This window comes from Micromonospora sp. CNZ303 (genome assembly GCF_004345505.1).
Genome location: NZ_SLVT01000025.1, coordinates 1 through 100,616 on the forward strand (window position 1 = coordinate 1; position 100,616 = coordinate 100,616).

At 73.5% G+C, this 100,616-nt stretch carries 92 protein-coding genes; 32 read left to right on the plus strand and 60 right to left on the minus strand.

Annotated features, from left to right (window positions below; translation table 11 throughout):
• Positions 1–344 precede the first annotated feature (344 nt).
• Positions 345–701, minus strand: a complete 357-nt coding sequence (locus tag EV374_RS28745) for a VOC family protein (protein ID WP_132240294.1) — start codon at positions 699–701, stop codon at positions 345–347.
• Positions 702–860: 159 nt separating this feature from the next.
• Between EV374_RS28745 and EV374_RS28750 the strand changes: the two genes are divergently transcribed.
• Entirely contained in the window at positions 861–3,746 is a 2,886-nt protein-coding gene (locus tag EV374_RS28750) for an aconitate hydratase (protein WP_132240295.1), read from the plus strand.
• A gap of 427 nt (positions 3,747–4,173) precedes the next feature.
• Here the strand turns inward: EV374_RS28750 and EV374_RS28755 are convergent, their stop codons facing one another.
• The 8 genes from EV374_RS28755 to EV374_RS28790 all read right to left on the minus strand — a co-directional run bounded on the left by EV374_RS28755 (position 4,174) and on the right by EV374_RS28790 (position 13,404).
• Complete coding sequence (locus EV374_RS28755) at positions 4,174–4,785, minus strand: GTP-binding protein (RefSeq protein ID WP_132240296.1); 612 nt, start codon at positions 4,783–4,785, stop codon at positions 4,174–4,176.
• Positions 4,766–5,152 carry a DUF742 domain-containing protein gene (locus tag EV374_RS28760; protein WP_132240297.1) on the minus strand — a complete coding sequence of 129 codons (387 nt, stop codon included), beginning with the start codon at positions 5,150–5,152 and terminating at the stop codon, positions 4,766–4,768. Before EV374_RS28760 ends, EV374_RS28755 begins: the two co-directional genes overlap by 20 nt.
• A 5-nt stretch (positions 5,153–5,157) precedes the next feature.
• On the minus strand, positions 5,158–5,580 hold the full coding sequence (locus EV374_RS28765; protein WP_091629996.1) for a roadblock/LC7 domain-containing protein: 423 nt from the start codon (positions 5,578–5,580) through the stop codon (positions 5,158–5,160).
• Between the two features lie 91 nt (positions 5,581–5,671).
• Positions 5,672–8,263, minus strand: a complete 2,592-nt coding sequence (locus tag EV374_RS28770; protein WP_132240298.1) for a nitrate- and nitrite sensing domain-containing protein — start codon at positions 8,261–8,263, stop codon at positions 5,672–5,674.
• Between the two features lie 154 nt (positions 8,264–8,417).
• The gene (locus EV374_RS28775; RefSeq protein ID WP_486486019.1) at positions 8,418–9,995 is read right to left on the minus strand and encodes a prenyltransferase/squalene oxidase repeat-containing protein; all 1,578 of its coding nucleotides are present in this window, start codon (positions 9,993–9,995) and stop codon (positions 8,418–8,420) included.
• On the minus strand, positions 9,992–10,867 hold the full coding sequence (locus EV374_RS28780) for a terpene synthase family protein (protein ID WP_132240370.1): 876 nt from the start codon (positions 10,865–10,867) through the stop codon (positions 9,992–9,994). The genes EV374_RS28775 and EV374_RS28780 overlap by 4 nt, the downstream gene beginning before the upstream one ends.
• Before the next feature lie 53 nt (positions 10,868–10,920).
• Positions 10,921–12,246 (minus strand): cytochrome P450, encoded by a 1,326-nt coding sequence (locus tag EV374_RS28785; protein WP_132240299.1) that lies wholly within the window; start codon positions 12,244–12,246, stop codon positions 10,921–10,923.
• A 243-nt stretch (positions 12,247–12,489) separates the two neighbouring features.
• Positions 12,490–13,404 (minus strand): GNAT family N-acetyltransferase, encoded by a 915-nt coding sequence (locus tag EV374_RS28790; RefSeq protein ID WP_132240300.1) that lies wholly within the window; start codon positions 13,402–13,404, stop codon positions 12,490–12,492.
• 81 nt (positions 13,405–13,485) lie between these two features.
• Between EV374_RS28790 and EV374_RS28795 the strand changes: the two genes are divergently transcribed.
• A complete protein-coding gene (locus tag EV374_RS28795; RefSeq protein WP_132240301.1) occupies positions 13,486–13,734 on the plus strand; it encodes a DUF2630 family protein in 249 nt (82 codons plus the stop codon).
• Between the two features lie 45 nt (positions 13,735–13,779).
• Here the strand turns inward: EV374_RS28795 and EV374_RS28800 are convergent, their stop codons facing one another.
• From EV374_RS28800 to EV374_RS28810, 3 genes are all read right to left on the minus strand, one after another.
• Positions 13,780–14,715, minus strand: coding sequence for an RIO1 family regulatory kinase/ATPase domain-containing protein (locus tag EV374_RS28800; protein WP_132240302.1), 936 nt, complete (start codon positions 14,713–14,715; stop codon positions 13,780–13,782).
• A gap of 252 nt (positions 14,716–14,967) precedes the next feature.
• On the minus strand, positions 14,968–15,612 hold the full coding sequence (locus tag EV374_RS28805) for an HAD family hydrolase (protein ID WP_132240303.1): 645 nt from the start codon (positions 15,610–15,612) through the stop codon (positions 14,968–14,970).
• Between the two features lie 58 nt (positions 15,613–15,670).
• Positions 15,671–16,537 carry a carbon-nitrogen hydrolase family protein gene (locus EV374_RS28810; RefSeq protein WP_132240371.1) on the minus strand — a complete coding sequence of 289 codons (867 nt, stop codon included), beginning with the start codon at positions 16,535–16,537 and terminating at the stop codon, positions 15,671–15,673.
• 109 nt (positions 16,538–16,646) lie between these two features.
• Between EV374_RS28810 and EV374_RS28815 the strand changes: the two genes are divergently transcribed.
• The 6 genes from EV374_RS28815 to mug all read left to right on the plus strand — a co-directional run bounded on the left by EV374_RS28815 (position 16,647) and on the right by mug (position 21,129).
• Positions 16,647–17,219: a TetR/AcrR family transcriptional regulator gene (locus EV374_RS28815; protein WP_132240304.1), complete on the plus strand. Its 573-nt coding sequence runs from the start codon at positions 16,647–16,649 to the stop codon at positions 17,217–17,219.
• A gap of 118 nt (positions 17,220–17,337) precedes the next feature.
• On the plus strand, positions 17,338–18,249 hold the full coding sequence (locus EV374_RS28820) for a TIGR04222 domain-containing membrane protein (RefSeq protein WP_132240305.1): 912 nt from the start codon (positions 17,338–17,340) through the stop codon (positions 18,247–18,249).
• Positions 18,246–19,064, plus strand: a complete 819-nt coding sequence (locus EV374_RS28825) for an MbnB/TglH/ChrH family RiPP precursor modification enzyme (protein ID WP_132240306.1) — start codon at positions 18,246–18,248, stop codon at positions 19,062–19,064. Before EV374_RS28820 ends, EV374_RS28825 begins: the two co-directional genes overlap by 4 nt.
• Positions 19,061–19,507 carry an SCO6045 C-terminal-like domain-containing protein gene (locus tag EV374_RS28830; RefSeq protein ID WP_132240307.1) on the plus strand — a complete coding sequence of 149 codons (447 nt, stop codon included), beginning with the start codon at positions 19,061–19,063 and terminating at the stop codon, positions 19,505–19,507. Before EV374_RS28825 ends, EV374_RS28830 begins: the two co-directional genes overlap by 4 nt.
• Before the next feature lie 120 nt (positions 19,508–19,627).
• The gene (locus EV374_RS28835; protein ID WP_132240308.1) at positions 19,628–20,395 is read left to right on the plus strand and encodes an SDR family oxidoreductase; all 768 of its coding nucleotides are present in this window, start codon (positions 19,628–19,630) and stop codon (positions 20,393–20,395) included.
• Positions 20,395–21,129, plus strand: a complete 735-nt coding sequence (gene mug / locus EV374_RS28840) for a mismatch-specific DNA-glycosylase (RefSeq protein WP_486486020.1) — start codon at positions 20,395–20,397, stop codon at positions 21,127–21,129. The genes EV374_RS28835 and mug overlap by 1 nt, the downstream gene beginning before the upstream one ends.
• A 158-nt stretch (positions 21,130–21,287) precedes the next feature.
• Here the strand turns inward: mug and EV374_RS28845 are convergent, their stop codons facing one another.
• The 3 genes from EV374_RS28845 to EV374_RS28855 all read right to left on the minus strand — a co-directional run bounded on the left by EV374_RS28845 (position 21,288) and on the right by EV374_RS28855 (position 24,425).
• A complete protein-coding gene (locus EV374_RS28845) occupies positions 21,288–23,267 on the minus strand; it encodes an ABC transporter ATP-binding protein (protein WP_132240373.1) in 1,980 nt (659 codons plus the stop codon).
• 116 nt (positions 23,268–23,383) lie between these two features.
• Positions 23,384–24,151: an enoyl-CoA hydratase/isomerase family protein gene (locus EV374_RS28850; RefSeq protein ID WP_132240309.1), complete on the minus strand. Its 768-nt coding sequence runs from the start codon at positions 24,149–24,151 to the stop codon at positions 23,384–23,386.
• A 46-nt stretch (positions 24,152–24,197) separates the two neighbouring features.
• Entirely contained in the window at positions 24,198–24,425 is a 228-nt protein-coding gene (locus EV374_RS28855; protein ID WP_007462679.1) for a helix-turn-helix domain-containing protein, read from the minus strand.
• Between the two features lie 210 nt (positions 24,426–24,635).
• On the opposite strand from EV374_RS28855, the gene EV374_RS28860 reads away from it, so the two are divergent.
• Positions 24,636–25,235, plus strand: a complete 600-nt coding sequence (locus EV374_RS28860) for a cadmium resistance transporter (RefSeq protein WP_207914641.1) — start codon at positions 24,636–24,638, stop codon at positions 25,233–25,235.
• A 269-nt stretch (positions 25,236–25,504) separates the two neighbouring features.
• Here EV374_RS28860 and EV374_RS28865 read toward each other — a convergent pair whose 3' ends face one another.
• On the minus strand, positions 25,505–27,109 hold the full coding sequence (locus EV374_RS28865; RefSeq protein WP_132240310.1) for an ABC-F family ATP-binding cassette domain-containing protein: 1,605 nt from the start codon (positions 27,107–27,109) through the stop codon (positions 25,505–25,507).
• 245 nt (positions 27,110–27,354) lie between these two features.
• Between EV374_RS28865 and ypfJ the strand changes: the two genes are divergently transcribed.
• Positions 27,355–28,272 carry a KPN_02809 family neutral zinc metallopeptidase gene (ypfJ, locus tag EV374_RS28870; protein ID WP_132240375.1) on the plus strand — a complete coding sequence of 306 codons (918 nt, stop codon included), beginning with the start codon at positions 27,355–27,357 and terminating at the stop codon, positions 28,270–28,272.
• Between the two features lie 85 nt (positions 28,273–28,357).
• On the opposite strand, the gene EV374_RS28875 is transcribed toward ypfJ, so the two are convergent.
• A complete protein-coding gene (locus tag EV374_RS28875) occupies positions 28,358–29,698 on the minus strand; it encodes a carbohydrate-binding protein (protein ID WP_132240311.1) in 1,341 nt (446 codons plus the stop codon).
• Between the two features lie 217 nt (positions 29,699–29,915).
• On the opposite strand from EV374_RS28875, the gene EV374_RS28880 reads away from it, so the two are divergent.
• Positions 29,916–30,887, plus strand: coding sequence for a helix-turn-helix domain-containing protein (locus tag EV374_RS28880; protein WP_207914643.1), 972 nt, complete (start codon positions 29,916–29,918; stop codon positions 30,885–30,887).
• A 181-nt stretch (positions 30,888–31,068) separates the two neighbouring features.
• Positions 31,069–31,854: a dioxygenase family protein gene (locus EV374_RS28885; protein ID WP_421451734.1), complete on the plus strand. Its 786-nt coding sequence runs from the start codon at positions 31,069–31,071 to the stop codon at positions 31,852–31,854.
• Positions 31,855–31,969: 115 nt separating this feature from the next.
• On the opposite strand, the gene EV374_RS32805 is transcribed toward EV374_RS28885, so the two are convergent.
• The 7 genes from EV374_RS32805 to EV374_RS28925 all read right to left on the minus strand — a co-directional run bounded on the left by EV374_RS32805 (position 31,970) and on the right by EV374_RS28925 (position 38,594).
• Positions 31,970–33,301 carry a helix-turn-helix domain-containing protein gene (locus tag EV374_RS32805; protein ID WP_165947936.1) on the minus strand — a complete coding sequence of 444 codons (1,332 nt, stop codon included), beginning with the start codon at positions 33,299–33,301 and terminating at the stop codon, positions 31,970–31,972.
• Positions 33,298–34,677, minus strand: a complete 1,380-nt coding sequence (locus EV374_RS28900; RefSeq protein WP_132240313.1) for a helix-turn-helix domain-containing protein — start codon at positions 34,675–34,677, stop codon at positions 33,298–33,300. The genes EV374_RS32805 and EV374_RS28900 overlap by 4 nt, the downstream gene beginning before the upstream one ends.
• Before the next feature lie 44 nt (positions 34,678–34,721).
• Positions 34,722–35,375 (minus strand): acVLRF1 family peptidyl-tRNA hydrolase, encoded by a 654-nt coding sequence (locus EV374_RS28905; RefSeq protein WP_132240314.1) that lies wholly within the window; start codon positions 35,373–35,375, stop codon positions 34,722–34,724.
• A 56-nt stretch (positions 35,376–35,431) separates the two neighbouring features.
• Positions 35,432–36,058 (minus strand): LysE family transporter, encoded by a 627-nt coding sequence (locus EV374_RS28910; RefSeq protein WP_132240315.1) that lies wholly within the window; start codon positions 36,056–36,058, stop codon positions 35,432–35,434.
• A gap of 242 nt (positions 36,059–36,300) precedes the next feature.
• The gene (locus EV374_RS28915) at positions 36,301–37,359 is read right to left on the minus strand and encodes a hypothetical protein (protein ID WP_132240316.1); all 1,059 of its coding nucleotides are present in this window, start codon (positions 37,357–37,359) and stop codon (positions 36,301–36,303) included.
• The gene (locus EV374_RS28920) at positions 37,356–37,703 is read right to left on the minus strand and encodes a PadR family transcriptional regulator (protein ID WP_486486021.1); all 348 of its coding nucleotides are present in this window, start codon (positions 37,701–37,703) and stop codon (positions 37,356–37,358) included. Before EV374_RS28920 ends, EV374_RS28915 begins: the two co-directional genes overlap by 4 nt.
• Before the next feature lie 519 nt (positions 37,704–38,222).
• Entirely contained in the window at positions 38,223–38,594 is a 372-nt protein-coding gene (locus tag EV374_RS28925) for a VOC family protein (protein ID WP_132240317.1), read from the minus strand.
• Between the two features lie 187 nt (positions 38,595–38,781).
• On the opposite strand from EV374_RS28925, the gene EV374_RS28930 reads away from it, so the two are divergent.
• Entirely contained in the window at positions 38,782–39,336 is a 555-nt protein-coding gene (locus EV374_RS28930) for a nucleotidyltransferase family protein (protein ID WP_132240318.1), read from the plus strand.
• Positions 39,337–39,558: 222 nt separating this feature from the next.
• Here EV374_RS28930 and EV374_RS28935 read toward each other — a convergent pair whose 3' ends face one another.
• The 8 genes from EV374_RS28935 to EV374_RS28970 all read right to left on the minus strand — a co-directional run bounded on the left by EV374_RS28935 (position 39,559) and on the right by EV374_RS28970 (position 46,420).
• Entirely contained in the window at positions 39,559–39,993 is a 435-nt protein-coding gene (locus tag EV374_RS28935) for a metal-sulfur cluster assembly factor (RefSeq protein ID WP_132240319.1), read from the minus strand.
• Positions 39,990–40,466, minus strand: coding sequence for a Fe-S cluster assembly sulfur transfer protein SufU (sufU, locus tag EV374_RS28940; RefSeq protein ID WP_132240320.1), 477 nt, complete (start codon positions 40,464–40,466; stop codon positions 39,990–39,992). The genes EV374_RS28935 and sufU overlap by 4 nt, the downstream gene beginning before the upstream one ends.
• Positions 40,467–40,511: 45 nt before the next feature.
• Positions 40,512–41,816 (minus strand): cysteine desulfurase, encoded by a 1,305-nt coding sequence (locus EV374_RS28945; RefSeq protein WP_132240321.1) that lies wholly within the window; start codon positions 41,814–41,816, stop codon positions 40,512–40,514.
• Between the two features lie 32 nt (positions 41,817–41,848).
• Positions 41,849–42,622, minus strand: coding sequence for a Fe-S cluster assembly ATPase SufC (sufC, locus tag EV374_RS28950; RefSeq protein ID WP_132240322.1), 774 nt, complete (start codon positions 42,620–42,622; stop codon positions 41,849–41,851).
• Positions 42,622–42,948: a non-heme iron oxygenase ferredoxin subunit gene (locus EV374_RS28955; protein WP_132240323.1), complete on the minus strand. Its 327-nt coding sequence runs from the start codon at positions 42,946–42,948 to the stop codon at positions 42,622–42,624. Before EV374_RS28955 ends, sufC begins: the two co-directional genes overlap by 1 nt.
• Positions 42,948–44,090, minus strand: coding sequence for a Fe-S cluster assembly protein SufD (sufD, locus tag EV374_RS28960; protein WP_132240324.1), 1,143 nt, complete (start codon positions 44,088–44,090; stop codon positions 42,948–42,950). Before sufD ends, EV374_RS28955 begins: the two co-directional genes overlap by 1 nt.
• A gap of 144 nt (positions 44,091–44,234) precedes the next feature.
• Positions 44,235–45,665: a Fe-S cluster assembly protein SufB gene (gene sufB / locus EV374_RS28965; protein WP_132240325.1), complete on the minus strand. Its 1,431-nt coding sequence runs from the start codon at positions 45,663–45,665 to the stop codon at positions 44,235–44,237.
• Positions 45,662–46,420, minus strand: coding sequence for a helix-turn-helix domain-containing protein (locus EV374_RS28970; RefSeq protein ID WP_132240326.1), 759 nt, complete (start codon positions 46,418–46,420; stop codon positions 45,662–45,664). The genes sufB and EV374_RS28970 overlap by 4 nt, the downstream gene beginning before the upstream one ends.
• Before the next feature lie 98 nt (positions 46,421–46,518).
• Between EV374_RS28970 and EV374_RS28975 the strand changes: the two genes are divergently transcribed.
• On the plus strand, positions 46,519–47,481 hold the full coding sequence (locus EV374_RS28975) for a COX15/CtaA family protein (protein ID WP_165947937.1): 963 nt from the start codon (positions 46,519–46,521) through the stop codon (positions 47,479–47,481).
• A 56-nt stretch (positions 47,482–47,537) separates the two neighbouring features.
• On the opposite strand, the gene EV374_RS28980 is transcribed toward EV374_RS28975, so the two are convergent.
• The 3 genes from EV374_RS28980 to EV374_RS28990 form a co-directional block, all read right to left on the minus strand.
• Positions 47,538–48,461 carry a hypothetical protein gene (locus EV374_RS28980; RefSeq protein WP_132240328.1) on the minus strand — a complete coding sequence of 308 codons (924 nt, stop codon included), beginning with the start codon at positions 48,459–48,461 and terminating at the stop codon, positions 47,538–47,540.
• Positions 48,462–48,467: 6 nt separating this feature from the next.
• Positions 48,468–48,800, minus strand: a complete 333-nt coding sequence (locus tag EV374_RS28985) for a hypothetical protein (protein ID WP_132240329.1) — start codon at positions 48,798–48,800, stop codon at positions 48,468–48,470.
• Between the two features lie 365 nt (positions 48,801–49,165).
• Positions 49,166–50,125, minus strand: a complete 960-nt coding sequence (locus EV374_RS28990; protein ID WP_132240330.1) for a heme o synthase — start codon at positions 50,123–50,125, stop codon at positions 49,166–49,168.
• 265 nt (positions 50,126–50,390) lie between these two features.
• Between EV374_RS28990 and tkt the strand changes: the two genes are divergently transcribed.
• The 6 genes from tkt to pgl all read left to right on the plus strand — a co-directional run bounded on the left by tkt (position 50,391) and on the right by pgl (position 58,949).
• The gene (gene tkt / locus EV374_RS28995) at positions 50,391–52,529 is read left to right on the plus strand and encodes a transketolase (protein ID WP_132240331.1); all 2,139 of its coding nucleotides are present in this window, start codon (positions 50,391–50,393) and stop codon (positions 52,527–52,529) included.
• Positions 52,530–52,545: 16 nt separating this feature from the next.
• Complete coding sequence (tal, locus tag EV374_RS29000; protein ID WP_132240332.1) at positions 52,546–53,724, plus strand: transaldolase; 1,179 nt, start codon at positions 52,546–52,548, stop codon at positions 53,722–53,724.
• A 76-nt stretch (positions 53,725–53,800) separates the two neighbouring features.
• Positions 53,801–55,450, plus strand: coding sequence for a glucose-6-phosphate isomerase (locus EV374_RS29005; RefSeq protein WP_132240333.1), 1,650 nt, complete (start codon positions 53,801–53,803; stop codon positions 55,448–55,450).
• Between the two features lie 2 nt (positions 55,451–55,452).
• Positions 55,453–57,003 (plus strand): glucose-6-phosphate dehydrogenase, encoded by a 1,551-nt coding sequence (zwf, locus tag EV374_RS29010; RefSeq protein WP_132240334.1) that lies wholly within the window; start codon positions 55,453–55,455, stop codon positions 57,001–57,003.
• Between the two features lie 91 nt (positions 57,004–57,094).
• Positions 57,095–58,111, plus strand: coding sequence for a glucose-6-phosphate dehydrogenase assembly protein OpcA (locus EV374_RS29015; RefSeq protein WP_132240335.1), 1,017 nt, complete (start codon positions 57,095–57,097; stop codon positions 58,109–58,111).
• A gap of 67 nt (positions 58,112–58,178) precedes the next feature.
• Positions 58,179–58,949 (plus strand): 6-phosphogluconolactonase, encoded by a 771-nt coding sequence (pgl, locus tag EV374_RS29020; protein WP_132240336.1) that lies wholly within the window; start codon positions 58,179–58,181, stop codon positions 58,947–58,949.
• A 62-nt stretch (positions 58,950–59,011) separates the two neighbouring features.
• Here pgl and EV374_RS29025 read toward each other — a convergent pair whose 3' ends face one another.
• The 8 genes from EV374_RS29025 to rapZ form a co-directional block, all read right to left on the minus strand.
• Positions 59,012–59,350 (minus strand): RNA polymerase-binding protein RbpA, encoded by a 339-nt coding sequence (locus tag EV374_RS29025; protein ID WP_132240337.1) that lies wholly within the window; start codon positions 59,348–59,350, stop codon positions 59,012–59,014.
• A 131-nt stretch (positions 59,351–59,481) separates the two neighbouring features.
• Positions 59,482–59,745, minus strand: a complete 264-nt coding sequence (gene secG, locus EV374_RS29030; protein WP_121400676.1) for a preprotein translocase subunit SecG — start codon at positions 59,743–59,745, stop codon at positions 59,482–59,484.
• Between the two features lie 95 nt (positions 59,746–59,840).
• Entirely contained in the window at positions 59,841–60,632 is a 792-nt protein-coding gene (gene tpiA / locus EV374_RS29035) for a triose-phosphate isomerase (protein ID WP_132240338.1), read from the minus strand.
• Positions 60,632–61,831: a phosphoglycerate kinase gene (locus EV374_RS29040; RefSeq protein WP_132240339.1), complete on the minus strand. Its 1,200-nt coding sequence runs from the start codon at positions 61,829–61,831 to the stop codon at positions 60,632–60,634. Before EV374_RS29040 ends, tpiA begins: the two co-directional genes overlap by 1 nt.
• 35 nt (positions 61,832–61,866) lie before the next feature.
• Positions 61,867–62,871, minus strand: coding sequence for a type I glyceraldehyde-3-phosphate dehydrogenase (gene gap, locus EV374_RS29045; protein WP_132240340.1), 1,005 nt, complete (start codon positions 62,869–62,871; stop codon positions 61,867–61,869).
• A 264-nt stretch (positions 62,872–63,135) separates the two neighbouring features.
• Entirely contained in the window at positions 63,136–64,116 is a 981-nt protein-coding gene (gene whiA / locus EV374_RS29050) for a DNA-binding protein WhiA (RefSeq protein ID WP_132240341.1), read from the minus strand.
• A 54-nt stretch (positions 64,117–64,170) separates the two neighbouring features.
• Positions 64,171–65,319: a 2-phospho-L-lactate transferase CofD family protein gene (locus EV374_RS29055; protein WP_132240342.1), complete on the minus strand. Its 1,149-nt coding sequence runs from the start codon at positions 65,317–65,319 to the stop codon at positions 64,171–64,173.
• Positions 65,316–66,203, minus strand: coding sequence for an RNase adapter RapZ (gene rapZ / locus EV374_RS29060; RefSeq protein WP_132240378.1), 888 nt, complete (start codon positions 66,201–66,203; stop codon positions 65,316–65,318). The genes EV374_RS29055 and rapZ overlap by 4 nt, the downstream gene beginning before the upstream one ends.
• Positions 66,204–66,258: 55 nt before the next feature.
• On the opposite strand from rapZ, the gene EV374_RS29065 reads away from it, so the two are divergent.
• Together EV374_RS29065 and recQ are read left to right on the plus strand one after the other, a co-directional pair.
• Positions 66,259–66,753: a hypothetical protein gene (locus EV374_RS29065; protein WP_486486022.1), complete on the plus strand. Its 495-nt coding sequence runs from the start codon at positions 66,259–66,261 to the stop codon at positions 66,751–66,753.
• A 254-nt stretch (positions 66,754–67,007) separates the two neighbouring features.
• Positions 67,008–68,846 carry a DNA helicase RecQ gene (gene recQ, locus EV374_RS29070; RefSeq protein ID WP_132240343.1) on the plus strand — a complete coding sequence of 613 codons (1,839 nt, stop codon included), beginning with the start codon at positions 67,008–67,010 and terminating at the stop codon, positions 68,844–68,846.
• 60 nt (positions 68,847–68,906) lie between these two features.
• Here the strand turns inward: recQ and uvrC are convergent, their stop codons facing one another.
• Positions 68,907–70,949: an excinuclease ABC subunit UvrC gene (gene uvrC, locus EV374_RS29075; RefSeq protein ID WP_132240344.1), complete on the minus strand. Its 2,043-nt coding sequence runs from the start codon at positions 70,947–70,949 to the stop codon at positions 68,907–68,909.
• Positions 70,950–71,108: 159 nt separating this feature from the next.
• Between uvrC and EV374_RS29080 the strand changes: the two genes are divergently transcribed.
• On the plus strand, positions 71,109–72,425 hold the full coding sequence (locus EV374_RS29080; protein ID WP_132240345.1) for an MFS transporter: 1,317 nt from the start codon (positions 71,109–71,111) through the stop codon (positions 72,423–72,425).
• A 45-nt stretch (positions 72,426–72,470) separates the two neighbouring features.
• Here EV374_RS29080 and EV374_RS29085 read toward each other — a convergent pair whose 3' ends face one another.
• The 3 genes from EV374_RS29085 to rsgA all read right to left on the minus strand — a co-directional run bounded on the left by EV374_RS29085 (position 72,471) and on the right by rsgA (position 77,491).
• A complete protein-coding gene (locus EV374_RS29085; RefSeq protein WP_132240346.1) occupies positions 72,471–72,953 on the minus strand; it encodes a Rieske (2Fe-2S) protein in 483 nt (160 codons plus the stop codon).
• Positions 72,954–73,176: 223 nt separating this feature from the next.
• Complete coding sequence (gene uvrA, locus EV374_RS29095; protein WP_132240348.1) at positions 73,177–76,119, minus strand: excinuclease ABC subunit UvrA; 2,943 nt, start codon at positions 76,117–76,119, stop codon at positions 73,177–73,179.
• 319 nt (positions 76,120–76,438) lie between these two features.
• On the minus strand, positions 76,439–77,491 hold the full coding sequence (rsgA, locus tag EV374_RS29100) for a ribosome small subunit-dependent GTPase A (protein WP_132240349.1): 1,053 nt from the start codon (positions 77,489–77,491) through the stop codon (positions 76,439–76,441).
• A 169-nt stretch (positions 77,492–77,660) separates the two neighbouring features.
• Between rsgA and EV374_RS29105 the strand changes: the two genes are divergently transcribed.
• The gene (locus EV374_RS29105; protein WP_132240350.1) at positions 77,661–78,377 is read left to right on the plus strand and encodes a maleylpyruvate isomerase family mycothiol-dependent enzyme; all 717 of its coding nucleotides are present in this window, start codon (positions 77,661–77,663) and stop codon (positions 78,375–78,377) included.
• A gap of 8 nt (positions 78,378–78,385) precedes the next feature.
• A complete protein-coding gene (locus EV374_RS29110; RefSeq protein WP_132240351.1) occupies positions 78,386–79,039 on the plus strand; it encodes an MBL fold metallo-hydrolase in 654 nt (217 codons plus the stop codon).
• 107 nt (positions 79,040–79,146) lie between these two features.
• Here EV374_RS29110 and EV374_RS29115 read toward each other — a convergent pair whose 3' ends face one another.
• Complete coding sequence (locus EV374_RS29115; protein WP_132240352.1) at positions 79,147–79,758, minus strand: DedA family protein; 612 nt, start codon at positions 79,756–79,758, stop codon at positions 79,147–79,149.
• 97 nt (positions 79,759–79,855) lie between these two features.
• Entirely contained in the window at positions 79,856–80,539 is a 684-nt protein-coding gene (locus EV374_RS29120) for a class I SAM-dependent methyltransferase (protein WP_486486023.1), read from the minus strand.
• A 163-nt stretch (positions 80,540–80,702) separates the two neighbouring features.
• On the opposite strand from EV374_RS29120, the gene EV374_RS29125 reads away from it, so the two are divergent.
• Positions 80,703–80,906: a cold-shock protein gene (locus EV374_RS29125; protein ID WP_088961229.1), complete on the plus strand. Its 204-nt coding sequence runs from the start codon at positions 80,703–80,705 to the stop codon at positions 80,904–80,906.
• Positions 80,907–80,957: 51 nt separating this feature from the next.
• On the opposite strand, the gene EV374_RS29130 is transcribed toward EV374_RS29125, so the two are convergent.
• From EV374_RS29130 to EV374_RS29150, 5 genes are all read right to left on the minus strand, one after another.
• A complete protein-coding gene (locus EV374_RS29130; protein ID WP_486486024.1) occupies positions 80,958–82,334 on the minus strand; it encodes an MFS transporter in 1,377 nt (458 codons plus the stop codon).
• A complete protein-coding gene (locus tag EV374_RS29135) occupies positions 82,331–82,903 on the minus strand; it encodes a helix-turn-helix domain-containing protein (RefSeq protein ID WP_132240354.1) in 573 nt (190 codons plus the stop codon). Before EV374_RS29135 ends, EV374_RS29130 begins: the two co-directional genes overlap by 4 nt.
• Positions 82,904–82,976: 73 nt before the next feature.
• Positions 82,977–83,843, minus strand: a complete 867-nt coding sequence (locus EV374_RS29140) for a hypothetical protein (protein ID WP_132240355.1) — start codon at positions 83,841–83,843, stop codon at positions 82,977–82,979.
• Between the two features lie 148 nt (positions 83,844–83,991).
• A complete protein-coding gene (locus tag EV374_RS29145) occupies positions 83,992–85,674 on the minus strand; it encodes a CocE/NonD family hydrolase (protein WP_132240356.1) in 1,683 nt (560 codons plus the stop codon).
• A 4-nt stretch (positions 85,675–85,678) separates the two neighbouring features.
• Positions 85,679–86,194: a MarR family transcriptional regulator gene (locus EV374_RS29150; protein WP_132240357.1), complete on the minus strand. Its 516-nt coding sequence runs from the start codon at positions 86,192–86,194 to the stop codon at positions 85,679–85,681.
• Between the two features lie 169 nt (positions 86,195–86,363).
• Between EV374_RS29150 and EV374_RS29155 the strand changes: the two genes are divergently transcribed.
• Positions 86,364–88,499 (plus strand): efflux RND transporter permease subunit, encoded by a 2,136-nt coding sequence (locus EV374_RS29155; protein ID WP_132240358.1) that lies wholly within the window; start codon positions 86,364–86,366, stop codon positions 88,497–88,499.
• Positions 88,500–88,628: 129 nt separating this feature from the next.
• On the opposite strand, the gene EV374_RS29160 is transcribed toward EV374_RS29155, so the two are convergent.
• A complete protein-coding gene (locus EV374_RS29160; protein WP_132240359.1) occupies positions 88,629–90,026 on the minus strand; it encodes a DedA family protein in 1,398 nt (465 codons plus the stop codon).
• Between the two features lie 137 nt (positions 90,027–90,163).
• Between EV374_RS29160 and typA the strand changes: the two genes are divergently transcribed.
• A complete protein-coding gene (gene typA / locus EV374_RS29165; protein ID WP_132240360.1) occupies positions 90,164–92,032 on the plus strand; it encodes a translational GTPase TypA in 1,869 nt (622 codons plus the stop codon).
• A 219-nt stretch (positions 92,033–92,251) separates the two neighbouring features.
• Here typA and EV374_RS29170 read toward each other — a convergent pair whose 3' ends face one another.
• Positions 92,252–92,917: a methyltransferase domain-containing protein gene (locus EV374_RS29170; protein WP_132240361.1), complete on the minus strand. Its 666-nt coding sequence runs from the start codon at positions 92,915–92,917 to the stop codon at positions 92,252–92,254.
• Positions 92,918–92,982: 65 nt separating this feature from the next.
• On the opposite strand from EV374_RS29170, the gene EV374_RS29175 reads away from it, so the two are divergent.
• Complete coding sequence (locus EV374_RS29175) at positions 92,983–93,843, plus strand: serine hydrolase (protein ID WP_132240362.1); 861 nt, start codon at positions 92,983–92,985, stop codon at positions 93,841–93,843.
• A 4-nt stretch (positions 93,844–93,847) separates the two neighbouring features.
• On the opposite strand, the gene EV374_RS29180 is transcribed toward EV374_RS29175, so the two are convergent.
• Entirely contained in the window at positions 93,848–94,645 is a 798-nt protein-coding gene (locus EV374_RS29180) for a tyrosine-protein phosphatase (RefSeq protein ID WP_132240363.1), read from the minus strand.
• A 205-nt stretch (positions 94,646–94,850) separates the two neighbouring features.
• Between EV374_RS29180 and EV374_RS29185 the strand changes: the two genes are divergently transcribed.
• Both EV374_RS29185 and EV374_RS29190 read left to right on the plus strand, forming a co-directional pair.
• A complete protein-coding gene (locus tag EV374_RS29185) occupies positions 94,851–95,948 on the plus strand; it encodes a dipeptide epimerase (RefSeq protein ID WP_132240364.1) in 1,098 nt (365 codons plus the stop codon).
• 58 nt (positions 95,949–96,006) lie between these two features.
• The gene (locus tag EV374_RS29190) at positions 96,007–96,924 is read left to right on the plus strand and encodes an NlpC/P60 family protein (protein ID WP_132240365.1); all 918 of its coding nucleotides are present in this window, start codon (positions 96,007–96,009) and stop codon (positions 96,922–96,924) included.
• Positions 96,925–96,986: 62 nt separating this feature from the next.
• Here the strand turns inward: EV374_RS29190 and EV374_RS29195 are convergent, their stop codons facing one another.
• From EV374_RS29195 to pnuC, 3 genes are all read right to left on the minus strand, one after another.
• Positions 96,987–97,988 carry a TerC family protein gene (locus tag EV374_RS29195; RefSeq protein ID WP_132240366.1) on the minus strand — a complete coding sequence of 334 codons (1,002 nt, stop codon included), beginning with the start codon at positions 97,986–97,988 and terminating at the stop codon, positions 96,987–96,989.
• Positions 97,989–98,331: 343 nt separating this feature from the next.
• Positions 98,332–99,459 (minus strand): AAA family ATPase, encoded by a 1,128-nt coding sequence (locus EV374_RS29200; RefSeq protein WP_486486025.1) that lies wholly within the window; start codon positions 99,457–99,459, stop codon positions 98,332–98,334.
• The gene (pnuC, locus tag EV374_RS29205; protein ID WP_132240367.1) at positions 99,456–100,109 is read right to left on the minus strand and encodes a nicotinamide riboside transporter PnuC; all 654 of its coding nucleotides are present in this window, start codon (positions 100,107–100,109) and stop codon (positions 99,456–99,458) included. The genes EV374_RS29200 and pnuC overlap by 4 nt, the downstream gene beginning before the upstream one ends.
• Positions 100,110–100,209: 100 nt before the next feature.
• Between pnuC and EV374_RS29210 the strand changes: the two genes are divergently transcribed.
• A complete protein-coding gene (locus EV374_RS29210; protein ID WP_132240368.1) occupies positions 100,210–100,503 on the plus strand; it encodes an antibiotic biosynthesis monooxygenase family protein in 294 nt (97 codons plus the stop codon).
• Positions 100,504–100,616 lie beyond the last annotated feature (113 nt).

Sequence of the window (100,616 nt, forward strand, 5' to 3'; positions counted from 1 at the left end):
CCAACCCCAACCAGGCCTCCTACCGCATGAGCGTCGACAACCTCGCCGACTGGATCGCCACCCGCGGCTACACCGCCTGACCCAGCAACGACACGCACCACCGCGCACCCAACGACAAGGGCCGGCCCCCACAAGGGGCCGGCCCTTTCGTCGTCTTCACGCTCTCCAGGGCCGAGCCGAAGCCGAGGCCCAAGGCGGCAGTCGGGGCCGAGCCGCAGCCAGAGCCCGAGGGCACCCACGGCGGCCGGCCTGTGTTGCCCACCCCGACGGGTCACAGACCGAGGCGAGCAGACTCCACCGTCCACCGGCAGAGCAGCCGACCAGCGCGAGCAACTCGCTGGTGGTCAGTCGATCGGGGCGAGGAACTCCAGCCGGTTGCCGTGCGCGTCCTGGGAGTGGAAGCGGCGCAGCCCGGGCAGTTCGTCGTCGCCCCAGCTCACCGGGTACCCGGCGGCGACCAGCCGGGCGGCGAGCGCGTCCAGGTCCGGCCACAGCAGGCCGGGGTGGGCCTTGCGGGCGGGGCGGAAGTCGTCCTCCACGCCCAGGTGCAGTTCCGCGCCGTGGCCGGTGAACCAGCAGCCGCCACGGGCCGCGAGCGCGGGCGGTTTGGGCTTCTCGGTCATCCCGAGCACCCCGACGTAGAAGGCCCGCGACGCCTCCTCGGAGCCGCGTGGGCAGGCGAGCTGAACGTGATGGATCATGGTGACACCTCCTCGTCCCGAACGATGGCACGAGGTTGCGAAGTTAGCAAGACGGACGTACGGTTTTGTTGACGACGAGATCGGCGGTAAGTGTCCCCTAACCACGGCGGCACCCCGACCGGTGCGACAGACTGCTCAGGACTACTCACGGTCGCTGGTGTGAAGGAGTACGACGTGGCGAGCCTCGACACCTTCGGTGCGAAGACCCAGCTACGCGTCGGAGACGCGAGCTACGAGATTTTCAAGATCAGCAAGGTGGAGGGCCACGAACGGCTCCCCTACAGCCTGAAGATCCTCCTGGAGAACCTGCTCCGGACCGAGGACGGCGCGAACATCACCGCCGACCACATCCGGCAGCTCGGCGCCTGGGAATCCGACGCCGACCCGAGCGTCGAGATCCAGTTCACCCCGGCGCGGGTGCTCATGCAGGACTTCACCGGCGTGCCCTGCGTGGTCGACCTGGCCACCATGCGCGAGGCGGTACGGGACCTGGGCGGCGACGCCACCAAGGTGAACCCGCTCGCCCCGGCCGAGCTGGTCATCGACCACTCCGTCATCGCCGACCTGTTCGGTCGCGAGGACGCCTTCCAGCGCAACGTCGAGCTGGAGTACGAGCGCAACAAGGAGCGCTACCAGTTCCTGCGCTGGGGCCAGACCGCGTTCAACGAGTTCAAGGTCGTCCCCCCGGGCACGGGCATCGTGCACCAGGTCAACATCGAGTACCTGGCCCGTACGATCATGGAGCGCAACGGCCAGGCGTACCCGGACACGGTCGTCGGCACCGACTCGCACACGACGATGGTCAACGGCCTGGGCGTGCTCGGCTGGGGCGTCGGCGGCATCGAGGCCGAGGCCGCGATGCTCGGCCAGCCGGTCAGCATGCTGATCCCGCGCGTGGTGGGCTTCAAGCTCTCCGGCGAGATGCCGGCCGGCACCACCGCCACCGACCTGGTGCTCACCATCACCGAGATGCTGCGCAAGCACGGCGTGGTGGGCAAGTTCGTCGAGTTCTACGGGCCGGGCGTGAGCGCCGTGCCGCTGGCCAACCGGGCCACCATCGGCAACATGTCCCCGGAGTACGGCTCCACCGTCGCGATCTTCCCGATCGACGCCGAGACCGTCCGCTACCTGGAGCTGACCGGTCGCGACGCCACGCAGGTCGCGCTCGTCGAGGCGTACGCCAAGGAGCAGGGCCTCTGGCACGACCCGGACGCCGAGCCGGAGTACTCGGAGCGCCTGGAGCTGGACCTCGGCACCATCGAGCCGTCCCTGGCCGGCCCGAAGCGCCCGCAGGACCGGGTCCCGCTGGGCAACGCCAAGACGCTGTTCCGTTCGGCGCTGACCGACTACGTGGCCGCCGACGAGACCGGCGGCGACCGTGGCCGCAAGTCGGGCGTGCCGCAGCAGGAGAAGCCGTTCGGCGTGCAGGGCCACGCCGACGAGGCGAGCGCCGAGTCCTTCCCGGCCAGCGACTCCCCGGCCAACGGGGTCAGCGACCCGGCCGACGCGCCGCGCGACCTGGAGACGGCGGCGGTCGGCTCCGGCGGGCGGGCCAGCAACCCGATCCGGGTCACCGGCGCCGACGGCGTCGAGTACGAGCTGGACCACGGCGCCGTGGTGATCGCGGCCATCACCTCCTGCACCAACACCTCCAACCCGCAGGTGATGATCGGCGCGGCCCTGCTGGCCCGCAACGCGGTCGACAAGGGCCTGACCCGCAAGCCGTGGGTGAAGACCACCCTGGCCCCGGGTTCCAAGGTCGTCATGGACTACTACGAGCGGGCCGGCCTCACGCCCTACCTGGAGAAGCTCGGCTTCCACCTGGTCGGCTACGGCTGCACCACCTGCATCGGCAACTCCGGCCCGCTGCCGGAGGAGGTCTCGGCCGCGGTCAACGAGGCCGACCTGGCGGTCGTCTCCGTGCTCTCCGGCAACCGCAACTTCGAGGGCCGGATCAACCCGGACGTCAAGATGAACTACCTGGCGTCCCCGCCGCTGGTGGTCGCGTACGCGCTGGCCGGCACGATGGACATCGACCTGGCCAACGAGCCGATCGGCGAGGACGGCGAGGGCAACCCGGTGTTCCTGCGGGACATCTGGCCCAACAGCGCCGAGATCCAGGACGTCATCGCCTCGGCGATCGGCGCCACCGGCTTCAGCGCCGCGTACTCCGACGTCTTCGCCGGTGACGAGCGCTGGCAGTCGCTGCCCACCCCGACCGGCGACACGTTCGCCTGGGCGGACGAGTCCACCTACGTCCGCAAGCCCCCGTACTTCGAGGGCATGGAGCGGGAGCCGAAGGCGGTCGTCGACATCGCCGGCGCGCGGGTGCTGGCCAAGCTGGGCGACTCGGTGACCACCGACCACATCTCGCCGGCCGGTTCCATCAAGGCCGACTCGCCCGCGGGGACGTACCTCGCCGAGCACGGCGTGCCGCGGCACGAGTTCAACTCGTACGGCTCGCGCCGGGGCAACCACGAGGTGATGATCCGGGGCACCTTCGCCAACATCCGGCTGCGCAATCAACTGCGGATCCCGGGCGCCGGTTCCGATGCGGGAGCTGCGCTCCCTGAAGGCGGCTTCACGGTCAACCACCTGACCGGCGAGCAGACCTCGATCTACGACGCCTCGGTGGCCTACCAGGAGGCGGGCATCCCGCTGGTCGTGCTGGCCGGCAAGGAGTACGGCTCCGGCTCGTCGCGCGACTGGGCGGCCAAGGGCACCATGCTGCTCGGCGTCAGGGCGGTCATCGCCGAGTCGTACGAGCGGATCCACCGCTCGAACCTGATCGGCATGGGCGTGCTCCCGCTGCAGTTCCCGGCCGGCGAGACCGCCGAGTCGCTCGGCCTCACCGGCACGGAGACGTTCTCCATCGCCGGCGTCACCGCGCTGAACGACGGCGAGACCCCGCGTACGGTCAAGGTCAGCACCGACACCGGCGTCGAGTTCGACGCGGTGGTCCGGATCGACACCCCGGGCGAGGCGGACTACTACCGGCACGGCGGCATCCTGCAGTACGTGCTGCGTCGCATGATCGCCAACTGACGTCTGACGTGAAAGGAAGGGCCCCTTGTTAACGCATAGCGTTAACAAGGGGCCCTTCCTTTCACGCATGCCTTCGGTGCCGGCGGGTCAGCTGTGGGTGGGGCCGGCGCCGCGACCAACCCACCACCGCGCACCCGGCACCAACGACACGAGCTGGCGACCCATGGGTGCGCCGCACCCGTGCACGCCCGGAGATCCTGGTACGGAAGTGCCCCCGGAGGGGCCCTTTCTCGCCAAGATCTTGTCCGCGCGTCGAGGGACACGACGCAGCAGGCAGCAGGCAGCGGGCAGCAGGCAGCGGGCACCGGACAGCGACGCGCGGAAGCAAGCAGCGACGCGAGCAGCAGGCAGCGACGCGCGGCAGCCACGTGCCAGCGGAAAGCCGCGGCAGCGGCAGCGGTGCAGTGGTGCAGTGGTGGTGGACCGGTCAGTCGGTGGCGGCGGCGCGGCGGCGGGCCTCGCGGGTCTTCATGGCGTGCTCCATCAGCGTGATGAGCACCTCCTTGCTGGACTCCCGCTGCCGTGCGTCGCAGAGCAGCACCGGCACCCCCGGGTCGAGGTTGAGCGCCGCCTGCACCTCGTCGAGCCGGTACTGCCGGCTTCCCTCGAAGCAGTTGACCGCCACCACGAACGGCGTGCCCCTGCCCTCGAAGTAGTCGATGGAGGGGAAGCAGTCGGCCAGCCGCCGGGTGTCGGCCAGCACCACCGCGCCGAGCGCACCGAGCGCCAACTCGTCCCAGACGAACCAGAACCGGTCCTGGCCCGGGGTGCCGAAGAGGTAGAGCACCAGGTCGTCGCTGATGGTGATGCGGCCGAAGTCCATCGCCACGGTGGTGGTCGTCTTGCTCTCCACCCCGGAGAGGTCGTCGATGCCGACACCGGACTCGGTCAACACCTCCTCCGTACGCAGCGGGCGCGTCTCACTGACCGCACCGACCATGGTGGTCTTGCCCACGCCGAAGCCACCCGCGACGAGGATCTTGATCGCGGTGGGCAGTGGCGTCGCTCCCGCCGGCCGCTCAGAGTGCCCGTAGTCCATTGATTACCGCCTCGAAAACGCTGTTGTCGGGAAGGCCGGCTGTGGTGTGCGGTTCGCGTACCTGCACCAGGCTGCGGGCCGCGAGGTCACCGAGCAGGACCCGGATGGTGCCCACCGGCAGGTCCAGGTGGGCGGCGATCTCGGCGACGGACTGGATCCGCTGGCAGAGCCCGACTATCGCCAGGTGCTCCGGGCCCAGCCCGACCTCCGGGATCACGTCCGCACGGGTCGCCGTCACCAGGGAGATCAGGTCGAACGTGCCGGTGACCGGCCGGGCCCGGCCACGCGTCATCGCGTACGGGCGCACGACCGGGCCGGCATGGTCGTCGACCCACTGGTGCTCCGAGGACTCCCCCTGCACCGTCATCGCGGCTACTTCTCGCCGGTCTGCTGCTCGCCGGTCCGCGAGGGCGACGCCACGTACTTGCCGACGCGGGTGACCAGCATCGCCATCTCGTAGGCGATCAGGCCGACGTCGGCGTCCTCGCTGGCGAGCACGGCCAGGCAGGCGTTGCGCCCGGCCGCCGTGACGAACAGGAACGACGACTGCATCTCGATGATGGTCTGCTGCACCTGCCCGCCGCCGAAGCGCTTGCCCGCGCCCCGGGCCAGGCTCTGGATGCCGGCCGCCATGGCCGCCAGGTGCTCGGCGTCGTCCCGGCCCAGCCCTCGCGAGGCGGCCATCAACAGGCCGTCCGTCGAGAGCGCGACCGCGTGGTCGGCCTGCTTCACCCGGCCGACCAGATCATCCAGCAACCACGTCAGGTCGGCACTCGAAGCCGTCTTCTGCGCCACTCGTCGTCCTCTTCTCCCCCGGCTGTTGTCGCCGTGCTCGTCTCGGCTGCCCGCTGCGGCGCGGGGATCCCCCGCACCGCGACGGCGCCGGTCAGGTCGCTTGCAGGTCGTCGCCGGCGTCGGGTTCCTCGCCGGCCTCGGTTCGGCTGTCGCCCGCTCCACCGAGCAGCCGGGCGGCGTCGGTACGGCCCCGCCGGGTGCCGGTCTGGTAGGAGCTCATCATCCGGCGTACCTGCTCCGGCGGGCGCGCCATATCCTCGTCCCCGTCGTCGTCCCCGTCGGCGGCCGGATCGTCGCGGAGTTCCGGCACGATGCTGGCCTGCCGGATCCGGACCGGCAGGCCCGAGTCGGTACGCGCCGTCACCTGGCGGGCCGTCGGCGCCGGACCGCCCGTCGTCGTGGAGCCGGTGTCCGCCTCCGGTGCGGGGACCCCCGTCGTGTCGGGCGCCTCCGCCGGCGCGGGCCGGGCGGCCACCGGCAGGCCCGTCGGGAAGGTCGGGCCGTCCAGGGCGTACTGCTCGGAGCCGCCACGGGGGCGCACGGGCAGCCCCGCGTCGAGGGCCGGGCCCGTCGTCGGCAGGCTCCGGCCGCGCGACCGGGTCGGCAGGGCGCCACCGTCGGCGTCGCCCGTGGCGGGGGCGTCGGCGTCCGGCGCCGGGCGGGGGCGGGACGCGAGCGGCTCGGCCAGGGCCACCGGGGCGGCGGCCAGCGGCGGCTCGGCGGCGGGCGGCGCCTGGCCGGACGCGCCGGCCACCGGGACGCCGGCGGGCAGGCCGGCCGGGAACCCGCCGGAGGTGCTCGGGTCCTCGTCGTCGGCGGTGACCAGCTCGGCCGGGATCAGCACGACGGCGGTGGTGCCGCCGTACGCGGACTCCTTGAGCTGCACCCGCACGCCGTGCCGCTCGGTCAGCCGGCTGACCACGTAGAGCCCGAGGCGGGAGGCGTTGGCCAGGTTCAGCTCGGACTGGTCGACGATCCGGTGGTTCGCGGCGGCGAGGTCCTCCTCGCTCATGCCCAGGCCGCGGTCCTCGATCTCGATGGCGAAGCCGTTGGCCACCTGCTGCCCGCGCACCTCCACCGAGGTGTGCGGCGGGGAGAACGACAGCCCGTTCTCGATCAGCTCGGCGAGCAGGTGGATGACGTCGCCGACCGCGCGGCCGGTGAGCGAGACCGCGCCGAGGGGCAGCACATTGACCCGGGTGTAGTCCTCGACCTCGGCGACCGCGCCCCGGACGACGTCGACCATCGGCACGTTGCGCCGCCAGGCGCGGCCCGGGGTGGAGCCGGAGAGCACGATGAGGTTCTCCGCGTTGCGCCGCATCCGGGTGGCGAGGTGGTCGACCCGGAACAGGTCCTCCAGCTCCTCGGCGTCGTGCTCGCGACGCTCCATGGCGTCGAGCAGGGTGAGCTGGCGGTGCACCAGCGCCTGGGTGCGCCGGGCCAGGCTGAGGAAGACCTCGCGCACGTTGCGGCGCAGGTCGGCCTGCTCGACGGCGGTGCGGATGGCGGTCTCCTGCACGGCGTTGAACGCCTTGCCCACCTGCCCGATCTCGTCGTCGCCGAACTCGAGCGGAGGCGCCTCCTTGGCGATGTCGACCTCCTCGCCGTGGCCGAGCCGCTCGACGACGCTGGGCAGCCGCTCGTTGGCCAGCCGGATGGCGGCCTCGCGCAGCCGCTCCAACTGCTGCACCAGGGCCCGCGCGGTGGTGATCGACACGACGATCGAGGCGACGACGGCGAGCAGGCCCAGACCGGCGGCCAGCACCAGCCGCAGGACGACGCCGACGGCGATCGGCGCGGCCCGCTCCACGAGCGCGTCACCGGCCTCGATGATGAAGCGCTGCTGCTCGCCGACCACCACGTCGGCCGCCGCGCGCCACTCCGCCGCCGACACGGGTGGCGCGCCGCCCGCCCGTCCCTGCACGACGCGGTCCTCCAGGGACCGGAACGCGGTGTACGCCTCGCCGCCGACCAGTGCCTCGTAACGGGCCCGGTCGCCGCTCGACAGGTCGGTACGGACCTGGCTGTCCAGGTAGCGCTGGGCGCCGGTGGCGCGGGCGAAGGCGGCGGTCTCCTCGGGCGTCATCCGGCCGGCGGCCAGGGCGCCGGTGACGAGGGCGTCCTCCTGCGACATGAGTTCGCGGATCCGGACGAGCTGGATCAGCGCCGCGGTCTCCCGCGTGAACTGCTCGTCGTCCAGGTTGCCCAGCGACCCGTACATCCGCAGCACCGAGTCGATGAGTTCGGTGTACTCGCGGGTGGCGGCGGCGCGGTCCACCTGGCGGTCGCGGATGGACTCGCGTACGGCGGTGAGCCGGTCCAGCCCGCTGACGACCGTGTCGATCTGCCGCTGGCTCTCGTCGGCCGCCAGGTCCACCCGCCAGCTGCTGACGGACTTGCGGAAGTCGTCGGCGACGCCCTCGGTCCGCCGCCACTGCGCGTCGAGCTGCTCCCGCTCGGCCGCGCCCGAACCGCCCAGATACGCCGCGGACGCCCGGCGTTCCGCCTGCAACTCCAGCACCAGCGGCTCACCCGGCTGGGCGACCTGGGCGTCGAGCACCTGTACCCAGAGGAGACTGACGCCCTCCCGGAGGGTCACCCACGCGGCGAACGCCCACAGCGCAACGAGTGAGGCCAGCAGAGCCACGACTTTCCGGCGCAGATTGGAGCTGCGGGAACCCATTTGAAACCATCCCTGGCGGGGAGTCTGATTCATCCGATCGGCGGTTTCCGCATGGCGCTTCGACCGACCCGGCGCACGGTAGCAGTGTCCCGACGATCACTCAAGCAGTGCTGATCATGACCGGTGCGTCATCGCGGGCACCGGGTCGTAGGGCTCACCGTCCTGCGTGGCCGCTCAGCCGCGCCAGGTGCCGCGCCGCGAGCATGGCGGCCCGCACGATGAGCACCGGGTGGTAGAGATCCTTGTCATGCCACAGTGGAACGCCGTCACCGTCACCGTCGCGGTGGTCGTCGAGGTAGGCGAGCGCGCGGCGCACGGCGGTGGCGAGGCCCGGCCGGGGCGGTCGCCCCGTGCCGAGCAGCACCTGGAGGGCGTACGCGGTCTCCTCCGGCGTGCCCGTCCACAGCCCCCACGAGCCGTCGTCGCGCTGGGTGTCGCGCACCCAGTCGGCCGCCCGGTCGAGCCGGCCGCCGGTGGTGTCGGACGCGTACTCGGCCAGGCTCGCCGCGACGCTGGCCGTCGCGTAGTACGGCGAGGCGTGCCAGCGGTCCGTCCAGCTGCCGTCGGCGAGCTGACCGTCCACCAGCCAGCCGGCCACCCGCCGCGCCACGTCGGCGTACGGGCGGCCCGGACGGTGCCGGGCATGCCAGCCGAGCGCCTCCAGGACGTGGGCGTTCGTGGTGACCGACGCGCCGTCCTCGCCCTGCCAGGTGCAGAAGTGCGTGCCCGTGTCGTACGCCAGGAGGCTGTCGGGCGTGACGGGGCGGCCGAGCCGGGCCAGCGCGAAGAGGGTGACGGCCGTGGTGTCGGCGTCCGTCGGGAGGCCGGGCGAGGTGGCCGCGCCGGTGGGTCCGAGCGCGGCGGCCAGGCTGCCGGTCAGCTCGGCGGGGACGTCCGCCGCCGCGCCGGCCCGGGCCAGCCCGCTGAGCACCCAGGCCCGCTCGAACACGGCGATGGGTGTCGTGCACGGCACGGGCCCGCCGCCCCGCGCCACGGCCCCGGTCAGGTAGTCGAACGCGCTCCGGTCCGCGCCGGGACGGGCGGGATCGCCCAGCCAGGCCGCGGTGGCGGCGGGCGAGGCCCCGACGGCGCCGGACACGGGCCGGGCCGGCAGGTCCGCCCGCGCCCGCCCGTCGAGCACCTCGAAGGCGTGCCACAGCTTCTCCGGTACGGGCCCGCGCGCGGCGAGGAGCCGCCCGACCGCCTCGGCCCGGTGCCGGGTCATGCCGTGCGGCATCGGCAGCGCGGGCACCGGCCGCCCGGGTGCCGCCGCGCCGTCGAGGAGCGCGTCGATGCGGTCGATCAGGGCGGGCACGATGAGGTCGACGCCCGGCATGTCCGGCACGGGCTCGGCGGCGACCAGCAGCCGGTCCCGCAGCACCGCGACGCCCCGGTCCGCGGCCGTCGAGAGCCGGTGCGCCTCCCGTGGGCGGGCGCGCCCCGGCGTGCGCAGGGCGCTCAGCAGCGCCTCCACCGCGCTCAGGGTCGGCACCAGGCCGTACGCGCCCGGCGCCCCCCACCCGCCGTCGGCGCGCTGGGCGGCCAGCAGGTGACGCAGCCGCTCGGCGTGCCCCGGCAGCCAGGGGGCGTCGCTGACCAGCCGACCGGTCTCGTAGACCGAGGGCGAGACCGTGCCGTCGGGGGCGGCCAGCATCGCCGCCACCAGTTCACGACCGGCGACGGCGAGCGCGGCGCCCCCCATGTCCCGGACGGCGACCGGGGCCGCCGTCACGACATGCCCCAGAAGTCGGCCAGCTGGTAGAAGCCGCTGCTGAAGCCGACCTGCCGGGCCAGGTAGTCCGCCTCGCGCGGGCAGGTCTCCCGCAGTGGCTCCAGCATCCGGTGGCAGGTGTCGACCAGCGCGGCGAGCCGCTGCTCCACCTCGGCGCGGTCCTCGACCAGCAGCAGCGCGTTCAGGTCGCCCCAGCGCAGGTCCCGCTCGTAGGTGCCGAGGTCGTTCACGAGGCGCAGGGCGCGCTGCACCTGGTCGCTGACCGCGACCAGCTCGTCCAGCCGGGAGAGGGTGGCCTCGTCGCCGGTGTAGAGCCAGTGCGCGACGTTGACGATCGTGCAGGCGTGGTTGTCGGCGTTGTCCAGGTACGCGTCGAGGCTCGGCAGGGACGCCCGGTCCCCGGGCCGCCACGCCGCCTTCCACTCCCACTCGAGGGCCATCGCCCGCACCGTCGCGTCCACCCGGTCCCGCCACAGCGGACGGTGCGCCGCGAAGGCGTCGGACGTCGCCAGCTCACCCTGGAGCGCGGCCAGGTAGCCGCCGAGGTGGTCGTCGGCGGCGGGCGGCTCCCCGGCGGCCACCGCGTGGCAGCGCGTGACGAGGTCGTCGACCTCGTCGCGGGAGCGCGCCCGGTGGTCGATCAGCCAGTCGAGGGCGAAGCCCCACAGCACGGTCCGGTTCGCGGCGCGCAGTTGCCCGGCCGTGCACCACGGGGCGCCGAAGGCGATGGCCAGCGAGATGTTGGCGAACAGCATGGTGTCGAACGGGTCGGCGGGAAACAGCTCGGGGTGCGCCGCGGCCGACGCCTGGAGGTCGCGTTGGCCGCGTACCGCCAGGCCGCAGATCCGGCCCTGCTCCCGCGCGTCCCGCATCTCGTCACGCCCGCCCGGCGTCGCGTCGCGCGACCGGTCGGGCGTCACCGCGGTCACGCCGGCCTCCGCTCGTGGACCGGGGTCAGCGCCATGACCACCGGCCGGCCCGGACGCAGGGTCGCCGCCAACTGCTTGGGCGGCATCCCGGCGTCGCGCAGCCGGAAACGGTACCGGCTGAGGATCGTCGCGACCACCAGCGGAGCCTCCAGGTTGAACAGGTACATGCCGAGGCACTGGTGCGGGCCGCCGCCGAACGGGAAGTACGCGTACCGGTGCTCCCGCCGCGGCTGGTCGCCCCGGAACCGGTCGGGATCGAAGGTGTCCGGGCGGTCCCAGTACCGGGCCAGCCGTTGGGTGACGTAGGAGCTGACGGCGACGATGCTGCCGGCTCTGATCCTGGCGCCGCCGATGACGTCGTCCGCCACCGCCGTGCGGGGCACCAGCCACCCGGCGGGGTACATGCGCAGCAGCTCGTCGACCACCGACCGGGTGTAGGTGAGGGCGAGCAGCTGCTCCCGGCTGATCACCCGGTCCGCGCCCACCACCTCGTCCAGCTCGGCGTAGAGCCGGCCGGCCACCTCGGGGTTGGCGTCCAGGATCGGCCACAGCCAGGTCAGTACGGCGTACGTCGTCTCCGTCGCGGTGGCGAACATGGACACCACGTCGTCGCGGACCCGTCGCTCCCCGAGCGGGCGGCCGTCGTCGTCGCGGGCGTTCGCCAGGGCGGCGAGCAGGTCGTCGCCGTCGCGCGGGTGGGCCCGCTCGGCCCGCACCAGGGGCAGCATGATGTCGTCGACGACGCCGATGGCGCGGCGCAGGGCGCGGTCGCCCGGCACCGGTACGGCGTCGGGCACGAAGGGCAGGAGCAGGCGGGCCCGCAGCGCCGTCACGATGGTGTCCTGGGCGGCCACGATCCGCAGCTGGTCGGCGAGGCTCACCCGGTCGGCGAAGAAGACGCTGCTGATCGCCCGGCAGATGACCCGGCCCAGCTCGGCGCCGGCGTCCAGCCACCGGCCGGTGCGGGCCGGCTCGTCGAACTCGTCGACGGCCTCGCTGACGGCCTGGCTCATGGAGTCCACCAGGGAGTCGATGCGCTTGGCGGTGAAGTGCGGCTGCATCCGCCCGCGGCTGGCCTGCCACTCCGGTCCGTCGGACATGATGCCGTCGCCGGTGAGTCGTCGTACCGGCCGCCACAGCATGCTCCGGCCGCCACGGGTGTAGTTGGCCGCGTTGTCCCGCAGCACGTGCTGCACGTGGGTGGGTTCGGTGACCAGGTAGGGGCGGATCGTCCCGAGGTTGAGCCGCAGGACCTCGCCCGGGGCGTCGTCCGCCATCGCGACGAGCTGGCCCAGCGGGTCGCGCAGCAGGCCCGGCAGCATCCTCCACAGTGGCGCGAACCGCGCCGGGCGACCTCGTGAGTCGTCGGCACCCCGTTCAGCAATGGCATCCCGCACCCGTGGCTCCTCCCGTCGGTCACGCTCCGTTGTGACGGACCGTCATGCGAACGGCTGCCTTGCGTCACGATTCGGGAAGCATGCCATCACCCGTCGAGACTCCGCTAGCCGTCGAATGAGAATTTTGCTCATGGGAATGCTCGTCCATGAAGGATTTCGTGTCGGGTGTCACTTTGGAAGGGTGCGCAGGTGGCGCCACTCGGCGGCCACCGGCCGGTACCCGAACCACGCGTTGACCGCCCGCATCGCGTCGTTGCCGGCGTCGTTGATCGTGGACGCCCACCGGAAGCCCGCCGACCGGGCCGCCCGCAGCGACGCGTGCTTGACCGACCGGGCGAGGCCCCGGCCCCGCCACCCGCTGCGGGTGCCCGTCATCCCCGACAGGTAGCGGTCCCGGCCGTCGGTCAGCGCGAGGCTGAACGCCACCACCGCACCGTCGGCCGTCGCCACCGTGCTCAGCGCCCGGTCCAGGTCCGGCCGGTCCCAGTACGCGGCCCGCCAGTCGGAAAAGTCGGTCTCGTCCCTCCCGACGCCGCCCGGCTCGTCGGCTGCGGCGGCCAGGTCCGCCTCGTACAGCGGACGCGGGTCGACCAGGTCCGCGGCCGTACCCAGCCGCACCCCGGCCGGCGGGTCGGGCGCAGCCGGCAGCGCCGCCGCCAGGTCCAGGCCCAGGATCACGCTGCGCCGGCCGGCCCGGTAGCCGCGCCGCTCGGCGAAGGCGAGCGGCGCCGGCTCGTCGACGACCCGCGCGTACGCCTGGCGCACCCCCAGCCCGGCGAGCCGCTCCTCGGCGGCGGCGAGCAGCGCCGACCCGACGCCCCGCCCCCGCCCCTCGGGGCGCACGACCAGGTTGACGAAGCCGAGCCCCGGCTCGGTGCTCTCGTACAGCAGCCCCGTCCGGGCGACGCCGGCGATCCCGTCGTCCGCCTCGGCGACGAGCATCCCGAAGCGCTCGGCCGGCTTGCCGGTCGCCTGCCAGGCGAGCAGCTCCGGCGTGACCACCAGGTGGGACCGGGCGGCGCGGAGCAGGTCGGCGACCGGCGTCAGGTCGGAGGGGCCGGCGGCCCGGACGGTGGGGACCATGGCTGGGCAACCTACCGCAGCGGCGGGGGCGGGCGGCGGTGAACCCGGGCGCGCCCGCGCGGCCTGTGCCAGGCTCAGGGCATGGACGACAAGACCATCCTGAACCGGATCTCGGAACTGGTCGACGAGGAGCACCGGTTGCGCGCCGACGCGCAGGCCGGCGAGTCGGGCACGGACGACGACGCCCGCACCCGGCTGCGCGAGCTGGAGGAGTCCCTCGACCAGTGCTGGGACCTGCTGCGTCGGCGACGCGCCGCCCGGGAGACCCACGGCGACCCGGACGCCCAGGGGACGCGCCCCAAGCCGGCGGTCGAGCGCTACCTCCAGTGACCCGGGTCCCGGGTGGCCGGTGCCTGGCCACCCGGGAGGTCGCGGTCAGCGGATCCCCGCCTCCCGCAGCAGCAGCGCGCTCAGCGCGGCCGGGTCGGCGTCCGCCGCGGGCAGGCCCCGGGCCGCGAACCAGGTGGCGACCACCCGCACGTCGCGGGCCAGGAACTCCGGCCCCTGCGGGTTGGCCACCACGTCGACCACCTGCGGCAGGTCGATGAGCACCAGCCGCCCCGCGTGCACCAGCAGGTTGTACGGCGACAGGTCGCCGTGCGCGAGGCCGGCGCGGGCGAGCACCACGAGGGCGTCGACGAGCTGCCCCCACAGCTCGCGCAGCTCCCCCGCCTCCGGCCGCAGCTGGGCCAGCCGGGGCGCGGCCAGCCCCTCCTCCTGGTCACCGAGGAACTCCAGCATCAGCTCCGTGCCGCGCAACTGCACCGGGTAGGGGACGGTGATCGTGCCGTGGCGGGCGCCGACCTCCCAGAGCCGGGCCAGCGCGGCGAACTCGGCCGCCGCCCACTGCCCGGCGATCATCTGTCGCCCGAAGGCGGTACGGCCGGCCATCGCCCGGTTCTCCCTGGACCGGCGGACCCGGCGGCCCTCCAGGTAACCGGCGTCGCGGTGGAAGAGGCGGTGCTGGGGGTCCCGATAGCGCTTGGCCGCCAGCAGGCAGGACCGGTCGGTGCCGGGCACCGCCCGGCGGACCAGGTGGACGTCCGCCTCCTTGCCGGTCTTGAGCATCCCGAGTTCGGTGTCCTTGGCGGCCAGTTCGGTGACCAGCCACTCGGGGTGGGGCTGCGGGCCGTGCACGGCGTCGTCCCAGGACGACCAGCACTCCCCCGTGTCGGGGTCGGGCTCGGCGTCGGGATCGGCGAGGGCGGGCTCGGCGGCCCGGCCCCGCTTCAGGAAGAGCTGTTCGTCGTCGTCGAAGCGGCGCTTGCCGCGGGTACGGCGCTCGCGCGCCGGAAGGTCGTGATCGCGCACTGCGGTGGTGATCCCTTACTCGAGGCTGATGGGGGCAGGTGGTAGTGACCTGCGAAGACGGCCATGACCGACCCCCTCTCCTCGACCGGGCGCGGACCCGGTTGCACGATGCGCCGACCATGCTCGCGGCCCGACGCCGCCCCGGTCAACCGAATTACGCCAACCCCGCCCAGGGCCGGCGCCCCCGCCGGGGCGGAGGCCCCTTGGCCAACCACCGCCCCGGCTCACCGGGCGGCGGGTGGCGCTTCCCCGTCAGGCGGCGAGCACCGTCGCGACGGCGGCGATCAGACCGTCCGCCGTGCGGGTGGGGGCGAACCGGTCGTCGACCCAGCTCCGCCCCCGGTGCAGCCAGACGCTGGGCAGGCCCACGGCGGCGGCACCGCCGATGTCCGCCTCCGGGCCGTCGCCGACCACCCAGGCGCCGCGCAGGGGCAGCCGTACCCGCCGGGCGGCCAGCGCGAAGATCCTCGGGTTGGGCTTGCTGACGCCGACCTCCTCGGAGATGACCCAGTCGGCGACGAAGCGGTCCAGCCCGGTACGCCGGATCATGGCCTCCTGCTGGCGTACCCCGCCGTTGCTGACCACCACGGGCGTCCAGCCGGCCCCGTCGGCGATCCGCAGCGCGCAGGCGACCAGCGGATCGAGCCGGATGTTGGCCACCACGCCGTCGTGCAACTCCTCGACCAGGTCGATGGACGGGATCCGCAGCCCGTAGCGGTCACGCACGGCGTCGGCCACGTCCCACCGGTCGGTCAGCCCGTCGGCGTCGATGGACAGCAGCCAGTCGATGTCGGTTGGCGGCGCGCCGACACCGGCCAGGAAACGCTCCCCCCAGGCGCGGAACGGACCGGCCCGGTCGAGCAGCGTGTTGTCCAGGTCCAGCAGGAGCAGCGGCACTCGGGCACCTTACGGGAGCACGACCGCCCGGCGACAGTGCCGGCTCCCCCCGCGCCCGTCAGGCCGGCAGCGCCGTTCGGGTGCCGCCCTGGTGGGGCAGGCGGTCGAGCAGCATGCAGTGGGCCGCCCGGGTCGCGGCGAGGGCCTCCGGGGCGAGCGCGACGACCAGCACGGCCTCGCCAACGTCCGCGCCCCGGGCCAGCGGCCGGCCCTCCGGGTCGTAGACCGCCGCGCCGCCGTTGAACCGCCACGGGTCGGTGCCGCCGACGAGGTTGGCGAACACCACGTACATCGTGTTGTCCAGCGCGCGGGCGGCGTAGTAGAGGTCGCGGCGGTGCTCGGAGCCGGCCAGGTAGCCGCTCGGGCAGAGGTAGCCGTGCGCCCCGTCGGCCGCCGCGGCCCGGCCGTGCTCGGGGAAGCAGCCGTCGTAGCAGATGCCGAGCCCGAGCCGCCAGTCGTCGACGAGCAGGGTGGTACCCCGGTCACCGGCGACGAACAGCTCCCGCTCGCCACTCCACAGCTGCTGCTTGTCGTAGCCGACGCGGACCTCGCCGGAGCGGTCGACCAGCAGGGCGGAGATCGTCCGCCGGCCGTCCGGGTGCCGGACGGCGGCGCCGACCACCACGGCGGCGTCGCCGTCGCGGGCCGCCTCGCGCAGCGGGTCCAGCCGCGGGTCGCCCACCCCGGCCGCCGCGTCGGCCGCGACGTCGGTGCCGGCCGGATCGGCCGCGAGCGTCGGCAGGTGGTACGCGGGCAGGAAGAGCTCGGGCAGCACGGCCACCCGGGCGCCCCGCTCCGTGGCCTGGCGGACCAGCCGGGCGGCGCTCGCGGCGTTGCCGGCCACGTCGCCGGGGACGGGCTCGGCCTGCACGGCCGCGACGGTCAGCGGTGCGGCGGGGACCGCGACGGCGGTGGGAAGTGGCATCACGGGCCGATCCTAGACCGGCGCGCCGACCTTGGATGATCATGCGCACGGCCAAACCAAGCCGTACGTACGGTTTGCATGGCGGAGGGCGAGCTGTCACGATCGACCCGTGCCCAGAGTAAGTCAGGACCAGCTCGACGCGCGCCGGCAGGAGATCCTCGCCGCCGCGCGGGCCTGTTTCGCCCGGCACGGCTACGAGGGCGCCACCGTCCGCAGGCTGGAGGAGGCCACCCGGCTGTCCCGGGGCGCGATCTTCCACCACTTCCGCGACAAGGACTCGCTCTTCCTGGCGGTGGCCGAGGACGACGCCGCGGCCATGGTGGAGACGGTGGCACGCAACGGCCTGGTCCAGGTCATGCGGGATCTCCTGGCCGGTGCGGTCTCCCCCGACACCACCGGCTGGCTGGGCAGTCAACTGGAGGTGTCCCGGCGGCTCCGGACCGACCCGGCGTTCGCCAGGCGGTGGGCGGAACGGTCGGCGGCGATCGCCGAGGCGACCCGCGACCGGCTGGCCCGGCAGCGGGAGGCGGGCGTGCTCCGCGAGGACGTGCCGATCGACGTGCTGGCCCAGTTCCTCGAACTCGCCTACGACGGCCTGGTGCTGCACCTGGCGATGGGCCGCCCCGCCGGCGACCTCGGCCCGGTGCTCGACCTGGTCGAGGAGGCCGTCCGCCGCCGCTGACCGGCCGCCCTCGCACCACTGCGTATCGGTCCGGTAACTCGGTCCACGCGGTGGATCCGTCCTGGCGGGCCTGCTCCACAATTGGGTCGCGATCCCCCTCGCCCGACAGGAGCAGCACATGACCGTCCTCGCCGCACCTGGTGACACCTGGGGCATCTCCGGTCCCGCCTTCCTCGCGGTCTATCTCCTCGCAGCCGTCGTGATCATCGTCGGCACGGTCGTCCACCGGCTCTCGGTCCTCGCCGGGCCGCAGATTGGCGACGTGGGTCAGCTCGGCCCGCAGCAGGTCGCCTACCTCAACGGCGGGCAGCAGTTGGCGATCTGGACCTCGCTCGGCGGGCTGCGCAGCAGCGGGGCTATCGGCGTACGCCCGGACCGGCGGCTCACCACCGGCGGTGCGCTGCCGGCCGGGATCACGCCGCTGGACCAGGCCATCCACTTCGCGGCCGGCCGGAACGCCACCACCCGGGAACTGGCCCGCGACGAGTGGGTGGTCCGGGCCCTCGACCAGCTCCGGACGAGCCTGGAGCAGCGCGGACTCGCGCTCGCGCCGGCCCGCCGGGCCGCGCTGCGCCGGGGCGCGTTCCTGCTCACCGCCCTGCTGCTGGTCGGCGTGCTGCGCATCTTCGCCGGCCTGGGCAACGACCGTCCCGTGGGTTGGCTCGTGCTGAGCCAGCTTCCGCTGATCGTCGTGGCCGTCCTCCTGTACCGGGTGCCGTGGCGCACCCGCGCCGCCACCCAGGCCCTGCGCGGCCTGCGCCGTCAGCACACCTACCTCGCGCCCGCCTCGGCCCCCGCCTACGCCACCTACGGCGCGGCGGGCGCCGCGATGGGGGTCGCGCTGTTCGGCACCGCGTCGCTCTACGCCATGGACCCCGGCTTCGCCAGCCAGGCCGAGATCCAGCGCCAGGCGATCAGCGGCTCCGGCGCCTCCTCGACCGGCGGCGGATGCGGCGGCGGCAGCTCGTGCAGCGGGGGCAGCTCGTGCGGCGGCGGCGGGGGTTGCGGCGGAGGCGGGTGCGGCGGATGACCGGCCCGGCCGGTGTCGGCATCGGCTGGCGGCCGGAGATCGCCGGGTTCGTCGCCGACCTGCCCGGGCTGCGCTTCGTCGAGGTTGTCGCGGAGAGCGTCGCCGCGACCGGGCCACCGCCCGCCGGGCTGGACGCGCTGCGCGAGCGCGGCGTGACGGTCGTACCGCACGGCGTGCGCCTCTCCCTCGGCGGCGCGGAGCCGGTCGACCCGGCGCGCGTCGCCCACCTGGGCGCGGTGGCGGAGCTGGTCGGGGCGCCGCTGGTCAGCGAGCACATCGCCTTCGTCCGGGCGGGCGGCGTCGAGGCCGGTCACCTGCTGCCGCTGCCCCGCAGCCGGGAGGCGGTCGACGCGGTCTGCGCCAACGTCGCCCGGGCGCAGGCCGCGCTGCCGGTGCCGCTCGCGCTGGAACCGATCGCGGCCCTGTTCGACTGGCCCGACGACGAGCTGGACGAGGCCGACTTCCTCACCGAGATCCTGGACCGCACCGGCGCGTTCCTGCTGCTGGACATCGCCAACGTGTACGCCAACGCCCGCAACCGGGGCGCCGACCCGCTGGCGCTGCTCGACCGGCTGCCGCTGGAGCGGGTCTCCTACGTGCACGTGGCGGGCGGCGCCGAGCACGGCGGCTACTACCACGACACGCACACCGATCCGGTTCCCCCGGCGGTGCTCGACCTGATCCGCGAGCTGTGCGCCCGCCGCCGACCGCCGGCGTTCCTGCTGGAACGCGACGGGCACTATCCGCCCGCCCCGGTGCTCCGCGCCGAGTTGGACACCCTCGCCGCCGTGTCCGGCTTCCCGGTGGTGACGTGAGCGGCGACCTGGCCGAGCGGCAGGCGGCGCTGGTGGCGGCGCTGGTCGCCGGCGGCCCGGTGCCGGCGGGCTTCGACCCGGCGGCGCTCGCCGCCGCCGGGACCGCGCTGCTGCGCAAGCGCGCCGGGCAGGTGGCCCGGCACTGGCCGCTGCTCGCCGCCGGTCTAGCTCCCCGGTGGCCGGAGACCTTCGCCCGCTGGGCGGCGGGGCGGCCGACCGGGGGCTCGCTGCGCGACGGCTGGGATCTGGCCCGCGACCTGCGCGACCGGGGCGCGCTGCCGCCACTCGGCGCGGAGGAGCTGGCCGCGCGCGAGGCCGCCCACCGCTACGACGGGCACACCCCGCCGCGCCCGCGCCGGCTGCCGGCGTGGGGGCGCGCCGGCGGGGCCGTCGCGGTCCAGCTCGCCGGTCGGGTACGCCTGCTGCGTCCCGCCCGCAGCTGAACCGCCCCGCCGCCGGACCACCCGCCACTGCGCGCCCGCCGCCGGACCGCCCGCCGCTGGGCGCCCGCCGGCCCGAGGGCCCCGCTGGCGGATCCGGCCGGGTGCGGCAGGATCGACGGTATGGATCTCGGACTGACCGATCGGGTGTACGTACTCACCGGCGCCTCCCGAGGGCTGGGCTTCGCCACCGCGCAGTGTCTCGTCGCCGACGGTGCCCGGGTGGTGCTCTCCGCCCGCGACGCCGACGCGGTGGCCGCCGCCGCGCACCGCCTCGGCGGGCCGGAGCATGCGGTCGGGCTGACCGCCGACCTGGCCGACGCGCAGACGCCGGAGCGCCTGGTGGCGGCGGCCCGGGAGCACTTCGGACGGCTCGACGGGGCGCTGGTCTCGGTCGGCGGGCCGCCGCCGGGCAGCGCCGCCTCGGTCACCGACGAGCAGTGGCGCCGCTCCTTCGAGACGGTCTTCCTCGGCACCGTCCGGATGGTCCGTACCGTCGCCGAGAACCTGGCCGCAGGCGGGGGCGGGGCGGTCGGGCTGGTCCTGTCGACCTCGGCGCGCGGGCCGGTACCCGGCCTGGGCATCTCCAACGGCCTGCGGCCCGGCCTGGTGGGCATGGCCAAGGACGTCGCCGACGAGTACGGGCCCCGGGGCGTGCGGGTGGTCGGCCTGCTGCCCGGGCGGATCATGACCGACCGCAACGTGGAGCTCTTCGCCGCCACCGGCGACCCCGATCGGGCCCGCGCGGAGGCCGAGGCTGCCATCCCGCTGCGCCGCATCGGCGCGCCGGACGAGTTCGGCCGGGTGGCCGCGTTCGTGCTCTCCCCCGCGGCGAGCTACCTCACGGGGGTAACCGTGCCGGTCGACGGCGGCGTGCTGCGGAGCCTGTGATGGCCCCACCCACCGACGGCTCGTCCGCCGGTCCCCCCGCCGACGACTCGTCCGCCGGTCCGCCCGCCGACGACTCGTCCGCCGGTCCGCCCGCCGACGGCTCGTCCGCCGGTCCCTCCGCCGATGGATCGTCCGCCGGATCGCCGCTCCGGCGAGGGACGCGGGTGGCGCGGGCGGCCGAGCGGTATCCGCGGCCGACGCGGGAGGAACTCGCCGCGGCGGCGGAGCGCACCATCCCCGACGTCATCGCCCCCGGCTTGGACGTGCTCTTCGTGGGCATCAATCCGGGCCTGTGGTCGGCCGCGACCGGGTGGCACTTCGCCCGGCCGGGCAACCGGTTCTGGCCCGCGCTGCACCGGGGCGGGTTCACGCCCCGGCTGCTGCATCCCAGCGAGCAGGACGAGCTGCCGGGGTACGGGCTGGGCATCAGCAACATGGTCCCGCGGGCCAGCGCCCGGGCCGACGAGCTGACCCCGGCCGAGCTGATCGAGGGCGCGGAGATCCTCACCGGCAAGGTGGAGCGGTACCGCCCCCGGTGGGTGGCCGTGGTCGGGGTGACCGCGTACCGGATCGGGTTCGCCCGGCCGAAGGCCGCCTTCGGGCCGCAGCCGCAGCGGCTGGCCGGCGCCCGGCTCTGGGTGCTGCCCAACCCCAGCGGCCTGAACGCGCACTTCACCCCCGAAACGCTCGGCGCCGCGTTCGGGGAGTTGCGGACGGCGGTCGCGACCGGCTGAGACGTCGATCGGCCGCGCGTCAGGTGGCTGCGGCGTCGGCGGCAACGTCGGTTGGCCGCAGCCGGCGGGTTACCGCAGCCGGCAAGTTGGCGCAGCTGGCGGCAGCGCCAGTTGGCCGCCGCTGGCGGCAGCGCCAGTTTGCCGCGGCGGCGGCAGCGTCAGTTGGCCGCCGCTGGCGGCAGCGCCTCGTCGGCGAGGTAGGGCCGCAGCGGCGGCACGGCCACCGGCTCGGGCCCGGTCGCGTCGGCGTACGGGGTGGGCGAGTCGGCGACCGCGAACTGGGTGCGGTAGAGCTCGGCGTAGAGCCCGCCCACGGCGACCAGTTCCTCGTGCCGCCCCCGCTCGACGATCCGCCCGTCGTCGAGCACCAGGATCTGGTCGGCGTCGCGGACGGTCGAGAGCCGGTGCGCGATCACCAGCGCGGTACGCCCGGTCAGCGCCACCGACAGCGCCCGCTGCACGGCAGCCTCGCTCTCCGAGTCGAGGTGCGCCGTGGCCTCGTCGAGGATCACGATCGACGGGGCCTTGAGCAGCAGCCGGGCGATGGCGATGCGCTGCTTCTCCCCGCCGGAGAAGCGGTAGCCGCGCTCGCCGACGAGGGTCTCCAGCCCTTCCGGCAGCGACCGGACCAGGTCGGCGACCTGCGCCCCGGCCAGGGCCGCCCAGATCTCGTCGTCGGTGGCGTCCGGCTTGGCGTAGCGCAGGTTCTCGGCGATGGTCTCGTGGAACAGGTGCGAATCCTGGGTGACCACGCCGATCTCGTCGCGCAGCGAGGCGAGGGTGGCGTCGCGGACGTCGACCCCGCCGACCAGCACCTGCCCGTCGGTGACGTCGTAGATGCGGGAGATCAGCATGGACAGCGTCGACTTGCCGGCGCCGGAGGGGCCGACCAGCGCCACCATCTGCCCCGGCTCGACCGCGAACGAGACGCCCTTGAGCACGGGCTCGTTGATCGTACGGTCGAGGGCGGCGACCTCCTCCAGGCTGGCGAGCGAGATCTCGGCGGCGCTGGGGTAGCGGAACCGGACGTCGCGGAACTCGACCCGGCCGCTGGCCCAGGGCACCGCCACCGCGTCGGGCCGCTCCTCGATCGTCGGCTTCAGGTCGAGCACCTCGAAGACCCGGTCGAAGGAGACCAGCGCGCTCATCACGTCGACCCGGACGTTGGACAGCGCGGTCAGCGGGCCGTAGAGGCGGGTGAGCAGCAGGGCGAGGGTCACCACGGTGCCGGCGCTGACGTTGCCGGTGACCGCCAGCCAGCCGCCGAGCCCGTAGGTGAGCGCCTGGGCCAGCGAGGCGACCAGCAGCATCGCCACGAAGAAGGTCCGCGAGTACATCGCGGACTGGATGCCGATGTCGCGGACCCGCTCGGCCCGCCCGGCGAACCGGCGCGCCTCCACCTCGGGCTGGCCGAAGAGCTTGACCAGCAACGCGCCCGAGACGCCGAACCGCTCGGTCATCGTCGCGTTCATCTTCGCGTCGAGGTTGTAGGACTCGCGGGTGATCTCGGCGAGCCGCTTGCCGACCCGGCGGGCCGGGATGATGAAGACCGGCAGCAGCACCAGGGAGAGCGCGGTGATCTGCCAGGAGAGGGTGAACATCACCGCGGCGGTGAGCACGAGCTGGATGACGTTGCTGACCACCCCGGACAGCGTCGAGGTGAACGCCCGCTGCGCGCCGAGCACGTCGTTGTTGAGCCGGCTGACCAGCGCACCGGTCTGGGTGCGGGTGAAGAACTGCAGCGGCATCCGCTGGACGTGGTCGTAGACCCGGGTGCGCAGGTCGAGGATGATGCCCTCGCCGATGCGGGCCGAGTACCACCGCTGGGCGAGGGAGAGCAGCGCGTCGAACACCGCGAGCCCGGCGATGACGAGGGCCAGCCGGACCACCGCGCTGCCGGCGTCGGCGCCGCCCCGGGTGATCGTGTCGATGACGTCGCCGGCGAGCACCGGGGTGGCGACGCCGATGACGGCGGCCAGCACCACCGTGACCAGGAAGACGACGATGTCGCGGCGGTAGGGCCCGGCGAAGGCCACGATCCTGCGGGCCACCCCGCGCTTGAGTCGGTGGGTGGAGATCTCGTCGCGGTTGCGCATCGACCGGAGCATGCTCCAACCGGTCATGCCGCCGCCCGACATCGAGTGGGACACGTTCACCTCCGGGTCGTCGGGCTGACCGCACCGTCAGGTCAATTCTCCCGACGACTCTGACAACCTCGGCCGTAACCCTGATCTTCCCGAACGGTCCTTACGGCTTACTCTCCCCGCCCGGCGAGGTCACGCAGCCGGCGGGTCTGCGCCTCCCGCTCGGCCCGCTGCTGGTCGACGGCGGACCGAGCGGTCGCGCCGGCCAGCAGGGCCTTGATCTCCACCACCGCGTTGCGGTCGTTGGCCAGCAGCCCGGCGGTCAGGTCACGCACCGCGGCGTCCAGCTCGGCGTTGGGCACCACCAGGGTGGCCAGGCCGATCCGGTCCGCCTCGGCGGCGTCCATCCGCCGGCCGGTCGCGCAGATCTCCAGGGCACGGCTGTAGCCGACCAGGTCGACCAGGCGGCCGGTGCCGGCGAGGTCCGGGACCAGACCGAGTGTCACCTCGGCCATGGAGAGCTTCGCGTCCTCGGCGAGCACGCGCAGGTCGCAGGCGAGCGCCAGCTGGAAGCCGGCGCCGATCGCGTGCCCCTGCACGGCGGCGACGGAGACGACGTCGGGGCGGTGCAGCCAGGTGAAGCCGCCCTGGTATTCCGCGATCCGGTCGGCACACTCCTGCTCGGGCAGGGTGGCCAGCTCGGCGAACGACCCGGGACCGGAGGCACCGGCGACCGACAGGTCGAGGCCGGCGGAGAACGCCCGCCCCTCGCCGCGTACGACCACGACCCGGACGTCGCCGGGGAGGTCCCGCGAGAAGTCGCTCATCGCGCGCCACATCGCCGGGGTCTGCGCGTTGAGCACGTCGGGCCGGCACAACGTGACCGTCGCGACCGGCCCGTCGCATTCCAGCCGGACCCCGGTCGTCTCGGCGGTCACCGAGCGATCCGGGGAGCGGCGCTGATGGACGACGCTGGTGGGCGGGTCACGCCTTCTTGCGGCGTCGGGCGCCGCCACGCTGCCGCAGCTGAACCCCGGACTCGGTGAGCACCCGGTGGATGAACCCGTAGGAACGGCCGGTCGAGGCCGCGAGCGCGCGGATGCTCTCACCCGAGGTGTACCGCTTTACCAGGTCCTTGGCGAGCGTCTGACGCTCGGCTCCGACGATCCGGCGACCCTTCTCAGTGCTGGTGGCTGTGCCAGTGGCTGCCATGCTGTGTCCTCACGTCCCAGACTGTGCGGTTCGGATACGGTCCCACCTATTAGACCGCCTCGAACGATCATGCGCCAGATATCAACTCTTCGCCAACCGACACGCTATGCAATGTCAGCTTCCCGATAGCGTGATGCTCCCGACGCCACCCGGGGCCCGCCCGCCCCTCCGCGCGGGGCGTGACGGGTGACCGCGCCGTACCCTGCTGTCGTGATCGACCTGTGGGGCACCGCGGCTGGCGCCGCCGTGGTGTTCGCCGCCACCAACGTCGACGACATCGTCGTCCTGACCCTGTTCTTCGTCGCCGCCCGCACCACCGGCCGGCCTCGCACCTGGCAGATCGTCGCCGGGCAGTACCTGGGCATCGGCGCGCTCGCGCTGGCCAGCACGGTGGTCGCGGCCGGGCTGCTGGTGGTGCCCGAGCCGTGGACCGGGCTGCTCGGCCTGCTGCCGGTCGCCCTCGGCGTCCGCGCGCTGCTGCGTGACGACGCCGACGACGCCCCGGCCGTGGTCGGCTCGACGCTCGGCGTGGCCGGGGTGACGATCGCCAACGGCGCCGACAACATCGCCGTCTACGTACCGGTGTTCCGGGCACTCGGCCCGGCCGACGGCGCGGTCTTCCTGCTGGTCTTCGTGGTGCTCGTCGCGCTGTGGTGCGCCGCCGGGGCGTGGCTGGGCGGGCACCCCCGGGTGACGCGGCTCGTCGGACGCGCGGGCCACTGGCTCGTCCCGGCGGTCTTCATCGCCATCGGCGTGGTCATCCTGGCCACCTCGGGCGTCCTGCCCCACCTGCTCGGCCTCCTGCGCTGACTGCACGCCCACCCACACCCACCGCAACCCACCCACCCCACCGGGGCCGCCCCACCCAGGGCACCCCAGCTAATTTCCCCGCCTGGTCGCCCCGCCCGGACTCCCTCCTGGTCGCCCCGCCTGGCTCCCTCCTGGTCGATCATGAAGTTGTTGTCGCGACACGCCGGGGCGGAGGGCAACAACTTCATGATCAACGGGCCAGGGCCAGGCCGGGGCCGGGTGGGCCGGGGCCGGGCGGGGTGGGGCCAGGGCCGGGTGGGGTGGGGCGGTCAGGCCAGTTCGACGAGTTCGAGGAGGTCGTCGCTCCAGGCGTCCTCGTCGCCGTCGGGAAGCAGGATGGCGCGGTCGGGCTTCAGCGCCATCACCGCGCCGGGGTCGTGGGTGACCAGCACGATCGCCCCCGGGTAGCGGGCGATGGCGTCGAGCACCTGCTCCCGGCTGACCGGGTCGAGGTTGTTCGTCGGCTCGTCGAGCAGCAGCACGTTCGCCCCGGAGCAGACCAGGGTGGCCAGCGCGAGCCGGGTCTTCTCGCCGCCGGAGAGCACCCCGGCCGGCTTGTCCACGTCGTCGCCGGAGAACAGGAACGCGCCGAGGATCTTGCGCAGGTCGGTGTCGGTCTGCTCGATGGCGGCGCTGCGCATGTGCTCCAGCACGGTACGGTCCACGTCGAGCGTCTCGTGCTCCTGCGCGTAGTAGCCGAGCCGCAGGCCGTGACCAGCGTGCACCTCGCCGGTGTCCGGCTCCAGCAGGCCACCGAGCATCCGCAGCAGGGTGGTCTTGCCGGCGCCGTTGAGCCCCAGGATGGCCACCCGGGAGCCCCGGTCGACCGCCACGTTCACGTCGGTGAAGATCTCCAGCGAGCCGTACGACTTCGACAGGCCCGTCGCGGTGAGCGGGGTCTTGCCGCAGGGGGCCGGGTTCGGGAAGCGCACCTTCGCCACCCGGTCGGAGACGCGTACCTCCTCCAGGCCGGAGATGAGCTTCTCGGCCCGGCGGGCCATGTTCTGTGCGGCGACGGTCTTGGTGGCCTTGGCCCGCATCTTGTCGGCCTGCGCCATCAGCGCGCCGGCCTTCTTCTCGGCGTTGGCCCGCTCCCGGCGGCGGCGCCGCTCGTCGGTCTCGCGGGCCTCCAGGTACGCCTTCCAGCCCAGGTTGTAGACGTCGACCACGGAGCGGGTGGCGTCGAGGAACCACACCTTGTTGACCACCGACTCCAGCAGCGAGCCGTCGTGGGAGATCACGATCAGGCCGCCCTTGTGGTTGGCGAGGAAGCTGCGCAGCCAGGTGATCGAGTCGGCGTCGAGGTGGTTGGTCGGCTCGTCGAGCAGCAGGATGCCGCCGCCGTTCTCGCCCGCGTCGCGGAACAGGATCCGGGCCAGCTCGATGCGGCGGCGCTGACCGCCGGAGAGCGTGCCGATGGTCTGGGCCAGCGCCCGGTCCGGCAGGCCGAGGTTGGCGCAGATCCGGGCGGCCTCGGCCTCGGCCGCGTACCCGCCGAGGGAGGCGAACTGGTCCTCCAGCGCGCCGTAGCGGCGGACCAGCCGGTCGTCGGCGTCGTCGGCGAGCTTGGCCTCGATTTCCTTCATCTGGGCCATCAGCACGTCCAGGCCCCGGGCGGAGAGCACCCGGTCGCGGCCGGTGACCTCCAGGTCGCCGGTGCGGGGGTCCTGCGGGAGGTAACCGATGGCGCTGCGGCGATCGATCTGACCGGCGTACGGCTGGCCCTCGCCGGCGAGCACCTTCAGCGTGGTGGTCTTGCCTGCGCCGTTGCGGCCGACCAGGCCGATCCGGTCACCCGGCTGCACCCGCAGCGTGGTGTCGGACAGCAGGATCCGGGCGCCGGCGCGCAGCTCCAGGCCGGTGGCAGTGATCATGTCGAAGGACTCGCTCTCGGGGTCTGGAAGGGCTGACTCAGGGCACGCGAAAGCGCCGGCGGGCACGAGGCCCGTCGGCGCGGGGCGGTTCAGCCTTCGCAGAGCAGCACGGGCCCAAGTGTACCGGGCGCCGCCGGACCACCCCGCCGGATTACCGATCAAGATCATCGGGTACCGAATCGCCGTCCGGACCCGGTCCGGTACCGCAACCACCAAAACGGATCAAATCGGTGATCGGGGTAGACATGGAGCTGAACGAGAACGCGCGGGTCGACACCAGCCAGGTGGATGACCGGCGAGGATCCGGCGGAGGCGGCGGGCTGGGCGGCATACCCATCCCGATCGGTGGCGGCCGGGGCGGCATCGTCGGCATCGTCATCGCCGTGCTCGTCGCGCTCGTCGGCGGCGGCTTCGGCCTGAACGCGGCCACCAGCGGCGGCGACGAGCCGCAGGGCGACAACTCGTCACTGGAGCAGAAGTGCGCGGCCGAGGACGCGCTCCAGCAGCTCGACTGCCGCAACACGCTCTACGTCAACTCGATCCAGGCGTACTGGCAGAAGGCCCTGCCCGAGGCGTTCGGCGAGCAGTACCGCCCGTCGAAGACGGTGTTCTTCAGCCAGGGCGTCAACACCGCCTGCGGGCAGGCCGACTCCGGCGTCGGCCCGTTCTACTGCCCCGCCGACGACCAGGTCTACATCGACCTCACCTTCTACCAGGTGCTCGCCCAGCAGCTCGGCGCCTCCGGCGAGTTCGCCCAGCCGTACGTGCTCGCCCACGAGTACGGCCACCACGTGCAGGACCTGCTCGGCACGGAGGCCGAGATGCGCCGCCAGCAGCAGCGCGACCCGGACAACGCCAACCAGCTCTCGGTGAAGCTGGAGTTGCAGGCCGACTGCTACGCCGGCGCGTGGGCGAAGAACGCCACCGGCACCGCCGACGCGAGCGGCCAGAAGATCTTCACCAGCATCAGTGAGCAGGACATCCAGCAGGCCGTCGACGCCGCCGAGAAGATCGGCGACGACGCCATCTCGAAGCGGGCCGACCGGCCGGTGAACCCGGACGAGTTCACCCACGGCTCCTCCGCCCAGCGCAAGGAGTGGTTCACCCGGGGCTACGACACCGGCGACCCGAAGTCCTGCGACACCTTCCGCGGCAGCCTCTGAGCACGCAGGACACCGTCCTGACGGACGACGCCACGGGCCCGGTCGGTGACCGGACCCGTGGCGTACGCGTACTGGGCGGCGGTGGTCAGACCCGCTGCCAGAGCGCCGGCACGTTCGGCGGCTCCCAGCCCGGCTGGGCGGTGTGCCCCTGGAGGCAGCGGTAGGAGACGCCCGCGTAGGTCACCGTCGCGCCGGCGGCGTACCCGGTGCCGACCTGCCAGGTCGTGCCGCCGGGCGGGTTGCCCGTCGACGTGGGCGTGGGGGTCGGCCCGGGACCGCCGGCGGTGACCAGGGTCAGCCCGTACGCGGCCAGGATCGCGTTGACCGGCTGGAAGTACATCGTCCCGCCGCTGGTGCAGTTGCCGGAGCCGCCCGAGGTGACTCCCTGCGCCTGGTTGCCGGAGATCCACGAGCCGCCGGAGTCGCCCGGCTCGGCGCAGGCGTTGCTGCGGGTCAGCCCGGTGACGGTGCCCTCCGGGTAGGTCACCGAGGCGTTCTTCTGCTGGATGGTGCCGCAGCGCCAGCCGGTGGTGGAGCCGGACCGGCAGACCGCCGCCCCCACGGCGGCCTCGACGCTGCCCGCCACCGGGACCGTTCCGCCCCGGTAGTCGTTCACCAGTCCGCGCGGGGTGTTCCCGGCGTCCACCTGCACCCAGGCGTAGTCGCGGCCGGGGAAGGTGGAGCCGCGTACGGTGCCGCCCGGCTGGGAGGTACGGGCGCCGGTCCGGCCGCAGTGCCCGGCGGTGACGAAGCCCCCGTCGACGGAGAACCCGACCGAGCAGCGGCTGCTGCCGGTGTAGTAGGCGTTGCCGCCGATCACGTCGGCGTACGGCCTCGGGTTCTCGGTGCTGGCCTGGACCCGCACCGCGCCGGCCGGCACCCCCGCGGCGGCGGCGAAGGCGCGGGCCGCGGGGGTGCCGCCGTCGCGGGCCAGCAGCACGACGGAGTTGCCAGGTAGGTCGGCGTACCAGCCGACGACGGTGGGCGGCGCGGCGGCGGCCCGACGGTTCAGCCGGTCGACCGCGCCGTCGAGGGCGTCCTCGCCGTACGTGACGGGAACGGGGACCGCGCCGAGGGCGCGGACCCGTGCGGCATCGGCGGCGCGGGTGACGCCGACCGCCACGGCGGCTCCCCCGTCGGCGACCCAGGTGCCGCCGTAGCCCGCGCCGAGGTCGGCGGCCAGCACCTGCTGCACCCGGCTGGCGTGCTCGTCCACCTCGAGGCGGGCGCGGGCCTGGGCCGGGGTCAGCCGAAGGTCCCGTTGCAGGGCGGCGAACATCTCGGGCGCGACGCCCTCGGGGCCGGCGCCCGGGGCGGCGGAGGCGGGGGTGGTGTCGGCGCCGGCCTGGGTGGCCAGGGCCATGGTCAGCACCAGAGCGGCAGCACTCAGGGTAGTTGCCGCCACGGTGGCTGGTCGTCGGAGCATGGGGGGTCTCCTCGCGGTCAGAACGATGTGGAGGGTCGAACGAGGCCCGCCTGATCAGGCACGCGAGTGCCGGATGGCGGAATCACGCCGATGCGCTACAGACTGAACAACAAATGTTGTTAACTGTGTTGCCCTCACCGTAGGTTAGACATCCGATGCCGTCAATACAGCCGGCGATCGATCGCCGACCGTCCCTCCACTGCGAACGGAGCCGCCCGTGTCCCCGCCGCGCCCGTACGACCGCCGGACCCGGACCGTCCCCGCACGACCCGCCGCCCCCTCCCCGGCACCGGCCGCCGCGCCCGGCCCGGCGCTGCCCCGGCACGACCTGGCGGTGCCCGCCCCGGACGAGCTGCCCTTCGCCGTCGGCTCCTTCGAGGAGATCGGCCCGCTCTCCCGCGCCGACTTTCCACACCGGCACGCCTTCTACGAGCTGGTGTACGTGACCCACGGGCGGGCCACCCACGTCATCGACCTCGACGCCCACCCCGTCCGACCGCCGCACCTGTTCGTCGTCACGCCCGGCCAGGTGCACCACTGGCAGGACCAGCGCGACCTGCGCGGGCACGTGCTGCTCTGCGCCGCCGAGTTCCTGCTGACCTTCCCGGCCGACCGCGACGCGCTGCGCCGCTCGGCGCACCGCTCCTGGCGCCCGCGCGACGACGCGCAGGCGAGGCGGATCGCCGCCCTGATGCGGTGGGCGACGGCCGAGTACCGCCGGGGTGGGCCCGGGCGGACGAGTACCCTGCGCGCCTACCTGCACCTCCTGCTCACCGAGGTGCGCCGGTCCCGGCCCACGGGCCCGCCGCCCGGCCCGCCGTCCGGGCCGGACACCCGCAACCGGCGCGCCGCCGCGATCGCCCGCCGCTTCGAGGAGCTGCTCGGCGAACCGGACCTCGTCGGCGAGCCTCCCCGCGCGTACGCCCGCCGCATCGGCGTGTCGGTGCGCCACCTCAACGACGCGGTCCCGCTGGCCACCGGCGCCACCCCCGCCCGGCTGATCCGCCGGGCCCGGGTCCTGGAGGCGAAGCGCCTGCTGACCCGCACCGACCTCACCGTGGCCGCGATCGCCGACCGGCTCGGCTTCGCCGACCCCGCCTACTTCTGCCGGTTCTTCCGCCGGGAGGCCGGCGACTCCCCCGGGGCGTTCCGCCGGCACGGCGGAAAACACCACGATCCCGCCGGCTGACACATCGACGCACCCCGACGTCCGTCAATAGCGTCGGGTCGCCGGCCCGAACCGGCCCGGGTGGGCCAGGGACCTACCGGGCCGGCCGGGCCCGACACCCGCCCTTCCAGCAGGAGGAACGCTCATGAACGGTGCAGCCAGCGGCGCACGGGAGCCAGCCGGTGCCCATCCCCACAGCGGCGTGACACGCAAGAGCGTGCTGCGGGCGGCGGCGCTCGCCCTGCCCGCCCCGTTCCTCGTCGCCGGCGCCGCGCGGGCGGTGGGCGCGAGGACCGCCGACCCCGCGTCGGCGCCGCCCCTCACCCCGTACTGCGACGACGGCGACGACCCGACGCCACCGCAGATGGAGGGTCCCTACTTCAAGCCGAACTCGCCGCGCCGCTCGTCGCTCGTCGAGGCCGGTACGGTCGGCACCCGACTCACCGTCACCGGGTACGTCTTCGGGCTGGACTGCCGGCCCCTGCCCGACGTCCTGCTGGACTTCTGGCAGGCCGACGCCAACGGCGGCTACGACAACGTCGGCTACCGGCTACGCGGCCACCAGTTCACCGACGCGTCGGGCGCGTACCGACTCAGCACCATCGTGCCGGGCCTCTATCCCGGGCGGACGCGGCACCTCCACGTCAAGGCGCAGGCACCGAACCGGCCGGCGCTCACCACCCAGCTGTACTTCCCGGGCGAGCCCCGCAACAGCACGGACACGCTCTTCGACCCCGCGCTGCTGATGACGGTACGCACGGTCAACGGCGTCCGGGAGGCGAGTTTCGACTTCGTCCTCAACGTGACCTCGGGCCCCATCCCCACCCCGACCGGCAGCGCCCCCGGCGGCACCTGGGCGGCCGGCACGGCGTACCCGGTCGGGGCCCGGGTCACCTACGGCGGTGCCGGTTACCGCTGTCAGCAGGCGCACACCGCCCAGCCCGGCTGGGAGCCGCCGAACGCGCCGGCGCTCTGGGCCCGGGACTGACGCACGGGCACGCACCGGTCGCCCGCCGGGGCACGGCGGACGGGTGACCGGTGCACGGGCGGGCCGACCCGACGGCCCGGCCGGGGCCCCCGGCGGCGTACCCGTCGCCGGGGGCTCAGGCCGTGGCGCGCGGCACGGCGACCCGCTCACCGAGCTGTTCCACCTGGTGCAGCCCCTCGCGGAGCAGAGCGAGCGCGTCGTCGGGGCGGCCCCACCCCTGCACCAGGTCGGCCAGCAGCAGAACCGCCGCCGCCAACTCCCGGCGCCGCCCGGCCGCCCGGTAGCCGGCGAGCGCCGCCCGCAGGTGCCGCTCGGCACCGGCCCGGTCGCCGGCGTCGTCGCGCAGCAGACCACGCACCCGCTCCGCGCGTGCCGCCACCACCGGGTCGCCGCCCAGGTCGTCGGCGTCGCGCAACAGCGCCCCGGCCCGCCCCGGCTGGCCCAGCGCGTGGTAGACCTCCGCCAGCTCCACCCCCACCTCGCTGGCCAGCGCCGGCTGCCCGGCGTCCGTCAGCATTGCGTGCGCCTCCGCCAGGTCGGCCAGCGCGCCGGCCAGGTCGCCGGCTCCCCGCCGACCCTGTCCCCGGGCCCGGTGACAGCACGCCAGCAGCCACCGCAGGGCGACCTGCCGGGCCGCCTGGCGGGCCTGCTCGGCGGCGACGGCGGCCTCCGCCGTCCGCCCCGACGCGAGCAGCGAGGCCGCGACGCCCAGGTGCAGGCCGGCGACCCGGGCCGGGGCGGGAAGCACCGCCAGGGCAAGGGCCTGGGTGGCGGCCTCCGCCGCCGCCCCCTCGTCGCCGAGGGCGACGTGGCAGCGCACCAGCTCGGCGTGCAGGACCAGCAGGACCGACGGGTCCGGGTACCCGTCGCGCACCAGCGCGTCGCGGGCCTCGGTCAGCAGGTATCGGGCGTAGCGCGGGTCACCGTCGTGGTGCGCCAGCCCGGCGCGGCCGACCGCCACCTCGGCCCGCACGTGCGGCGCCGCCCCCGCCAGGAGGGCCTCCGCCCGGTCGAGCTGGACCGAGGCGGTACGGGGTTCGTCGCAGCGCAGCGCCACACCCGCCAGGCCGAGCCGGGCCCGGGCCTCCAGCACCGGCTCCGCCAGGTCGGCGGCGGCGTCGGCCACCTCGCGGCAGACGGCGGCCGTCTCGTCGACGCCGCCGGCCAGGTCGGCCTCGGCCAGGCGCAGGCCCAGGCGCACCACCTCGGCCGGCGAGCGGCCCGTGGTCAGGTCCGAGGGCGTGACGCCGAGCCGCTCGGCGAAGTGGGCGACGGCGTCGGCCGAGGGCACCCGGCGACCGCTCTCCACGGCGGAGACGAAGGCCGCGGTGTAGCGGGGCTCGGCCAGGGCGCGCTGCGTCAGCCCCCGTTGCGCGCGCAGCCGCTGCACCCGCGCGCCCAGCCCGCTCGCCACCGCGCCCGTCCCGTCCGGCTCCGGCCGGCTCATGACAGCCGCTCCGCCGCACGCAGGCCGCGGCGCAGCACCGCCGCCGCCTCGTCCCGCTCCGCCCGCGCCAGCAGCAGCTCCGCCAGGTGACGGCAGGTGATCACCACGTCGCCCATCAGGCCGGCCCGCTCGTACCGGTCGACCGCCCGCAGCAGCAGCCGCCGTGCCTGCTCGCCGTCGCCCTGGGCGGCCCGCACCAGCCCGCGTACCCGGTCGGCCTCGGCCATGATCTCGCGGTGGTCGCTGGCGGTCGCCGCCCCGGCCGCCTCCTCGGCCAGCTCGGCCGCCTCGGCCAGCGCGCCCTCGCGCCGGCGCGCCTCGGCCAGCTCCAGCGTCGCACCGGCGTGGTCGAGCACCGCCCCGACGTCGCCCAACGTCTCCCGGGCGCGCCGCAGCTGCGTACCCGCCTCCCCCGGCCGCCCGGCCCGCAGCAGCACGTAGCCACGGGCCCAGTGACACAGGCCGATCTCCCGGGTGAGCCCCAGCTCGGTGTAGCGGCGGACGGCCTCCCGCAGGTGCCGGTCCGCCTCGTCCAGCTCGCCGTCGCGCCGCAACTGCCCGGCGACGGCGTGGAACTGCGCCACCCACTCCCGGTTGGTCACCCGGGTGAGCAGGGGCGTCACCTCCCGCTCCAACCGCCGGGCCCGCTCCCGCCAGCTCAGCTCCAGGAACGTGTACATCAACGCGTTGGTCAACCGCAGCTCGGCGTCGGCGTCCACCGGCGGCGTCGTCCGCAGGGCTCGCAGGCCGCCCTCCAGGATCGCCACCGCCCGCGGCGCGTCCCCGGCGACGAGCAGGCAGTACGCCTGCCGGGCCAGCACCGCCGCGCGCAGCGCCGGGCAGTCGTCGGGCAGGTCCCCGGCCAGCTCGTCGTACCGGGCAGCCGCGTCCTCGGTGCGCCCCCGGTGCAGTTGGGCCTCCGCCAGCTGGTATCCGGCCCAACCGGCCAGCTCGGGCAGCCGGTAGCGCTCCGCGCGGCGACGTATCCCGGTCAACGCCCGTTCGGCGGCGTCCAACCGCCCGGCGGAGAGGTCCCGGCGGGCCGCCGCCAACTCGGCGGCGAGCTGGGCGGCGGCGTTCGCCGGCCGGCCGTGGCGCAGGTCGTCCACCGCCAGCCCGAGGCGGTCGGCGAAGTGGGCCAGCGCATCGGGACCGGGCATCCGGGCACCCGCCTCCACGGCGCCCAGGTAGGCGCGGGTGTAACGGGAGCCGACGACCTGCTGCTGGGTCAGGCCACGGGCCAGGCGCAGCCGTCGGATCCGGTCACCCAGGCTCTCCCCGACCGCGTCGTCGTGGGGGTCGACGACCCCGACCGCGTCGTCGTGGGCATCGACGACCCTGACCACGGCGACGTCGGCCGCCGCCGTCTCCGCCATCCTGGCTCCCTCCCCGACCGTCGCGCCCAGCCTAGTGCGCCGGGTCAGGACGGGGCGGGATCGCGCACCAGGATGCGGACCGCCCGGGCCGCCGCGATCGCGCCGACGAGCACCGCGTGCCGGGGCTCGGGCACGTCCAGCAGCCGCTCCGCGCGCAGCGCCGCCAGCGGGGCGAGGCGCCGGTCGGCCAGCACGGTGTCCACCGCCCGCCGGTCGCCGCCGCAGACCACCGCGCGCAACGACGCCGCCTCCGGCAGCAGCAGCCGTACGGCCAGGTCGGCGGCGTCGCCCAACGCCGCCTTCGCCTGGTTGTCGCGCCGCCGGGCGAAGCGCTGCTGCGACCAGCCCCCGGCGGCGGTGCGCCCCTGCACGTAGCGGGTGTCCACCTTGGAGACGACCAGCTTCTCCCCCGCCGCCACGCCGAGGGCCACCGCGCCCTTGCGGGCGAGCAGCAGACCGATGCGGCGGGGCGCGGCGGCGGCGGCCACGAAGCCGGGCAGGTCGGGGGCGGCGGGCGCGCCGGGCGGGGCGTGCAGCTCGGCGGTCGCGCCGTCCGCGGCGGTGAGCAGCAGCCCGTACGCCTCGGCGGTGGCGGTGGACGGGCCGTGCCGGTCGGCGAAGCCCTCCACCCAGCGGGCCACCCGGACCGGGTCCACCTCCACCCACCGGCCGCCTCCGGCTGCGGGTCGGCTGCTCATACGCCCGAACCTACGGCACGACGACGCCGGCTGGCCGCCGTGGGTGGGTGGCCCGGCTAGCCGGACAGCAGCATCGCCACGGCCAGGGCGGCGATGATGGCGCTGGAGAGCAGCGCGGTCACGAGCCGACCGCGCGGGCCGGTGAGCACCCGGCCGACCAGGGAGCCCCCGCCGGCGATCAACAACTGCCAGCTCGCCGAGGCGACGAACGCGCCGAGCACGAAGAGGCCGGCGGCGAGCGGATCCGACCCGGCGCGATCAGTGCGGCCCAGCACGAGCGCGGCGAAGTAGACCACCGTCGCGGGGTTCAGCAGGGTCAACGCGAGCACCCCGGCGAAGGCGCGCACCGGGGTGTCCATGCCCCGGCGGACGCCGGCGGCCCCGCTCGCGGCGCGGGGCCGCAGCGCGCGCCCGGCGCCGTGGCCGGCGAGGACGAGCAGCACCAGTGCGGCGGCCAGCCGCAGCGGCCCGGCGACCTGGGCGATCAGCCCGGCGACGGCGGCCCCGCCGAGGGCCGCCACGGCGGCGTAGAGCCCGTCGGCGGTGGCCACCCCGAACGCGGCGGCAGCACCGACCCGGAACGACGTACGGGCGCTGAGCCCGAGGACGAGGACCGCGATCGCGCCGACCGGGATGGCGACGCCGTAGCCGGCGACCAGGCCGGCCAGGAACGCGCCGGTCACGATGGTCGGTGGCGGATCGGGACGCGACCGGACGCGGTCCGCTGTCGCCCTGCGGCGGCGGCCGCGGCGACGGGGACTGTCTTCGTCGGGTACGTCTCGATCACCCGCTCATCCTCGGCCCCGCCACCGCGGCCTCGCCACCGAATTCCCCACCGACGCCGTTCATCCGCAGGTGGACGCGACCGCAGGGCTCGGCTGGGGTGGCGTTACCGAGGGTCACAGTCGCCCCGACGGACGAGTTCCTACGTCGGTGTGGTGGGTCTTGGGGCGACGGTGGGGATCGGTGGAAGTCGGCGCAGTGCTCGGATGGCCAGTACGGCGAGCGGTACGCCCACCGCCAGCACGGCGACAACCTCTACGGCGGCAATCGTGGCGAGTGTTGTCCGCTGCGCCTGGTTGCTGTAGTCGGGCAGGGTTGCGGTTCGCAGGGCGAGCGCGGTCACGGCGAGCAGGGTGAGCGCCAGTGACCATGGCAGCCTCCGAGATGGGCGGCTGGACACTCGACCGGCCAGGTGGACCACCATGGCGACAGTGACCACCGCGCAGGACAGGCCCGGCCAGTCCAGCAGCCTCAGCGCCGGTCTCGCCGCCTGGATGGTGAACAGCGGCACAGGGACGAGGAAGAAGCCGATCGGCAGCGCGAGGAGCCAGGGGCGGCGCGGCACCGGTGGGGCGCCGTGGTGAAAAGCCGCCATCGCGAGTAGCAGGAGCACGTCGACGAATCGCATCGCCCAGGGCGTCACGGACAGCGGTACGTCACCGACGCCTTGTTCCACGGCGGTGGTGATGGCCGGAGGCACGATGGCGAGCAGGGCGACCGCTTGGGCCACCCGCCGGTGTCCGAGGACGAGCGCGACGTAGGCCGGCAACCACGCGTAGTCGGCGAGATTCCACGCGGTGTGCCAGATGTTCGACGACGGGCTGAGTGGCCATTCCAGTTCAGGGGCCGGCAACCAGGCGATCTTCCGGGAGAGCCACAGCGTGACGGCGATGCTGGCGGTGACCATGACCGCGTGCGCCAGCATCGCCATCAGGGTCGCCAGGCGCACGGCTTGCCCCCAGGCGAACGAGCGGGGTGGCGCGTCAGCCCCGCCGAGTCGCAACCGAACGGCGAGGGAGACGATGCTGGCGACCTCGGACAGGCTCGGCCGGCCGTAGTCCGTGACATACGCGGTGGTCTCGGAGTCGCCGGTGTCCATGCTGTCCAGGAAGGCGGCGACCATGTCGTCTTCCCATTCCTGCCGGTAGGCGGCGGGCAGCAGCCGGAGAACGAACCGGTAGCGCTCCTCCAGCCGACTCACGACGGCGTCCCCGTGATCGGGTTCCGCTGGTCGCGCAAGCGGGTGGAGGCGAGGCGCGCGTTGGCGGCCAGCCGTTGCGCCTCCGCTTCGAGGGCCTGGCGGCCCCGCTCGGTCACCCGGTAGTACCGGCGTAACCGTCCTTGCCATGCCTCCTCGCGGTCCAGTTCGACCAGGCCGTCACCGACGAGTCGGTCCAGGACCCCGTACAAGGAGCCAATCTTCAGCTGCACGCGGCCCCGCGACAGTTCCGCCACGTCTGCGACGATCCCGTAGCCGTGACGCGGAGCGTCGAGCAGCACGGTGAGGATGAAGAAGGCTGGCTCTGTCATAGCCCGGGAACTCATCCGCCTAATATAGTGGAAGACAAGATATCTTCCGCGACGGAGTCAGACTGGCGCCAGGGTGCATCGGACCCTGGCACGCGCGGAGCCCACCCAAGAAGGAGTGATCATGGGCGACGGTGACGCGGCGGACGCCGGCGACCTGGGCGGGCCGGACTTCGCTCCGGCGATACCGGCGGTGGAGAGCAGCGTCGTCGGCGCCCCGCCCACCAACGCGCCGGCCATCGTCCTGGGCCCCGGATACAGCGGTCAGGTCCTGCTGCCCCGGGCTCCGCAACGGGTTCGGCCACTACCCCCAGTCGCGAGCGGTGACCTTGGCGGCGGCGCTGGAGAGGATTCACGGGCAGCGGCCGACGATCATCCGTAACGGGGTTGGAAGCTGGCAAACGCCCCGCACGTCGGCAAGACCGCGCGTCGCCTTGCATGACGAGCGATGGGCGGACGAACGTGCACTGATCTTGGCAGATCAACGCACAGTCAGCAGTACGTCAAGGCATTGCCAGGGCTGTCGTGGGCCATCGATCAGCCGTTGGGGCGTGATTCGATCGCCTGCAGCGACCACCTGTTGCCGTCAGGATCGCCGAAGTAGACGAAGCTGCCCCATGGCTGTACCTCGACCTCGCTGGCATCGACGCCGGCGTCGAGCAGTTGCCGGCGCGCCGCCTCGGCGTCGGCGACCACAACCTGGATTTCCTGAGTGCCGGGAGTCTTGTCGGTGATGCCCTCGCCGATCACGATGGAGCAGGCCGAGCCGGGTGGCGTGAGCTGGACGAACCGCAGGCCCTCGTGCACCCTGTGATCGTGGTCGGCGTTGAAGCCCACATTCTGGTAGAACGCCTTGGCCCGGTCGACATCGGTCACCGGAACGGGGATGAGTTCGATCTTCCAGTCCATGGACCCACCGTAGGACATGGTTACGGTTCCGAACGGGAAGGCTGAAGCGTGGGTATCGCGTGGCGTGACTCGCCGGAAGAACTGGCCGGACTGCTACGCCGACGGGGCCTGGCTCCGGACCGGATGGGCAACGTCGAGGCGGCGTGGAAGGCATTCCGCGTACGTCCGCCGGTCTAGGGTCCCTGGGGTGGTCAGGAGCGCGCAGGACGTTGTGGGCGTAATCGAGTCAGACCCGGGAGCAATGAAAGTCCTTCGAGCTACGGCCGACCTTGGATTATCGGACTGGTGGATCGGTGCCGGCTTCGTACGCAACCGCGTCTGGGACGCGATCAGCAACATCGCGGCCCAGCCGGAGCGCGACGTGGATGTCGCCTACTTCGACCCGGAAAAGCTGGACCCACGCGAGGACGCACGCGCCGAAGCCCAAGCCACGGTGGCCCTGCCTGGGGTGCCGTGGGAAATTCGTAATCAAGCACGGATGCATCTGCGCAATGGCGATGAGCCCTACGCGTTCACCCTGGACGCGATGTCGCGCTGGCCCGAAACCGCAACGTGCGTCGCGGTTACCCTGCGGGGCGACTCTGTTCACCTGGTGTCCTGCCACGGGTTGGCTGACCTTGTAGGAATGGTTGTCCGCCCCTCTCCAGCCTTCAACAATGCGGCGGGCCGCGCGAAGGTGCAGCGCCGCGTGCAGGTCAAGGGATGGCTCGACCGATGGGCCGGACTGCGGCTGGAGATCTAGCGCTCACGCGGGGCGAACATCGATCGCGCGCCGGGTGGTGAGGTCTACCGTGGGCACGTTACCTATGTGTCCGAGTAGGAAAGCGCGTCTTGGGTCGTGAGATGCGCCAGAGGGCCCAGCCGGAGCCGGACGTCACGAGACCCAGGGCGCTTCAGGGTGATCGCGCCGAGAAAACGTCGAGCGCGCCGCCCCTCCGGGACGACGCGCTCGACGAGAAACGGGTCAGACGTTGAAGCCGAGGGAGCGGAGCTGGTCGCGCCCCTCGTCCGTGATCTTGTCCGGCCCCCACGGTGGGAGCCACACCCAGTTGATCCGGATGTCGTCGACCAGGCCGCCGCCCGGTCCGGTGGTCAGCGCTTGCCGGGCCTGGTCCTCGATCACGTCGGTCAGCGGGCACGCCGCCGACGTCAGCGTCATGTCCAGGGTGGCGACGTTGTCGTCGCCGACGTGCACGCCGTACACCAGGCCGAGGTCGACCACGTTGATGCCCAGCTCGGGGTCGACGACGTCCTTCATCGCCTCCTCGACGTCGGCGACGGCGGCCTTGCCCTTGGCCGCCGACGCCCCGTCCGTGGCCGGTGCGGCGGCGGCCGTGGCCGGCACGGCCGCGCCCTCGGTCTCCGGGGTCGCCGCGGTGGCGGTGTCCTCGCTGCTCATGCCTCAACCTCCGTCGGGCTCACGCCCACACCGGCGCGTGCCGCGGCGTCCTTGAACGCCATCCACGGCAACAGCGCGCACTTGACCCGGGCGGGGTAGCGGGCGACGCCCGCGAACGCGACCCCATCACCGAGCACGTCCTCGTCCGGCGTGACCTGGCCACGGCCGGACATCAACTCGACGAACGCCTCGTGCACCCGGAACGCGTCGCCCGCGTCCCGGCCCACCAGCAGCTCGTGCAGCACGCTCGCCGACGCCTGGCTGATGGAGCAGCCCATGCCGTCGTACGAGACGTCGTGCAGCACGTCGCCGTCGGTGGCCACCCGCACGGTGACCTCGTCACCGCAGGTCGGATTGACGTGGTGCGCCTCGGCGACCCGGGCGCCCGAGGCGTCCGGGTCGCGCAGGCCGCGACCGTGCGGGTGCTTGTAGTGGTCCAGGATGATCTCCTGGTAAAGAGATTCAAGCTGCATCAGGCTGAACTCCCGTCGATCCGCGGGCTCCCGCGTCGCCGCCGCTCACTCGAACACCTTCCGCACCTGCTCCAGGCCCGCCACCAGGGCGTCGATCTCCTGATTGGTGGTGTAGAGGTAGAACGAGGCCCGCGTCATGGCCGGCACGCCGAACCGGGTGCACACCGGCTTGGCGCAGTGGTGGCCGACGCGCACCTGCACGCCGAGCGAGTCGAGCACCTGCCCGACGTCGTGCGGGTGGATGTCGCCGAGGGCGAACGAGATGGTGCCGCCCCGGCCCACCGGCACGGCCGGCCCGAAGATCCGCAGGCCGGGCACCGTGGCGAGGGCGTCCAGCGCGTACGCCGTCAGCTCCTTCTCGTGCCACTGGATGGCCCGCATCCCGATGCCGGCAAGGTAGTCGACGGCCGCGCCGAGCGCGACCGCCTCGGCGATCGGCGGGGTGCCCGCCTCGAACCGGGCCGGCGGCGCGGCGAAGGTCGAGCGGGCCATGGTGACCGTCTCGATCATCGACCCGCCGCCCAGCACCGGCGGCATCGCCGCCAGCAGCTCGGCCCGGCCCCAGAGCACGCCGATGCCGGTCGGGCCGCACATCTTGTGCCCGGTGAAGACGATGAAGTCGGCGTCGTAGTCGACCACGTCCATCGGCATGTGCGGCACCGACTGGGAGCAGTCGAGCAGCAGCAGCGCGCCCACCTCGCGGACCCGCGCGGTGATCCGCGAGGTGGCGTTGACCGTGCCGAGGATGTTGGACGTGTGCACCAGCGAGACGATCTTCGTCCGCTCGGTGACCAGGTCCTCCAGCCCCGACTCGTCCAGGCGCCCCTGGTCGGTGACCGGGAACCAGCGCAGGGTCGCGCCGGTGCGCTCGCAGAGCAGCTGCCACGGCACGATGTTCGAGTGGTGCTCCATCTCGGAGATCACCACCTCGTCGCCGGGGCCGAGCCGGAAGCGGGGGTCGGCGTCGGGCCGCAGCGACGCGTTGGAGAACGCGTACGCCACGATGTTGATCGCCTCGGTGGAGTTCTTGGTGAACACCACCTCGTCCACGCTCGGCGCGTTGATGAACGCGGCGATCTTCGTCCGCGCGCCCTCGTACGCCTCGGTGGCCTCGGTGCCCAGGGTGTGCACCGAGCGGGACACGTTGGCGTTGTGCATCGCGTAGTGCTCGCCGAGCACGTCGAGCACCTGCCGCGGCTTGTGCGAGGTGTTGGCGCTGTCGAGGTAGACCAGGCGGTGCCCGTTGACCTCCCGGTCGAGGATCGGGAAGTCGGCGCGCACCTTCGCCACGTCGTAACGCGGCACGTCGTCGTACTGCGGCATCCCCGACGGGATCGCGATGGAAGTCATGTCGACCGGCCCACCCATTCTTCCGAGAGGACTCAGGCCCGCGCCGCGCCGGCCCCGGCGACGTAGCGCTCGTAGCCCTCTTCCTCGAGCTTGTCGGCCAGCTCCGGGCCGCCCTGCTCGACGATCCGGCCGGCGACGAAGACGTGCACGAAGTCCGGCTTGATGTAGCGCAGGATCCGGGTGTAGTGGGTGATCAGCAGCATGCCGGTGTCGCCGTTGTCGCGGACCCGGTTGACGCCCTCGCTGACCACGCGCAGCGCGTCCACGTCGAGGCCGGAGTCGGTCTCGTCGAGGATCGCGATCTTCGGCTTGAGTAGCTCCAGCTGCACGATCTCGTGCCGCTTCTTCTCCCCGCCGGAGAAGCCCTCGTTGACGTTGCGCTGGGCGAACGCCGGGTCCATCTGGAGGCGCTCCATGGCCCCGCGCAGCTCGCCGCCCCAGGTGCGCAGCTTGGGCGCCTGGCCGTCGATGGCGGTCTTGGCGGTACGCAGGAAGTTCGCCACCGAGACGCCGGGGACCTCGACCGGGTACTGCATGGCCAGGAAGAGGCCGGCGCGGGCGCGCTCGTCCACGGACAGGGCCAGCACGTCCTCGCCGTCGAGGGTCACCGAGCCGCCGGTGATCTCGTACTTGGGGTGGCCGGCGATCGAGTAGGCGAGGGTGGACTTGCCGGAGCCGTTCGGGCCCATGATCGCGTGGGTTTGACCCGAATTCACCGTCAGGTCTACCCCATGCAGGATCGGCTTGAGCTCACCCTCGGGCAGCTTGACCGACACCTTCAGGTCGCGGATCTCCAGGGTGCTCATTATCGGGTCACTCCATTGCTCGGCGTGAGACTGACGTAGATGTCGCCGTCTCGGACTTCGACGGGATAGACGGGAACGGGTTCGGTGGCGGGCAGCCCGGTCGGCTCGCCGGTCCTCAGGTCGAAACGGGATCCGTGCAGCCAGCATTCCAGCGTGCATCCCTCGACCTCCCCCTCGGAGAGGGCGACCGCAGCGTGCGAGCACTCGTCGTAGGCGGCGTAGAAGACGCCGTCCTCGCCGTGCACCAGCGCGATCGGGGTGCCGTCGACGTCGGCGCTGACCACGCTGCCCTTCGGCACGTCCTCGACGGAGCAGAGGCGGATCATCAGGCGCCGGCCTTGGTGAGCCGGGCCTCGATGGCGTCGCCCAGGCGCTCGCGCAGCGACTCGACCGGGATCTTGTTGATCAGCTCGGCGAAGAAGCCGCGGACCACCAGGCGCCGCGCCTCGGCCTCCGGGATGCCCCGGGCCATCAGGTAGAACAGCTGCTCGTCGTCGAAGCGGCCGGTCGCGCTCGCGTGCCCGGCGCCGGCGATCTCGCCGGTCTCGATCTCCAGATTGGGTACGGAGTCCGCCCGCGCGCCGTCGGTCAGCAGCAGGTTCCGGTTGATCTCGTACGTGTCGGTCCCGGTCGCCTCGGCGCGGATGAGCACGTCGCCCACCCAGACGGTGCGCGCGCTCTCGCCCTGGAGGGCGCCCCGGTAGCCGACGTAGCTGCGACAGTCCGGCACGGTGTGGTCGACCAGCTGGCGGTGTTCCAGGTGCTGCCCCGAGTCGGCGAAGTAGAGGCCGTACAGCTCGGCCTCGCCGCCCCGCTCGGTGTATTCCACCGAGGTGTACTGCCGGACCAGGTCGCCGCCCAGGGAGACCTGGACGTGCACCACCTTGGCGTCGCGACCCAGCTTCACCTTCAGGTGCTGGGCCTGGACGGCGTCGTCGGCCCAGTCCGCGACGGTGACCAGGGTCAGCTTCGCCCCGTCGGCCACCGCCACCTCGACGTTGTCGGCCAGCGTGGCCGAGCCGACGTGCTCCACCACCAGGGTCACCTCGGCGAACCGGCCCACCTCGACGAAGGTGTGCCCGAAGGCCAGGCCCTCGACGCCCTCGCCGACCACCCGCAGGCTCACCGGCTCGGCCACCACGGCGTCGCGGGCGACCTGGACAAGCAGCGCCTGGTCGGCCCCGCCGTAGGCCAGCGCACTGACCCGGTCGACCGGGGTGAGCACGCTGCCCACCCGCGGGTCGTCGGAGCCGATCCGCCCGACGGTGACACCCTCGGGCAGGTCGCCGTGCTCGTGGCGGACCGCGCCGGTGGCGGCCGGCGACGCGCCGACCAGCCCGCGCAGCCGCTTGAGCGGGGTGAAGCGCCACTCCTCCTCCAGGCCGGTCAGGGCCGGGAAGTCGGCGACGTCGTACGAGCGGAGCGCCTGCGACTTGGTGCTGGGCGGCGCGGAAGCCTGGGTAGTCATCTCTTCCTTGGTCTGTTCTGCGACGACGGTGTCATTGGTCGGAGGGTCGGTCGGTGTTCGCGCGGCCCGGTCAGACGGGTCGGCGTCCACCGGCCCCCGCGGCGGGCCGGCTTTCGGCGCGGCCCGCAGCGGGTCGGGGCGGCGTCAGCCGACCGCGCCCTCCATCTGGAGCTCGATCAGGCGGTTGAGTTCCAGGGCGTACTCCATCGGGAGCTCCTTGGCGATCGGCTCGATGAAGCCGCGAACGATCATCGCCATCGCCTCGTCCTCGCTCAGGCCCCGGCTCATCAGGTAGAAGAGCTGGTCGTCGCTGATCTTGGAGACGGTCGCCTCGTGCCCCATCGACACGTCGTCCTCGCGGATGTCGACGTACGGGTAGGTGTCCGAGCGGGAGATGGTGTCCACCAGCAGGGCGTCGCACTTGACCGTGCTCCGGCTGCTGTGCGAGCCCTCCAGCACCTGCACCAGGCCCCGGTACGACGTGCGGCCGCCGCCCCGGGCGATCGACTTGGAGACGATCGTGGAGGAGGTGTGCGGCGCGGCGTGCACCATCTTGGCCCCCGCGTCCTGGTGCTGGCCCTCGCCGGCCATGGCCACCGAGAGCACCTCGCCCTTGGCGTGCTCGCCGGTCATGTAGACCGCCGGGTACTTCATGGTGACCTTGGAGCCGATGTTGCCGTCGACCCACTCCATGGTCGCGCCCTCGTGGCAGACGGCCCGCTTCGTGACCAGGTTGTAGACGTTGTTCGACCAGTTCTGGATGGTCGTGTAGCGGCACCGGGCGTTCTTCTTGACGATGATCTCCACGACCGCGCTGTGCAGCGAGTCGGAGGAGTAGAGCGGCGCGGTGCAGCCCTCGACGTAGTGCACGTACGCGCCCTCGTCGACGATGATCAGCGTCCGCTCGAACTGGCCCATGTTCTCCGTGTTGATCCGGAAGTAGGCCTGCAACGGGATCTCCACGTGCACGCCCTTCGGCACGTAGATGAACGAGCCGCCGGACCACACGGAGGTGTTCAGCGCGGCGAACTTGTTGTCGCCGACCGGGATCACCGTGCCGAAGTACTCCTTGAAGACGTCCTCGTGCTCGCGCAGGGCGGTGTCGGTGTCCAGGAAGACGACACCCTGCTCCTCGAGGTCCTCACGGATCTTGTGGTAGACGACCTCGGACTCGTACTGCGCCGCGACGCCGGCGACCAGCCGCTGCTTCTCGGCCTCGGGGATGCCCAGCCGGTCGTAGGTGTTCTTGATGTCCTCGGGCAGGTCCTCCCAGCTGGTGGCCTGCTTCTCCGTGGACCGCACGAAGTACTTGATGTTGTCGAAGTCGATCCCGGTGAGGTCGGCGCCCCAGGCCGGCATCGGCTTGCGGCCGAACAGCCGCAGGCCCTTGAGCCGCAGGTCGAGCATCCAGGCCGGCTCGTTCTTCTTGGCCGAGATGTCCCGCACCACCGCCTCGTTGAGGCCACGCTGGGCGACCGCCCCGGCGACGTCGGGGTCGGACCAGCCGTACTCGTAGCGACCCAGGGCGGCGAGCTGCTCTTCCTGCGTCAGGGGCTGGACGATCTGCTCGGTCATCTATCTGTCCTCACAGTGGTGACGGTCTTACCGGAACGGGCACGCCCCGGCTGGGCGGGAATGTGCGTGGTGCACACTCCGTCGCCGTGCGCGATGGTGGCCAAACGCTGCACGTGGGTGCCGACCAGGCGGGAGATCACCGCGGTCTCGGCCTCGCACAGCTGGGGAAACTCGGCGGCCACGTGCGCCACCGGGCAGTGGTGCTGACAGAGCTGGCCACCGGTGGCGATCGTGGACGCGTTCGCAGCGTAACCCTCGGCGGTCAGCGCTCCGGCGAGTGCCTCGGCCCGCGCGAGCGGGTCGTCGCCGGCGTCCTCCATGGCGGCCCGGCAGCGGGCCTCCAGTGCGGCGACCTGGTCGGTCGCGAACGCCTCGACCGCCGTGGCGCCGCCGTTGCGGGCGATCCAGCGCAGCGCGGCGGTGGCCATGTTGTCGTAGTGGTGGGTGCCGCAGCGGACCCGGGCGGCGTCGGTCAGCACGAACACCTTCGCCGGCCGGCCCCGGCCGCGGTGGCCGCGGACGGTCTGCTCGCGGGCGAGCACGTCGCCGTCGGCGAGCATCGCGTCGAGGTGGCGGCGGATCGCGGCCGGGCTGAGCCCGAGCGCCGAGCCGAGCTGCGCGGCGGTGGTCGCGCCCCGCTCCAGCAGCAGCTGGGTGACCCGGTCACGGGTGGAGAGGTCCGCGACGGACGCGGACTGACCGGCGGCCGGGGCGGCCGCCGGCTGGTGCCCGGAGAGCGCCGCCGCGTTTTTCACAACGCCAACGTTACGTAATTCGTCCGGGGCCCGCAAACCCGGGTCCCGGTGATCCGAACCACCGCACGGACGGAGTCACCCGATCGTGCTCCACTACGGTGCGTAGGATTTGCGCCGTGAAGCGATCCGTCCGGTTCCCGGTCTCCACCGCCCTGCTGCGCCGCCTCGCGCTCGCCTCGATCATCGCGAACGTGGGCATCGTCGTCACCGGCGGGGCCGTCCGGCTCACCGGGTCCGGCCTCGGCTGCCCCACCTGGCCCAGGTGCACCGAGGAGTCGTACGTGACGACACCGGAGATGGGCATCTACGGGGTGATCGAGTTCGGCAACCGCCTGCTCACCTTCGCCGTCGGCTTCATCGCGCTGGCGGTGCTGCTCGCCGTGCTGCTGCACCTCCCCCGGCGCCGGGACCTGGTCCCGCTCGCGGTCGCCGTGCTCCTCGGCATCCCCGCGCAGGCGGTCGTCGGCGGCATCACCGTGCTCACCGACCTCAACCCGTGGGTGGTCGGCCTGCACTTCCTCGCCTCGATGCTGGTGATCGCGGCCGCGTACGCGCTGTGGCGGCGGATCAAGGACCCAGCGGGCCCGGCGGAGGCGGTCGTGCCCGCCCCGCTGCGGACCCTCACCGCGATCACCACCGTGGTCAGCGCGGCGGTGCTGGTGATCGGCACCTGGGTGACCGGCAGCGGCCCGCACGCGGGCGACCACGGTGCCGCCCGCAACGGACTCGACCCGGAGACGATCTCCCAGGTGCACGCCGACAGCGTCTTCCTGCTGATCGGCCTGTCCGTGGCGCTGGTCTTCGCCTTCCGCGCGGTCGGCGCGCAGCGGGCCGCGCGGGCCGCGCTGGTGCTCGTCGCCGTCGAGCTGGGTCAGGGCCTCATCGGATTCGTGCAGTACTTCACCAACCTGCCGGCGCTGCTGGTGGGCGCGCACATGCTGGGTTCCTGCCTGGTGCTGCTGGCCACCCTCGCGGTGCAGTGGTCCACCCGCGAGCGCCGCCCGGTCGCGCCGTCGCCGGCCCCGGACGACGCCGACCGGGCCGTCCCCGTCGCCGCCTGACCGCGCCCCGGCCCGCCCGGCTGCGCACCTGAGCGCTCCCCGGCCCGCCCCGACGGTCAGCCGGCGGCGCGGGCCAGGTGGGTCAGGATCGCGTCGGCCAGACGGTCGGCGGCGCCGTCGGCGTGGCCGAGGAACAGCGACGGCTCGGTGAGTTCCAGCTCCACCAGGACCGGCGCGCCGTCCGGGCCCGGGATGAGGTCCACCCGGGCGTAGAGCAGCCGCCCCGGCCCGCCGGGCACCGCCGCGAGGGCCCGCTCCGCCACCGCCGACTGCTCCGGGGTGGCGGTGCGGGCGGTGATCTCCTCGGGCCGGTACAGCGCGTCGGCGCCGAGGTCCGGGCCGGTCAGCATCGGGCCCTTGCGGATGGCGTGGCTGAACGTCGGGCCGTCCGGCCCGGCCAGGAAGAGCAGCGCCGTCTCGCCGGCCGTGTCGACCGCGTCGAGGTACGGCTGCACCATGGTCAGCCGCCCGGCGTCCGACAGCCGCCGTACGTGCGCCACGGCCAGTTCCCGGTGGTGCGGATCGGCCAGGTCGTAGCGGCCGGTGTCCTGGCTGCCCGCGCTGACGGCCGGCTTGACGACGTACTCGCCGCGGGCGGCGGGCGGTCGCCAGTCCTCCCCCGGCGCGACCCAGGACGTCGGCACGGTGCATACCCCGGCCGCCGACAGCTCGGCCAGGTACCGCTTGTCGGTGTTCCAGCGCACCACGTCGGCCGGGTTGGCCAGGGCGGGCACCCGCGACGCCCAGGCGACGAACTCGTCGCGACGCAGCGCGTAGTCCCACGGCGAGCGGAGCACCGCCAGGTCGTACCCGGCCCAGTCGGCGGCCGGGTCGGCCCAGTCCACCGCCTCGGCGGTCACGCCGCGGCGCGCCAGCGGGTCGAGCAGCAGCCGGTCGTCGGGGTCGAGGTCGGGCAGGTCGGCACAGGTGACGAGAGCGACCCGGGGTTTCCCCCGGGTCGACTGGTGGTGATCGGTCAAGTTATGTCAACGGGCCATCGTGCGCCGGGCCATCGACCGCCAGAGGTCGTTGCTCGGACGCATCTGGTCCATCAGTTCACGCTCCCAGGCGTTCTCGACGGTGACTCCCGCCTTCGCGCAGGCCTGCCGCGCCACGACGGTGTCGTCGGCGAACTGGTCGCCCCACACACCGTCCTCGCCCACGAGGACGATGCGCGCGCCACGCTTGCCGACGTACTCGATGACCGCCTTCGCCCCGCCGTGACCGGCGGCGAACGACTTGATGCCCGCGACCAGGCCCTGCGGGGCCTGCCCGGGGGTCTGCTCGGCGGTCAGCGTCGTATCGGAACCATCTGCCATGTCGGGAAGCGTAAGCAGACTTGCACCCGGGCGGGCGAGAACCATGAACCTTTTGTGATGCCAATTACCCGCAGGTTTAAGGAGAACCACAGGCGAATTGCCCGCTATTGTCCGGACTTATCCCGGCAAAAGGTCGGCCCGAACCGGGCCGGCCCGGGGCATCCGAGCGGTTCTGGAACCATACCGACGGCGTCACCGATGTGACAAGAAACCCGGACAAGCCATGCACGATGATGATTTGCCGGTACGGCCTCCGGCGGCCCGGGACCGGGCGGTACGGCCTCCGGCCGGGAACCGGGGCGGGACGGATCAGGCCGGGCCCGGCTCGGCGCGGCGACCCGCCGCAGCGGCGGGGCGGCCCGGTGTCAGATCAGCGCGTCGAGCGCGACGGCGGCGAAGAGGATGGTCAGGTAGGTCGTCGACCAGTGGAACAGCCGCATCGGCTTGACGGCCTGCCCCCGCGCCACCCGGCGGGCGAGCTTGTGCGCCTCCACCACGAAGATGGCACCGACCACCACGGCGGGCACGCCGTAGATAAGGCTCATCCCCAGCGGCCACACGGCCAGCGAGGACGCCACGGTGAGCCAGGCGAAGCCGATGATCTCGGCGTTGACCCGCCGCGTGGAGGCCACCACCGGCAGCATCGGGATGCCGGCGCGGGCGTAGTCGTCCTTGTACTTCATCGCCAGCGGGTAGAAGTGCGGCATCTGCCAGAAGAAGACCACCGCGAAGAGTGCCCACGCGGCCGGGGAGAGCGTGCCGGTGACCGCCGCCCAGCCGATCAGCACCGGCGCCGCCCCGCAGGCCCCGCCCCAGAACGTGTTCGCCGTCGTGGTGCGCTTGAGCCAGAGGGTGTAGACGACGTCGTAGTAGACGATCGCGGCCAGCGTGAGCCCGGCGGCCAGCAGGTTGGTGAACGCCGCCATCATCGCGACCGACACCGCCGCCAGCACCAGCCCGAAGATCAACGCGTTGCGCGGTGTCACGGTGTGCGTCGGCAGCGGGCGGCGCTTGGTGCGCCGCATCAGCTGGTCGATGTCGCGGTCGATGTAGCAGTTGATGACGCTGGCCGCGCCCGCGGCGAGCGAGCCGCCGACCAGCACCACGGCCACCAGCCAGAGCGACGGCATCCCGCCGTCCGCGAGCATCATCGCCGGCACCGTGGTGACGAGGAGCAGCTCCACGATCCGCGGCTTGGTCAGCGTCACGTAGGCCGCGACCACCGCGCGGACGTCCCGGCGGGCCACCGCCGACGTCTCCACCTCAGTCCGCACCGGCGGCTGCCCGGCAGAGTTGCTGACGGGGCGCTCGGTGATCATGCTCACGGATTGCCACCTTCCGGCGTCGGCAGGGGAGGTCGGATCGGCCGGACCCGACTGGGGCCACACGCCGCACCACAGACTACGCGTCGTCGTTTTGGCTGCCCGGGCGACCCGACAACGGTGCGGGCCGTCACACCGTCGGGGCGGCACCGTGCACCGGCGCGGACCAGTACAGACCGGCATGCGGAGATCCCTGGGCGGACGTTTAGGACCGCTCGATAGGGTCATCACTGAGGGTTCCGCCCATCTGCCGAGGAGCACAACCATCGTGGCTGCCAACCGACCTGAGCACCCCGCACTCAACTGGTCCGACCTCGACCGCCGGGCCGTCGACACCGTCCGCGTGCTGGCCATGGACGCCGTGGAGAAATCCGGCAACGGCCACCCGGGCACCGCGATGAGCCTCGCGCCCGCGGCCTATCTGCTCTTCAACCGGGTCATGCGGCACAACCCGGCCGACCCGAACTGGCCCGGCCGGGACCGCTTCGTGCTCTCCGCGGGCCACTCCAGCCTCACCCTCTACATCCAGCTCTTCCTCTCCGGCTACCCGCTGGCCCTGGAGGACCTCAAGTCGCTGCGGCAGTGGGGCTCGCTGACCCCGGGCCACCCGGAGCACGGGCACACCCCCGGCGTGGAGACCACCACCGGGCCGCTCGGGCAGGGCCTCGGCAACGCGGTCGGCATGGCGATGGCGGCCCGCCGCGAGCGCGGCCTGTTCGACCCGGAGGCGGAGCCGGGTCGGTCGGTCTTCGACCACGACATCTGGTGCATCGCCTCGGACGGTGACATCGAGGAGGGCATCAGCCACGAGGCCAGTGCCCTCGCCGGGCACCAGCAGCTCGGCAACCTCTGCGTGATCTACGACGACAACGAGATCTCGATCGAGGACGACACCCGCATCGCCAAGAGCGAGGACGTGGCGGCCCGCTACGAGGCGTACGGCTGGCACGTGCAGACCGTCGACTGGCGCGCCGGCGACGCCGACCAGGGCGACTACCACGAGGACGTGGAGGCCCTGTACCGGGCGCTGCTGGCAGCGAAGGCCGAGACCGGCCGCCCCTCCTTCATCGCGCTGCGCACCATCATCGGCTGGCCCGCGCCGAACAAGAAGAACACCGGCAAGATCCACGGTTCGGCGCTGGGCGCCGACGAGGTGGCCGCCACCAAGCAGCTGCTCGGCTTCGACCCGGCGCGGACCTTCGAGGTCGACGAGGAGGTGCTCGGGCACGCCCGCACGGTGATGGAGCGCGGCGCGCGGGCCCAGCAGGAGTGGACCACGGCGTTCGACGGCTGGACGAAGGCCAACGCGGAGCGCCGCGCGCTCTACGACCGGATGGCCGGGCGGGTCCTGCCGACCGGCTGGACCGAGGCGCTGCCGGAGTTCCCGGCCGACGCCAAGGGCGTCGCCACCCGGGCGGCCTCCGGCAAGGTCCTGGAGGCGCTCGCCGGAGTGCTGCCGGAGCTGTGGGGCGGCTCGGCCGACCTGGCGGAGAGCAACAACACCACCATGAAGGGCGAGCCGTCCTTCGTCCCCGCCGTCCACGCCACCAAGGACTTCCCCGGCCACGAGTACGGCCGCACGCTGCACTTCGGCATCCGGGAGCACGCCATGGGGGCCATCCTCAACGGCATCGCGCTGCACGGCGGCACCCGCCCGTACGGCGGCACCTTCCTGGTCTTCAGCGACTACATGCGCCCGGCGGTACGGCTCGCCGCGCTGATGAAGCTGCCGGTGGTCTACGTCTGGACGCACGACTCGATCGGCCTCGGCGAGGACGGCCCGACGCACCAGCCGGTGGAGCACCTGACCGCGCTGCGCGCCATCCCCGGCCTGGACGTGGTCCGGCCGGCCGACGCCAACGAGACCGCCTGGGCCTGGCGGCAGGCCCTGGAGCACACCGACCGGCCGACCGCGCTGGCGCTGAGCCGGCAGCCGCTGCCGACGCTGGACCGGTCGACCCTGGCCGGCGCCGAGGGCGTGGCCAAGGGCGGCTACGTGCTGGCCGAGGCGTCCAACGGCAAGCCGCAGGTCATCCTCGTCGGCACCGGCTCCGAGGTGCAGCTCTGCCTGACCGCCCGCGAGCGGCTGGAGGCCGACGGCACCCCGACCCGGGTCGTCTCGATGCCCTGCCAGGAGTGGTTCTTCGAGCAGGACGAGGCGTACCGGGAGTCGGTGCTGCCGCGCGGGGTAAAGGCACGGGTGAGCGTGGAGGCGGGCATCGCCATGTCGTGGCGCGGCATCGTCGGCGACTGCGGCGAGAGCGTGAGCCTGGAGCACTACGGCGCGAGCGCCCCGCACTCCGTGCTCTTCGAGCAGTTCGGATTCACCCCCGACCGGATCGTGGCCGCCGCGCACGCGGCACTGACCCGGATGGGCGACATCACCGGTTTCACCACCGGCAACTGAGGGGAGCGTGGACGGCATGACGGACAGGCTGAGTGAACTCACCGCCGCAGGCGTGGCGGTCTGGCTCGACGACCTTTCCCGGGTACGGCTGTCCTCCGGCGGGCTGGACCAGCTCCGCCGGGAGAAGCACGTGGCCGGGGTGACCACCAACCCGACGATCTTCGCCAAGGCGCTGAGCGACGCCGACGAGTACGACTGGCAGCTGCGCGACCTCGCCTCCCGTGGGGTGGAGGTCGAGGAGGCCGTACGCATGCTCACCACGTACGACGTGCGGTGGGCGTGCGACGTGATGCGCCCGTCGTACGAGGGCACTGGCGGGGTCGACGGCCGGGTCTCCATCGAGGTGGACCCGCGGCTGGCCCACGAGACCGACAGGACCGTCGCCGAGGCCAAGGCGCTGTGGTGGCTGGTCGACCGGCCGAACCTCTTCATCAAGATCCCGGCCACCGAGGCCGGCCTGCCGGCGATCACCGCCACCCTGGCGGAGGGGATCAGCGTCAACGTCACGCTGATCTTCGGGCTGGACCGCTACTCGCAGGTGATGGAGGCGTTCCTGGCCGGCCTGGAGCAGGCGAAGGCGAACGGGCACGACCTGTCGAAGATCGGGTCGGTCGCGTCCTTCTTCGTCTCCCGTGTCGACAGCGAGATCGACAAGCGGCTGGAGAAGCTCGGCTCCGACGAGGCCAAGGCGCTGCGCGGCAAGGCCGCCGTCGCCAACGCCAAGCTCGCGTACGAGCGCTACGGCGAGGTGTTCTCCTCCGACCGGTGGCAGGCGCTCGCCGACGCCGGCGCCCACCCGCAGCGGCCGCTGTGGGCCTCCACCTCGACCAAGAACCCGGACTACCGGGACGTCATCTACGTCGAGGAGCTGATCGCCCCCGGCACGGTCAACACCATGCCGGAGCCGGTCGTGCACGCGTACGCCGACCACGGCGAGACCCGCGGCGACACCATCACCGGCTCGTACGACGAGGCCCGCAAGGTCTTCGCGGACCTGGAGTCGGCCGGAATCGACATGGCCGACGTCATCGAGACCCTGGAGCGCGAGGGCGTGGAGAAGTTCGAGGCGAGCTGGCAGGAACTGCTCGACGGCGTCCGCAAGTCGCTGGCGGCCGCGGGCCGCGGCGCCGGCAACCCGAGCGACGCCGCGAAGGACAACGCGCAGGCCGCGCAGCAGGCGGGAGGGAACGCGTGAGCGAGCGTAGCGAGCGAACCATCAGGCTCAGCAGTGCGGCGCCTCGCGTCGCCGCCGAGCGGAGCGAGGTGGCGGCGTGAGCGACCTGCTCAACGGGGCGGTCGAGGCCGCCGCCGGGCTCTCCGTGCACGGGGCCGACAACGTCGACAGGTCGGCCCCCGCCTCCACCCGGGACGCGCTGGTGAACGCCGGCACGCCGGGCAAGCTGGCCGCGAAGGATCCGACCCTGTGGGGTCCGGACGCCGAGGCCGAGGCGAAGATCCGCCTCGGCTGGGTGGACACCTACCTGCGCAGCCGGGAGCTGCTCCCCCAGCTCGCCGAGCTGAAGGCGGAGCTGGCCGACCTGGACCACGTGGTGCTCGCCGGGATGGGCGGCTCGTCGCTGGCTCCCGAGGTCATCGCCCGCACCCTGGGCAAGCAGCTGACGGTGCTCGACACCACCGACCCGGGGCAGATCCGGGCGGCGCTGGCCGACCGGCTGGAGCGCACCGTGGTCGTGGTGGCCAGCAAGTCCGGTTCGACGGTCGAGACCGACAGCCACCGCCGGGCGTACTGGCAGGCGTTCCTCGACGCGGGGATGACCGAGGCGGAGGCCGGCCGGCACTTCGTCGTCGTCACCGACCCCGGCTCGCCGCTGGAGGCCACCGCCGCCGAGATGGGTGCCTTCACCGTACTCGCCGACCCGAACGTGGGCGGCCGGTATGCGGCGCTGACCGCGTTCGGGCTGGTCCCGTCGGCGCTGGCCGGCGTCGAGGTGGCCGAGCTGCTCGACGAGGCGGAGGCGCTGGCGGCCTCCCTGGGTGGGGACCGCGACAACCCGGCCCTGGCGCTCGGCGCGGCCCTCGGCGCGGCGGCCACCATGGGCCGGGACAAGGTCGCCCTGATCTCCGACGGCACCGGCATCGAGGGCCTCGGCGACTGGGCCGAGCAGCTGATCGCCGAGTCCACCGGCAAGGCCGGGGTCGGCATCCTGCCGGTCGTCGTGGAGTCGCCGCAGAGCCCGGGCGCCGCCGGCGACGACGTGCTCACCGTGACCTACGGCGGCGCGCTGCCCGCCGGTGCCGTCCCCGGCGGGGGCGTCGACGCCGACGTGGCCGTCAACGGCCCGCTCGGCGCGCACTTCCTCGCCTGGGAGTACGCCACCGCGATCGCCGGCGTGGTGCTCGGCATCGACCCGTTCAACCAGCCCAACGTCACCGAGTCCAAGGAGAACACCAACCGCATCCTCGACTCCGGTCCGCCGGCGGAGACGCCGTCGTTCACCGAGGGCGCCATCGAGGTGTACGCGCCGCAGGGCGCCCCCGGCGACCTGGCCGGCGTGCTCCGCCAGCTCGTCGACGCGACGGGCGACGACGGCTACCTCGCGGTGATGGCGTACCTCGACCGGTTCGCCGACGCCGACGCGGCCCGGCTGCGGCCGCTGCTGGCCGGTGCCGCCGGCCGGCCGGTCACCTTCGGGTGGGGGCCACGGTTCCTGCACTCCACCGGCCAGTACCACAAGGGCGGCCCGCAGGTCGGCAGCTACCTCCAGCTCACCGGCGCGGTCGTCGACGACCTGCCGGTGCCGGGCAGGCCCTACACCTTCGGGCAGTTGCAGGCGGCGCAGGCCGCCGGCGACCGGCAGGCCCTGGCCGAGCGGGAGCGCCCGGTGGTCCGGCTGCACCTGACCGACCGGCCGGCGGGCCTGGCCCAGCTGCTCGATGTGGTCGGGGCGTTGCGGGCGTGACGATGAGGAGCGTGGATGACGCGGAGCGAGGAGGCGGCGTGAACCCGCTGCGCGACCCGCAGGACCGCCGGCTGCCGAGGATCCCGGAGCCGTGCGCTCTGGTGATCTTCGGCGTCACCGGCGACCTGGCCCGCAAGAAGCTCCTCCCGGCCGTGTACGACCTGGCTAACCGGGGGCTGCTGCCCCCGGGCTTCGCCGTGCTCGGTTTCGCCCGCCGGGACTGGGGCGACGGGGACTTCGAGTCGCTCGCCCACGAGGCCGCCAAGAAGCACGCCCGCACCCCCTGGCGGGAGGAGGTGTGGGCGCGGCTGGTGGGCAACATCAAGTTCGTCGGCGGCTCGTTCGACGACGACGCCGCGTTCGACCACCTCTCCGAGATGCTGGACGAGCTGCGCCAGACGCACGGGATCCCGGGCAACGCCGCCTTCTACTTCTCCATCCCCCCGGCGGCGTTCCCCGTGGTCCTCAAGCAGCTGGCCCGCACCGGGATGGCCGACAACGCCAAGTCGGGCGGCTGGCGCCGGGTGGTGGTGGAGAAGCCGTTCGGGCACGACCTGCCCTCGGCGAAGGCGCTCAACGACCTGGTCGACGACGTCTTCACCCGCGAGGACGTCTTCCGCATCGACCACTACCTGGGCAAGGAGACCGTCCAGAACATCCTCGCCCTGCGGTTCGCCAACAACCTGTTCGAGCCGCTGTGGAACTCCAAGTACGTCGACTCCGTGCAGATCACCATGGCCGAGGACGTCGGCATCGGCACCCGCGCCGGCTTCTACGACTCGGCCGGCGCGGCCCGCGACGTGTTCCAGAACCACCTGCTCCAACTGCTGGCGCTGGTGGCGATGGAGGAGCCGACGAGCTTCGACGCCGACGAGATCCGCACGGAGAAGCTCAAGGTGCTGCGGGCGATCACCCTGCCGAAGGACGTCGCCGAGGGCACCGTGCGCGGCCAGTACCTGCCCGGCTGGGTGGGGGGCGAGCGTGCCGTCGGGTACCTGGAGGAGGAGGGCGTCCCGGAGGACTCGACCACGGAGACCTACGTGGCCGTCCGGCTCGGCATCCAGAACCGCCGCTGGGCGGAGGTGCCGTTCTACATCCGGGCCGGCAAGCGGCTGCCGCGCCGCGTCACCGAGGTCGCCATCATGTTCAAGAGGGCGCCGCACCTGCCGTTCAACGAAGCCGACATGGAGTCGCTCGGCAACAACCAGCTGGTGATCCGGGTGCAGCCGGACGAGGGCGTCGTGCTCAAGTTCGGCTCCAAGGTGCCCGGCACCACGATGGAGGTCCGCGACATCGCGATGGACTTCCAGTACGGCGAGGCGTTCACCGAGGCCAGCCCCGAGGCGTACGAGCGGCTCGTGCTGGACGTGCTGATCGGCGACCGTACCCTCTTTCCGGACGCCGCCGAGGTCGAGCAGAGCTGGCAGGTGGTGGACCCGCTGGAGCGCGCGTGGGCGGGCACGAAGCCGGAGCCGTACCGGGCCGGCGAGTGGGGTCCCCGCGCCGCCGACGAGATGCTGGCCCGCGAGGGCCGGGCGTGGCGGCGGGCATGAGCGCGAGGAGTGAGCCGGTTCTGCGAGCCCCGCAGTCGCGAACGAGGGCAGGTGCCGTGACCGGGCACAGCGAGCAGACCAGGAGGCTCCATTGATCGGCCTGTGGGACACCACCGGGAACGAGGTGGTCAAGGCGCTGGCCGCCGAGCGGCGCAGCGCGGGCGGGGTGGCCAGCGGCATGGCGCTCACCCTGATCGTGGTGGTGGACGAGAAACGGGTCCGCGAGGCGGAGGCGGCGGCGACGATAGCGGCCGCCGCCCATCCCTGCCGGCTGCTGGTGGTGGTCCGCACCGACGTGGAGCGCGAGCGCAACCGGCTGGACGCGGAGATCGTCGTCGGCGGCCGGCTCGGTCCGTGCGAGGCGGTGGTCACCCGGATGTACGGGCGGCTCGCCCTGCACGCGGAGTCGGTGGTGATGCCGCTGCTGGTGCCGGACGTGCCGGTGGTGACGTGGTGGCACGGTGAGCCGCCGGCCGAGATCGCCACGGACTTCCTCGGCGTGGTGGCCGACCGGCGGATCACCGACTGCGCGCAGGCCGCCGACCCGATCGAGGCGATGCGCCAGCGGGCCCGGGACTACGCGCCCGGCGACACCGACCTGGCGTGGACCCGGATCACCCCGTGGCGCACGCTCGTGGCGGGGGCGTTCGACACCACCCAGGCCAAGGTGACCGAGGCGACCGTGGTGGGCCCGCCCACCGACCCGACCGCCGCCCTGATGCAGGGCTGGCTGGCCGCGCGGCTCGGCATCGAGCCGGTGTGGGAGCACACCGACGCGTCGCCGCGGATGCGGGAGGTGCAGCTGCGCTGCGCCAACGGCGACTCGCTGACGCTGAGCCGGGACGACAGCGTGGCGACGTTCCGGCGTACCGGCCAGGAGGACCGGCAGCTGCCGCTCGTCCGGCGGCCGCTCGGCGACGAGTTGGCCGAGGAGCTGCGCCGGCTCGACGCCGACCAGGTCTACGCGGAGGCGCTGGGCACGGCGGCCGGGCTGGCCGGCCTCGACCAGCGCCCGCCGCAGCGGGTGCACGTCTGGAAGGACCCGGCCACGGCCCAGCGGGCCGAGGCGGGGGTCACCGCGCACGTGGGAACGAGCGCCGAGCACTGAGCGCCCGACTACCCGGGGCACCACGGAGGACCGACCGCGCGGCGGCCGGAGAAACGAAGGCACACAGATGAGTGAGGCGAGTGTCGCCGTCCACGCCGACGCAGACCTGCTGGCCCAGGCGGTGGCGGCCCGGTTGGTGGTCAAGCTGCTCGACGCGCAGGCCGAGCGGGGCCAGGCGTCGGTGGTGCTGACCGGCGGGCGGATAGCCGCGGCGGTGCACCGGGCGGTGGCGGCGCTGCCGGCCCGCGACGCCGTGGACTGGTCCCGGGTGGACGTCTGGTGGGGCGACGAGCGGTTCCTGCCCGCCGGCGACCCCGAGCGCAACGAGACCCAGGCCCGCGCCACGCTGCTGGACGCGGTGCCGCTGGACCCGGCCCGGGTCCACCCGATGCCGGCCTCCGACGGTCCGGCCGGGCCCGACCCGGAGGAGGCGGCGGCCCGCTACGCCGAGGAACTGGCCCGCGCGGCGCGGCCGGGACACGCCGCGCTCCCCCACTTCGACGTCCTGATGCTGGGCGTCGGCGAGGACGGGCACGTCGCCTCGGTCTTCCCCGAGCATCCGGTGCACCACGACAGCCGGCCGGTCAGCGCGGTGCGGGGCAGCCCGAAGCCCCCGCCGGTGCGGACCACGCTGACCCTTCCGGCGATCAACACGGCCGAGGAGGTCTGGCTGGTGGCCGGCGGGGCCGACAAGGCTCGGGCGGTCGGCATGGCGCTGGCCGGGGCGGGGCCGGTGCAACTGCCGGCGGCCGGCGTGCAGGGCACGGGCCGGACCCTCTGGCTGCTGGACCGGGCGGCGGCGGCCGACGTCCCGGCCCGCTTCCGCAGCCTGCGCTGAGGTGTGAGGAAGGGCCCCTTCTTAACGCTATGCGTCAAGAAGGGGCCCTTCCTCACACCTGCCTAGCCGGCGGGGCGGCCCCGTCGGCGGCGCAGGGCGGCGAGGGCCTCGGCCAGGATGGCCTCACCCTCCTCGGCGGTGCGTCGCTCCTTCACGTACGCCAGGTGGGTCTTGTAGGGCTCGGGCCGGACGCGGCCCGGCGGGTTCTGCGCGTCCTGACCGGCGGGGAGGCCGCAACGCGGGCAGTCCCACACCTGCGGCACCTCGACCTCGGCGGCGAGCCGGATCGGGGTGTGGTGGTCGTTGCGGCACCAGTAGGTCACCGTCCGGCACGGGGCCGGCTGGTGGCGTTCGGGCGCGGATCCGACCCGGGTGCCCGGGATGACGTTGCCGATGGGCACGGCTGCTCGCTCCTGTCGTCGGAGGGGAACCGCCGCGGAGAGGGCGGCGGGCGACGCGGTGCAGCGGGTGGAACGGACTGCGCGCGGCCCGTCGTCGACGGGCCGCGCGCAAATTGTACGACTTGGCGGGCTCAGACCGTGCCGCTGGCCATCTGGAGGCGGAGCCAGAGCCCCAGCCCGACGATGCAGGCGAACCAGACGATGCCCACCAGGACGGTGTAGCGGTCGAGGTTCTTCTCCGCCACCGAGGAACCGGCGAGGCTGGAGCTGACACCACCGCCGAACATGCTCGACAACCCGCCGCCCTTACCGCGGTGCAGCAGGATCAGCATCGTCAGCAGGATGCTCGTGATGACCAGCAACACGATCAACGTGTATGCGAACCAGATCGGCATGGCTGGGGTCAGTCCTCTCGTTACGATCCTCGCCCGGGCAGATCGGGCACGGTGGCACCGACCGACGGACGGGCGGAGTCAAGGATAGCGAGCGATCAGCGGGAGATGTGCTCCGGGAACCGGCAGATCTTCGCGAACTCCTCGGCGTCCAGGCTCGCGCCGCCCACGAGCGCCCCGTCGACGTCCGGCTGAGCCATGATCGCCGCGACGTTCGACGACTTGACCGACCCGCCGTAGAGGACCCGGACCTTGTCGGCGGTGTCCTGGCCGAAGGACTCGGCCAGGCGCTGACGGACCGCGCCGCACACCTCCTGGGCGTCCTCCGGGGTGGCCGTCTTGCCCGTGCCGATCGCCCAGACCGGCTCGTACGCCACCACGACCTTCTCCACCTGCTCGGCGGTGAGCCCCTTCAGGCCGCCGTCGAGCTGCTCGCTGCAGTGCGCCACGTGGGTGCCCTGCTCGCGGACGTCGAGCCCCTCCCCCACGCAGAGGATCGGGGTGAGCCCATTGGTCAGCGCCGCCTGCACCTTGGCGTTGACGAGCGCGTCGTCCTCGTGGTGGTAGGCCCGCCGCTCCGAGTGCCCGATCACCACGTAGGTGCAGCCCAGCTTCGCCAGCATCGAGCCGGATATCTCCCCGGTGTAGGCGCCCGACGCGTACGGCGAGAGGTCCTGCGCGCCGTAGCCGATGAGCAGCTTGTCGCCGTCGACGGCGGTCTGCACCGTACGCAGGTCGGTGAACGGCGGCAGGACCACCGTCTCGACGTCGGTGAGCTGCTTCTCGGTGAGGCTGGCCGCCAGCTTCTGCACCAGCAGGTTGGCCTCGAGGTGGTTGCAGTTCATCTTCCAGTTGCCGGCCATCAGGGGCCGGCGGGTGACGCTCGCCATCAGTTCTCCAGGGCCGCGATGCCGGGGAGGGTCTTGCCCTCCAGGTATTCCAGGGAGGCGCCACCGCCGGTGGAGATGTGCCCGAAGGACGACTCGTCCAGCCCGAGCGCCCGCACCGCGGCGGCGGAGTCACCGCCACCGACGACGGTGAACGCCTCGCTCTTCGCGATGGTCTCGGCGATCCCGCGGGTGCCGTGGGCGAACGCCGGCATCTCGAACACGCCCATGGGGCCGTTCCAGAAGATCGTCCGCGCGCCCTTGAGGGCGGCGGCGAAGCCGGCGACCGTCTCCGGCCCGATGTCGAGCCCGACCCGCTTGCTGGGGATGCCGTCGGCCGGCACGGTGTCGTGCGCGGCGTCCGGGGCGAACGCGTCCGCGGCCACCACGTCGACCGGGAGCATGATCTTGCCCTCGGAGCGCTCCAGCAGGCTGCGGCAGGTCTCGACCATCTCCTCCTCCAGCAGCGAGGAGCCCACCTCGTGGCCCTGCGCCTTGAGGAAGGTGAAGCACATCCCGCCGCCGATGAGCAGCCGGTCGACCGTCGGCAGCAGCGCCTCGATCACCGCCAGCTTGTCGGAGACCTTCGAACCGCCGAGCACCACGACGTACGGGCGCTCCGGCTCGCCGGTCAGGCGGGACAGGACCTCCACCTCGCGCAGCACCAGCCGGCCGGCGACGTGCGGCAGCCGGGCCGGCACGTCGTGGACGCTGGCGTGCTTGCGGTGCACCGCGCCGAACGCGTCGTCGACGTACGCGTCGCCGAAGGCGGCGAGCTGGTCGGCGAAGGCGCCCCGTTCGGTGTCGTCCTTGCTGGTCTCACCCTTGTTGAAACGCAGGTTCTCCAGCAGCGCGACCTCGCCGTCGGCGAGCGCGTCCACGGTGGAGCGGGCGGACTCGCCGACCGTGTCGGTGGCGAAGTGCACCCGCGCGCCGAGCAGCTCCCCGAGCCGCCCGGCGACCGGGCGCAGGCTGAACTGCGGGTCCGGCTCGCCCTTCGGGCGGCCCAGGTGGGAGCAGACGACCACCTTGGCGCCGGCCTCCACCAGCGCACCGAGCGTCGGCAGCACGGCGCGGATGCGGCCGTCGTCGGTGATGTCACCGGTCTGCTTGTCGAGCGGGACGTTCAGGTCGGCGCGCACCAGCACGCGCCGACCCGACACCCCCTCGGCGAGCAGGTCGTCGAGGGTACGGATGCTCACTTAGGCCAGCCCTCCGTTCGTGGCAGACGGCTCACTCACAGGGACTGACCGACCAGCTTGACCAGGTCGACCAGGCGGTTCGAGTAGCCCCACTCGTTGTCGTACCAGCCGACGACCTTGACCTGGTTGCCGACGACCTTGGTCAGCGGCGCGTCGAAGATGCACGACGCCGGGTCGGTGACGATGTCGGCGGAGACGATCGGGTCCTCGTTGTAGACCAGGATGCCCTTGAGCGGGCCCTCGGCGGCGGCCTTCAGCGCGGCGTTGACCTCGTCCACCGTGGTTTCCCGGGCGACGTCGACGGTGAGGTCGGTGGCCGAGCCGGTCGGGATCGGCACGCGCAGCGCGTAGCCGTCCAGCTTGCCCTTCAGCTCCGGCAGCACCAGGCCGATCGCCTTCGCCGCGCCGGTCGAGGTCGGCACGATGTTCAGGGCGGCGGCGCGGGCCCGACGCAGGTCGGAGTGCGGCGCGTCCTGGAGGTTCTGGTCCTGGGTGTACGCGTGGATCGTCGTCATCAGGCCGTGCTGGATGCCGAACGTGTCGTGCAGGACCTTCGCCATCGGCGCCAGGCAGTTGGTGGTGCAGGAGGCGTTCGAGATGATGGTGTGCTTGGCCGGGTCGTACTGGTCGTGGTTGACGCCCATGACGACCGTGACGTCCTCGTTCTTCGCCGGGGCGGAGATGATGACCTTCTTGGCCCCGCCGTCGACGTGCGCCTTCGCCTTGGTGGCGTCGGTGAAGAAACCGGTGGACTCGATGACCACGTCCACGCCGGCGTCGCCCCACGGCAGCTTCGACGGGTCCTTCTCGGCGTACGCCTTGATGGTCTTGCCGCCCACGGTGATCTCGTCGGCGGTGGCCTTCACCTCGTGCGGCAGGCGGCCCAGGATGCTGTCGTACTTGAGCAGGTGGGCGAGCGTCGCGTTGTCGGTCAGGTCGTTGACCGCCACGACCTCGATGTCAGCGCCGGACGCCAGCACTGCCCGGAAGAAGTTGCGGCCGATCCGGCCGAAGCCGTTGATGCCAACCCGGATGGTCACAGGTCCCATCTCCTTGCGTTCTGGTCCGCCGGCGTAAGACCCGGGCCGGCGGAGGTGTGTGCGCCGACCGTTGGAGCCGGCCGTTGACGGTTCATCTCGGCCACCCCGCCGCGGTCTCGAAGGACCTGACCGCCCGAGGCGGTGTGCACGGCGAGGAGTGCCTGTGCCGGCCCCCTTGCCGTACGCAGCGACCTTATCCGAGCGTGCGGCGCAGTGCAGCGCCGGGTGGTGACCCCACCGGCGCCGCCGACCCGCACCGTCCTATCAGACCACGAGCATGTCGGGCGTGACTGCCGCTTCCGTATCCGGGATGCCCAGGTCCCGGGCCCGCTTGTCGGCCAGCGCCAACAGCCGGCGGATCCGGCCGGCGATCGCGTCCTTGGTCAGCGGCGGATCGGCCAGCGCGCCCAGCTCCTCCAACGAGGCCTGCCGGTGCTCCAGGCGCAGCCGGCCGGCGGAGGTGAGGTGGTTGGGCGCGTCCTCGGCGAGGATCTCCAGCGCCCGCGTCACCCGGGCGGCGGCGGCGACCGCGGCCCGCGCCGAGCGGCGCAGGTTGGCGTCGTCGAAGTTGGCCAGCCGGTTGGCGGTGGCCCGCACCTCGCGGCGTACCCGGCGCTCCTCCCAGGCCAGCACGCTGGAGTGGGCGCCGATGCGGGTGAGCAGCGCGGCGATCGCGTCGCCGTCCTTGACCACCACGCGGTCCACGCCGCGCACCTCGCGGGGCTTGGCGGTGATGCCGATCCGGCGGGCCGCGCCCACCAGGGCCAGCGCGGACTCCGGGCCCGGGCAGGTGATCTCCAGCGCGCTGGAGCGGCCCGGCTCGGTCAGCGAGCCGTGCGCCATGAACGCGCCGCGCCAGGCCGACACCGCGCAGCAGACGTTCGCCGCCACGACGTGCGGCGGCAGCCCCCGCACGGGACGCCCGCGCACGTCGAGCAGCCCGGTCTGCCGTGCGAGGGCCTCACCGTCCTTGACCACCCGCACGATGAAGTGGCTGCCCTTGCGCAGGCCACCGGACGCGAGCACGTGGATCTCACTCGGATAGCCGTAGACCTCCGCGATCTCCCGTCGCAGCCGCCGGGCCACCGCCCCCGTGTCGAGTTCGGCCTCCACCACGACCCGACCGGAGACGATGTGCAGCCCGCCGGCGAAGCGCAGCAGCGCCGCCATCTCCGCCCGCCGGCAGCAGGGCTTGGGCACGTCGACCCGACTCAGCTCGTCCTTGACCGCAGCCGTCATCGCCATTGTGCGTCCCCTCACGGACCTGTTCCGGCGTGTCGCCGGAGATTACGTACGTGTCTAACGATCGGCGCCCAGGACAGGCACCAGTGCGGCGCCCAGGGCGGCCGGATCATGACGGGGAGTGCCGTCGGTGACCGCGACGGGAGCGAGGACCAGGCGGGCACCCAGCGATTCTGCCGCACGTTCGACCGGTTCGGGGTCACCCGCCGCCTTGGAATCGGCGACCACACGGTCGACCCTCAGCTCCGGCAGGTACGAGCGCAGCGCGGCCAGATGGTCAGCCTGGGAGAGCCCGGAGGTCTCCTTCTCGGCGGCGAGGTTCAGCGTGACGAGCCGCCGCGCCGGACTGGCGACGATCGCGGCGGCGAGCTGCGGCACCAGCAGGTGCGGCAGGACGCTCGTGTACCAGCTGCCCGGCCCGAAGATCAGCCAGTCGGCCGCGCCGATCGCGGCGACCGCCTGCGGGCAGGCCTCCGGCGCGACCGGGGTGAGCCGCAACGACTCCACCCGGCCGGTGGTCACCGCGACCTGGTGCTGGCCCGTGATCGTGCGCACCTCGTCCGGCCGGCCCGGGTCGGCGCCGCGTACCCGCGCCTCGATCCCCACCGGCTCGCACGACATCGGCAGCACCCGGCCGACCGCGCCGAGCATCGCGCCGGCGTGCTCCAGGGCGGCCACCGGGTCGCCGAGCAGCTCCATCAGCCCGCAGAGCACCAGGTTGCCCACCGCGTGCCCGGCCAGCCCGCCGGCCTCGGGGCCCGCCCGCCCGGCCGCACCGGCACCCGCCCGTCCTCCGGCGGCCCCACCGGCCGCCCCTCCGGGCGTCCCTCCGGCGCCCGCGGCCGGCCCCGGGTCGGAAGGGGCCCGCCCGGTACCGGAGACCGGAGGGCGGCCCGCCGCTCCGCCCCCCGCGGGAGCCGGGCCGCCAGCGGGGGGCGGCACCTCGGCGTAGCGGTGTTGGAAGAGCTTGGCACTGCGCCGGGTGGCCGGATGGTCGCCGGCCAGCGCGACCAGCGCCTGCCGCAGGTCGCCCGGGGGCAGGCCGCCCCGCTCGGCCCGCAGCCGGCCGCTGGAGCCGCCGTCGTCGCCGACGGTGACCACCGCCGTGATGTCGAGGTCCAGCTCGGGGGCGCAGCGGCGCAGGGCGCGCAGCGAGGCGGACAGGCCGTGCCCGCCGCCGAAGGCGACCACACGCGTCGCCGTCACTCGCGCCCCAGGTCGCGGTGCTGCGCGTTGGCGGCCAGACCCGAGTGGCGCAGCCGGGCGGCCAACTCCTCGGCGATGGCCACACTGCGGTGCTTGCCGCCGGTGCAGCCGACCGCCACCGTCAGGTAGCGCTTGCCCTCCCGCTCGAAGCCGGCGGTGGTCGCGTTGACCAGGTCGGCGTACGACCCGACGAAGGCGTCCGCGCCCTCCTGCCCCAGCACGTACGAGCTGACCGCCTCCTCCCGGCCGGTGTGCTCGCGCAGTTCCGGCACCCAGTACGGGTTGGGCAGGAAGCGGGCGTCGAGCACGAAGTCGGCGTCCGGCGGCAGGCCGTACTTGAAGCCGAAGGAGAGCACGGTGACCCGCAGCCGGCGGGCGTCCTCGCCACCGAAGAGCTCCTCGACGCGGCGGCGCAGCTGGTTCACGTTCAGGTGGCTCGTGTCGATGATCACGTCGGCCTGGTCGCGGGCCTCCTCCAGCAGGCCGCGCTCGACCGCGATGCCGTCGGCGAGCCGCCCGTCGCCCTGCAACGGGTGCGAGCGCCGGACGCTCTCGAACCGCCGGATGAGCACCTCGTCGTCGGCGTCGACGAAGACCACCCGGGGCGAGAAGCCGCGCTCCTTCAGCTCCCGGATCGCCCCCGCCAGGTCGGTGGAGAAGGCGCGCGAGCGCACGTCCAGCACCATCGCCGTACGCCGGGCCGCCCCGCCCGCCTTGAACGCCAGCTCGGCCATGTCGAGCATCAGCGCCTGCGGCAGGTTGTCCACCACGTAGAACCCGACGTTCTCCAACGCCCTGGCCACCGTGCTGCGGCCGCCGCCGGAGAGCCCGGTGACCACCACCAGGGTGGTGTCCGACTCCGCCGGTGTCTGCTGCCCGGTCACCGTCGCGCCCCGTTCCTCGGCCGTACGCGCCTCGCTCACCCGCTACCCCCAAGCCGTGGCGCCGCGGCCGGCACCCCCGGCCGCGCGTGGTCAATCAGCGACTCTATCCCGCACCGCCCCCGCGCTGCCGGCACGTCCCCGGCCGCCGCCCTGGTGGCGTCCGCCCCGGCGGAGGGCCGGACCTGGGCGTGGGGGTCGTGCCCCCGACAGGCGGACCGGCTTCCTGTTCACGAGGATCAATCCGGAGTACTTCGCCCTGGGCCGGGAGGGCCTCCACGAGGTCTCCGCCGAGCACTCCCGCGACCTGGGCCGCTTCGCCAAGCAGCTCACCCACGTGGTCTGCACCGGGGTCAACGGCCGCTACGACCAGGTGACCATGGTCGAGGCGGACACCCTGGAAGAGATCAACGTGGCGGCCACGGCGTTCCGGATGGGCAACAAGGCGCGCTACATCGAGATCGTCGACATCGTGGTCGGGATGAAGGCCCCGCCGCGCGGGCTGCCCAAGCGTTCCGCCCAGCCCGCCGAGAGCGACGCCCAGCCCGGCTGAGTGGTTCGCCGCCGCCGGACCGGACACGGTCCCGGCCGGGAACGCGCACGCCAGCGGCAGAGAACGACTTCGGCGAACAGTGCGAACGGCACGCCGAGCTGACGAGGGCGAGGGCGATCTTGGTGAGAAACGACCCTCGGAGGGGCCGTATCTCACCAAGATCTCCGCAGCAGGTTCGTACGCCTCGATCCTGCTCAGCGCGACCCGCCCGCTCGGGTCCGCCGGCTGTCGGGGGAGGTTCGTAGAATCCCCGGATGGCTTCCCCCACCGACCTGCGCTCCGCCGACGCCCTGGAGGTGCTGCGCCGGGTCTTCGGCTACGACGCCTTCCGCGGCTTCCAGCAGGAGGTGATCGACCACGTGGTGGCCGGCGGCGACGCGCTGGTGCTGATGCCCACCGGCGGCGGCAAGTCGCTGTGCTACCAGATCCCCGCGCTGGTCCGCGACGGCGTGGCGGTGGTGGTCTCCCCGCTGATCGCGCTCATGCAGGACCAGGTCGACGCGCTGACGGCGGTCGGTGTGCGGGCCGGCTTCCTCAACTCGACCCAGGATCTCGACGCCCGCCGCGTGGTGGAGCGGGCGTTCGTCGGCGGCGAGCTGGACCTGCTCTACCTCGCCCCGGAGGCGTTGGGCACCCGCGGGGTGCAGCAGCTGCTCGACCGGGGCAGGATCGCCCTGTTCGCCATCGACGAGGCGCACTGCGTGTCGCAGTGGGGCCACGACTTCCGCCCCGACTACCTCGCCCTGTCGATGCTGCACGAGCGCTGGCCCGACGTGCCGCGCATCGCGCTCACCGCCACCGCCACCAGCGCGACCCGCGACGAGATCGCGACCCGGCTCAAGCTCACCGACGCCCGGCACTTCGTGGCGAGCTTCGACCGGCCCAACATCCAGTACCGGATCGTGCCCAAGCGCGAGCCGCGCAAGCAGTTGCTGAGCCTGCTGCGCGACGAGCACCCCGGCGAGGCGGGCATCGTCTACTGCCTGTCGCGCGCCTCGGTGGAGAAGACGGCGGAGTTCCTCACCGCCAACGGCGTCGCCGCGCTGCCCTACCACGCCGGCCTGGACGCGGCGACCCGCGCGCGCAACCAGCAGCGCTTCCTGCGCGAGGACGGCCTGGTGATGGTGGCGACCATCGCGTTCGGCATGGGCATCGACAAGCCCGACGTCCGCTTCGTCGCCCACCTGGACCTGCCCAAGTCGGTCGAGGGCTACTACCAGGAGACCGGCCGCGCCGGGCGCGACGGGCTGCCGTCGACCGCCTGGCTGGCGTACGGGCTCCAGGACGTGGTGCAGCAGCGCAAGATGATCGAGACCTCCGACGGGGACCTCGCCCACCGGCGCAACCTCGCCGCCCACCTCGACGCGATGCTCGCCCTCTGCGAGACGGTCCGCTGCCGGCGCGGCCAGCTGCTCGACTACTTCGGCGAGAAGGCGGAAGCCGCCTGCGGCAACTGCGACACCTGCCTGAGCCCGCCGGAGTCCTGGGACGGCACCGTCGCGGCGCAGAAGCTGCTCTCCACGGTCTTCCGACTCGACCGGGAACGCAACCAGCGCTTCGGTGCGGGGCACTGCGTCGACATCCTGCTCGGCCGCACCACCGACAAGGTCACCCAGTACGGCCACGACTCGCTGACCGTCTTCGGCATCGGCACCGAGCTGCGCGAGGCCGAGTGGCGCGGCGTGGTGCGGCAACTGCTGGCCGAGGGGCTGCTGGCAGTCGAGGGCGACTACGGCACGCTGGCTCTCACGGAGGCCAGCGCGGAGGTGCTGGGCCGCCGCCGCACGGTGATGATGCGCCGCGAGCCGGAGAAGGTCGCCTCGTCCCGGTCGGCGAAGCCACGCGGGGCGGCCACCGTCGTCGCCGAGCTGTCCCCGACCGCCGCCGGAATCTTCGAGCGACTGCGTGCCTGGCGGGGGGCCACCGCCAAGGAGCAGGGCGTCCCGGCGTACGTGATCTTCCACGACGCCACGCTGCGGCAGATCGCCACCGACGCGCCCACGTCACTGGCCGAGCTGTCCGCGGTCAGCGGCGTCGGCGAGAACAAGCTCGCGAAGTACGGCGAGCAGATCCTGGCCGTCCTGGCCGAGTGACCGCCGCCCGGCGGAGCCACCCGGGCCGGCCCTCGGCGCGCGGGGGCCGGGGTGGTGCGGTCAGTCCGCCGCCGGGGTCTTCGCCTCGCCGCCCAGCGCGGCGAGGATCGCCTCGGCGGTGCGCCGGCCCACGCCGGGCACCTCGGTGATCTCCTCGACGGTGGCGGCGGAGAGCCGCTTGAGCGAGCCGAAGTGCCGCAGCAGCGCCTTGCGCCGCACCTCCCCCAGGCCGGGCACCCTGTCGAGCGCCGACTCGGTCATCCGCTTGGAGCGCCGCTGGCGGTGGAAGGTGATGGCGAAGCGGTGCGCCTCGTCGCGCACCCGTTGCAGCAGGTAGAGCCCCTCCGAGGTGCGCGGCAGGATGACCGGGAACTCGTCGTCGGGCAGCCACACCTCCTCCAGCCGCTTGGCCAGGCCGCACAGCGCCACGTCGTCGACGCCCAACTCCGCGAGCGCCTGCGCCGCCGCCGCGACCTGCGGCGCGCCGCCGTCGACCACCACCAGCTGCGGCGGGTACGCGAACCGGCGCGGCCGGCCCGTGGTCGGGTCGATCAGGACGCCGACGATGCGCTCGTCGGACCCGCCGGGCTCGTGGGGATCGCCGGACTCGCCGGGTCCGTGGGGCTCGCCGGGCGCGCCGGGCGCGGGCTGCCCGGCCGGGGCGACCGGGTCGTCGGCCGGCTCGACGCCCGCCTCGCCGGTCTCGGCGCGGGCGTCGAGGTAGCGGGCGAAGCGGCGGCGCAGCACCTCGGACATGGCGGAGAGGTCGTCGGTGGCGCCCCGGATGATGAAGCGCCGGTATTCGCTCTTGCGGGGCAGCCCGTCCTCGAAGACGACCATGCTCGCCACCACGTCGGTGCCCTGCATCTGGGAGATGTCGAAGCACTCGATGCGCAACGGCGAGGTGCGCATGTCGAGCGCCTCGGTGATCTCGTCGAGCGCCTTGCTGCGGGTGGTCAGGTCGCCGGCCCGGCGCAGCTTGTGCCGGGCCAGGGCGTCCTTGGCGTTGCGCTCGACCGTCTCCAGCAGCGACCGCTTGTCGCCGCGCTGCGGCACCCGCAGGCTCACCCGGCTGCCCCGGTGACCGGAGAGCCAGTCGGCCAGCGCGTCGGCGTCGGCGGGCAGCGCCGGCACGAGCAGCTCGCGCGGCACGTCGGCCTCGCCCTGCTCGCCGCCGTACACCTGCGTACAGAAGTGGTGCACCAGGTCGCCCGTGCTCAACTCCTCGGTCTTCTCCACCACCCAGCCGCGCTGGCCACGGACCCGGCCGTCGCGCACGTGGAAGACCTGGACGGCCGCTTCGAGAGGGTCGTCGGCGAACGCGACCACGTCGGCGTCGGTGCCGTCGCCGAGCACGACTGTCTGCTTCTCCATCGCCCGGCGCAGCGCGGCCACGTCGTCACGCAACCGGGCCGCCCGCTCGAACTCCAACTGCTCGCTGGCCTCGGTCATCTCCCGTTCGAGCCGGCGCACCATCGTGTCGGTGCGGCCGCCCATGAAGTCGCAGAAACCGTCGACGATCTCCCGGTGCCGCTCGGGGGTGACGCTGCCGACGCAGGGGGCCGAACACTTGCCGATGTAACCCAGCAGGCAGGGGCGGCCCACCTGGCTGGCGCGCTTGAACACCCCGGCCGAGCAGGTGCGCGCCGGGAAGACCCGCAGCAGCAGGTCGAGCGTCTCGCGGATCGCCCAGGCGTGCGAGTAGGGCCCGAAGTAGCGCACGCCCTTGCGCTTGGCTCCCCGCATCACCTGCAACCGGGGGAACTCCTCGTCGAGGGTGACCGCGAGGTAGGGGTAGGACTTGTCGTCGCGGTAGCGGACGTTGAAACGCGGGTCGTACTGCTTGATCCAGGTGTATTCGAGCTGGAGCGCCTCGACCTCGGTGCCGACGGTGACCCAGTCCACCGACTCGGCGGTGGTGACCATCTGCTGGGTGCGCTGGTGCAGGCCCCACAGGTCGGCGAAGTAGGAGTTGAGCCGGCTGCGCAGGTTCTTCGCCTTGCCGACGTAGATCACCCGGCCGGTGCCGTCGCGGAAGCGGTAGACCCCCGGTGACTCCGGGATGGTGCCGGGCGCGGGACGGTAGGTCGAGGGGTCAGCCACGGCAGCAAGCCTAGTCCGCGCCCCCGACAGCTCCCCGGACGCCGCGTCCCCGCCCCGCCCGCCGGCCGGCCCCCGGCAACCCGAAACTCCGGTGCCGCCGGAGCCGCTCACCGCTAACATCCGGCCCCTGGCCGGCCGACACGGGGGGAGCACGGGGACATGGGCGCGAACCCCGCCGTACGCAGCCGAGGGGGAGCCGTCCTCGTGACGGCGCTCACCGTCGACTCGGTCGGCAACGGGCTCTTCCTGCCCCTGTCGCTGGTGTACTTCCTGCGGCTCACCGACGTGCCCCTGGCGCTGCTCGGGGTGCTGCTCAGCGCGGCGACCGTGCTCACCCTGCCGGTGCCGCTGTGGGCGGGATCGCTGGCGGACCGGCTCGGGGCGCTGCCGGTGGTCGTCGCCTCCCAGCTGCTCCAGGCCGCCGGCTACCTGGCGTACGCCTGGGTGCGGGGGCCGGTCGGCGTCTTCGTGGCGGCGGCGCTGGTCGCCGTCGGCGTGCGGTTCTTCTGGTCCGCCGTCTTCACGGCGGTCGCCGACTACGCCGACGGCAGCCCGGGCGGCTGGGCCCGGGACACCTGGTACGCGATCAGCAACGGCGCCCGTACCGCCGGCCTGGCGGTGGGGGGCCTGACCACGGGCGTGGTGGTGGCCGACGGGCGGGCCGGCACCTACCGCGCGGTGGCCTACGCGGCGGCGGCCTGCTTCGCCCTCGCCGCGGTGCTCATCGCCGCCCGGGTGCGGATCCCGCCGGCCACCGACCGCCCCGCGGGATCCGGTCGGGGCGGGTACGCCACGCTGCTGCGGGACCGCCCGTTCCTCGCCCTCATCGGTCTGAACACCGTCTTCGCGCTGAGCACCATGATGCTCGGCCTGGCCCTGCCCACGATGATGCTCACGGACCTGCGGGGCCCCGCGTGGCTGACCTCCGCCGTCCTGGCCGGCAACGCGTTCCTGGTCGCCCTGCTGTCGGCGCCCGTCGGCGCCCGCCTGCCGCGGCACCGCCGCACCCGTGCGGTCGCGCTGGCCGCCGCCCTCTGGACGCTCTGGGGCATCGCCATGTCGACCCTCGGCCCGGGGCGCCTCGGCGTGGTGGCCGCGCTGCTGGTGGCGGCGACGCTGCTGTTCACCGTCGCGGAACTGGTGCACGCGCCGGCGTCCGCCGCGCTGGCCGCGGCCGCCGCCCCGCTCGCCGCCCGGGGCCGCTACCTGGCGGCCTTCCAGTACTCCTTCGCCCTCGCCTCGATGGTCGCGCCGGCCTTCTTCGGCACCCTGTACGAGGTCGACACCGCCGCGCCCTGGCTGGTGCTGGCGCTGCTCAACGCCGTCGGCGTCGCCGGCATCCTGCTGCTGGAGCGGATCCTGCCGCCGGCCGCCCTGCGCGAGCCGCCGCGGACGGGCAATCGGCCGCCGACGGGCGAGCCGCCGGCAGCGGGCGAGCGGCCGTCGGCGGTCGACGCGGGCGCCGTCGCGGACTGAGCGGGGCCGGCGGCCCGGTCCGGGGCGCCGGCCGCACCCGACTGGTCAGGCCAGCGAGATCTGGTCGCCGGTGACCTTGACGTTCTTCGGCGGCAGCGGCTTGGTGGCCGGGCCGCCCTTCACCGAGCCGTCCTCGATCGAGAACTTGCTGAAGTGGCAGGTGCAGTTGATGGTGCCGCCGTCGACGTTCGTCACCGGGCAGCCCTGGTGGGTGCAGATCGAGTCGAACCCCTTGAACTCGCCCTCGCGCGGCTGGGTGATCACCACGCCCTGGGCGGGATAGACGGCGCCGCCGCCGACCGGGATGTCGGCCGTACGGGCCAGCGACTGCGCACCCTGGCGGTCGCCGCCGCCGGCGTCACCGGTGCTGGGCACCGCCGGGCCGCCGCTGGTCGGGGCCGCCCCGTCGCCGGAGTCGTCGCTGCCGCAGGCGGCCAGGACCACCGCCGCGCCGACCGCGCCCGCGCCCGTGAGGAGCGCGCGCCGCGTCCGCGTCGCCGGCCCGGTCAGCCCCTGATCGTCACTCATGCCTCGCCCTTCTCTCGGCTGCCGCCGCCTGGTCATGATCCGCGGCCACACTCGGGTACACGGATCACTCTGCCCGACGGTTCACCTGATCGGCGACCGAGGGGCCACCCGGGGCGGGCTGTAGGCCCGCCCGGATGGCCCCGTCGGCGATCCGCCCGTGCCGGTGGCCGGACGACGGCGTGGCCGGGGCGACTGCCCGGACCATGAGCTGGGGAGCGTGTCGTCAGCGCGCCCCGGCCGGCGCCTTGCGGGGGCGGGTGGACTTCGTGCCGTTGGCCTTGGCCGCCCGGGTGGTGGCCGCCGCCGCGCCCTTCGCGTCGCCGTCGAGCTTGAGCACCTGCCGCAGGAAGTGCCCGGTGTGGCTGCCGGGCACCTCGGCGACCTCCTCGGGGGTGCCGGTGGCGAGCACCGTGCCGCCCCGGTGACCGCCCTCGGGGCCCATGTCGATCAGCCAGTCGGCCGTCTTGATCACGTCGAGGTTGTGCTCGATGGTGATCACCGTGTTGCCCTTGTCGACCAGCCCTTCGAGCACCATCAGCAGCTTGCGGATGTCCTCGAAGTGCAGGCCGGTGGTCGGCTCGTCGAGGACGTAGACCGTCCGCCCGGTCGAGCGCTTCTGCAACTCGGAGGCGAGCTTGACCCGCTGCGCCTCGCCGCCGGAGAGCGTGGGCGCGGGCTGGCCGAGCCGGACGTAGCCGAGGCCGACGTCGACAAGCGTCTTGAGGTGCCGGTGGATGGCCGGGATGGCGGAGAAGAACTCGGCCGCCTCCTCGATCGGCATCTCCAGCACGTCGGAGACGGTCTTGCCCTTGTAGTGCACCTCCAGGGTCTCCCGGTTGTAGCGGGCGCCCTTGCAGACCTCGCACGGGACGTACACGTCGGGCAGGAAGTTCATCTCGATCTTGATGGTGCCGTCGCCGGAGCACGCCTCGCAGCGGCCGCCCTTGACGTTGAACGAGAACCGGCCGGGGCCGTAGCCCCGGACCTTGGCCTCGGTGGTCTCGGCGAAGAGCTTGCGGACGTGGTCCCAGACCCCGGTGTAGGTGGCCGGGTTGGAGCGCGGGGTGCGGCCGATCGGCGACTGGTCGACGCCGACCACCTTGTCGACGTGCTCCAGCCCGGAGACCCGGGTGTGCCGGCCGGGGACCAGCCGGGCCCCGTTGATCTGGTTGGCCAGCACCGCGTAGAGGATGTCGTTGACCAGCGTCGACTTGCCGGAGCCGCTGACCCCGGTGACGGCGATGAGCTGGCCCAGCGGGAACGACACGGTCAGGTTGCGCAGGTTGTGTTCGCGCGCGCCGTGCACCACCAGCTCGCGGTCCGGGGTCTGCGCGCGGCGCCCCTGCGGCGTCGGGATCGACCGGCGGCCCGACAGGTAGGCCCCGGTCAACGACTCCGGGTTCTCCAGCAGCGCCGGCACGGAGCCGCTGTGCACGATCTTGCCGCCGTGCTCGCCCGCGCCCGGGCCGATGTCGACGATCCAGTCGGCGGTGCGGATCGTGTCCTCGTCGTGTTCGACGACGATCAGCGTGTTGCCCAGGCCGCGCAGCCGGACCAGGGTCTCGATCAGCCGGTGGTTGTCGCGCTGGTGCAGCCCGATCGACGGCTCGTCGAGGACGTAGAGCACCCCGACCAGGCCGGAGCCGATCTGGGTGGCCAGCCGGATGCGCTGCGCCTCGCCGCCGGAGAGGGTGCCGGCCGGGCGGTCCAGGGAGAGGTAGTCGAGGCCGACGTCGAGCAGGAACTTCAGCCGGGCGTTGATCTCCTTGAGCACCCGCTCGGCGATCATCTTCTGCCGGTCGGTCAGCTCGATGCCGGCGAGCAGGTCGGCGGCCTCGCCGACGGAGAGGTTGCAGACCTCGGCGATGCTCCTGCCGGCCAGGGTGACCGCGAGCACCTCGGGCTTGAGCCGGGCGCCACCGCAGGCCGCGCAGGGCACGTCGCGCATGTAGCCCTCGTACTTCTCCCGCGACCACTCCGACTCGGTGTCGGTGTGCCGGCGCTCGATCCACTGCACCACGCCCTCGAAGCCGGTGTAGTAGGAGCGCTCGCGGCCGAACTTGTTGCGGTAGCGCACGTGCACCTGGTCGTCGGAGCCGTGCAGGATCGTCTTCTGCGCCCGTGACGGCAGGGCCCGCCAGGGCGTGTCGACGTCGAAGTGCTCGGCAGCGCCGAGGGCCTCCAGCAGGCGCAGGAAGTATTCCAGGTTGTGCCCGGTCGACCAGGGCAGGATCGCGCCCTCGCGCAGCGTGCGCTCCGGGTCGGGGACGAGCAGCTCGGGGTCGACCTCCTTCTTGGTGCCGAGGCCGGTGCACTCGGGGCACGCGCCGTAGGGCGCGTTGAAGGAGAAGACCCGGGGCTCCAGGTCCTCGATGGCGAGGGGGTGGTCGTTGGGGCAGGCCAGGTGCTCGGAGTAGCGCCGCTCCCGGTCCGGATCGTCCTCGGGCAGGTCGACGAAGTCGAGCAGGACGAGGCCGTTGGACAGGCCCAGGGCGGCCTCGACCGAGTCGGTCAGCCGCTGCTTGGCGCTCGGCTTGACGGTGAGGCGGTCGATCACCACCTCGATGGTGTGCTTCTCCTGCTTCTTCAGCTTCGGCGGCTCGGTCAGCGGGTGCACCACGCCGTCGACCCGGGCCCGGGCGTAGCCCTTGGCCTGGAGCTCGGCGAAGAGGTCGACGTACTCGCCCTTGCGGCCGCGCACCACCGGCGAGAGCACCATGAACTTGGTGCCCTCGGTCATCGCGAGGACCCGGTCGACGATCTGCTGCGGGGTCTGCCGGGAGATCCGCTCGCCGCAGACCGGGCAGTGCGGCTCGCCGATGCGGGCGAAGAGCAGCCGGAGGTAGTCGTAGACCTCGGTGATGGTGCCCACCGTCGAGCGCGGGTTGCGCGAGGTGGACTTCTGGTCGATGGAGACCGCCGGGCTCAGGCCCTCGATGAAGTCGACGTCCGGCTTGTCCATCTGGCCGAGGAACTGCCGCGCGTACGACGACAGCGACTCGACGTAGCGACGCTGCCCCTCGGCGAAGATCGTGTCGAAGGCCAGGCTCGACTTGCCCGACCCGGAGAGCCCCGTGAACACGATCAGGGCGTCCCGGGGCAGGTCGAGACTGACGTCACGCAGGTTGTGCTCGCGCGCGCCACGGATTATCAGTCGGTCGGCCACTGTCCGTGTACTCCCGGGTGAAGAAGATGAGGAGGAATTGTCCGCTCCAAGGCTGGTCTGAGCGGTTGTCTGAGTGGTTGTGGGCGCGCAGAAAGGCGCCTCGGCAACTCTAGCCCCGAGGTACGACAACTTCCCTCGTCGGCACATTCCCCCAGCTCAGCCCGGTCCGCCGCGCCCGATGAAGCGGGTCGCAGCGCCCGAGGAAGCCGACCCGCCGCAGGCGGAGAAGCCGGTCCGCCGCGCCCCGGAGGCTGGTCCGCTGCGGGCGAGGAGACGGGCGGGACCGGTCGACGACCGGTCCCGCCCGTGCGTACCTCCGTCAGGGGCGGGCCGCCCGCCGCCGGCCCGCGCGCCAGCCACCGCGCCGCTGCGCGGCCAGCCGGACCTCCCGCCGCCGGCTCTCGAAGGCCAGCTCCCGCTGGAGCTTGCGCCAGCTCTCCCAGCGCCGCGCCGGCAGCTCGCCGGTCTCCAGCGCCTCGCGCACCGCGCAGGCGGGCTCCCCGTCGTGCCCGCAGTCGGCGTACCGGCAGCCGGTAGCCAGCTCGGCGATGTCCGCGAACGCCCGGTCGAGTCCCGCCGAGCCGTCGAGCAGGCCGACCGCCCGTACCCCCGGGGTGTCCAGCACGGCGCCGCCGCCGGGCACCGGGAGCAGCGCCCGCCAGGTGGTGGTGTGCCGGCCCTTGCCGTCGACGCGCCGGATCGCCTGCGTCGGCATCAGCGCCGCCCCGGCCAGCGCGTTGACCAGGCTCGACTTGCCCGCGCCGGACGGGCCGAGCAGGCCGAGCGTGCGGCCGGGCGCCACCTCGGCGCGCAGCGGGTCGAGCCCGGTGCCGCGCTCGGCGCTGACGGCCAGCACCGGCACCCCGGGGGCGATCCCGGCGAGCTGGCGCGCGACGGCCTCCGGGTCGGCCGCCAGGTCGGCCTTGGTGAGCACGACCAGCGACCGGGCGCCGGACTCGTGCGCCAGGGAGAGCAGCCGTTCGATCCGGCCGACGTCCGGCTCGGGGTGCACGGGCTCCACCACGGCGGCGGCGTCGAGGTTGGCGGCCAGCACCTGGCCGCTGGCGTCCTTGCCGGCGGTCCGCCGGACGAGGGCGGTGCGCCTCGGCAGCACCGCCTCCACGGTGACGTTGCGGTCGGGCCAGGTGCCCAGCAGCACCCAGTCCCCCGCGCAGGGCAGGCGGGTCAGGTCGCGGGCGGCGGCGGCCAGGACCGCCCCGCCCAGGGTGGCGCGGACCGGGCCGTCCGCGCAGAGCACGGTGCAGACGCCGCGGTCCACCCGGGCCACCCGGCCCGGTCGGTGCCCGCCGCGTCGCGGTACGTGTGCCGCCCGCTCGGCATCCCAGCCGAGGGCGGTCAGGTCGATGGTCATGGCATCCTCATCGGTGTCGGAGCGGTTGACGCACGCGTGCTGCTGCCGGCATGGTCACCACCTCCCCGCCGTCCGGTGCCGCGTTCCACGCCGACGGTAGGACGCGCCGCGACGCGCCGAAAGCGATTTCCCCGGCGACGCGGAGTCCCCCGGCGGATAGGGTCGGTGGGTGACCACGGATCCGCTTCTGCTGACGGGCGAGGTGGACGCGGCCACGGACCGTCTGCTGCGGACCGCGGCCACCCTCGACGACACCGGCCTCGCCGCCGCCTCGCTGCTGCCGGCGTGGAGCCGGGGGCACGTCCTGGCCCACCTGGCCCGCAACGCCGACGGCTTCGTCAACCTGCTCGTCGCGGCCCGCACCGGCGAGCCGATCCCGATGTACGCCTCCGCGGCGGCCCGGGACGCCGACATCGAGGCCGGGGCGGCCCGCCCGCCCGCCGCCCACCTGGACGACCTGCGCCGCTCGGCCGTCCGGTTCGCCGAGGCGGTCGCCGCGATGCCGGTCGAGGCGTGGGCGGCCACCGTCCAGACGCGGCGCGGCCCCTGGCCGGCGGCCATGCTCGTCTGGGGCCGGCTGCGCGAGATCGAGGTGCACCACGTGGACCTCGACGCCGGCTACCGGCCGGCCGACTGGCCCGAGGCGTTCGGCCACCGGCTGCTGCACGAGGTGGTCGGCGACCTCGCCGGCCGCGCCGACGTGCCGCCGATGGTGCTGCGCTTCGACGGCAGCCGGCACGAACTGGTCGTCGGCGACCGGACCGCCGCGCCCACGGTCACCGGTGCCGCCCCCGAACTCGCCGCCTGGCTGATCGGCCGCAGCCCGGGCACCGTGCTGACCGTCGCCCCCGACGGCCCTCTGCCGCAACCACCGGAATGGATATAGACGACCTCATGACCTACAGCGGAGACGTCACGCCCGGCGGCGCGCCGGCCGTACGCGAGCTCGACCGGCTCACCATCACGAAGGTGTCGGTGGGCCCGATGGACAACAACGCCTACCTGTTGCGCTGCCGGGCCACCGGCGAGCAGGTGCTGATCGACGCCGCGAACGAGGCGCCCCGGCTGCTCGAACTGGTCGGCGACGCGGGGCTGGCCACGGTGGTCACCACCCACCAGCACATGGACCACTGGGTGGCGCTGGAGGAGGTGGTCGCCAAGACCGGTGCCCGGCCCCTGGTGCACGCCGACGACGCGGCCGGGCTGCCGATCGAGGCCGGGACGCTCGCCGGCGGCGACAGCGTGCCGGTGGGCGAGTGTGCGCTGGAGGTGATCCACGTCAAGGGCCACACCCCCGGCTCGATCGCGCTGCTCTACCGCGACCCGGCGGGGTCGCCGCACCTGTTCACCGGCGACAGTCTCTTCCCCGGCGGGGTCGGCAACACCGACAAGGATCCGGAGCGGTTCTCGGCGCTCATCGACGACGTCGAGCACAAGCTCTTCGACCGGCTGCCCGACGAGACCTGGTTCTACCCGGGCCACGGCAAGGACAGCACGCTCGGCGCGGAACGCCCCGCGCTGCCCCAGTGGCGCGCCCGGGGCTGGTGAACCTCAGCGGGGCCGGGCGCGATCCGCGCCCGGCCCCGCTCCCCCCGTCGGTCCCCCCGCTCCCCGCCGGCTCCCCCGGCTTACCGCTTCCCCCGTCGGACGCCGGGTCAGGCCCCGGTGACCGCGCGCACCCGGCGCCGCGTGCCCATCAGCACCGCGCCCGCCAGCAGCAGGCCGACCGCCATGGTGACCAGCATCGGGCTGGACTCCCCCGGCAGCAGCCCGGCGAGCGACCGCGAGGCGGTGCCCAGCCCCAGGTAGAGACCGGCCCAGGCCGCCGCGCCGAGCGTCGCGCAGCCGAGGAAGCGCGGGTACGACATCCGCAGCCCGCCCGCCGCCAGCGGCAGCAGCGCGTTGAACACCGGCAGGAAGGGCGCGACCAGCACCATCCTGCCGCCCCGGCGCTGGAGCATCCCCTCCGCCGCCGCCCAGCGGGCCTCGCCGATCCAGTCGCCGAGGCGGCTGTGCCGCAGCCGGTCGCCGTACCGCCGGCCGGCGAGGAAGCTCAACGACCAGCCGGCGAGGCAGCCGGCCACCACCACGGCGAAGGTGGCGGCCCCGGTGGTCGGGCCGCCGACCCCCATCGCGGCCAGGATCGCCACGTCGCCGGGGACCAGCACCCCGAGCAGCGGTACGGCGTCGAAGAGCATCACCACCCCGAGCACCCCCATGAGCAGGGTGGTGGGGAGCTCCGCGATCTGGGTCAGCCAATCCGCCATGCCCGTACGCTATGGCCGCCCGGCCACCCGGGACATCGGGTCCGATCCCCCACGGCCCCCTGGTATCGGGCTCGGGGTCGACCCTGAGGGCCTGGGGTCACCGGGGGCGCAGCACCTGCACCCGGCGCACGGTCGAGTCCACGGAGGGCTCGGTGGTCGGCACGGGATAGCTCGCCACCGTCGCCAGCACGCCCGGCGGCAGGTGGCCCCGCCCGGGATCGCCCACCAGCACCTCGGCGCCACCGGCGGCGGCCCGTCGCAGGAAGGGCAGCACCCGCGCCGCCATCGTCGCGTCGTAGAGCACGTCACCGGCCAGCAGCAGGTCCACCCCGTCGAGATCGGAGTCGAGCAGATCGCCGCCGGTGGTCGCGACCGTCACGTCGTTGGCCCGGGCGTTGACGGTGACCGCCGCGACCGCGTACGGGTCGATGTCGTTGGCGACCACCCGCTCGGCGCCGGCGAGCGCGGCCGCGATCGCCACCAGGCCGGATCCGGCGGCGAGGTCGAGCACCCGGCGACCGGCCGCGAGGTCGGGGTGGTCGAGCAGGTGACGCGCGAGGGCCTGACCACCGGCCCAGACCGAGGCCCAGTACGGCGCGGGCAGGGCGTGCCCGGCCTGCGCCTCCATCCGGGCCCACCAGACGATGGCGTCCTCGGCCAGGTGCAGCCGGACCTCGGGGACGAACGGGATCCGCACCAGGCGGAGCCGGTCCAGCCCGCCCCCGGGAGCGTCGATCTCCCGCTCGATCTCGGTCAGCGCGTCGGCTGTGGCACCCCTCATCGGGGCAAGCATGCCCCAGCCGACCCCGCACCGCCCGGCTTTCGCGTCGCCGCGCCGAGAGTTCGGCCAGCGGATCGCGGTTCGGCCGGTTACTCTCGGGGTGGCACCGGGCGATCATCGGTCGACGACCGAGGTTCACCCGCTTTGGAACAGGGAGAGATGCATGGCAACCGGCACGGTTAAGTGGTTCAACTCGGAAAAGGGCTTCGGCTTCATCGAGCAGGATGGCGGAGGGCCGGACGTGTTCGTCCACTACTCGGCCATCGCGTCGAGCGGTTACCGGGAGCTGAACGAGGGCCAGAAGGTCGAGTTCGAGGTGACCCAGGGTCAGAAGGGTCCGCAGGCGGACAACGTCCGTCCGCTGTAGATCCCGTGCCGGTGGCGGCGGCCGGCTGACGGCCGCCGCCGCAGCGCGTTTTCAGGGCCGCTTCGGCGCGACGGGCAGGTCCCGTCGCCGCCGTAGCGGCCCGATCAGCAGGATCGCCGGGGTGAGCGCGAGCCAGGCCGTCATCACCGCGATCGCGGTGCCGGCCCCGTGGGCCGCGCCGATCGCCCCGGCCAGCACGGCGGCCAGCGGGATCGTGCCGTAGTTGAGCATCTGCATGCTCACCGTGACGCGGCCCAGCAGGTGGTGCGGCGTGTAGGTCTGGCGGAAGCTGCCCTTGAGCACGTTGCCCACCGCCACCCCGAGGCTGACCAGCATCCCGCCGATCGCCGGCAGGGCGAGTCGGCCGCCGGGTCCGGCGAGCGGGATCAGCAACGCCGGCGGCCCGGTGAACGCCGCCGCCAGGAGCATGGCCCGGGCGGTGCCGAGCCGACGGCCGAGCAGGGTGGCCGACAGCGCGCCGACGATGCCGCCGAGGCTCATCGCCGCGACCAGCGCGCCCACCGGGGCCGGTGCGAGCCCCGCCTCCCGGACCAGGAAGACCACCAGGACGGCCTGGTAGCCGACCAGCCCGATGTTGCTGGCGGCCCCGAAGGCCGTGAGCACCCGCAGGTACGGGTCCCGGGCGACGAACCGGATCCCCTCGCCGATCTCCCGCCGCAGCGACCGTGCGGGCCGGACGCGCTCGGGACGTCGCTCGACGGTGCGGATGCGCAGCAGGCAGGCGGCGGAGAACAGGAAGCTCAGCGCGTCGAGCAGCAGCGCGGTGACGGCGCCGGCGACCTGTGCGACCACGCCGGCGAGACCGGGGCCGAGCACGTAGCTCGCGGTCTGGGTGGCCTGGAGCTTGGCGTTGCCCTCCGGCACCTGCGCGGGGCGCAGCAGCACGGGCAGGTAGACCTGGTCGGCCGTCTCGAAGAAGACCCGGGCCAGCCCGGCGCCCAACGCCACCACCAGCAACTGCGTCACGGTCAGCACGTCGAGCACGGCGGCGGCGGGGACGCTGAGGAACAGCAGTGCGGAGACCAGGTCGCAGGCGATCATCACCGGCCGGCGCGGCAACCGGTCCACCCAGGCGCCGGCCGGCAGGCCGACGAGCAGCCACGGCAGCCAGGCGGCGGCGGTGAGCACCGCGACGACGAAGGTGCTGGCGTCGAGCACGGTCACCGCGACCAGGGGCAGCGCCACGGCGGTGACGTTGCTGCCGACGGCGCTGGCCGTCTGCGCGGCCCAGAGCAGCCGGAAGTCCCGGTGCCGCAGCAGCCCTCCCCGGGGCGCCGCCGCTGCCGCCGGCCGACCGCCGGGCCGTACCGCCGCGTCGGTCGCGGGGTCGGCGCCCGGGCGGCGCGCGCCGGCCGGCGGGGCGGCGGCGGTACGGGTCGGCGGGGTGGTGCCGGCAGGCGGCGTCACGGCGTGGCCGGGATCCCGTAGGCGAACAGGAAGACCGGCGCGCGTTTCCGCCCGTCGTCGGGCACGTCCCGGTCGCCCCACCGGGTGAGCACCTCGTTCAGCTCGCCGGCCAGCTGGGCGAGTTCGGCGTCGGTCAGGTGCAGCCAGCGGTCCGTGGAGAACGGTCCCTGCGACCAGGCGGTGCGGCTGGCCTCGTCGGTGGCGTGCCACGCGCGGGCGAGGGCGACGTGCCGGTTTAGGTTGAGCGAGGTGGCGGCGTCGGCGACGGCCCGGGCGGCGGGGTCTTCGAAGTCCGACTGGGACCAGCGGACACCCCGGGTGACCAGGCGCCACCAGCGTTCCCGCCGGTCGCGGGCCAGCTCGGGCGCCTCCTCGACCAGCTCGGCGGCCGCCAGCACCTTGAGGTGGTGGCTGACGTTCGCCGGCGCCTGTGCGGTCCGCTCGGCGAGCAGGCCGACGGTCGACGGGCCGTGCACCTTGAGTACGTCCATCAGCCGGCGGCGCAGCGGATGGGACAACGCAGCGAGCACCCGCGAGTCGGTCACGTGGCGTACGTCGGGGTTCGTCATGCCGCCAGCCTGACATCGGCAACGACTATTGCGCAACACTTATTGCGCAATATCCGTTGTCGATGCGTGCGGGTCAGGCGGCGAGGCGGCGGGCCAACTCGTCAGCGACCTGCTCGGCCATGGCGGCGGGGATCGCTGCGGCGATCTTCTCGGGCGTGAGCGCGGCGAGGACTCCCGTCACAATGGCCTGCTCGTCCGTGAAGTCCTTGTTGGACAGCGTGTCGAGCTGGACGGTCAACGCGTCCAGGCGTTGCATCGTGTAATCCAGCTTGGCCACCAGGCTGTTGCTGGCCGCCGCGGGGCCGTCTGCGTCGGGGTCGACCCTGCGCCCCATGCTCGACCCGCCCAGGAACATGCCGGTGTAGATGCTGTGGATCTTGCTCTCGGCCTCGGCGCTCATGTCGTCCTCCAGGAGTCCAATGGTCGTCAGGTAGCGGCGGAACAGGGGGGTCTGGTCCCGGTTCGCCTTGATCGAGTCGCGGAAGAAGCTGAAGTGGGTGTGCCACAGGTGGGAGTTGTCCCCGCTCGTCCGTTTGCGCAGGCGGTCCCACCGCCGGACGACCTTGCCGTCCGGGGAGTAGATGATCTCGCGGAGGTCCCGGCTGTCCGGGGTGCCCTCGGTGCACTGCGCGACGCACCAGGTGGAGAAGCTGCGGAGGTCGTGCGCCCGTCCTGCGACGACGACCCGGAAGAGGCCGACGTCGAGCCCCGCCGCGTCGAGGGTCAGGCCGGACGAGTCCCGGGGCGATTCGACGACGGAGTAGTCCCTGGGCGTCACCCGGTCGGAGCCGCAGTGGTAGCCGCCCCGGTGGGCCGGGTCGCCGACGATGCCGACCTCGGCGGATTCGAGGTCCTGGTCGCGGACGGTGTCGGGGTCGACGTTGAGGTGGTCGAGCAGCAGGCGGCGGACGGCCAACAGGTTTTGCGGTGCCCGCGTCATGGATTCCCCCTCGGGGACGGGTTCGGGGGCCGGGCACGGCAGTGACACCGCGTAGGCGGTGCGGGAGCCTCACACGCGAGCCCGACCGGCTGGTGCACGGCGTCGGGCAGGGCCCAACCATAGCTCCACAGATTGATAAATGCCCAGCTCAGTGCAGGTTTTTTCCGCCAGTGGAAACCTGCGACCCCGCCGACATGATCGATAGGACTACAGCGAACGGACACTGTGGATCGTGCAGGATCTCCCGCCATCCGGCACGCAGGGTGACTGCCGTGCCGAGGGGCTCGCCGGTGCCGGGGTTGCGCGCGTAGCGGGGATGGGCGCCGCCGGAGACCTGCACCCGCAGCCGGTGCCCCGGCGCGAACCGGTGCGCCGTGGGCCAGAGCTCCACCGGCACCCGCACCACGCCGGCCGTGTCGACGGGGAACCGGTCGGGCGCGACCCGGACCAGGCCGTCGCAGACGTTCCAGGACCGGCCGCGCCGGTCCACGTCGCACAGCCGCACGAAGACGTCCAGGTGGGACAGTTCGCTGCGCAGGTGGATCTCGGCGCGTACCGGACCGATCACCTCGACGGGCGCGTCGAGCGGAGCGCTGGTGAAGGTGAGCACGTCGGGCCGGGCCTCGACCGGGCGGTTGTCCACCGGCCCGGCCCGCTGGGCGACCAGCAGCGGCCCGCCGAGGGAGGGCGTCGGGTCGGCCGGGTCGTAGTGGAAACCGTCCGGCGCGGACGGGACCGGCGCGGCGGTGCTCAGCCCGCCGTCCGGGTGCAGGTGCCACGGGGTCGGCACCGCCGGGGGCGGCCAGTCGGGCAGGTCCCGCCAGCCGCCACCGGCACCGTCGACGTGCACCCGCACGGGGGCCGCCGCACCGGCACCGGTCGGCCGCCCGGCGAGGTGGGCGTCGAGGTGGGCCAGCCCGTCGCGCAGCGCGGCGACGAAGAGCCCGGGGCTGCCGTGGGTCCACGGCCCGACGGTCAGCCGGGGCCGGGCGCCGGCCGCGCGCAGCGCCGCGAAGTCGCGCAGTTGGGCCGGCAGGAAGATGTCGTGCCAGCCGCTCACCATCGCCACCGGCGCGTCGACCTCGGCGATCCGGTCACCGAAGACGCGCGTACGCCAGTAGCCGGCGTCCGGGGTGTGGTGACGCAGCCACTCCTGGAAGAACGGCACGGTGACGCCGGTGGCCACCCGGTCCGCCTCGGCCAGCGGCAGGTGGGCCAGCGCCGCGACCAGCCGGGGCTGGCCGCGCTTGAGTTCCCACTGCCGGGCCAGCCACGGCACGGTCTGCGCCTGGAGCAGCTCGGCCCAGGTGAGCACGGTGTCGAGGGCGAAGGACTCCCCCGCGTACGTCGAGTCGCGGGTGCCCGAGGCGGTCACCACCGCGACCATCGCGCGCAGCTCCTCCCCGGCGTCGGCGGCCAGGGCCCACTGCACGAAGCCCTGGTAACTGGCGCCGAACATGCCGAACGCGCCGGTCCACCAGGGCTGGCGGCGCAGCCAGTCGAGGGTGTCGAGGCCGTCCTCGCGCTCGTGCACCAGCGGGGCGAAGGTGCCGCCGGAGCCGAACGTGCCGCGGCAGGACTGGATCACCACGTGGAAGCCGCGTTCGGCCGCGAGCCGGCCGAGCAGCCGCATGGGCCCACCCCGCCCGTACGGGGTGCGGATCAGCACGGTCGGCGCGCCGGGCAGGGCCGGGGCGTAGTGGTCGGTGCGCAGCGGCACGCCGTCGCGTACCCGCACCGCGATGCCCCGGGTGAGGGTGACCCGACGGGTGCGCGCGGGCGGCAGCCGCAGCGCGGCGGTGGCGAGGCGGGCTGCCAGCCGGTCGAACACGACGTCAGCCGTTCGCGCGCCGGGCCGGCTCGTCGCGGGCGGCGCGCACCGCGTCCCGGTGCTCCCCCATCGAGGCGGTCATCGCGGTCATGAACCGGTGCACCACCTCCAGCTCCTCGTCGCTGAAGCCGGCCATCACGTCGTCGGTGCGCCGGCCCAGGGGCCGGAAGAACTCCATGGCCAGCGCGGCGCCCTGCTCGGCGTAGTGCAGGAAGACCTTGCGCCGGTCGGTGGTGTCGCGGTCGCGGCGGATGTGCCCGGCGCGCTCCAGCCGGTCGATGAGAGCGGTGACCGAGCCGGACGACAGGTTGAGCGCCTCGCCCAGGCGGCCGGGGGTGATCGGCCGGCCGACCAGCTCGGCGTCCATCACCGCGATCAGCGCCTGGAGGTCGGTGGCGTTGAGCCCGTGCAGGGCGGCGAAGGCGTGCCCGATGTGCTGCGCGTCGACCGAGTAGCGCCGCAGCCCGGTGCCGATCTCGGCGACCAGTCGCTCGCGGCGCGTGTCGCGCCGCCGGTACATGCCGTGACCTGCCACGTCGGTTGCCGCCTCCCGCCCGTTCGTTCCGGTTGCAGCATAACTCAGCAGTCGATAATCTCGTTTATCAAGATACTCGACGGCCGACCCTTTGCGTCGTCCGCGAGGTCTTGACCGTCGAAGGAAACCCGTCGAGAGACCGTGAGGGCAACCGATGTCAGTGTTCACCCGCGTGGCGCGCGGACGGCTCGCCGCGTGGCTCACCGTGGCCGCCGCGCTCGTGTTCGGGGCGGCCGTCTTCGTGCTGCCCAAGCCCGACAACCCGGCGGCCGTCTCCGCCACCGGCCTGTCCGTGGAGTGGCAGTCGACCCAGGTGGAGCGCCTCCAGGACCAGCTGCCCTCCCGCGACGTCCAGCCGGCGATCGTCGTGGTCAGCCGCGCCGACCGGGCCGCCCTCACCGAGGCCGACCGCGCGGCCCTGGCCGGCCAGTCGGGTGACCTCGGCCAGTTCGCCGTCGGCGGGCGCGTCAGCCCGCCGCAGGTCTCCCCCGACGGCACCGTCGCGCTCGTCGCCGTGCCGCTGTCCACCGCCGGCGGGCAGGAGGCGGTCGCGGAACGGATCGACCAGCTCCGCGCGTCCCTGGACGACGCGCCGGCCGGTTTGAACGTGGAGGTCACCGGCGGGCCCGCCTTCGCCACCGACCTGACGAAGGTCTTCGCCGGCGCCGACACCACGCTGCTGGCCGTCACCGCCGGCGTCGTGGCGCTGCTGCTGCTCATCACCTACCGCAGCCCGTTCCTGTGGATCGCGCCGCTCGTCGTCGTCGCGGCGACGGAACAGCTCACGCTGCGCGCCCTCGACACGGTCGTCCCGGCCGTCGGCATCAACCTGCCCGGCGGCGCCGTCACCGGCATCGCCAGCGTCCTCGTCTTCGGCGCCGCCACCAACTACGCGCTGCTGCTCATCGCCCGCTACCGCGAGGAGCTACGCCGCGAGGAGGACCGCTTCGTGGCGATGCGCGCCGCGCAGCGGCGGGTCGCCGAGCCCATCCTCGCCAGCGGCTCCACCGTCGTCCTCGGCGTGCTCACCCTGCTGCTGTCGGAGCAGGAGCTCAACCGCGCCCTCGCCGTGGCCTGCGCCACGGGCGTCGTCCTCGCCATGCTCTCGGCGCTGTTCGTCCTCCCGGCGGTCCTGGTGATCTTCGGGCGCGGCCTGTTCTGGCCGTTCGTGCCCCGGGTCGGCGGGGAGATCCGCGAGGGCCGGCTGTGGGGCCGGCTCGGCGCAGCCGTCGAGCGCCGTCCCGTGCCGGTCGCGCTGCTCGCGACGCTGCTGCTCGCCGGGCTCGCCCTCGGCGGGCTGGGCATCCGCACCGGCCTGTCGGAGACCGAGCAGTTCCGGGTCAAGCCGGAGGCGGTCGCCGGCGCGGAGACCCTCGCGCGGTCCTTCCCCGCCGGCACGACCCAGCCGGTCGCCGTGCTCACCACCCCCTCGGCGGTGCGGGCCGTCGCGGACACCGCCGCCGGGGTCCCCGGCGTCGCCTCCGCGCGTCCCGGTGAGGCCGGCGCCCAGGTCGCCCAGGTCGACGTCGTGCTGGAGGCCGAGCCGGGTACCGAGGCGGCGAGCCGGGCCGTCGAGGCGCTGCGGGACGCGGTCGCGGCGGTCCCCGGCTCCGCCCCGCCCGCGGTCGAGGGCGCGCCCGCGTTCGACGGCGCGGTGGTGGGCGGCAACGTCGCGGCCACCTACGACGAGAACGAGGCCAACGGCAAGGACCTGCGGCTGATCCTGCCGATCATCCTGCTGCTCGTCGGCGCGGTGCTGGTGCTGCTCCTGCGCGGCCTGGTCGCCCCGCTGCTGCTGGTGCTCACCGTGATCGCGTCGTTCTTCGCCAGTATCGGCGCATCGTGGCTGCTCTTCGACCACGTGCTCGACATGCCGGCGCTTGACAGCGGCGTCCTGCTGCTGGCCTTCGTGTTCCTCGTGGCGCTCGGCGTGGACTACAACATCTTCCTCGTCACCCGGGCCCGCGAGGACGCCCGGCGCAGCGGCACCCGCGCCGGGATGCTCTCGGCCCTGCGGGTCACCGGCGGCGTCATCACCAGCGCCGGTGTCCTGCTCGCCGCGGTCTTCGCGGTCCTCGGCGTCCTGCCGCTGATCCTGCTGACCCAGATCGGGATCATCGTCTGCATCGGCGTCCTGCTGGACACCCTGCTCGTGCGGACGGTCCTGGTGCCGGCGCTGGCGTTCACGCTCGGCGACCGCTTCTGGTGGCCGGGACGCATCGCGCGCCAGCCCGCCGACGACGGCGACGACGCGCCGACGGGACGCGAGCAGGTGACCACCCGGGACTGACCGGCCCACCGGAAGGGGCCGTGGCGGCACCGCCACGGCCCCTTCGCGCGGCCCGGGCACGCCGACCGCCGTGCCGTGGACGCTGGTGGGGTCGGGCGTCGTGCGCGGCTCGGCGATGGCGGAGGCGGCTCACGCGTCGGCGCGGGCCGCCACCGGTTCGGACTCGACCATGCCTCCGCCGGCCGCCCTGTCACGGGTGGCCCAGGCGACCACGAACAACGCCGTCCAGGCCACCCCGAGCAGCACCGCCGTGGCGCTGCCGCTGGCGGTGCTCAGCCCCAGGTAGAGGCGGGCGCCGAAGATGCCGACCACGCCGGCCGCCGCGGCCGTCCAGGCGGCCACCGCCACCGGCCAGCGCGCCCCCCGGGACAGCAGCCAGGCCAGGGTGCAGAGGCTGGCCGCCACCACGGCGTTCTGCGTCGGGAACAGGGCGGCGTCCCGGCCGCCCGGCCCGCCCGCCGTCGGCCCCGCCAGGTCGACCACCACGGCCAGCACCACCAGCGGCACGAACGCCCCGACCGTGCCGACCACGCTGAGCAGGTCCGCCCGCCAGGGCCGGTGCCGCCAGGCCAGCACCGCCGCGACGACGGCCACCAGCACGATCAGCGCCGATCCGCGCAGCGCCGAGACCACCGCGAGCGTGACGTCGACCGCCCCGGGCGTACGCCGGTCGGCGAACCAGTCGGCGATCGCGCTGTCGAGCACCGCGAGGCCACTGTGCCGGACCACCGTCCCGAGCACCCAGGCGATGGCGAGCCCGGCCAGGAAGAGCAGCAGCAGGCCCACGACCAGGTTGATCAGCAGCGTCCAGGCCGGCCCGACGTGCATGGCGAGCAGGAAGAACAGCACCCCGTACCGGCCGCTGAGCCAGCGCACCGGCCGCAGCCCCGCCGCCCGGGACGCCAGCGCCCGGGCCGGATCCGGGTTGCGGCCCAGCCACCGCCCCGCCAGCACCACCGCGACCAGCGCGGCCACCAGCACCAGCACCGCGCCGGTCGCCCGCCCGAGCAGCCGGGAGACCGTCTCGTACGACTCGCCGGCCAGGTTGCCGACGAGCACCGAGCCGCCCACCCAGGTCACCACCCCGGCCAGGTTCCACGGCGCGAACCGCCGGTACGGCATCCCGGCCGCCCCGGCCAGCCGGGGCACCAGGGTGCGGGCGAAGGCCACCCAGCGGGCGGTGAGCACCCCGCGCCCGCCCAGCCGGCCGAGCATCGCGTCCGCCCGGCTCCACCGCTCGTGACCCACCCGCGCGCCCAGCCGCCCGGCGCGCAGCCGGGGCCCGTGCCGCCGGCCCGCCCGGTACGCCAGTGTGTCGCCGATCACTGCTGCAAGGATCATCACCAGCAGCGCCGGTACGAGCCGCAGCGTCCCCGCGTACGCTAGGAAGCCGACCAGCAACAGGGTCGCCTCGCCCGGCACCAGCAGACCGAAGATCACGGCGGTCTCCCCCGCGACGACAATCGCGGCGATCACATAGATCAGCAGGGGCGGCAGGCCCTGCAGCGAGGTCAGCAGGTCGTGCATCGGGCCCCCATTCCCACGGGGGTCAGCATGCCAGGCGCTGAAACGGTCGGAACATCAGTTTCGGCAGAGATCCGGGTCATCTGGGGGTAACACCCCCCGACGCGTGCCCGGCAACCGCAGACAGGAGTATGGAGGGTATGCAGCTTCGCACCGACCTCCGCAACGTCGCCATCATCGCCCACGTCGACCACGGCAAGACGACCCTGGTCGACGCCATGTTGCGGCAGGCCGGCGCCTACGGCGCCCGCGGCGAGGTAACCGAACGGGTCATGGACTCGATGGACCTCGAACGGGAAAAGGGCATCACCATCCTGGCCAAGAACACCGGCGTGCGGTACATGCCGGCCGACGGCTCCGACCCGGTGACCATCAACATCATCGACACCCCCGGCCACGCCGACTTCGGCGGCGAGGTCGAACGCGGCCTGACCATGGTCGACGGCGTGGTGCTGCTGGTGGACGCCAGTGAGGGCCCCCTGCCGCAGACCCGGTTCGTCCTCCGCAAGGCGCTCAAGGCGCGCATGCCGATCATCCTGGTGATCAACAAGGTGGACCGCCCCGACGCCCGGATCAAGGAGGTCGTGGACGACACCTACGAGCTCTTCCTCGACCTGGACGCCGACGAGGAGCAGATCGACTTCCCGATCGTCTACGCCTGCGCCCGCGACGGCATCGCCTCGCTGACCCAGCCCGCCGACGGCGCGGTCCCCGACGACAGCACCAGCCTGGAGCCCCTGTTCCGGACCCTGCTGGACACCATCCCGCCGCCCTCGTACGAGGAGGAGGCGCCGCTGCAGGCACACGTCACCAACCTCGACGCCTCCCCGTTCCTCGGCCGGCTGGCGCTGTGCCGGGTGCGGCAGGGCACCATCAGCAAGGGCCAGACGGTGGCCTGGTGCCGCACCGACGGCAGCACCCAGCGGGTCCGCATCTCCGAGCTGCTGATGACCGAGGGCCTGGAGCGCAAGCCGGCCGACTCGGCGGGCCCCGGCGACATCATCGCCGTCGCCGGCATCCCCGAGATCATGATCGGTGAGACCCTGGCCGACGCGGAGGACCCGCGCCCGCTGCCGCTGATCACCGTCGACGAGCCGGCCATCTCGATGACCATCGGCACCAACACCTCGCCGCTGGTCGGCCGGGTCAAGGGCGCCAAGGTCACCGCCCGGATGGTCAAGGACCGGCTCGACAAGGAGCTGATCGGCAACGTGTCGCTGCGGGTGCTGCCCACCGAGCGCCCCGACGCGTGGGAGGTGCAGGGCCGCGGCGAGCTGGCGCTGGCCATCCTGGTCGAGCAGATGCGCCGCGAGTCGTTCGAGCTGACCGTCGGCAAGCCGCAGGTCGTCACCCGGGAAATCGACGGGAAGACCTGCGAGCCGGTCGAGCGGCTCACCATCGACGCCCCGGAGGAGTACCTCGGCGCGATCACCCAGCTGCTGGCGACCCGCAAGGGCCGGATGGAGCAGCTGGTCAACCACGGCACCGGCTGGATCCGGATGGAGTGGCTGGTCCCGGCCCGGGGCCTGATCGGCTTCCGCACCGAGTTCCTCACCGACACCCGGGGCACCGGCATCCTGCACCACGTCTTCGAGTCGTACGAGCCGTGGTTCGGCGAGCTGCGCACCCGCAACAACGGCTCGCTGGTCGCCGACCGGGCCGGCGCCGTCACGTCGTTCGCCATGATCAACCTCCAGGAGCGCGGCCAGCTCTTCGTCGAGCCGACCACCGAGGTGTACGAGGGCATGATCGTCGGGGAGAACTCCCGCTCCGACGACATGGACGTCAACATCACCAAGGAGAAGAAGCTCACCAACATGCGCGCGTCGACCTCCGACGAGACCGAGAAGCTGATCCCGCCGCGCAAGCTGTCGCTGGAGCAGGCCCTCGAGTTCTGCCGCGAGGACGAGTGCGTCGAGGTGACCCCGGCCGCGGTCCGGATCCGCAAGGTGGTGCTCGACCAGCAGCTCCGCGGTCGGGCCGCCGCCCGCCGCAAGCACGCCGGCTGACGTACGACGGCAGTCTCCCCCGGAGCCCGGACCGCGCCACGCGGTCCGGGCTCCGCCCGTCACGGCCCCGCCACGCCGTCCGGTGGCGGCCGGCCCTGCGCGTCGAAGTCCTCCCAGGTCCCCGCACGCGCGGCGCGGGTGCCGCACCGTCACCTCGCCGCCCCGGACCACGTCAGGCGGGGAGCGGGCGACAGGCCGGGGGCGGGGCGGCGCGGGTCGTCAGGCCGGGCGGGTGGCGAGGAAGGCGAACAGGTCGGGCACCCGGCCGGACCCCGCCTCGGTGGTACGCACCAGCGTCAGGCCGGCGTCGGTGACCGCGTTGAGCAGGCCGGCCATCGGGACGTGCCAGGCGCCGACGCGCACCCGCACCCCGTGCGGCGACCAGGCCCGGAAGCTGCGCTCCCGGTCGGCGTAGCCGCCGTCGATCACGATCCGCGCCGGATCGGAGCGGTCGGCGAACGCCCCCACGAAACACGGGTGCACCCCCACGTGCACGAACCGCCCGCCGGGCGCGAGCACCCGCGCCGCCTCGGCGACCACCGCCGCGTAGTCGGGCACGTCGGTGTGGGCCAGCACGCACGCCACCGCCGGCACCGAGGCGTCGGCCAGCGGCAGCGCCGCCGCGTCGGCGCGGGCCACCGGCAGGCGCGGGCGGGCGTGCCGCAGCTGCCCCCCGGAGAGGTCGACCCCCACCGGCTGCCAGCCCAGGCGGCGCAGCTCCGCCGCCTGGAGCCCCGTGCCGCAGCACAGGTCGAGGCAGCGGCCGGGGCCGGTGCCGAGCAGGTCGCGGAGCTGGTCGCGAACCCGGGTCAGGTAGTCGCTGGACGTGTCGGTGGCGAACGCCTCGTACCAGTCGGCGTGCGCGTCGTAGGCGGCAACCGTCATCCCCGCACGGTACGGCCGAACGCCCCGCCCCGCCGCCCCGTCGGCGATCCGTTACGGTCAGCCGCATGACCTGGGACGAGCTCGACGCCCATCTGGACGGGGTGCCCGGCACGGTGTCGGCGTACGTGGGGCGGGTCGGCGCCACCCCCGCCTGGACCCGGCACGCCGACGCGACCCACTACGCGGCCAGCACCATGAAGGCGGCGGTGCTCGTCGCGCTGCACCGCGCCGCCGAGGCCGGCGCCCTCGACCTGGACGCCCCGGTGCCGGTGCGCAACGAGTTCGACTCGGCGCTGCCCGGCGCGCCCCGGTTCTCCTGCGCCCGGCACTACGACAACGACGAGGCGGTCTGGGAGCGTGTCGGCGCCGAGGCGACACCGCGCTGGCTCGCCCACCGCATGATCGTCCGCTCCAGCAACCTCGCCACCAACCTGGTCATCGGCCACGTCGGACTGCCGGCGGTGGCGCGGGTGTGGGACCTCGCCGGGGCCCGGCACAGCGTCACCGGCCGGGGCATCGAGGACTTCGCGGCCCGCGAGGCGGGCGTCACCAACCTCGTCACCGCCACCGACCTCGCCGCGTTGCTCGGTGCGCTGGCCGCCGGCGCGGAGACCCCGGGTCCGCTGGCCTCGCCGGCCGGCTGCGCCGCCATGCTCGACGTGCTGTTCGCCCAGGAGCACCGCGAGGACCTGGCCGCCGGGCTGCCCGAGGGCACCCGCATCGCGCACAAGAACGGCTGGGTGCGCGGCGTGCGGCACGGCGCCGGGGTCGTCTTCCCCGACGACGCGCCGCCGTACGCCGTCGTCGTCTGCACCACCACCGACCTCGCCGACGGCGGCCCCAGCGGCGAGGAGGACGACGACGCCTGCCGCCTGATCGCGCGGGTGTCCGCCGCCGCCTGGGCCGCCCGGCACGACCTGACCTGAGGCCTCACTCCAGCAGGTGTGTCCGCAGCGCCGTCACCACGTCGTCGGTCACGCCGAGGCCGTCGCGCAGGTACGCCCCGATCGACCCGTGCACCCGGCGCACCTCCGCGTACGCGGCGTCCAGGTACTCCTCGCGCACCTCCAGCACCGGGCGCACCGCCTCGACGTCCAGTTCCGGCGACCGCCGCCGCATCGCCTCCAGCAGGACCTCCCGCAGGCTCTCGGTCAGCCGGTTGTTCGCCAGGTAGTCCGCCCGGATCGCCGCCTCGTCCACGCCGAGCGCGCTGAGCAGCAGCACCGTCAACCAGCCGGTGCGGTCCTTGCCCGCGGAGCAGTGGTAGACCAGCGGCAGGTTCTCCGCCCGGGCCGCCAGCCGCACCGCCGTGCCGAAGTTCGCCCGCGCCGACTCCCCGCTGACGAACCAGCGGTAGATCGCCGCCATCGCCGCCGGCGTGCCCTGCTCCGCCAGGCCCGCGTACGCGCCCAGGTCGTGGCCGAGCAGCACCGCCGAGACGTACGTGAAGACGGGGTGCTCGGCGTCGTGCACCGGCAGGTGCACCACCCGCGGCTGGCCGGTCAGCCGGTCCGGCGGGGCGACCGCCGTCTCCGAGTGGTCCCGCAGGTCGACCACACAGGCCGGGCCGAGCTTGGCCAGCACCGGCAGGTCCTCGTCGGTCAGCCGACCCAGCGCCGGCGTGCGGATCAGCGCCCCCGGGCGCACCCTGCGGCCGTCGGCGCCGACCAGGCCGCCGAGGTCCCGCGCGTTCGGCGCGCCCACCAGTTCCCAGTCCCGCCCGCTCATGCCGGTGCTCCGCCGCGCCGCGTGCCGCCACGAGGCACCACCGCCCCGCACCTGATGATTCGCTCACTCCGCTCGCTCATGGCCGCACTCCGCTGCGCTCCGTGCCGCCATGAGACACCACCGCCCTGCACCTGATGATTCGCTCACTCCGCTCGCTCATGCCGGCCTCCCCTTCGCCTGCCCGTGCCCGTATAGGGTGCCGCACATGACGATCGCCGCGGTACGCACCCACCGGCTCTCTGCGCCCCTGCACACGCCGTTCGTGACCGCGCTGCGCCGCACCACCACGGTGGAGACCCTGGTGGTGGAGGTGGTCGATGCCGACGGCCGGTCCGGCTTCGGCGAGGCGCCGCAGGTGTGGCAGGTCACCGGGGCGTCGGTCGCCGGTTCCGAGGCGTGCGTGCGCGAGCTGCTCGGCCCGGCGCTCACCGGCCGCGACGCCGACGACCTGGTGGCCCGCTGCATCGAGGTGCAACGGGCGGTCGTCGGCAACGAGGCGGCCAAGGCGGCCGTCGACGTCGCGCTGCACGACCTGGCGGCGCGGCGACTCGGCGTACCGCTGGTGCGGCTGCTCGGGGGCACCGCCCTGCGGGTGCCCACGGACGTCACGCTCGCTGCGGGCGACGCGGTGGACCTGGCGGCGGCGGCCCGGCAGCGGCGGGCGGAGGGCTTCGGCGTGCTGAAGCTGAAGGTGGGCACCGACGCGGCCGGCGACCTGGAGCGGGTCCGCGCGGTGCGCTCCGCCGTCGGCGACGGGGTCCGCATCCGGCTGGACGCCAACCAGGGCTGGACCCCGCGCGAGGCGGTCCGGGTGATCCGGGGCGTCGAGGACGCCGGGCTGGACGTGGAGCTGGTCGAGCAGCCGGTCGCCCGCTGGGACCTGGACGGGCTGGCCTGGGTCAGCGACCGGGTGGACGTGCCGGTCCTCGCCGACGAGTCGGTCTTCGGCGTCCGCGACCTGGTCGAGGTGATCCGCCGCCGGGCCGCCGACATGGTCAACGTCAAGCTCGCCAAGTGCGGCGGCCTGCATCCGGCCCGGACGCTGCTCGACCTCGCCGCCGCGCACGGCCTCGGCACCGTCGTCGGGTCGATGATGGAGAGCCAGGTGGGCATCGGCGCCGCCGCGAGCCTGGTGGGCGCCTACGGCACCACCGCGGTGGCCGACCTGGACGCCGCCTGGTGGCTGGCCTGGTCGCCGGTGCGCGGCGGCCTGCGGTACGACGGAGCGACCGTCGTGCTGCCGGACGCGCCGGGCCTGGGCATCAGCTCCGTGACTGAAGTAAAGATGCAGACTGCTGGTTGATGCTCGTCGAAAACTTTCATATGGTCGCGGGAACATTCGGCGCGAGCTGGGGGTGGACGTGGAGCTGCAACCGGGCCGGGAGGCCGTGGTCCGGGTCGCCGTCGCGACCCTCTGGAGCTGCCCCGAGGCGGTACGACCCGTCGACGGCCCCGCCCTGGCCGCGCGTACGGACATCGCCGCCTGGATCTCCGGCATGGACACCGACCAGCAGGTCGGCGACTGCGTACTGAGCCAGCTGCTGCTCGGCGAGCGGGTGCTGGTCACCGAACTGCGCCCCGACGGCTGGGCCCAGGTGGTGGCGGTCGAGCAGCCGGCCCCCCGGCTGCACCCGCGCGGCTACCCCGGCTGGCTGCCCACCGAGCAGCTCGCCCCCGTGGCCGGCGCCCCCGAGGCGGACCCGCTCGTGGTCGACGCCACCGTCACCGCGCTGCGCGACGCGCCGGGGGGCGCCGAGCTGCTCTCCGGGGTGATCCTGGGCACCCGGCTGATCCCGGCCGGGCCGGCGGTCGACGGCTGGCAGCCGGTGCACGCGCCGGGCCACTCCGCGCCACTCTGGCTGCCCGCCGGCGACGCGGTGCCGGTGCCCACGGCGCCCCCGTCGGCCGAGGAGGTGCTGGCCGTGGCGCAGCGCCTGGTCGACGTCGTCTACATCTGGGGCGGGGTGTCGGCGTACGGCATCGACTGCTCCGGCCTGGTCCACCTGGCCTGGCGGCGGCTCGGCGTGCTGCTGCCGCGCGACGCCAGCGACCAGGCGACGGTGACCACGCCGGTGCCGCTGGGCGCGGAACGCCCCGGTGACCTCTACTTCTTCGCCCGCCCCGGGCGCAGGATCCACCACATCGGGATCGTCACCGCCGACCCGCGCCCCGGCGACGACCGGCGGATGCTGCACGCCTGCTACCTGCGGCGCCGGGTGCTGGAGGAGCGGCTGCCCGACGAGCGCACCGCCACCCTGGTCGGCGTGCACCGCGTCTGACCCGCGTACGACACGAGAGGGGCGCCCCGGTGGGGCGCCCCTCTCGTCGCGTCGCGTACGCCTCAGTGGCGGGCGTCGGCCAGCACCCGCCGCCGGTCCCGAGAGGACTTGACCAGGCTGGCCACGGTGGCCACCGCGAGGGTGCCGAGGATGATCGTCAGTGAGAGCCAGATCGGGATGTGCGGGGCCCAGGAGACGTGCTCGCCGCCGTTGATGAACGGCAGCCTGTTGTCCGCCAGGGCCTCCAGCACCAGTTTGACGCCGATGAAGCCGAGCACCACGGCCAGGCCGTAGCTGAGGTAGATCAGGCGGTTGAGCAGGCCACCGAGCAGGAAGTAGAGCTGCCGCAGGCCCATCAGCGCAAAGACGTTGGCGGTGAAGACCAGGTACGGCTCCTGGGTGATGCCGAAGATCGCCGGGATCGAGTCGAGCGCGAAGATCAGGTCGGTGGTGCCGATGGCGATCATGACGATCAGCATCGGCGTGAAGATCCGCTTGCCCTTCGCCGTGTGGGTGGTCAGCCTGGCGCCGTCGTAGTCCCGGGAGATCGGCAGCGCCTTGCGGCTCCACCGGATCAGCAGGTTCTCGGAGAACTCGTCCTCGTCGGGCTCGCCCTGCCGGGCGAGGTTGATCGCGGTGTAGATCAGGAACGCGCCGAAGATGTAGAACACCCAGGAGAACTGGGAGATCAGCGCCGCGCCGGCCGCGATGAAGCCGCCCCGCATGACCAGCGCCAGCACGATGCCGATGAGCAGCACCTTCTGCTGGTACTGCCGGGGCACCCCGAACCGCGCCATGATGATCACGAAGACAAACAGGTTGTCGACCGAGAGGCTGTACTCGGTCAGCCAGCCGGTGTAGAACTGCCCGGCCGCGCTGGCCCCGGAGGCCAGCCAGACGCCACCGCCGAAGATCAGTGCCAGGGCGACGTAGAAGCCGACCCAGAGGCTCGACTCACGCACGCTGGGCTCGTGCGGCCGCCGACCGACGATCAGCAGATCCACGAGCAGGATCCCGGTCAGGGCGACGAGCGTCCCCACCCAGACCAGTCCGGACACGTCCAAGGTTCATTCCTCCGGCAGACACGCAACGACGGGCACACCGTACGCCCTTCGTGGACGCGGTGTGCCGGCGACGCTGACTCTGGTGACTGTCGGAGGTCTCTTCCGTCGCCGTCCCCGAGGGGGCGGCGACCGACGGGCCGGGTCGTGCGTCCAGGGATCGGCGCTCGACCGTGCTGACGACTCCGTCGCGGGGGAATACTCCCCTCCTCGCCCGTCATTCTGGCCCACCGCCGCCAGTGGCCGCATCTCGGGTCGCGAGTGTCCTTTCCCACCCCGACGCATCGATGCCGGTCGGCGGCGGGCATCGAGACCGGCCGCACCACCCGTAGAGCGTCCTAGGAGGCTAGTGCTCCGAATCGGGCGCGACCAGCGGATCGGCGAGCGACCAGCCCGCCGCCAGCACCGCGTCGCAAGCCGCCACCGCCCGGGCCAGTCGCCGCCGGTGCGGGCCGGCCAGCTCGACCACCGGCACCCCGCAGCCGGCCAGTTCCGCCCGGAAGCGCCCCGTCATCCACGCCCGCAGGTGCTCGCCGTCGCGCAGCCCGTCGTCGTCGAAGGGCACCCCGTCGTGGTCGGTCAGCAGGTACAGCGCGGGACGCCGGGCCGCCGCGCGCACCCGCGCCGACGTCGACCCCAGGTACCGCTCCTCCCAGACGGCGGTGGCCCGCGCGTCCGTGTCGCAGAACAGCAGCGGGCCGCACGAGCGCGCCGCGTCGTCCTCCGCCGCCTGCTGCTGCCGGACCACCTCGGCGAAGTCGTCGCGGTCCCAGGCCACGTCGAAGACCGTCGCCGCCGGATCCCGCCCGCGCAGCCGGGCCAGCTTCCGCGCGGTCAGCTCCCGGCCGTACTCCGGGACCCAGCGGGTGCCGTAGTGCGCGGCGAGGGCGGCGGCCATCGTGGTGGTGCCTGTCGACTCCGCGCCGACGACCACCACCCGCCGGACGAACCACGCCCGCACCGGCGCGCTGAGCCGGTCCCAGTGACCCGCCGGGTCCGCGCGCACCGCCGTCCCCGACACGGGCACGCCGCCCCGCCCCGGATCCACGCAGACCGACACCGCGTCGAACCGCCGGGCCAGTTCCTCGCCGTACGCCTCGGAGGAGAAGACGGCGTCCACCGGCGCCCCGCCCAGCGCCTCGCGGAACACCGCGCAGTGCAGGTCCCAGACCGCCGGGTCGGCGTAGTCCACCGGGTGGTCGTCGTAGCGGCCCACGAAACGGACCCACGGGGTGGCCGCGTGCACCTCGCGCAGCCAGTCCAGCCGCAGCGCGAGCGGGATCGACTCCCGGCGCGACGGTGCCACCACCACGGTGACGGCCGCGCAGCGGGCGGCGGCGGCCTCGATCAGCGCGTGGTGGCCCGCGTGCGGCGGATAGAACTTGCCCACCACCATCGCGTGCCGGAACTCCGGCGCCGCCGGTCCGGTGCCGACGTCTTCCGCCGGCGTTCGGCCGGTGGCCGCCCCGGTCACGCCGTTGCCGGGGCCGGGCCCGGGGGCACCGGGGTCGGGGCGGCTCCGCGCCGCAGGTCCGCCCGCCACTCGCGCAGCCCGAGCACGCAGAGCCCGAGGAAGATCACGTAGAGGGCCGCGGTGAGGTACAGGCCCTTGTAGGCGTAGAGCGGGATGTAGATCAGGTCGGCGGCGATCCACAGCCACCAGCTCTCCACCCGCTTGCGGGTCTGCCCGTACGTCGCCAGCAGCGACAGCGCGGTGGTCAGCGCGTCGGGCAGCGGCACGGTGGAGTCGGTGGCCCCGTCCAGCAGCGCCCAGAGCCCGCCGGTCAGCACCACGCCCGCCGCCGCCAGCGCCCACCACTCCCGACGGCCCGTCCGGCCAACCGTGAGCCGGGTGCGCCGCTCGCCGCCGTACAGCCACGCCCACCAGCCGTACAGGCCCAGGCCGACGTAGACGACCTGGAGGCCGGCGTCGGCGTAGAGACCCGCCGTCCAGAACAGCAGCATCAGCAGCAGCACGTTGGCGATGCCGACCGGCCAGTTGGCGATCCGCTGCCGGGCCACCAGCCAGACGTTGAGCACCCCGGTGGCGAAGCCCAGCAGCTCCGCCCAGGTGGTGCCGGTGCCGGCCACGGTGAACGCCGTACCGGTCAGCCAGTCGATCATTCGCCTCCCCTTTCCGCGCGCCCACCCTAGATCCGCCCGGCCAGCGGGAACAGGCCCCCGCGAAGCTCGGCCGGCACGGCGGCGTGAAAGGCTCCCGGGCATGGTGCTTGAGGTCGCGCTCATCGACGTACTGCCCGGACACGAGGACGAGTTCGCCGCCGCGTACGCCAAGGGGCATCCGGTGCTCGCCGGCACGCCCGGCTGCCGGTCGGTGCGGATGACCCGGGGCGTCGAGTCCCCGAGCCGGTTCGTGCTGCTGGTCGAGTGGGACTCCGTCGAGGCGCACAACGACAACTTCCGCGCCACCGAGCGCTTCGCGCAGTGGCGGGCGCTGATCGGCCCGTACTTCGCCAACCCGCCGCTGGTCGAGCACTTCGTGGACGTGCCGGCCTGAGCTGTCGTACCCCTGCCCTAGTACTGCAACGGCAGTAGGCGAATCGAGTTCGACTTGTGTTCGTTGGTCTGCCTGTGACGGATGTTGATGTTGCTCGGTGGCATGGGGAGTTG

Bases quoted from the DNA above. Each gene is read 5' to 3' on its own strand.
- EV374_RS29125 (WP_088961229.1), top strand. From the start codon at position 80,703: ATGGCAACCGGCACGGTTAAGTGGTTCAACTCGGAAAAGGGCTTCGGC.
- EV374_RS29175 (WP_132240362.1), top strand. From the start codon at position 92,983: ATGACCTGGGACGAGCTCGACGCCCATCTGGACGGGGTGCCCGGCACG.
- rsgA (WP_132240349.1), bottom strand. From the start codon at position 77,491: ATGACCATCGACCTGACCGCCCTCGGCTGGGATGCCGAGCGGGCGGCA.
- sufD (WP_132240324.1), bottom strand. From the start codon at position 44,090: ATGACTACCCAGGCTTCCGCGCCGCCCAGCACCAAGTCGCAGGCGCTC.
- EV374_RS29170 (WP_132240361.1), bottom strand. From the start codon at position 92,917: ATGACGGTTGCCGCCTACGACGCGCACGCCGACTGGTACGAGGCGTTC.
- sufB (WP_132240325.1), bottom strand. From the start codon at position 45,665: ATGACCGAGCAGATCGTCCAGCCCCTGACGCAGGAAGAGCAGCTCGCC.
- EV374_RS28865 (WP_132240310.1), bottom strand. From the start codon at position 27,109: ATGATCACTGCCACCGGCCTGGAGCTGCGCGCCGGCGCCCGGATCCTG.
- EV374_RS28900 (WP_132240313.1), bottom strand. From the start codon at position 34,677: ATGGCGGAGACGGCGGCGGCCGACGTCGCCGTGGTCAGGGTCGTCGAT.
- mug (WP_486486020.1), top strand. From the start codon at position 20,395: ATGGCCCCACCCACCGACGGCTCGTCCGCCGGTCCCCCCGCCGACGAC.
- sufU (WP_132240320.1), bottom strand. From the start codon at position 40,466: ATGCAGCTTGAATCTCTTTACCAGGAGATCATCCTGGACCACTACAAG.
- EV374_RS29140 (WP_132240355.1), bottom strand. From the start codon at position 83,843: ATGACGCGGGCACCGCAAAACCTGTTGGCCGTCCGCCGCCTGCTGCTC.
- zwf (WP_132240334.1), top strand. From the start codon at position 55,453: ATGAGGAGCGTGGATGACGCGGAGCGAGGAGGCGGCGTGAACCCGCTG.
- EV374_RS29085 (WP_132240346.1), bottom strand. From the start codon at position 72,953: ATGAGTGACGATCAGGGGCTGACCGGGCCGGCGACGCGGACGCGGCGC.
- secG (WP_121400676.1), bottom strand. From the start codon at position 59,745: ATGCCGATCTGGTTCGCATACACGTTGATCGTGTTGCTGGTCATCACG.
- EV374_RS28845 (WP_132240373.1), bottom strand. From the start codon at position 23,267: ATGTCGGGCGGCGGCATGACCGGTTGGAGCATGCTCCGGTCGATGCGC.
- EV374_RS29080 (WP_132240345.1), top strand. From the start codon at position 71,109: ATGGGCGCGAACCCCGCCGTACGCAGCCGAGGGGGAGCCGTCCTCGTG.
- EV374_RS28780 (WP_132240370.1), bottom strand. From the start codon at position 10,867: ATGCGGGACGCGCGGGAGCAGGGCCGGATCTGCGGCCTGGCGGTACGC.
- EV374_RS29155 (WP_132240358.1), top strand. From the start codon at position 86,364: ATGTCAGTGTTCACCCGCGTGGCGCGCGGACGGCTCGCCGCGTGGCTC.
- EV374_RS29120 (WP_486486023.1), bottom strand. From the start codon at position 80,539: ATGAGGGGTGCCACAGCCGACGCGCTGACCGAGATCGAGCGGGAGATC.
- EV374_RS28935 (WP_132240319.1), bottom strand. From the start codon at position 39,993: ATGAGCAGCGAGGACACCGCCACCGCGGCGACCCCGGAGACCGAGGGC.
- EV374_RS28825 (WP_132240306.1), top strand. From the start codon at position 18,246: ATGACCGGCCCGGCCGGTGTCGGCATCGGCTGGCGGCCGGAGATCGCC.
- EV374_RS29160 (WP_132240359.1), bottom strand. From the start codon at position 90,026: ATGCACGACCTGCTGACCTCGCTGCAGGGCCTGCCGCCCCTGCTGATC.
- EV374_RS28770 (WP_132240298.1), bottom strand. From the start codon at position 8,263: ATGGGTTCCCGCAGCTCCAATCTGCGCCGGAAAGTCGTGGCTCTGCTG.
- EV374_RS29115 (WP_132240352.1), bottom strand. From the start codon at position 79,758: ATGGCGGATTGGCTGACCCAGATCGCGGAGCTCCCCACCACCCTGCTC.
- tal (WP_132240332.1), top strand. From the start codon at position 52,546: ATGACGGACAGGCTGAGTGAACTCACCGCCGCAGGCGTGGCGGTCTGG.
- EV374_RS28905 (WP_132240314.1), bottom strand. From the start codon at position 35,375: ATGAGCAGCCGACCCGCAGCCGGAGGCGGCCGGTGGGTGGAGGTGGAC.
- tpiA (WP_132240338.1), bottom strand. From the start codon at position 60,632: ATGGCGAGCGTCACCCGCCGGCCCCTGATGGCCGGCAACTGGAAGATG.
- EV374_RS28875 (WP_132240311.1), bottom strand. From the start codon at position 29,698: ATGCTCCGACGACCAGCCACCGTGGCGGCAACTACCCTGAGTGCTGCC.
- EV374_RS29210 (WP_132240368.1), top strand. From the start codon at position 100,210: ATGGTGCTTGAGGTCGCGCTCATCGACGTACTGCCCGGACACGAGGAC.
- EV374_RS29180 (WP_132240363.1), bottom strand. From the start codon at position 94,645: ATGAGCGGGCGGGACTGGGAACTGGTGGGCGCGCCGAACGCGCGGGAC.
- EV374_RS29185 (WP_132240364.1), top strand. From the start codon at position 94,851: ATGACGATCGCCGCGGTACGCACCCACCGGCTCTCTGCGCCCCTGCAC.
- EV374_RS28745 (WP_132240294.1), bottom strand. From the start codon at position 701: ATGATCCATCACGTTCAGCTCGCCTGCCCACGCGGCTCCGAGGAGGCG.
- EV374_RS28920 (WP_486486021.1), bottom strand. From the start codon at position 37,703: ATGAGTTCCCGGGCTATGACAGAGCCAGCCTTCTTCATCCTCACCGTG.
- recQ (WP_132240343.1), top strand. From the start codon at position 67,008: ATGGCTTCCCCCACCGACCTGCGCTCCGCCGACGCCCTGGAGGTGCTG.
- EV374_RS28760 (WP_132240297.1), bottom strand. From the start codon at position 5,152: ATGACGGTGCAGGGGGAGTCCTCGGAGCACCAGTGGGTCGACGACCAT.
- pgl (WP_132240336.1), top strand. From the start codon at position 58,179: ATGAGTGAGGCGAGTGTCGCCGTCCACGCCGACGCAGACCTGCTGGCC.
- typA (WP_132240360.1), top strand. From the start codon at position 90,164: ATGCAGCTTCGCACCGACCTCCGCAACGTCGCCATCATCGCCCACGTC.
- ypfJ (WP_132240375.1), top strand. From the start codon at position 27,355: ATGGAGCTGAACGAGAACGCGCGGGTCGACACCAGCCAGGTGGATGAC.
- EV374_RS28925 (WP_132240317.1), bottom strand. From the start codon at position 38,594: ATGGACTGGAAGATCGAACTCATCCCCGTTCCGGTGACCGATGTCGAC.
- EV374_RS32805 (WP_165947936.1), bottom strand. From the start codon at position 33,301: ATGAGCCGGCCGGAGCCGGACGGGACGGGCGCGGTGGCGAGCGGGCTG.
- sufC (WP_132240322.1), bottom strand. From the start codon at position 42,622: ATGAGCACCCTGGAGATCCGCGACCTGAAGGTGTCGGTCAAGCTGCCC.
- EV374_RS28945 (WP_132240321.1), bottom strand. From the start codon at position 41,816: ATGACTTCCATCGCGATCCCGTCGGGGATGCCGCAGTACGACGACGTG.
- EV374_RS28820 (WP_132240305.1), top strand. From the start codon at position 17,338: ATGACCGTCCTCGCCGCACCTGGTGACACCTGGGGCATCTCCGGTCCC.
- EV374_RS28790 (WP_132240300.1), bottom strand. From the start codon at position 13,404: ATGGTCCCCACCGTCCGGGCCGCCGGCCCCTCCGACCTGACGCCGGTC.
- EV374_RS28835 (WP_132240308.1), top strand. From the start codon at position 19,628: ATGGATCTCGGACTGACCGATCGGGTGTACGTACTCACCGGCGCCTCC.
- EV374_RS28955 (WP_132240323.1), bottom strand. From the start codon at position 42,948: ATGATCCGCCTCTGCTCCGTCGAGGACGTGCCGAAGGGCAGCGTGGTC.
- EV374_RS28785 (WP_132240299.1), bottom strand. From the start codon at position 12,246: ATGCTGCCGGGCCTGCTGCGCGACCCGCTGGGCCAGCTCGTCGCGATG.
- EV374_RS28795 (WP_132240301.1), top strand. From the start codon at position 13,486: ATGGACGACAAGACCATCCTGAACCGGATCTCGGAACTGGTCGACGAG.
- EV374_RS28755 (WP_132240296.1), bottom strand. From the start codon at position 4,785: ATGGACTACGGGCACTCTGAGCGGCCGGCGGGAGCGACGCCACTGCCC.
- EV374_RS29150 (WP_132240357.1), bottom strand. From the start codon at position 86,194: ATGTACCGGCGGCGCGACACGCGCCGCGAGCGACTGGTCGCCGAGATC.
- EV374_RS29135 (WP_132240354.1), bottom strand. From the start codon at position 82,903: ATGACGAACCCCGACGTACGCCACGTGACCGACTCGCGGGTGCTCGCT.
- pnuC (WP_132240367.1), bottom strand. From the start codon at position 100,109: ATGATCGACTGGCTGACCGGTACGGCGTTCACCGTGGCCGGCACCGGC.
- whiA (WP_132240341.1), bottom strand. From the start codon at position 64,116: ATGGCGATGACGGCTGCGGTCAAGGACGAGCTGAGTCGGGTCGACGTG.
- EV374_RS28985 (WP_132240329.1), bottom strand. From the start codon at position 48,800: ATGGCAGATGGTTCCGATACGACGCTGACCGCCGAGCAGACCCCCGGG.
- EV374_RS28810 (WP_132240371.1), bottom strand. From the start codon at position 16,537: ATGCCACTTCCCACCGCCGTCGCGGTCCCCGCCGCACCGCTGACCGTC.
- EV374_RS29110 (WP_132240351.1), top strand. From the start codon at position 78,386: ATGACCTACAGCGGAGACGTCACGCCCGGCGGCGCGCCGGCCGTACGC.
- EV374_RS28855 (WP_007462679.1), bottom strand. From the start codon at position 24,425: ATGGCAGCCACTGGCACAGCCACCAGCACTGAGAAGGGTCGCCGGATC.